This is a genomic window from Streptomyces sp. NPDC089915 (assembly GCF_040684675.1).
In the GTDB taxonomy this organism is placed as follows: domain Bacteria; phylum Actinomycetota; class Actinomycetes; order Streptomycetales; family Streptomycetaceae; genus Streptomyces.
Genome location: NZ_JBFBGN010000016.1, coordinates 1 through 84,676 on the forward strand (window position 1 = coordinate 1; position 84,676 = coordinate 84,676).

The 84,676-nt window shown below is 73.1% G+C and carries 76 protein-coding genes, 1 tRNA gene and 1 pseudogene; 22 read left to right on the plus strand and 56 right to left on the minus strand.

Features of this window, described 5'->3' with window-relative positions; translation table 11 throughout:
• The 4 genes from AB0O29_RS07605 to AB0O29_RS07620 form a co-directional block, all read right to left on the minus strand.
• Window positions 1–1,963: ATP-binding protein (locus AB0O29_RS07605; protein ID WP_365147623.1), on the minus strand; the 1,963-nt coding region annotated here is incomplete at its 3' end.
• 633 nt (window positions 1,964–2,596) lie between these two features.
• Window positions 2,597–3,238, minus strand: coding sequence for a LysE family translocator (locus tag AB0O29_RS07610; protein ID WP_365147626.1), 642 nt, complete (start codon window positions 3,236–3,238; stop codon window positions 2,597–2,599).
• Window positions 3,239–3,326: 88 nt separating this feature from the next.
• Window positions 3,327–3,650 (minus strand): STAS domain-containing protein, encoded by a 324-nt coding sequence (locus AB0O29_RS07615; protein WP_344165298.1) that lies wholly within the window; start codon window positions 3,648–3,650, stop codon window positions 3,327–3,329.
• A 205-nt stretch (window positions 3,651–3,855) separates the two neighbouring features.
• On the minus strand, window positions 3,856–4,704 hold the full coding sequence (locus tag AB0O29_RS07620) for a 3-hydroxyacyl-CoA dehydrogenase family protein (RefSeq protein ID WP_344165295.1): 849 nt from the start codon (window positions 4,702–4,704) through the stop codon (window positions 3,856–3,858).
• Between the two features lie 182 nt (window positions 4,705–4,886).
• Here AB0O29_RS07620 and AB0O29_RS07625 point away from each other — a divergent pair, with 182 nt between their 5' ends.
• Window positions 4,887–5,459, plus strand: a complete 573-nt coding sequence (locus AB0O29_RS07625) for a cob(I)yrinic acid a,c-diamide adenosyltransferase (protein WP_365147631.1) — start codon at window positions 4,887–4,889, stop codon at window positions 5,457–5,459.
• 173 nt (window positions 5,460–5,632) lie between these two features.
• Here AB0O29_RS07625 and AB0O29_RS07630 read toward each other — a convergent pair whose 3' ends face one another.
• On the minus strand, window positions 5,633–6,211 hold the full coding sequence (locus AB0O29_RS07630; RefSeq protein WP_365147634.1) for a hypothetical protein: 579 nt from the start codon (window positions 6,209–6,211) through the stop codon (window positions 5,633–5,635).
• Window positions 6,212–6,371: 160 nt separating this feature from the next.
• On the opposite strand from AB0O29_RS07630, the gene AB0O29_RS07635 reads away from it, so the two are divergent.
• The 3 genes from AB0O29_RS07635 (at window position 6,372) to AB0O29_RS07645 (ending at window position 10,257) form a co-directional block, all read left to right on the plus strand.
• The gene (locus tag AB0O29_RS07635; RefSeq protein ID WP_365147637.1) at window positions 6,372–7,556 is read left to right on the plus strand and encodes a histidine kinase; all 1,185 of its coding nucleotides are present in this window, start codon (window positions 6,372–6,374) and stop codon (window positions 7,554–7,556) included.
• Window positions 7,553–8,206, plus strand: coding sequence for a response regulator transcription factor (locus tag AB0O29_RS07640; protein WP_365147640.1), 654 nt, complete (start codon window positions 7,553–7,555; stop codon window positions 8,204–8,206). The genes AB0O29_RS07635 and AB0O29_RS07640 overlap by 4 nt, the downstream gene beginning before the upstream one ends.
• A 182-nt stretch (window positions 8,207–8,388) precedes the next feature.
• Window positions 8,389–10,257, plus strand: a complete 1,869-nt coding sequence (locus AB0O29_RS07645) for a glycoside hydrolase family 18 chitinase (RefSeq protein WP_365147643.1) — start codon at window positions 8,389–8,391, stop codon at window positions 10,255–10,257.
• Between the two features lie 59 nt (window positions 10,258–10,316).
• Here AB0O29_RS07645 and AB0O29_RS07650 read toward each other — a convergent pair whose 3' ends face one another.
• The 25 genes from AB0O29_RS07650 to AB0O29_RS07770 all read right to left on the minus strand — a co-directional run bounded on the left by AB0O29_RS07650 (window position 10,317) and on the right by AB0O29_RS07770 (window position 36,177).
• Complete coding sequence (locus tag AB0O29_RS07650) at window positions 10,317–10,763, minus strand: DUF2550 domain-containing protein (RefSeq protein WP_211275098.1); 447 nt, start codon at window positions 10,761–10,763, stop codon at window positions 10,317–10,319.
• Between the two features lie 128 nt (window positions 10,764–10,891).
• Complete coding sequence (locus AB0O29_RS07655; RefSeq protein ID WP_045948891.1) at window positions 10,892–11,266, minus strand: F0F1 ATP synthase subunit epsilon; 375 nt, start codon at window positions 11,264–11,266, stop codon at window positions 10,892–10,894.
• A 105-nt stretch (window positions 11,267–11,371) separates the two neighbouring features.
• Window positions 11,372–12,814 carry a F0F1 ATP synthase subunit beta gene (atpD, locus tag AB0O29_RS07660; RefSeq protein WP_365147646.1) on the minus strand — a complete coding sequence of 481 codons (1,443 nt, stop codon included), beginning with the start codon at window positions 12,812–12,814 and terminating at the stop codon, window positions 11,372–11,374.
• The gene (locus AB0O29_RS07665) at window positions 12,814–13,731 is read right to left on the minus strand and encodes a F0F1 ATP synthase subunit gamma (RefSeq protein ID WP_365147649.1); all 918 of its coding nucleotides are present in this window, start codon (window positions 13,729–13,731) and stop codon (window positions 12,814–12,816) included. The genes atpD and AB0O29_RS07665 overlap by 1 nt, the downstream gene beginning before the upstream one ends.
• A gap of 20 nt (window positions 13,732–13,751) precedes the next feature.
• A complete protein-coding gene (gene atpA / locus AB0O29_RS07670) occupies window positions 13,752–15,347 on the minus strand; it encodes a F0F1 ATP synthase subunit alpha (RefSeq protein ID WP_365147652.1) in 1,596 nt (531 codons plus the stop codon).
• Window positions 15,348–15,481: 134 nt separating this feature from the next.
• Window positions 15,482–16,297 carry a F0F1 ATP synthase subunit delta gene (locus tag AB0O29_RS07675; protein WP_365147655.1) on the minus strand — a complete coding sequence of 272 codons (816 nt, stop codon included), beginning with the start codon at window positions 16,295–16,297 and terminating at the stop codon, window positions 15,482–15,484.
• Window positions 16,294–16,839, minus strand: a complete 546-nt coding sequence (locus tag AB0O29_RS07680; protein ID WP_365147804.1) for a F0F1 ATP synthase subunit B — start codon at window positions 16,837–16,839, stop codon at window positions 16,294–16,296. Before AB0O29_RS07680 ends, AB0O29_RS07675 begins: the two co-directional genes overlap by 4 nt.
• Before the next feature lie 37 nt (window positions 16,840–16,876).
• Entirely contained in the window at window positions 16,877–17,110 is a 234-nt protein-coding gene (atpE, locus tag AB0O29_RS07685; RefSeq protein WP_030857147.1) for an ATP synthase F0 subunit C, read from the minus strand.
• A 79-nt stretch (window positions 17,111–17,189) separates the two neighbouring features.
• On the minus strand, window positions 17,190–18,029 hold the full coding sequence (atpB, locus tag AB0O29_RS07690) for a F0F1 ATP synthase subunit A (protein ID WP_365147807.1): 840 nt from the start codon (window positions 18,027–18,029) through the stop codon (window positions 17,190–17,192).
• Between the two features lie 210 nt (window positions 18,030–18,239).
• A complete protein-coding gene (locus AB0O29_RS07695) occupies window positions 18,240–18,677 on the minus strand; it encodes a hypothetical protein (RefSeq protein ID WP_365147658.1) in 438 nt (145 codons plus the stop codon).
• 287 nt (window positions 18,678–18,964) lie between these two features.
• A complete protein-coding gene (locus AB0O29_RS07700) occupies window positions 18,965–20,311 on the minus strand; it encodes an MraY family glycosyltransferase (RefSeq protein ID WP_365147810.1) in 1,347 nt (448 codons plus the stop codon).
• 104 nt (window positions 20,312–20,415) lie between these two features.
• Complete coding sequence (gene glyA / locus AB0O29_RS07705; protein ID WP_365147661.1) at window positions 20,416–21,651, minus strand: serine hydroxymethyltransferase; 1,236 nt, start codon at window positions 21,649–21,651, stop codon at window positions 20,416–20,418.
• Window positions 21,652–21,744: 93 nt separating this feature from the next.
• Window positions 21,745–22,383 (minus strand): protein-tyrosine-phosphatase, encoded by a 639-nt coding sequence (locus AB0O29_RS07710; RefSeq protein WP_365147664.1) that lies wholly within the window; start codon window positions 22,381–22,383, stop codon window positions 21,745–21,747.
• Window positions 22,380–23,027 carry an L-threonylcarbamoyladenylate synthase gene (locus AB0O29_RS07715; protein WP_365147667.1) on the minus strand — a complete coding sequence of 216 codons (648 nt, stop codon included), beginning with the start codon at window positions 23,025–23,027 and terminating at the stop codon, window positions 22,380–22,382. The genes AB0O29_RS07710 and AB0O29_RS07715 overlap by 4 nt, the downstream gene beginning before the upstream one ends.
• Window positions 23,028–23,082: 55 nt before the next feature.
• Window positions 23,083–23,928: a peptide chain release factor N(5)-glutamine methyltransferase gene (prmC, locus tag AB0O29_RS07720; protein WP_042813202.1), complete on the minus strand. Its 846-nt coding sequence runs from the start codon at window positions 23,926–23,928 to the stop codon at window positions 23,083–23,085.
• A gap of 46 nt (window positions 23,929–23,974) precedes the next feature.
• A complete protein-coding gene (prfA, locus tag AB0O29_RS07725; protein ID WP_344165089.1) occupies window positions 23,975–25,054 on the minus strand; it encodes a peptide chain release factor 1 in 1,080 nt (359 codons plus the stop codon).
• Between the two features lie 121 nt (window positions 25,055–25,175).
• Window positions 25,176–25,394 carry a 50S ribosomal protein L31 gene (rpmE, locus tag AB0O29_RS07730; protein ID WP_267032631.1) on the minus strand — a complete coding sequence of 73 codons (219 nt, stop codon included), beginning with the start codon at window positions 25,392–25,394 and terminating at the stop codon, window positions 25,176–25,178.
• A gap of 173 nt (window positions 25,395–25,567) precedes the next feature.
• Entirely contained in the window at window positions 25,568–26,671 is a 1,104-nt protein-coding gene (locus AB0O29_RS07735) for an LCP family protein (RefSeq protein ID WP_365147672.1), read from the minus strand.
• 171 nt (window positions 26,672–26,842) lie between these two features.
• Window positions 26,843–28,951 (minus strand): transcription termination factor Rho, encoded by a 2,109-nt coding sequence (rho, locus tag AB0O29_RS07740; protein WP_365147675.1) that lies wholly within the window; start codon window positions 28,949–28,951, stop codon window positions 26,843–26,845.
• A gap of 414 nt (window positions 28,952–29,365) precedes the next feature.
• Window positions 29,366–30,307: a homoserine kinase gene (gene thrB, locus AB0O29_RS07745; protein ID WP_365147678.1), complete on the minus strand. Its 942-nt coding sequence runs from the start codon at window positions 30,305–30,307 to the stop codon at window positions 29,366–29,368.
• Between the two features lie 359 nt (window positions 30,308–30,666).
• Window positions 30,667–31,737, minus strand: a complete 1,071-nt coding sequence (gene thrC, locus AB0O29_RS07750) for a threonine synthase (protein WP_365147681.1) — start codon at window positions 31,735–31,737, stop codon at window positions 30,667–30,669.
• Between the two features lie 6 nt (window positions 31,738–31,743).
• Window positions 31,744–33,033, minus strand: a complete 1,290-nt coding sequence (locus AB0O29_RS07755) for a homoserine dehydrogenase (protein WP_344165887.1) — start codon at window positions 33,031–33,033, stop codon at window positions 31,744–31,746.
• Window positions 33,034–33,192: 159 nt separating this feature from the next.
• Complete coding sequence (gene lysA, locus AB0O29_RS07760) at window positions 33,193–34,584, minus strand: diaminopimelate decarboxylase (protein WP_365147684.1); 1,392 nt, start codon at window positions 34,582–34,584, stop codon at window positions 33,193–33,195.
• Window positions 34,585–34,610: 26 nt separating this feature from the next.
• Complete coding sequence (gene nrtL, locus AB0O29_RS07765) at window positions 34,611–35,600, minus strand: ArgS-related anticodon-binding protein NrtL (protein ID WP_365147687.1); 990 nt, start codon at window positions 35,598–35,600, stop codon at window positions 34,611–34,613.
• Between the two features lie 109 nt (window positions 35,601–35,709).
• A complete protein-coding gene (locus tag AB0O29_RS07770; RefSeq protein ID WP_365147690.1) occupies window positions 35,710–36,177 on the minus strand; it encodes a response regulator in 468 nt (155 codons plus the stop codon).
• 107 nt (window positions 36,178–36,284) lie between these two features.
• Here AB0O29_RS07770 and AB0O29_RS07775 point away from each other — a divergent pair.
• Together AB0O29_RS07775 and AB0O29_RS07780 are read left to right on the plus strand one after the other, a co-directional pair.
• Window positions 36,285–36,356 (plus strand) — tRNA-Arg (locus tag AB0O29_RS07775).
• A gap of 215 nt (window positions 36,357–36,571) precedes the next feature.
• Complete coding sequence (locus AB0O29_RS07780; protein ID WP_365147693.1) at window positions 36,572–36,934, plus strand: hypothetical protein; 363 nt, start codon at window positions 36,572–36,574, stop codon at window positions 36,932–36,934.
• A 34-nt stretch (window positions 36,935–36,968) separates the two neighbouring features.
• Here the strand turns inward: AB0O29_RS07780 and AB0O29_RS07785 are convergent, their stop codons facing one another.
• Entirely contained in the window at window positions 36,969–37,337 is a 369-nt protein-coding gene (locus tag AB0O29_RS07785; RefSeq protein WP_365147696.1) for a DUF6083 domain-containing protein, read from the minus strand.
• A gap of 355 nt (window positions 37,338–37,692) precedes the next feature.
• On the opposite strand from AB0O29_RS07785, the gene AB0O29_RS07790 reads away from it, so the two are divergent.
• The gene (locus AB0O29_RS07790) at window positions 37,693–38,673 is read left to right on the plus strand and encodes an XdhC family protein (RefSeq protein WP_365147698.1); all 981 of its coding nucleotides are present in this window, start codon (window positions 37,693–37,695) and stop codon (window positions 38,671–38,673) included.
• An 83-nt stretch (window positions 38,674–38,756) separates the two neighbouring features.
• Here the strand turns inward: AB0O29_RS07790 and AB0O29_RS07795 are convergent, their stop codons facing one another.
• On the minus strand, window positions 38,757–40,289 hold the full coding sequence (locus tag AB0O29_RS07795; RefSeq protein ID WP_365147701.1) for an HNH endonuclease: 1,533 nt from the start codon (window positions 40,287–40,289) through the stop codon (window positions 38,757–38,759).
• Between the two features lie 118 nt (window positions 40,290–40,407).
• Between AB0O29_RS07795 and AB0O29_RS07800 the strand changes: the two genes are divergently transcribed.
• Window positions 40,408–40,803 carry a DUF6479 family protein gene (locus tag AB0O29_RS07800; RefSeq protein ID WP_365147704.1) on the plus strand — a complete coding sequence of 132 codons (396 nt, stop codon included), beginning with the start codon at window positions 40,408–40,410 and terminating at the stop codon, window positions 40,801–40,803.
• Window positions 40,804–40,856: 53 nt separating this feature from the next.
• Here the strand turns inward: AB0O29_RS07800 and AB0O29_RS07805 are convergent, their stop codons facing one another.
• The gene (locus AB0O29_RS07805) at window positions 40,857–41,756 is read right to left on the minus strand and encodes an ATP-dependent DNA ligase (protein WP_365147706.1); all 900 of its coding nucleotides are present in this window, start codon (window positions 41,754–41,756) and stop codon (window positions 40,857–40,859) included.
• Window positions 41,753–42,649 (minus strand): non-homologous end-joining DNA ligase, encoded by an 897-nt coding sequence (gene ligD, locus AB0O29_RS07810; protein ID WP_365147709.1) that lies wholly within the window; start codon window positions 42,647–42,649, stop codon window positions 41,753–41,755. The genes AB0O29_RS07805 and ligD overlap by 4 nt, the downstream gene beginning before the upstream one ends.
• Window positions 42,650–42,680: 31 nt before the next feature.
• On the opposite strand from ligD, the gene AB0O29_RS07815 reads away from it, so the two are divergent.
• The gene (locus tag AB0O29_RS07815; RefSeq protein ID WP_365147712.1) at window positions 42,681–43,745 is read left to right on the plus strand and encodes a Ku protein; all 1,065 of its coding nucleotides are present in this window, start codon (window positions 42,681–42,683) and stop codon (window positions 43,743–43,745) included.
• A gap of 147 nt (window positions 43,746–43,892) precedes the next feature.
• Here AB0O29_RS07815 and AB0O29_RS07820 read toward each other — a convergent pair whose 3' ends face one another.
• The gene (locus AB0O29_RS07820) at window positions 43,893–44,699 is read right to left on the minus strand and encodes an NERD domain-containing protein (protein ID WP_365147715.1); all 807 of its coding nucleotides are present in this window, start codon (window positions 44,697–44,699) and stop codon (window positions 43,893–43,895) included.
• 178 nt (window positions 44,700–44,877) lie between these two features.
• On the opposite strand from AB0O29_RS07820, the gene AB0O29_RS07825 reads away from it, so the two are divergent.
• The 3 genes from AB0O29_RS07825 (at window position 44,878) to AB0O29_RS07835 (ending at window position 47,630) form a co-directional block, all read left to right on the plus strand.
• On the plus strand, window positions 44,878–45,480 hold the full coding sequence (locus tag AB0O29_RS07825; protein ID WP_365147718.1) for a hypothetical protein: 603 nt from the start codon (window positions 44,878–44,880) through the stop codon (window positions 45,478–45,480).
• 141 nt (window positions 45,481–45,621) lie between these two features.
• Window positions 45,622–46,398, plus strand: coding sequence for a hypothetical protein (locus tag AB0O29_RS07830; protein WP_365147814.1), 777 nt, complete (start codon window positions 45,622–45,624; stop codon window positions 46,396–46,398).
• Complete coding sequence (locus AB0O29_RS07835) at window positions 46,395–47,630, plus strand: HAMP domain-containing sensor histidine kinase (protein ID WP_365147721.1); 1,236 nt, start codon at window positions 46,395–46,397, stop codon at window positions 47,628–47,630. The genes AB0O29_RS07830 and AB0O29_RS07835 overlap by 4 nt, the downstream gene beginning before the upstream one ends.
• Window positions 47,631–47,678: 48 nt before the next feature.
• Here AB0O29_RS07835 and AB0O29_RS07840 read toward each other — a convergent pair whose 3' ends face one another.
• The 3 genes from AB0O29_RS07840 to AB0O29_RS07850 are packed head-to-tail and all read right to left on the minus strand — an operon-like array spanning window position 47,679 to window position 49,652.
• Window positions 47,679–47,954 carry a hypothetical protein gene (locus AB0O29_RS07840; protein ID WP_365147724.1) on the minus strand — a complete coding sequence of 92 codons (276 nt, stop codon included), beginning with the start codon at window positions 47,952–47,954 and terminating at the stop codon, window positions 47,679–47,681.
• A gap of 10 nt (window positions 47,955–47,964) precedes the next feature.
• Window positions 47,965–48,684 carry a helix-turn-helix domain-containing protein gene (locus tag AB0O29_RS07845; protein ID WP_365147727.1) on the minus strand — a complete coding sequence of 240 codons (720 nt, stop codon included), beginning with the start codon at window positions 48,682–48,684 and terminating at the stop codon, window positions 47,965–47,967.
• A gap of 38 nt (window positions 48,685–48,722) precedes the next feature.
• Entirely contained in the window at window positions 48,723–49,652 is a 930-nt protein-coding gene (locus tag AB0O29_RS07850; RefSeq protein ID WP_365147730.1) for a diiron oxygenase, read from the minus strand.
• Between the two features lie 177 nt (window positions 49,653–49,829).
• Here AB0O29_RS07850 and AB0O29_RS07855 point away from each other — a divergent pair, with 177 nt between their 5' ends.
• Window positions 49,830–50,936, plus strand: a complete 1,107-nt coding sequence (locus AB0O29_RS07855; protein ID WP_365147733.1) for a ferritin-like domain-containing protein — start codon at window positions 49,830–49,832, stop codon at window positions 50,934–50,936.
• Window positions 50,937–51,082: 146 nt separating this feature from the next.
• On the opposite strand, the gene AB0O29_RS07860 is transcribed toward AB0O29_RS07855, so the two are convergent.
• A complete protein-coding gene (locus tag AB0O29_RS07860) occupies window positions 51,083–52,543 on the minus strand; it encodes a penicillin-binding transpeptidase domain-containing protein (protein WP_365147736.1) in 1,461 nt (486 codons plus the stop codon).
• On the minus strand, window positions 52,540–53,907 hold the full coding sequence (locus AB0O29_RS07865) for an FtsW/RodA/SpoVE family cell cycle protein (RefSeq protein ID WP_365147739.1): 1,368 nt from the start codon (window positions 53,905–53,907) through the stop codon (window positions 52,540–52,542). The genes AB0O29_RS07860 and AB0O29_RS07865 overlap by 4 nt, the downstream gene beginning before the upstream one ends.
• A gap of 110 nt (window positions 53,908–54,017) precedes the next feature.
• Between AB0O29_RS07865 and AB0O29_RS07870 the strand changes: the two genes are divergently transcribed.
• Together AB0O29_RS07870 and AB0O29_RS07875 are read left to right on the plus strand one after the other, a co-directional pair.
• The gene (locus AB0O29_RS07870; protein ID WP_079429758.1) at window positions 54,018–54,407 is read left to right on the plus strand and encodes a DUF6325 family protein; all 390 of its coding nucleotides are present in this window, start codon (window positions 54,018–54,020) and stop codon (window positions 54,405–54,407) included.
• A complete protein-coding gene (locus AB0O29_RS07875) occupies window positions 54,407–54,829 on the plus strand; it encodes a hypothetical protein (RefSeq protein WP_365147742.1) in 423 nt (140 codons plus the stop codon). The genes AB0O29_RS07870 and AB0O29_RS07875 overlap by 1 nt, the downstream gene beginning before the upstream one ends.
• Window positions 54,830–54,832: 3 nt before the next feature.
• On the opposite strand, the gene AB0O29_RS07880 is transcribed toward AB0O29_RS07875, so the two are convergent.
• Window positions 54,833–55,351, minus strand: a complete 519-nt coding sequence (locus AB0O29_RS07880) for an N-acetyltransferase family protein (RefSeq protein WP_365147745.1) — start codon at window positions 55,349–55,351, stop codon at window positions 54,833–54,835.
• A gap of 233 nt (window positions 55,352–55,584) precedes the next feature.
• Between AB0O29_RS07880 and AB0O29_RS07885 the strand changes: the two genes are divergently transcribed.
• On the plus strand, window positions 55,585–56,769 hold the full coding sequence (locus AB0O29_RS07885) for an NlpC/P60 family protein (protein ID WP_365147748.1): 1,185 nt from the start codon (window positions 55,585–55,587) through the stop codon (window positions 56,767–56,769).
• Here the strand turns inward: AB0O29_RS07885 and AB0O29_RS07890 are convergent.
• The 5 genes from AB0O29_RS07890 to AB0O29_RS07910 form a co-directional block, all read right to left on the minus strand.
• Entirely contained in the window at window positions 56,697–57,980 is a 1,284-nt protein-coding gene (locus AB0O29_RS07890; protein ID WP_365147751.1) for a styrene monooxygenase/indole monooxygenase family protein, read from the minus strand. The genes AB0O29_RS07885 and AB0O29_RS07890 overlap by 73 nt on opposite strands.
• A 62-nt stretch (window positions 57,981–58,042) precedes the next feature.
• The gene (locus AB0O29_RS07895) at window positions 58,043–58,708 is read right to left on the minus strand and encodes an ATP/GTP-binding protein (protein WP_365147754.1); all 666 of its coding nucleotides are present in this window, start codon (window positions 58,706–58,708) and stop codon (window positions 58,043–58,045) included.
• Complete coding sequence (locus AB0O29_RS07900) at window positions 58,689–59,072, minus strand: DUF742 domain-containing protein (protein ID WP_365147757.1); 384 nt, start codon at window positions 59,070–59,072, stop codon at window positions 58,689–58,691. The genes AB0O29_RS07895 and AB0O29_RS07900 overlap by 20 nt, the downstream gene beginning before the upstream one ends.
• Window positions 59,069–59,545, minus strand: a complete 477-nt coding sequence (locus tag AB0O29_RS07905) for a roadblock/LC7 domain-containing protein (RefSeq protein WP_358892414.1) — start codon at window positions 59,543–59,545, stop codon at window positions 59,069–59,071. The genes AB0O29_RS07900 and AB0O29_RS07905 overlap by 4 nt, the downstream gene beginning before the upstream one ends.
• Window positions 59,542–62,808, minus strand: coding sequence for a nitrate- and nitrite sensing domain-containing protein (locus AB0O29_RS07910; RefSeq protein WP_365147760.1), 3,267 nt, complete (start codon window positions 62,806–62,808; stop codon window positions 59,542–59,544). Before AB0O29_RS07910 ends, AB0O29_RS07905 begins: the two co-directional genes overlap by 4 nt.
• Before the next feature lie 415 nt (window positions 62,809–63,223).
• Between AB0O29_RS07910 and AB0O29_RS07915 the strand changes: the two genes are divergently transcribed.
• A complete protein-coding gene (locus AB0O29_RS07915) occupies window positions 63,224–63,997 on the plus strand; it encodes a hypothetical protein (RefSeq protein ID WP_365147763.1) in 774 nt (257 codons plus the stop codon).
• 26 nt (window positions 63,998–64,023) lie between these two features.
• Here the strand turns inward: AB0O29_RS07915 and AB0O29_RS07920 are convergent, their stop codons facing one another.
• On the minus strand, window positions 64,024–64,464 hold the full coding sequence (locus AB0O29_RS07920; RefSeq protein WP_365147766.1) for a MarR family transcriptional regulator: 441 nt from the start codon (window positions 64,462–64,464) through the stop codon (window positions 64,024–64,026).
• Between the two features lie 133 nt (window positions 64,465–64,597).
• Window positions 64,598–66,994, minus strand: a complete 2,397-nt coding sequence (gene lon / locus AB0O29_RS07925) for an endopeptidase La (protein WP_365147769.1) — start codon at window positions 66,992–66,994, stop codon at window positions 64,598–64,600.
• A 125-nt stretch (window positions 66,995–67,119) separates the two neighbouring features.
• Here lon and AB0O29_RS07930 point away from each other — a divergent pair, with 125 nt between their 5' ends.
• The gene (locus AB0O29_RS07930) at window positions 67,120–67,518 is read left to right on the plus strand and encodes a RidA family protein (protein WP_365147772.1); all 399 of its coding nucleotides are present in this window, start codon (window positions 67,120–67,122) and stop codon (window positions 67,516–67,518) included.
• A gap of 14 nt (window positions 67,519–67,532) precedes the next feature.
• Here AB0O29_RS07930 and AB0O29_RS07935 read toward each other — a convergent pair whose 3' ends face one another.
• From AB0O29_RS07935 to AB0O29_RS07945, 3 genes are all read right to left on the minus strand, one after another.
• Window positions 67,533–68,279 (minus strand): DUF4097 family beta strand repeat-containing protein, encoded by a 747-nt coding sequence (locus AB0O29_RS07935; RefSeq protein WP_365147775.1) that lies wholly within the window; start codon window positions 68,277–68,279, stop codon window positions 67,533–67,535.
• A gap of 108 nt (window positions 68,280–68,387) precedes the next feature.
• The gene (locus AB0O29_RS07940; RefSeq protein ID WP_365147778.1) at window positions 68,388–69,221 is read right to left on the minus strand and encodes a sulfurtransferase; all 834 of its coding nucleotides are present in this window, start codon (window positions 69,219–69,221) and stop codon (window positions 68,388–68,390) included.
• 44 nt (window positions 69,222–69,265) lie between these two features.
• A complete protein-coding gene (locus AB0O29_RS07945; RefSeq protein WP_365147781.1) occupies window positions 69,266–70,657 on the minus strand; it encodes a hypothetical protein in 1,392 nt (463 codons plus the stop codon).
• Between the two features lie 91 nt (window positions 70,658–70,748).
• On the opposite strand from AB0O29_RS07945, the gene AB0O29_RS07950 reads away from it, so the two are divergent.
• The 4 genes from AB0O29_RS07950 (at window position 70,749) to AB0O29_RS07965 (ending at window position 77,407) form a co-directional block, all read left to right on the plus strand.
• A complete protein-coding gene (locus AB0O29_RS07950; protein ID WP_365147784.1) occupies window positions 70,749–71,333 on the plus strand; it encodes a hypothetical protein in 585 nt (194 codons plus the stop codon).
• Window positions 71,334–71,456: 123 nt separating this feature from the next.
• Entirely contained in the window at window positions 71,457–72,197 is a 741-nt protein-coding gene (locus AB0O29_RS07955; RefSeq protein ID WP_365147787.1) for a response regulator transcription factor, read from the plus strand.
• The gene (locus AB0O29_RS07960; protein WP_365147790.1) at window positions 72,194–73,273 is read left to right on the plus strand and encodes an ATP-binding protein; all 1,080 of its coding nucleotides are present in this window, start codon (window positions 72,194–72,196) and stop codon (window positions 73,271–73,273) included. Before AB0O29_RS07955 ends, AB0O29_RS07960 begins: the two co-directional genes overlap by 4 nt.
• Before the next feature lie 258 nt (window positions 73,274–73,531).
• Window positions 73,532–77,407 carry a multifunctional oxoglutarate decarboxylase/oxoglutarate dehydrogenase thiamine pyrophosphate-binding subunit/dihydrolipoyllysine-residue succinyltransferase subunit gene (locus AB0O29_RS07965; protein ID WP_365147792.1) on the plus strand — a complete coding sequence of 1,292 codons (3,876 nt, stop codon included), beginning with the start codon at window positions 73,532–73,534 and terminating at the stop codon, window positions 77,405–77,407.
• Window positions 77,408–77,476: 69 nt separating this feature from the next.
• Here the strand turns inward: AB0O29_RS07965 and fxsT are convergent, their stop codons facing one another.
• The 5 genes and pseudogenes from fxsT to AB0O29_RS07990 all read right to left on the minus strand — a co-directional run.
• A complete protein-coding gene (fxsT, locus tag AB0O29_RS07970) occupies window positions 77,477–80,479 on the minus strand; it encodes an FxSxx-COOH system tetratricopeptide repeat protein (protein WP_365147795.1) in 3,003 nt (1,000 codons plus the stop codon).
• 134 nt (window positions 80,480–80,613) lie between these two features.
• Complete coding sequence (locus AB0O29_RS07975) at window positions 80,614–81,942, minus strand: HEXXH motif-containing putative peptide modification protein (RefSeq protein ID WP_365147798.1); 1,329 nt, start codon at window positions 81,940–81,942, stop codon at window positions 80,614–80,616.
• On the minus strand, window positions 81,939–83,105 hold the full coding sequence (locus AB0O29_RS07980; RefSeq protein WP_365147817.1) for an FxsB family cyclophane-forming radical SAM/SPASM peptide maturase: 1,167 nt from the start codon (window positions 83,103–83,105) through the stop codon (window positions 81,939–81,941). Before AB0O29_RS07980 ends, AB0O29_RS07975 begins: the two co-directional genes overlap by 4 nt.
• Window positions 83,106–83,378: 273 nt before the next feature.
• A complete protein-coding gene (gene fxsA, locus AB0O29_RS07985) occupies window positions 83,379–83,579 on the minus strand; it encodes an FxSxx-COOH cyclophane-containing RiPP peptide (RefSeq protein ID WP_365147801.1) in 201 nt (66 codons plus the stop codon).
• A 95-nt stretch (window positions 83,580–83,674) separates the two neighbouring features.
• Window positions 83,675–84,676, minus strand: a pseudogene (locus AB0O29_RS07990) (hypothetical protein); the annotation flags it as partial.

The window sequence follows — 84,676 nt, forward strand, 5'->3', positions numbered from 1 at the left end:
GCGAGGGCTCCCACCCCGGCCCGGCGTTGAAGACCGGCGTATCCGGCCCGGCGGCGGGGGCAGGCGTCCCCAGCTTCGCGTTGAAGACCGGTGTCCCCGGCCCGGCGGCGGGGGCAGGCGTCCCCAGCTTGGCGTTGAAGACCGGCGCATCCGGCCCCGCCTGGGCGGCCGGAGCGGGCTTGACGAGCTTCTCGGTGCGGGCGGTCGGCGGGGCGGCGGCCGGGGGCTTCGCCAGGGGCGCCGTCACGGCCGTCGCGGAGCCCGTCACGGAGCCCGTCGCGGGGGTCTTCGCCGCGGGCGGCCGGGTCGCGGGGGCCTTCGTCAGGGGGACGGTGGGCTGCGGGACCGTCGCGCCCGGGGACGGCGGCGCCTCCAGGCGCAGCGGCGGGGAGGCCGCGGCCCCCAGCGTCTCCCGGTCGGTGACCAGCGCGAGCGCCCGCCGCCCGGCGACCGTCCCGCGCTTGTCCGCGAGCGCGCCGCGCAGCCCGATCGAGGCCTCCAGTTCGGCCCGGGCCCGGTCCAGGCGCCCCTCGCACAGGGCGAGGACGCCGAGTTCGTGGTGGAAGTACGCCTGCTCGGCGACCTCCCCGGCCTTCCGCGCGGCCTCCGCGCCCGCGCGCAGCACCCGCTCCCACGCGTCCCAGTGCAGCGAGGCCGCGAAGGCCGGAGCCGCCGTCCGGGCCAGGAGTACGGCGGCCACCACATCGGCGCCGGCCAGCGCGGCCAGCACCGCGTCGGCCTCGGCCGCGACCCGCTCCGGGGTCACCGAGGCGTGCCCGGTCCACCAGGCGTAGTGCCGGGCGGCGGTACGGGCCTCCTCGGCGCCGGCACCCCCGTACCCGGCCTCCTCCAGCTGCCGTGCGACGCCCTCGGCGAGCCGGTGGCGCGGTCCGACGGGGGTGATGAGCCCGCAGCCGAGGAGTTCGGCGACGGCCGCGTCGGCGTGGTGGTCGCCGACCAGCGCGGGCAGGTGCGCGGGGTGCGGGAGTTCCCCGCCCAGCGCGCAGGCTATCCGCAGGGCCGCGCGGGCCGACTCGCTGACCCGGGAGGCCAGCAGTTCGGCGGGGGCCGCGGCCTGGGCCAGGGTGGGCAGCGGGACCGGGGCGGGGTCGCGCGGGCGCTCGTCGAAGACCCCGGGCTCCTCGTCCTCCTCCCCGGCGGCGGTCCCGTTCAGCGCGTCCCGCTGCCGCAGCAGCGCGGCCGCCTGGACGAAGCGCAGCGGGAGCCCCTCGGAGGCGAAGCGCAGGTCCCCCGCCCAGGCCGTCTCCGCCTCGGTCAGGGGCCGCCCGGTGAGCGTCTCCAGCAGCTCCGTGCAGCCGGTGCGGCCGAGTCCGCCGAGGAAGACCTCCTCCAGGTGCGACTCGTCGGAGGGGGCCTTGGCGTCGGGGGTGGCGGCCAGCAGGTAGGCGCACTCGGGGGTGGCCCGCAGCAGTTCGTCCAGCGCGGGGCCGCCCAGCTCCAGGTCGTCGAGGAGCACGACGGCGCCGATCTCGCGGACCCGGGCGAGCAGGGCCGTACGGTCGGGGCGCCGGCCGGCGGTGTCGTACACGGCGGCGTAGAGGGCGTGCAGCAGCTCCGCCGGCTGCTGCTGGCCGTGGCCGCTGAGCCGCACCACTCCGTCGGGGGCGAGGTCCGCGCACTCCCCGGCGACGGCGTCGAGCAGGGCGGTGCGGCCGGATCCGGCGGGTCCGGTCAGGCGTACGGAGCGGCCGCGCTGCAGCAGCCGTACGAGCCGCTCCCGCTCCTCGGAGCGCTCCAGGAGCGGCCGGACGGGAACGGGCGCCCCGGGCGGCGCGGGCGGCCGCGCGGCGGCGTCACGGACCGCCCGGGAGGCGGCGTCCCGCTTGGCGGGCCGACGGCCGGGATCGGGTCCGGCGCCGGGCCGGTGGGGCTCGATCTCGCTGCCGTCGACGGGGTTGACGGTGAGCGTGAACTCCCCGGCCGTCAACGTCACGACCCGCACGGGCCCGACACCCGCCGCCGGCACCCCGGGGGCGGGGGTACCGGCGGACCCAGCGGCGTCGGACGCACCGGCCGCAGGCTTACCCGCGAACAGACCGCCCGCAGGCGTGCCGTCAGCCGGGCCGGCCGCCGGCGGGCCCTCGGCCGGAGTGTCGTCGGGCGCACCCGGTACGGGCGTGCCGGCCGCGGGCGTGCCCTCGGCCGACGAGGCGTCCCGCGAGCCGCCCTCAGGCGTACCGCCGACCCGCGTGCCCACGCCGGGGCCGCCGATGGCCGGTCCTGCCGTGGCCGGGCGGGCATCGGCGGAGGGCCGCTTCCCGGGCGCGGAAGCGGACGCGGACGCGGCCGTTGCCCCGGTCTCGGTCTCGGTCCCGGGCCGCCGGCCCTTCCCGGGCTGCCCCTGTGTACCGTCCATGACCAAGTCTCCCCGCCTCACGTCGCGCGCTCCGTCGCCGTCTTTCCTACCGCCCGGCCTCGCTCGCGCCGCTTGTCGCTACTGGTCCGGTTTCCGCCCGACCCTAAACGCTGCCGGGCCGCGCCGGTACCGCCGGGGTGCCTCCACCACGGGACCGTTACGTTTCCCGCCCGTACGTACGGAAGCCGGAACTCCGCTCCTACCGGACGGTATCCGGGCTCAGTCCTTGCGGCCGGTCGCGGCGACGGCGACCCCGAGACCGATCATGGTGAGCCCGCCCACCCCGCCGACGAGGGAGAGCCGGCGCGGCGATCCGGTGAACCAGCCCCGGGTGGTGGCGGCGACCAGCCCCCACACGCTGTCCGAGACGATCGCGATGAGGTTGAAGACGAGGCCGAGCAGGAGCATCTGCAGGACGACCCCGCCCCGCTCCCGGTCGACGAACTGCGGCAGCACGGCGGCGAAGAAGACGATGGTCTTGGGGTTGGCCACGCCGACCACGAACCCCTCCCCCAGCGTCCGCAGCCCGCCGTGCGCGACCGGGGCCGCCTCGGCGAGGGCCGCGTGCAGGGAACCGCGCCGGCGCACGGCCTTGACGCCCAGGTACACCAGGTACGCGGCGCCCGTCAGCTTCAGCGCCGTGAAGACGAGGACGGAGCGCTCGACGACGGACCCGACCCCGAGGGCCACCGCCACGACGAGCACGTACGCCCCGAGCGTGTTCCCGGCCACGGTCGTCAGCGCGGCCCGGCGGCCCTGGGCCAGCGCCCGGCCGATCACGAAGAGCACGCTCGGGCCGGGGATCACGATCAAGAGGAACGACATGGCCGCGAAGGCCAGCAGTCTGTCGGTGGACACCATGCGTCCATGTAAACCGAGCCCGGTCCGCCCCCGCAGCCCCTTTTTCCGCGAGGCCGCCGTACGCCCCCGCGACCGCACCCGCCCCGGATCAGACCCGGGGCAGCGACTCCGCTTCCAGCCCGCCCTCGATCGCGAGGATGCGGTGCAGCCGGGTCGCGACGAGCAGCCGCTGCATCCGGTCGGGCACCCCGCGCAGGACCAGCCGCCGGCCGGTCCGGCCGGCCCGCCGGTGGGCTCCCATGATCACGCCGAGTCCGGTCGCGTCCCAGGAGTCGAGTCCGGTCAGGTCGAGCACGAGGTCGCCGTGGCCGTCGTCGAGGGCGGTGTGGAGGGCCGTACGGGCGTCCGCCGCGCTGCGCACGTCGAGGCGGCCCCCGACAGCGAGTTCGGCGTGGTCGCCCCTGATGTGCATATGTGCTCCCCGGCTGTACTGCGTGCGTGTGGTCCGACGGGTCCCCGGTCGGCTCGTGCGTCGGCGCGCCGCGGCGGCTCGCGCCCCGGCCCGTGGTCGGCAACTCTCACCGCAACTGACTGTCGCGCGGGCGGTGAAGTTGCCGACCGTGAGCGAACCGATACCTAATTCACCCCGTAGGGTGCGGGGATTCGAACGGCCGTGCTCAGTGCTTGTAGAACCCCTGGCCGCTCTTGCGGCCGATGTCACCGGCGTCGACCATGCGGCGCATGAGCTCCGGCGGCGCGAACTTCTCGTCCTGCGACTCGGTGTAGATGTTGCTGGTGGCGTGCAGCAGGATGTCCACGCCCGTGAGGTCGGCGGTGGCCAGCGGGCCCATCGCGTGCCCGAAGCCCAGCTTGCAGGCGATGTCGATGTCCTCGGCGGAGGCCACGCCCGATTCGTAGAGCTTCGCGGCCTCGACGACGAGGGCGGAGATCAGGCGGGTGGTGACGAAGCCGGCGACGTCGCGGTTGACGACGATGCAGGTCTTGCCGACCGACTCGGCGAACGCGCGGGTGGTGGCGAGGGTTTCGTCGCTCGTCTTGTAGCCGCGGACCAGCTCGCAGAGCTGCATCATCGGGACGGGCGAGAAGAAGTGCGCGCCGACGACCCGCTCCGGGCGCTTGGTGACCGCCGCGATCTTGGTGATCGGGATGGCGGAGGTGTTGGAGGCGAGGACGGTGTCCTCGCGGACCAGGTCGTCGAGGGTGCGGAAGATCTCGTGCTTGACCTCGATCTTCTCGAAGACGGCCTCGACGACGATGTCCACGTCGGCGACCGCGTCGAAGTCGGTGGTCGTGGTGATGCGCGCGAGGGCCGCCTCGGCGTCCTCGGCCGTCATCTTGCCCTTGGAGACGAACTTGTCGTACGAGGCCTTGATCCCGTCGGTGCCCCGGGTCAGCGCGGCGTCGGTGACGTCCCGCAGGACGACGTCCCAACCCGCCTGAGCGGAGACCTGAGCGATCCCGGAACCCATCAGTCCCGCGCCGATGACGGCGAGCTTCCCAGCCACTGCACACCCCTCGTTGTTCTCAGTACGACCCGGCCTCGTAGCCTCTCCGGCGGAGACTAGCGTCCGTGAGGGGCCCAGTGACCGCGAAGTAACACGCGTCACGTCTCAGATGACGGACATCACACTGACACGGCCCAGCAGTGCGCGGGCCGCCCGCAGTTGGCCCGCACTACGCTGACGGCATGGTGAACCTCACGCGCATCTACACCCGCACCGGCGACCAGGGCACGACGGCCCTGGGCGACATGAGCCGGACGCGGAAGACCGACCTGCGGATCTCCGCGTACGCCGACGCCAACGAGGCCAACGCCGCCATCGGCACGGCGATCGCGCTCGGCTCGCTGCCGGAGGAGGTCGTCAAGGTCCTGGTCCGCGTGCAGAACGACCTGTTCGACGTCGGCGCCGACCTGTGCACCCCGGTCGTCGAGAACCCCGAGTACCCGCCGCTGCGGGTGGAGCAGTTCTACGTCGACCGGCTGGAGGCGGACTGCGACGTCTTCAACGAGCGGCTGGAGAAGCTGCGCAGCTTCATCCTCCCGGGCGGCACCCCCGGCGCGGCCCTGCTGCACCAGGCCTGCACGGTGGTCCGCCGGGCCGAGCGCTCGACGTGGGCGGCGCTGGAGGCGTACGGCGAGGTGATGAACCCCCTGACGGCGACCTACCTCAACCGCCTCTCCGACCTCCTGTTCATCCTGGCCCGCACGGCCAACAAGGAGGCCGGCGACGTCCTCTGGGTCCCGGGCGGCGAGCGCTAGGGCCTGTCGTCAAACTCCCGTCTGCCCCCCCCCGACGCCTGGCACGCGCTCTCGCCGCACCGGGCGAAAGCCAAGTACGTCCAGTACGCGGGCTTCCGCCCGGCACGCCGAGAGCACGCACCAGACGCCGCGGGGCCGCCCTCCGGGCGACGACGGGAGTCTGACGACAGGCCCTAGCGCCTGGTTCCGGCCATGTCCCCGCCGGACTCCGCGTCCGCGCCGGCCGGGGCCTTGCGCGGCCAGATCGTGTAGCTCGCGGCGACCACCGCGTGGATGCCGAGCACCCGCAGGGCGAGGAACTGCCACGACTGGAGGCCGCCGGTGTCGGCGGCGTCGCCGACGTACCAGATGCCTGCCTGGAGCAGCCCGACCGCGACGGCCGCGCCGGCCAGGGTGCGGGCCCACAGCTTCCACTCGTGGACGGCGCGGGCCCTGCCGTACCTCGTCCCGGGCGGCTTCGGGCCCCCGGCGAAGCGGTGGGCGGCGTGCCCGTCCAGCCAGCGCACGGTGTAGTGCCCGTAGCCGACGGTGTAGCCGATGTAGACGGCCGCGAGCCCGTGCCGCCAGCTCGGCTCGCCGCCGTTCCCCAGGTCGACGAAGGACACCACCAGCAGCACCAGCTCCAGCAGCGGCTCGCACAGCAGGACGACGGCGCCGAGCCTCGGCATCCCGGCCAGGTAGCGCAGGGCCAGCCCCCCGGCCAGCAGCACCCAGAACCCGATCTCGCAGGCGGCGATCAGCATGACGAGCACGGCCCGTCCTCCTTCCCCTCGTGGACTCCCTCCCAGGATTCCGGCGGCCCCGCCCCGCCGCCTCGTCTCCGGTGACGAATCCGCCCTGCATCCTTCGATGTAGCCCCGGTTCCGCCTCACCGCCGACGCCGCGCCGCGGCAGCCCGTGTTGGATGGGACCGTGCAGTCCAAGATCTTCCGCCCGCACCGCGACGACGTGCTCCTCGCGGTGGTCAGCGTGCTCGGCGGCGTGCTGCTGTGGACCCTCGGGGTCTACAGCAGCAACAACCGGCACTTCTTCCCGGCCTGGGCCGCCCTGGTGCCGCTGCTGGCCATCGGGCCGATGGAGCTGCTGCGGCGCACCGCCCCCAACACCACCCTGGCCGTCGGCACCGTCGCGGTGGTCGCCGACCAGTTCACCGTGGGCAACCTGGGCACCGTCATCGTCTTCACGGACCTGATGTACGCGGCCGTCGTCTACGGCAAACCGGCCATGGCGCGGCGGCTGCCGATCTCCACCGGCCTGATCACGGTCGTCGTCACGGTCGTCGCCGTGGCCTGGCTGCGCACCCCGCAGTCCCTGATGATCGGCATCATCACCGGCATCGTGTGCTTCGGCCCGGCCCTGACCGGCGCCACCCTGCGCAACCACCGCGAGGCCGCCGAGGCCGCCCGGCTGCGTGCCGCGCAGACGGCGCTGCTGGCCGAGATGGACCGGACGCAGGCGGTGGCCGCCGAGCGCGCCCGGATGGCCCGCGAGCTGCACGACATGGTCGCCAACCACCTCTCCGCCATCGCCATCCACTCCACCGCCGCGCTCTCCATCGACTCCCCCGCCACCAGCCGCGAGGCGCTCGGGGTGATCCGGGAGAACAGCGTGCAGGGGCTGGCCGAGATGCGCCGGCTGATCGGGCTGCTGCGCGAGGCGGGGGCCGGGCAGGAGGCCGCGCCCGTCCCCTCCCTCGACGGGCTGGGGGCGCTGCTGGAGCGGGCCCGGGCGAACGGCACGGCGAGCGGGCTGGACTTCGTCCTGCACGACGCGCGCCCGGCCGGGCAGAGCCTGCCGGCGCCGGTGGAGCTGGCCGCGTACCGGATCGTCCAGGAGTCGCTGACCAACGCCCTCAAGCACGCCGCCGCCGGCCGGGTCTCCGTGCGCCTGGCCCGGTGCGACGGCCTGCTGACGGTGGGGGTGGACTCCCCGTACGGGGACCGGCCGGGGCCGCGCGCGCCGGGCTCGGGGGCGGGGCTGGTCGGCATGCGCGAACGGACGGAACTGCTCGGCGGTACGTTCACGGCGGGCCTGCGGGGGTCCGTCTGGCAGGTGCGGGCGGAACTGCCCGCGACGGAGGGAACGGTGGCGGAGTGAGCATCAGGGTCGTGGTGGCCGAGGACCAGCGGGCGGTGCGGGCCGGGCTGGTGCTGATCCTGCGCAGCGCGGGCGACGTCGAGGTGGTCGGGGAGGCGGCCGACGGCGAGGAGGCGGTGCGCCTGGCCCGCGAGCTACGGCCGGACCTGGTCCTCATGGACGTGCAGATGCCGCTGCTCGACGGGGTCGAGGCCACCCGCCGGGTGGTCGCGGAGGGGCTGGCCGACGTGCTCGTGCTGACCACCTTCGACCTCGACGAGTACGTGTTCGGGGCGCTGCGGGCGGGGGCGGCGGGGTTCCTGCTGAAGGACGCGGACGCGGCGGAGCTGATCGCGGCGGTGCGGACGGTGGCGCGCGGCGAGGGGCTGATCGCGCCGGCGGTGACGCGCCGGCTGATCGCCGAGTTCGCCGCGCCGAAGGCGGTACGGGTACCCGCGCGCCCGGAGGCGGCCGCGGCGGTGGAGTCGCTGACGCGGCGCGAGCGGGAGGTGCTGGGGGCGCTGGGCGAGGGTTTGTCGAACGCGGAGATCGCCGTCCGGCTGGAGATGGCGGAGGCCACGGCGAAGACCCACGTCAGCAGGCTGCTGGCGAAGCTGGAGCTCCGCAGCCGGGTCCAAGCGGCCGTCTTGGCAAGGGAGTTGGGGATCTAGGCGGTCACTGGAGGTGAGGTCTGGACCTCTTGACGCTTGGTACAGACCTTTCTAGTCTCACCGCATCACTGTGGTGAGCGTGCCATGACAAAGATCGCTTCCGGCGTGCTCACGGGCGGCGCAGGTCCCATCCCCGGTGCCGGTCGGCCCCCCGACCGGCGCGGACCTACGGAGGAGCACCCTTGAGCACAGCACCCCCACGACGCATCCCCCTCTTCAGGAGGCTGGCCGCCACCGCGGTCGCCCTCGCCCTGCCCGTCGCCGGCCTCATCGGCCTGGCCGGGCCCGCGCAGGCCGCCGCCTCCGCGACCGCCACCTACACCAAGGTCTCCGACTGGGGCACCGGCTTCGAGGGCAAGTGGACGGTGAAGAACACCGGCACCACCACCCTCAGCAGCTGGACCGTCGAGTGGGACTACCCGGCCGGCACCCAGGTCACCTCGGCCTGGGACGCCACCGTCACCAGCTCCGGCACCCACTGGACCGGCAAGAACGTCGGCTGGAACGGCACCCTCGCCCCCGGCGCCACCATCAGCTTCGGCTTCAACGGCAGCGGCCCCGGCGCCCCCTCGGGCTGCAAGGTCAACGGCGGCTCCTGTGAGGGCGGCACCACCCCCGCGGACAACCCGCCCTCGGCCCCCGGCACCCCCACGGCCGGCGGCCTCACCGAGACCGGGGTGACCGTCTCCTGGCCGGCGGCCACCGACGACAAGGGCGTCAAGAACTACGACGTCTACCGCGACGGCGCCAAGCTGGCCACCGTCGCCGCCACCACCTACACCGACGGCGGCCTGACCAAGGGCACCACCTACACCTACACGGTCACCGCCCGCGACACCGCCGACCAGACCGGTCCCGCCTCCGCCCCGCTCTCCGTCACCACCCCCGGCGGCGGCACCGACCCCGGCCCGGGCCCCGGCCCCGGCCCCGACCCGGGCGCCAAGGTCAAGCTGGGCTACTTCACCGACTGGGGCGTCTACCAGCGCAACTACCACGTGAAGAACCTGGTCACCTCCGGCACCGCGGCGAAGATCACCCACATCAACTACGCCTTCGGCAACGTCCAGAACGGCAAGTGCACCATCGGCGACTCCTACGCCGACTACGACAAGGCCTACACCGCCGACCAGAGCGTCGACGGCGTCGCCGACACCTGGGACCAGCCGCTGCGCGGCAACTTCAACCAGCTGCGCAAGCTGAAGGCCAAGTACCCGAACATCAAGGTCGTCTACTCCTTCGGCGGCTGGACCTGGTCCGGCGGCTTCGGCCAGGCCGCCCAGAACCCGGCCGCCTTCGCCCAGTCCTGCTACGACCTGGTCGAGGACCCGCGCTGGGCGGACGTCTTCGACGGCATCGACATCGACTGGGAGTACCCGAACGCCTGCGGGCTGTCCTGCGACACCAGCGGCGCCGCCGCCTTCAAGAACCTGATGTCGGCCCTGCGCGCCAAGTTCGGCTCCTCCAACCTGGTCACCGCCGCCATCTCCGCCGACGGCTCCAACGGCGGCAAGCTCGACCTCGCGGACTACGCGGGCGCGGCCCCGTACGTCGACTTCTACAACGTCATGACGTACGACTTCTTCGGCGCGTGGGACGCCAAGGGCCCCACCGCCCCGCACTCCCCGCTGACCTCCTACACCGGCATCCCGATCGCCGGCTTCAACTCCGAGGCCGCCATCACCAAGCTCAAGGGCAAGGGCATCCCCGGCGCCAAGCTCAACCTCGGCATCGGCTTCTACGGCCGCGGCTGGACCGGCGTCACCCAGGACGCCCCCGGCGGCACCGCCACCGGACCCGCCCCGGGCACCTACGAGCAGGGCATCGAGGACTACAAGGTCCTCAAGACCAGCTGCCCCACCACCGGCACCGTCGCCGGCACCGCCTACGCCAAGTGCGGAAGCAACTGGTGGAGCTACGACACCCCCGCCACCATCGCCGGGAAGATGACCTGGCTGAAGAACCAGGGCCTCAAGGGGGCCTTCTTCTGGGAGTTCAGCGGGGACACCACGAACGGCGAGCTCGCGAACGCCATCCACACCGGCCTGCAGTAGCCGCACACGACGAAGCCGGGGAGACGGGTCCGCCCCCGTCTCCCCGGCTTCCTCACGTCCTAGGCGACGTTCACCCGCTGGCCGGGAGGCGCCGCCTCCAGCCAGGCCAGGAATCCCGTCAGCGCGTCCTCGCTCATCGCCAGCTCCAGGCGCGTCCCCTGGTGGGAACAGCCGAGCACGACGGAGTCGGACAGCAGGGCCAGCTCCTCCTCGCCCTCCGGCGCGCGGCGGGCGAGCACCTCGATGGAGGAACGCTCCAGCAGCCGGCGCGGCCGCGGCGAATAGCTGAACACGCGGAACCACTCGATGCGGTCACCGCTGTAGCGGGCGACCCCGTAGACCCACCCCTTGCCGGAGACGTCGGGCTCCTCGGCCACGCCCCAGCGCAGGCTGCAGTCGAAGGTCCCGCCGGAGCGCTGGATCAGTCTGCGGCGCAGCCCGAACACGAACAGCCCGATCACCACCAGGGCTACGACCAGGCCGCTCACAAGCAGAGCGAGGAGCATCTTCACCGACCTCCTCGCTCATCGAAAACCGCACACACAAAAAGTACGTACATCGCCTCAGCCGCGACCCGCTCCGGAAAATTCCGGAACGGACCGCGGCTGAGGTTTCAAGCTCTTCGGTACGGGGCTCAGTGCCCCGCGACCGCACGCAGCCGGACATCGGCGCGACGTTCGGCGGCCGCGTCAGCGTCCGCCTTCGCGCGCTCCAGTGCCCGCTCCGCACGCTGGACGTCGATCTCGTCCGCGAGCTCGGCGATCTCGGCCAGCAGGGACAGCTTGTTGTCCGCGAACGAGATGAAACCGCCGTGCACCGCGGCGACGACCGTGCCGCCATCGCTGGTACGGATGGTCACCGGGCCCGATTCCAGCACACCGAGAAGCGGCTGGTGACCGGGCATGACGCCGATGTCGCCGGACGTGGTGCGGGCGACGACCAGGGTGGCCTCGCCGGACCAGACATTGCGGTCCGCCGCGACCATCTCGACGTGCAGCTCAGCAGCCAAGGTGGCTCCTCGGGTCACCACCCGGCGGGTCCGCCGGGTGTTGGGTCAAATTCTAATGGGCGTGGAGAGAGGGGCGGGACACACCCGCCCCTCTCCTGCGGAGCGTCAGGAGACGCCCAGCTCCTTGGCGTTGGCCTTCAGGTCCTCGATACCACCGCACAGGAAGAACGCCTGCTCGGGGAAGTGGTCGTAGTCACCGTCGCAGATCGCGTTGAACGCGGTGATCGACTCGTCGAGCGGAACGTCCGAACCGTCCACGCCGGTGAACTGCTTCGCCACGTGGGTGTTCTGCGACAGGAAGCGCTCGACGCGACGGGCACGGTGGACGACGAGCTTGTCCTCCTCGCCCAGCTCGTCGATACCGAGGATCGCGATGATGTCCTGGAGGTCCTTGTACTTCTGCAGGATCCCCTTGACGCGCATCGCCGTGGCGTAGTGGTCCGCCGCGATGTACCGCGGGTCGAGGATGCGGGACGTCGAGTCCAGCGGGTCCACGGCCGGGTAGATGCCCTTCTCGGAGATCGGACGGGAGAGAACCGTCGTCGCGTCGAGGTGGGCGAAGGTGGTCGCCGGCGCCGGGTCGGTCAGGTCGTCCGCGGGGACGTAGATCGCCTGCATCGAGGTGATCGAGTGACCACGGGTCGAGGTGATGCGCTCCTGGAGGAGACCCATCTCGTCGGCCAGGTTCGGCTGGTAACCCACCGCGGAGGGCATACGGCCGAGCAGGGTCGACACCTCGGAACCCGCCTGGGTGTACCGGAAGATGTTGTCGATGAAGAAGAGCACGTCCTGCTTCTGCACATCGCGGAAGTACTCCGCCATGGTCAGACCGGCGAGGGCGACGCGCAGACGCGTGCCCGGCGGCTCGTCCATCTGGCCGAAGACGAGGGCCGTCTTGTCGATGACGCCCGAGTCGGCCATTTCCTCGATGAGGTCGTTGCCCTCACGGGTACGCTCACCGACGCCCGCGAAGACCGACACACCGTCGTGGTTGTTGGCGACGCGGTAGATCATTTCCTGGATCAGAACGGTCTTGCCGACACCGGCACCACCGAACAGACCGATCTTTCCACCCTTGACGTACGGGGTGAGAAGGTCGATGACCTTGACGCCGGTCTCGAACATCTCGGTCTTCGACTCGAGCTCGTCGAAGCGAGGCGCCTTGCGGTGGATCGGCCAGCGCTCGGTGACCTCGGCGTTCGCCTCGGGGTAGTTCAGCACCTCACCGAGGGTGTTGAACACCTTGCCCTTGGTGAAGTCGCCGACGGGGACGGTGATGCCCTCGCCCGTGTCGGTCACCGGGGCCTGGCGGACCAGACCGTCGGTGGGCTGCATGGAGATCGTGCGGACCAGGCCGTCACCCAGGTGCTGGGCGACTTCCAGGGTCAGCGTCTTGAGCGCGCCGTCCTCGGCCGGGTCGGAGACCTGGACCTTCAGCGCGTTGTAGATGTCGGGCATCGCGTCGACGGGGAACTCCACGTCGACGACCGGGCCGATGACCCGGGCGACGCGGCCCGTGGCGGCGGCCGTCTCAACAGAGGTCGTCATTACTTGTCACTCCCCGCGGTCGCGTCGGCCATGGCGCTGGCGCCACCGACGATCTCGCTGATTTCCTGGGTGATTTCGGCCTGGCGGGCCGCGTTGGCAAGCCGGGAGAGGCTCTTGATGAGGTCTCCGGCGTTGTCGGTGGCCGACTTCATCGCGCGGCGGCGGGCGGCGTGCTCGGAAGCGGCCGCCTGCAGCAGTGCGTTGTAGATCCGGCTCTCGACGTAGCGCGGCAGAAGGGCGTCGAGGACGTCCTCCGCCGACGGCTCGAACTCGAACAGCGGAAGGATCTCGCCCTTCGCACCGTCCTCCTCCGCAGCCTTGTCGAGGCTGAGCGGCAGCATCCGGCCGTCCACCGCGTTCTGCGTCATCATCGACACGAATTCCGTGTAGACGATGTGCAGCTCGTCGACACCGCCCTCGGCCGTCTCCTTCTGGATGGCCTCGATCAGCGGCGCCGCGACGTGCTTGGCGTCGGCGTAGGCCGGGCTGTCGGTGAAGCCGGTCCACGAGTCCGTGACGTGGCGCTCACGGAAACCGAAGTAGGCCAGACCCTTGCGGCCGACGATGTAGGTGTCGACCTCCTTGCCCTCGCCGCGGAGCCGCTCGGTGAGCCGCTCCGCCTGCTTGATGGCGTTCGAGGAGTAGCCGCCGGCCAGACCGCGGTCGCTCGTGATGAGCAGGACCGCGGCGCGGGTCGGCGCCTCGACCTCGGTGGTCAGGGCGTGCTTGGTGTTCGAACCGGTCGCCACCGCGGTCACCGCACGGGTGAGCTCGGTCGCGTACGGCATCGACGCCGCCACCTTGCGCTGCGCCTTGACGATGCGCGAGGCGGCGATCATCTCCATCGCCTTGGTGATCTTCTTGGTCGCCGTGATGGCACGGATGCGACGCTTGTAGACCCGGAGCTGCGCTCCCATGAGTCAGGTCCCTTCCGTCGTCACTTGGAGACGTTGACGGCCGGGACGTCCTCGCCCAGGAGCTTTCCGTCGGAGGTCTCGAACTGGCGCTTGAAGGCGGCGATCGCGTCGGCGATCGAGCCCAGCGTGTCGTCCGACATCTTGCCGCCGTCGGCGATGGAGGTGAGGAGGTCCTTGCGCTCGCGGCGCAGGTGCTCCAGCAGCTCCGACTCGAAGCGGCGGATGTCCTCGACCGGGACGTCGTCCATCTTGCCGGTGGTGCCGGCCCAGACGGAGACGACCTGCTCCTCGACGGGCATCGGCTGGTACTGGCCCTGCTTCAGCAGCTCGACGAGGCGCTTGCCGCGCTCCAGCGCGGCCTTCGAAGCGGCGTCCAGGTCGGAACCGAAGGCGGCGAACGCCTCCAGCTCACGGTACTGGGCGAGGTCCAGGCGCAGACGGCCGGAGACCTGCTTCATGGCCTTGTGCTGGGCCGAGCCACCGACGCGGGAGACCGAGATACCGACGTTCAGCGCCGGGCGCTGGCCCGCGTTGAACAGGTCGGACTCCAGGAAGCACTGGCCGTCGGTGATGGAGATGACGTTGGTCGGGATGAACGCCGAGACGTCGTTGGCCTTGGTCTCGACGATCGGCAGACCGGTCATCGAACCGGCACCCATGTCGTCGGAGAGCTTCGCGCAGCGCTCCAGCAGACGGGAGTGCAGGTAGAAGACGTCGCCCGGGTAGGCCTCACGGCCCGGCGGGCGGCGCAGCAGCAGCGACACGGCGCGGTAGGCGTCGGCCTGCTTCGACAGGTCGTCGAAGATGATCAGGACGTGCTTGCCGGCGTACATCCAGTGCTGGCCGATGGCGGAACCGGTGTACGGCGCCAGGTACTTGAAGCCGGCCGGGTCGGACGCCGGGGCGGCGACGATCGTCGTGTACTCGAGCGCGCCGGCGTCTTCCAGGGCGCCGCGAACGGACGCGATGGTCGAGCCCTTCTGGCCGATGGCGACGTAGATGCAGCGGACCTGCTTGTTCACGTCGCCAGAGCGCCAGTTGTCGCGCTGGTTGATGATCGTGTCGACGGCCAGGGCGGTCTTGCCGGTCTGGCGGTCACCGATGATCAGCTGACGCTGACCACGGCCGACGGGCACCATGGCGTCGATGGCCTTGTAGCCGGTCTGCATGGGCTCGTGGACCGACTTGCGGACCATGACGCCGGGGGCCTGCAGCTCGAGGGCGCGACGGCCTTCGGTCGCGATCTCGCCGAGACCGTCGATCGGGTTGCCGAGCGGGTCGACGACACGGCCGAGGTAGCCCTCGCCGACGCCTACGGAGAGGACCTCACCGGTGCGCTGCACCGGCTGGCCCTCCTCGATACCGCTGAACTCGCCGAGGACGACCGCACCGATCTCGCGCTCCTCGAGGTTGAGGGCGAGACCGAGGGTGCCGTCCTCGAACTTCAGCAGCTCGTTCGCCATGGCGGAGGGCAGGCCCTCCACCTTCGCGATGCCGTCGCCGGCAACGCTGACCGTTCCGACCTCCTCGCGCGAGGCCGCGTCCGGCTGGTACGACTGGACAAAGGTCTCCAGTGCGTCCCGGATCTCCTCCGGCCGGATCGTGAGCTCCGCCATCTGGGTTCCCTGCTCTCCTTGTTGGGCCTGAAGCTTCTTAGGGGTCTGGGGGCGACCCCCAGGAATCTTCTGCAAGTTCTGCACGGCCCAACCGGGCCGCTAGGAATGCTTTGTATCTGTGTGGTGGCGGCTGGTCAGCCGGCCATGCGGCGGGACGCCTCGGAGAGGCGGTCCGCGATGGTGCCGTCGATGACCTCGTCGCCGACCCGCACCGAGATCCCGCCGAGGACCGCGGGGTCCACGTCGAGGTTCAGGTGCATCTGGCGGCCGTACAGCTTGGCCAGCACCGCGCCGAGGCGCTGCTTCTGCGCGTCGCTGAGCGGGACCGCGCTGGTCACGGTGGCGACCATGCGGTCACGGCGCGCGGCGGCGAGCGTCGAGAGGGACTCGAGTCCCCCCTCAAGGCTACGTCCACGCGGGTGCGTGACGAGACGGACGACCAGGCGCTCGGTGACGGCGTTCACCTTGCCGCCGAGGAGGCTGCGGAGCAGCTCGCTCTTGGCGGTGGCGGTGGCGGCGCGGTCGGTGAGCGCGGAGCGCAGCCCGGTGTTCGAGGCGACGATCCGGCCGAAGCGGAACAGCTCGTCCTCGACACCGTCGAGCGCACCGGCCTGCTGGGCGGCGGTGAGGTCGGCGGTGGCCGCCAGCTCCTCCAGCGCGTCCACCAGGTCGCGGGACTGCGACCAGCGGGACCGGGCCATGCCGGACACCAGGTCGAGGGTCTCCCCGCCCACCTGGCCGGACAGCAGCCGGCCGACCAGCTCGGCCTTGGCCTCGCCGGACTGCGCCGGGTCCGTGATGACCCGACGCAGCGAGACCTCACGGTCGAGCAGCGCGGTGACGGCTGCCAGCTCACCGGCGAGCTTCGCCGCGTCGACGGACGTGTTGTCCGTCAGCGCGTCGAGACGCTCGCGCGCGGAGGCCAGCGCCTCGCGGCTCGCTCCGTTCATCGGGCCGCCTCGGCCTTCTCCTCGAGCTCGCTGAGGAAGCGGTCGATGGTGCGGCTCTGCCGGGCGACGTCCTCGAGGGACTCGCCGACGAGCTTGCCGGCCAGGTCGGTGGCGAGCTTGCCCACGTCCTGACGCAGCGCCTGAGAGGCGGCCTTGCGGTCTGCGGCGATCTGGGCGTGACCGGCAGCGATGATCTCCTCACGCTGCCGCTGGCCCTCTGCGCGCAGTTCTTCCTTGAGCGCAGTGCCCTGCTCCAGCGCTTCCTGGCGCAGGCGCGCGGCCTCGTGCCGGGCCTCGGCGAGCTGGGCCTTGTACTGCTCCAGCACGCTCTGAGCCTCGGTCTGAGCGGCCTCAGCCTTCTCGATACCGCCCTCGATGGCTTCGCGACGCTCGTCCAGAACCTTGTTGATGTTCGGGAGGAGCTTCTTCGCGAGGAAACCGAAGACGATGACGAAGGCGATCAGACCGATGACGAGCTCGGGGATCGGCGGTACGAGAGGGTTTTCCGTCTCGGCCGCGAGAACCAGGAGGTTCACATCAATGCCTTTCGTCTACTCGGACTAGTGGTCGCTGCTCGTCTTAGTAGACGAACGGCATGACCAGACCGATGAGGGCGAGCGCCTCACAGAAGGCGAAGCCGAGGATCTGGTTGGCGCGGATCAGACCGGCAGCCTCGGGCTGGCGGGCGAGGGCCTGCGTACCGTTACCGAAGATGATGCCGACGCCGACGCCCGGGCCGATGGCCGCGAGACCGTAACCGACGGAGCTGAGGGAACCGGTGACGCCTTCGGCGGCAGCAAGGATCTGGGACATGCCAGTTCTTCCTTCTCTTTCACGGACCGGTGGGGGTTGGCCACCGGACGACAGGGGGGATGGGGGTGGGCGGCCTGGCTCAGTGGTGCTCGGCGAGCGCGCCCTGGATGAAGCTGCAGGCCAGGAGGACGAAGACGTACGCCTGGACAGCCTGGATGAAGAGCTCGAAGGCGGTCATCACGATGACCATGATGAACGAGACGCCCGCGTAGGCGATCCCGATCCCGTTCAGCAGGTACCAGCTGGCGATGGTGAACAGCAGCAGCAGGGTGTGACCGGCGAACATGTTCGCGAACAGTCGGACCGCGTGGGTGAACGGGCGCACCAGGACGTTCGAGAAGAACTCGATGACCATGACCAGCGGGAGCACCGGGCCGAGCGACTTGTCGTAGCCGGTCAGGTTCTTCAGGCCGCCGACGAAGCCGTGGCGCTTGAACGTCACCGACATCCAGATGAAGTACACGATCGCGGCGAGGATCGCCGGGTACGCGATGATCGCGGTCACCGGGAACTGGGCCACCGGGACGATCGACCAGACGTTCAGGATCCAGACGAAGAAGAACAGCGAGACCATGAAGGGGACGTACTTCTCACCCTCCTTCCGGCCGAGCGTCTCGTAGACGATGCCGCGGCGCACGAAGTCGTAGCCGGATTCGGCGATCATCTGGAGCTTGCCCGGAACGACCTTCGGCTTGCCGAAGGCGGCCCAGAAGAAAGCCACGATGATGATCGAGCCCAGGAGGGCCAGCAGCATCGGCTTGTTGAAGTACGCACTCGTGGTGCCGGCTTCGCCCCACAGCGGCTCGAAGAGGAACGAGTGCAGGCCCGGGCCGGGGAAGCCACATCCCGAGAAGATGTGACAGTCGGTCTCGAAGGCGAGGACCTGCGTCGGGTCAGCACTCACCGCGGGCTCCTTCAGCGTGGCGCATAGGTTGGGCAACCTCATCGTGTCGGCGCGGCGCACGGCCGCGGTTCGGCACTGGACTGGTGTAACGGGTGTGGGGGCGGCAGTCAGGCATCGAGCCTCGCGATGGACCAGGCGTCAGCTCAGATGCCCGTGCCCGCAGTGCCGCAGTTTGAACCGGACGATAGCAGCATCTCGAACGCACACTTATCCCGGCCCTACCCCTCACGGCTTCGACCCCGGATTTCCGGGCTTTTCACCGTTGGTCGAGTCCGGCTCGACGTAAAGGATCTTGGCCTTCATGTGAGCACGCGTCTGCGCCGCGATCCACACGAGGGTGGTGGCGACGAGCGTGATCGCGAAGGCCCGGGGGTGGAACAGCGTCGTGTTCTTGAACACGGCGAGAAAGACGAAGAGCAGCAGGATCTGAGCGGCGTAGAGCATGAGGCCCATCGCCTGGAACAGATGCGGCAGGGATTTCGCCGTGCGCTGGAGAACGATGAATCCGAGCCCCATGAACAGGATCGTGACCACGGTCGCCACGACCGAGCCGACGGCCCCCTTGCCACCGACGACCAGACCGCTGATCACGGCGGCGATGGCGCCGGCGGCAGCGGTGGGTACGGCGGTTTGCAGGAGGGATCGGACGTCGTTAGACCGCATGGCGGTTTGCTCCGCGTGGTGGTGGGGGCACGGACTCGTACGGGTAACTCGTACGGGGACGAGCGTAAGCCCGGTCCGAGTGATCGCCTCGGGCCAATGGACCGTCGCACTACGGTCCTTCGGCTCTGTCGCCGGGTTTAGTGAACGGTATCACAAACTATTTGATGAGAGCTTTACCTGTGCGGTGTGCTGACTGTCACACATGAGGGCTAATCCGCCCGTGTGTGCAAGACAGGGCTGCGTCTTGTCTGGTAAAGGGCGTTCATGTCGGACATGCGCCCGGGGCGTCAGCGTGCCGAACCGGCCTTACGCCGGTCGGGGAAGCGCGAACGGGGGCCTACCGCTGTCGCTCCGTTGACGCCGGACACCCCGGCCGCGATCGGCCGCGCGGGCGCCGGCTCGGTTCCCTCGTCCTCGCGCACCGCCGCCTCGGCCGCGGCCTCCGCCGCCCGCGTGGCGTGCCGGTAGCGCGGCGGGACGAGTCCCTCGGCCCAGCGCGGGGCGCGCGGGGTGAACCGCGGCAGCAGGAGCAGGACGAGGCCCAGGGCGCTCAGCGCGGCGATGGCGAGGACGATCCACATCGAGGCGGAATTGACCGAATAGGCCACCGCGCCGAAGGCGATCAGCCCCGACCAGAAATACATGATGAGTACAGCGCGGCTGTGCGAATGCCCGAGTTCCAGGAGCCGGTGGTGCAGGTGCCCGCGGTCCGCGGCGAAGGGCGACTGACCCTTCCAGGTGCGCCGCACGACGGCCAGGACGAGGTCCGCCATCGGGATCGCGATGATGGTCAGCGGCAGCAGCAGCGGGATGAAGACCGGCAGCATCGCGTGCGTGGCGTTGCGCTCGCCGCCCACGAAGAGGGCCATGGTGTCGGGGTCCACCTGCCCGGTGATCGAGATGGCCGAGGCGGCCAGCACCAGGCCGATCAGCATCGAGCCGGAGTCGCCCATGAAGATCCGCGCGGGGTGCATGTTGTGCGGCAGGAAGCCCAGGCACATGCCCATCAGGATCGCGGCGAAGAGCGTCGCGGGGGCGGCCGCCTCGATGCCGTAGCCGAACCAGATCCGGTAGGCGTAGAGGAAGAACGCGCAGGTGGCGATGCAGACCATGCCCGCGGCCAGACCGTCGAGCCCGTCGACGAAGTTCACCGCGTTGATGGTGATCACCACCAGGGCCACGGTGAGCAGGGTGCCCTGCCACTGGGTCAGCGCGACCGTGCCGATGCCCGGAACCGGAATCCACAGGATGGTCAGGCCCTGGATGACCATCACGCCGGCGGCGATCATCTGGGCGCCGAGCTTGATGAGCGCGTCCAGCTCGAACTTGTCGTCGAGGACGCCGACGAGCCAGATCAGGGCGGCGCCCGAGAGCAGCGCCCTGGGTTCGTTGGAGCGTTCGAAGACCCCGTTGAGGTTCTGCAGGTGGTCGGCGATCAGCAGGCCCGCGCACAGGCCGCCGAACATCGCGATGCCGCCCAGCCGGGGGGTCGGCTCGCGGTGCACGTCGCGGGCGCGGATCTCCGGCATCGCGCCCGCCGCGATCGCGAACTTCCGGACGGGCCCGGTCAGCAGGTAGGTCACCGCGACCGTGACGCAAAGCGTCAGCAGATATTCACGCACTGGCTGCCCCAGATGTATCGCCGGCCATCTCAGCCCCACACATTAGCCGCGATGTACACGGGGACGAGGACGCCCGGAGTCCTCGTTCCGGTTGCGCTACGGGACACTCGTCCCGGTTACGCCTCGTACGGGGGAAATCGTCCGGCCAGCTCGGTGACCTCGGCGCGGGTTCCGGCCACGTCCCCACCGCGCAGCGCGGCGGCGAACAGCCCGGCGATCCGGGCCATCTCGGGCTCCCCCATGCCCTGCGTGGTCACCGCCGCGGTGCCCAGGCGGACGCCGCGCTGGTCCCCGTACGGCAGGGCGCAGGTGTCCAGGACGATCCCGGCGGCGGCCAGCCGGCCGCGCGCGGCCGGTCCGTCGATGCCGAGGGGGGCGGGGTCGGCGCTGATCAGGTGGGTGTCGGTGCCGCCGGTGGTCACCGCCAGGCCGTGTGCCCGCAGGGCCTCGGCGAGCGCGCGGGCGTTGGCGACGACCTTGTGGGCGTAGCGGGTGAAGGCCGGGCCGGCCGCCTCCCCGAAGGCCACCGCCTTGGCGGCGATGGTGTGCATCTGGGCGCCGCCCTGGGTGAAGGGGAACACCGCCCGGTCGACGCGCTCGGCGAACTCGGCCCCGCACAGCACCATCCCGCCGCGCGGGCCGCGCAGCACCTTGTGGGTGGTCGCGCAGATCACGTCCGCGTAGGGCACCGGGCTCGGGGCGGCACCGCCGGCGACCAGCCCGATGGGGTGGGCGGCGTCCACGATCAGGTGGGCGCCGACCTCGTCGGCGATCTCCCGGAACGCCGAGTACTCCAGGTGCCGGGGGTAGGAGATGGACCCGCAGACGACGGCTTTCGGCCGATGTGCGCGCGCCAGCCGCTGCACCTGCTCGTAGTCGACCAGCCCGGTCCGCGCGTCGACCCCGTACCCGACGAAGTCGAACCAGCGGCCGGAGAGGTTGGCGGGCGAACCGTGCGTGAGGTGCCCGCCGTGGGCGAGCCCCATGGCCAGGACGGTGTCCCCGGGCCGCAGCAGCGCGGCGTACGCGGCGAGGACCGCGGAGGAGCCCGAGTGCGGCTGCACGTTCGCGTGCTCGACGCCGAACAGGGCCTTGGCCCGTTCCTGTGCCACCCGCTCGGCCAGGTCCGCGTACTCGCAGCCGCCGTGGTGGCGGGCGCCCGGGTAGCCCTCGGCGTACTTGTTGGCGAGCGGGGAGCCGAGCGCGGCGAGCACGGCCGGGGAGGTGAAGTTCTCGGCGGCGCTCAGCTGGAGCGTTGCCGCCTGCCGCTGCCGCTCCCCGTCGAGGATGTCGGCCAGTTGCGGGTCCTGCCGGCGCAGGAGGTCGGCAGCCTGCTCAGTGGTGACGGTCATGGCCAACTCCCGCGCGGTGTGGATACCGGTACCAGCCACTGTAGGCCGGGCCCCGGTTTCACGCCCGGGCGAGCGGCCGCCGGGAGGGAGGGGTCAGCGCGGAGGCGTGACGCCCGTCAGCGCGGTGACCACCGGGTCCAGCGCCTGGTTGATCTCGTCGCCGATCGAGCGGAAGAAGGTGATCGGCGCCCCGTACGGGTCGTACACCTCGTCCGCGTCGGGGGAAGGGGCCAGCAGCCAGCCGCGCAGCGCGGCGGCGGCCCGCACCAGGGCGCGGGCCCGCTCGGCCATGCCGTCGTCGAGGGGCGGCAGGGTGGCCGGGTCTATGGCGCGGACCAGCCGGGTGAACTCCTTCAGGGTGAAGGTCCGCAGTCCCGCCGAGTGGCCCATGGAGATGACCTGCGCCCGGTGGTCGCGGGTGGCGGTCAGGACCAGGTCGGCCCGTATGACGTGCTCGTCGAGCAGCTCGCGCCCGGTGAACCCGGTCGCGTCCGCGCCGAAGTCCGCCAGCACGGCCGCCGCGTTGGCCTCCATGGGGGCACCCTCGTGGCCCCAGGTGCCCGCGCTCTCCACGATCAGGTCGCCGGCGGCCAGCCCCAGCGCGCCCAGACGGTGCGCCAGCGCGTGCCGCGTCAGCCGCTCGGTGATCGGCGAGCGGCACACGTTCCCGGTGCTGACGTGGAGTATGCGGAAGGTGTCTCCCTTGGCTATGCCACGCCCCTGAGGGCTCACGGAGCCACCTCGAGGTCGGGGACGACCTCCCGCAGCTGCGCGGCGGTCAGCGCGCCCTCGCGCAGCAGGACGGGAACCTTGCCGGTGACGTCGACGATCGACGACGGGAGGGTGCTCGGGGTCGGACCGCCGTCCAGGTAGACGGAGACGGAGTCGCCCAGCATCGCGCGGGCCGCGTCGCAGTCCTCCGGCGCGGGGTGCCCGGACAGGTTCGCCGAGGACACCGCCATCGGGCCGACCTCGGTCAGCAGCTCGATCGCGACGGGGTGCAGGGGCATGCGCACGGCCACGGTCCCGCGGGTCTCCCCCAGGTCCCAGGCGAGCGAGGGCTGGTGCTTGGCGACGAGCGTGAGCCCGCCCGGCCAGAAGGCGTCGACGAGCTCCCAGGCCTGCTCGGAGAAGTCCGTGACGAGGCCGTGCAGGGTGTTCGGGGAGCCGATGAGCACCGGGGTGGGCATGTTGCGGCCGCGGCCCTTGGCGGCGAGCAGGTCGCCGACGGCCTCGGCGCTGAAGGCGTCCGCGCCGATCCCGTACAGGGTGTCGGTGGGCAGCACGACGAGCTCTCCGCGGCGCACGGCGGAGGCCGCTTCGCGCAGACCCGTCTTGCGGTCCGTCGCGTCGTTGCAGTCGTATCGCCGGGCCATCAGCGGGCCTCCTCGTGCAGCGGGGTGGTGTCGTGGGCGGTCGGGGTCGCGGTGATCACGGCATGGCCTTGCGGGCGGTCGCGAAGCGCGGGCGGTTGTTCAGGTCGGGGTGGTCGGCGGCGTCGGCCCAGCCCCGTTCGTCGGCGAAGATCCACGGCACCTGGCCGCCCTGGGTGTCGGCGTGCTCGATCACGACGATGCCGCCGGGCCGCAGCAGCCGGTGGGCGGTGCGCTCGATCCCGCGGATGGTGTCGAGCCCGTCCTCGCCGGAGAACAGCGCCATCTCGGGGTCGTGGTCCCGGGCCTCGGGGGCCACGTACTCCCACTCGGTGAGCGGGATGTACGGCGGGTTGGAGATGACCAGGTCGACCTGGCCGTCCAGCTCGGGCAGCGCGGTCAGGGCGTCGCCCTGGTGGACGGTGACCCGGGAGCCCTCGGCGTTCTTGCGGGTCCAGCGCAGGGCGTCCTCGGACAGCTCCACGGCGTGCACGCGCGAGCGCGGCACCTCCTGGGCCATGGCGAGGGCGATGGCGCCGGAGCCGGTGCACAGGTCCACGATCAGCGGCTCGACCACGTCCATGGCCCGGACGGCCTGTATGGCCCAGTCCACGACCGACTCGGTCTCGGGCCGGGGCACGAACACCCCGGGGCCGACCTGGAGCTCCAGGTAGCGGAAGAAGGCACGGCCGGTGATGTGCTGGAGCGGCTCGCGCGCCTCGCGGCGGGCGACGGCCTCCCAGTAGCGGGCGTCGAAGTCCGCGTCCTTGACGTGGTGCAGTTCCCCCCGCTTGACGCCGTGCACGAAGGCCGCGAGCTCCTCCGCGTCGAAACGCGGTGAGGGCACGCCGGCGGCGGCCAGCCGCTGGGTGGCCTGGGCCACCTCGGCAAGCAGCAAGTTCACGCTGGTCCTCCGGGCTGCTGTCGTACGGGGGGTGGTGCGGGGCTCGTCAGTGCGCGGCCGCGAGCTTGGCCGCGGAGTCGGTGTCGACGCAGGCCTGGATGACCGAGTCGAGGTCGCCGTCGAGCACCTGGTCCAAGTTGTACGCCTTGAAACCGGTGCGGTGGTCCGAGATGCGGTTTTCCGGGAAGTTGTACGTACGGATCTTCTCGGAACGGTCGACGGTGCGCACCTGGCTGCGGCGCACGTCGGAGGCCTCCTGCTCGGCGGCCTCCTGGGCGGCGGCCAGCAGGCGGGAGCGCAGGATGCGCATGGCCTGCTCCTTGTTCTGGAGCTGGCTCTTCTCGTTCTGGCAGGAGGCGACCACACCGGTCGGCAGGTGCGTGATGCGCACGGCCGAGTCGGTGGTGTTGACGGACTGGCCGCCGGGGCCGGAGGAGCGGTACACGTCGATGCGGAGGTCGTTCGGGTTGATCTCGACCTCGACCTCCTCGGCCTCCGGGGTGACGAGCACGCCGGCGGCGGAGGTGTGGATGCGGCCCTGGGACTCGGTGGCCGGGACGCGCTGGACGCGGTGGACGCCGCCCTCGTACTTCATCCGGGCCCACACGCCCTGGCCGGGCTCGGTGGCGCCGTTGCCGCCCTTGGTGCGGACGGAGACCTGGACGTCCTTGTAGCCGCCCAGCTCGGACTCGGTGGAGTCGATGATCTCGGTCTTCCAGCCGACGCGCTCGGCGTAGCGCAGGTACATGCGCAGCAGGTCGCCCGCGAAGAGCGCGGACTCGTCGCCGCCGGCGCCGGCCTTGATCTCCAGGAGGACGTCCTTGTCGTCGCTGGGGTCGCGCGGGACGAGCAGCAGGCGGAGCTTCTCGGTGAGCTCCTCGCGCTGCGCGCTCAGTTCCTTGACCTCGGCGGCGAAGTCGGGGTCGTCGGCCGCCAGCTCCTTGGCCGTCTCGATGTCCTCGGCCGACTGCTTCCAGGCGCGGAAGGTCGCCACGATCGGGGTCAGCTCCGCATAGCGCTTGTTCAGCTTGCGTGCGTTCGCCTGATCGGCGTGGACCGAAGGGTCGGCGAGCTTCGTCTCGAGGTCGGCGTGCTCGCCGACCAGGTCCTCGACCGCTTCGAACATCGGATGCTCCTGGGGTGGAAAGCCAAAAAATGGGGCTGGGCGGGCTGAACGACGACAAAGGCGCCGGTCCGGCCGCCCCCGCGTGATCAGGGGGCGGCCGGTGACCGGCGCCTGGGTCGCGCTACTTCTTGGCCGCACCCTTGCCGAAGCGGGCCTCGAAGCGGGCCACACGGCCACCGGTGTCGAGGATCTTCTGCTTGCCCGTGTAGAACGGGTGGCACTCGGAGCAGACCTCGGCACGGATGGTGCCCTCGGTCAGGGTGCTACGGGTGGTGAACGACGCGCCACAGGTGCAGCTGACCTGGGTCTCGACGTACTCGGGGTGAACTTCGCGCTTCAAGGTGTCTCCTAGATTCGGGAGGGCGCCGGGTCGCAGGAGCCGAATTGCGCACTGCGTGAACCGGGGCCGACAGACCAGTCTGCCAGGACCGGGCCGCCTGTCAAAATTCTCGGAACGCTCCCCTCAACGGGGTGGGCCCGGCATCTATTCCTGCCGGGTCCCGGCAGGTGGGGCTACTGGACGATGGAGCCCGCGGTGCTCTTGTCCCCGTTGGAGTGCTCGGTGGCCGCGGCCGGGATGGGCTGGTCGGCCAGCAGGGCGTCCCAGACCATCTTGGAGTCCTTGGCCAGGACGGCGACGCGGTCCTTGTCGAGCGGGTCCTGGGTCACCGGCAGGGTGATCATGTGCATGTTCTCGGCGCTGATGCCCTGGAGCCCCTGGGCGAAGCTCGCGAGGGACTTCACGTCGCCGAGCGCCTTGTCGGTGGTGATCGCCTTGGTGGCGGAGTCGGCGAGGCTGTAGAGCTTCTTCGGGCTGTCGAAGACCCCGATGCCCTTGACCTGCTTGATCAGCGCCTTGATGAAGGCCTGCTGGAGCTGTATTCGGCCGAGGTCTCCGCCGTCGCCGACGGTCTTGCGGGTGCGGACCAGTCCGAGGGACTGCTCGCCGTTGAGCTTGTGGGAGCCGGCCGCCAGGTCGAGGTGGCTGCCGTAGTCCTTGATCGGCTTGGTGGTCGTGAGCTCGACGCCGCCGAGGTTGTCGATGATGTTCTTGAAGCCGGTGAAGTCGACCTCGATGTAGTGGTCCATGCGGATCCCCGACATCGCCTCGACGGTCTTCACCGCGCAGGCCGCCCCGCCGATGGTGAAGGCCTCGTTGAACTGCGCGCGCTGGCGGGGGGCGCTGTTCTTCCCCTTGCCGATGGGGCAGGCGGGCCGCGGCAGCATCGTGTCGCGCGGGATGGACACCACGCTGGCCTGCTTGTGGCCCTCGTAGAGGTGGACGATCATCGCCGTGTCGGAGCGGGCCGAGCCGCCGTCGTCCGCGCCGTACTCGCTGTTCGCCCCGTCGCGGGAGTCGGAACCGAGGACGAGGATGTCCATCGAGCCGTTGTCCACGTTCGGCGGGCGGTCCTTGCCCAGGGCCTGGTCGATGTCGACGGTGTGCAGGTTGCCGTTGAGCTTGAAGTAGAACCAGCCGAGGCTGCCGCCGCCCAGCAGGACCACCCCTGCGGCGACCCAGGCGGCGACTCTGAGGCCCTTGCGGCGCCGCGGCTGACCCCTGCGCCGACCCCCGCGTACGGCTCGGCGGCCGCGCCCCCTGCTGTCCTCGCTCATGCTCTCCTCAGTCCTGGCTCCGTTGCCCGTCTTCCCTCACTCAGACGGAGCAGCGCGTTCCAGGGTTCCACGGCTTTCTGTGGGAGCCGTACGCCTGTGGCGAAGGTCGCACAAACGGAACCGCCCCCGCCGCGGGTGCGGCGGGGGCGGCTGCGTCTACGGGCGACCCGGTCAGTCGTCGTTCTTGCCGGCCGGGGTCGTCTTGGCGATCTGCATCAGGAACTCGGCGTTCGACTTCGTCTGCTTCATCTTGTCGAGCAGCAGCTCGATCGCCTGCTGCGAGTCGAGTGCGTGCAGCACCCGGCGCAGCTTCCAGACGATGGCGAGCTCCTCGCTGTTGAGGAGGATCTCCTCCTTGCGCGTACCCGACGGGTCGACGTCGACGGCCGGGAAGATGCGCTTGTCGGCGAGCTTGCGGTCGAGCTTGAGCTCCATGTTGCCGGTGCCCTTGAACTCCTCGAAGATCACCTCGTCCATGCGCGAGCCGGTGTCGACGAGCGCGGTGGCCAGGATGGTCAGCGAGCCGCCGTCCTCGATGTTGCGCGCGGCACCGAAGAAGCGCTTCGGCGGGTAGAGCGCGGTCGAGTCGACACCACCGGACAGGATGCGGCCGGAGGCGGGCGCCGCGAGGTTGTACGCGCGGCCCAGGCGGGTGATGGAGTCGAGCAGGACGACCACGTCGTGACCCAGCTCCACGAGGCGCTTGGCGCGCTCGATGGCCAGCTCGGCGACGGTGGTGTGGTCCTCGGCCGGGCGGTCGAAGGTCGAGGAGATGACCTCGCCCTTGACCGACCGCTGCATGTCGGTGACCTCTTCCGGACGCTCGTCGACCAGGACGACCATCAGGTGGCACTCGGGGTTGTTGGTGGTGATCGCGTTGGCGATCGCCTGCATGATCATGGTCTTGCCGGTCTTCGGCGGGGCCACGATCAGGCCTCGCTGGCCCTTGCCGATCGGCGACACGAGGTCGATGATGCGGGTGGTCAGCACGCCCGGGTCGGTCTCCAGACGGAGCCGGTCCTGCGGGTAGAGCGGGGTCAGCTTCTGGAACTCGGGGCGGCCCCGGCCCGATTCGGGCGCCATGCCGTTGACGGAGTCCAGGCGCACGAGGGCGTTGAACTTCTCGCGGCGCTCGCCGTCCTTGGGCTGGCGCACGGCACCCGTGGTGTGGTCGCCCTTGCGCAGGCCGGCCTTGCGGACCTGGGCGAGGGAGACGTACACGTCGTTGGGACCGGGCAGGTAGCCCGAGGTCCGGATGAACGCGTAGTTGTCGAGGATGTCGAGGATGCCCGCGACGGGGATCAGGACGTCGTCGTCGGCGACCTGCGGCTCGCCCGGGGCGAACTCGTCGCGGCCGCGGCGGCCACGGCGGTCGCGGTAGCGGCCGCGCCGGCCGCGCCGGCCGTCCTCGTCGAAGTCGTCCTGCGGACCCTGGTCCTGACGGCCCTGCTGGCCCCGGCCGCCACCCTGCTGCTGGCGGTCCTGACGGTCCTGGCGGTCCTGGCGCTCGGCGCGGTCCTGGCGGCCGCCCTGCTGCTGGCCCTGGCCGCCCTGACCGCCCTGACCCTGCTGCTGGCCCTGCTCGTCGGCCTTGGCACCGCGCTCGCGGCGGCCCTGACGCTCACCGCGCTCACCGCGCTCGCCACGCTCACCGCGGTCACGGCGGTCGCGGCGGCTGCGGCCCTCGCCGGCCTCCTGCGCGGGGGCCTGGCCCTGGGCCTGGGCGGCGACGGCCGCGGCCGGCTCCGTCTTGGCCTCGGCCTGCGGGGCGGCCGCGGGGGCCTCGGTCTTCTGCTCGACCTGCACGACGGCGGGGGCCGAGGACTCGGGGCTGCCCGAGGGGGCGGTGGCGCGGCGGCGGCGGCGCTCGCCGACCGGGGCGTCCTCGCTGATCGGCTGGCCCGGGATCTCGATCTGGGCCTGCGCGGCGGGCTTCTCGGCGGGCGCCGCGGCGGCGGCCTCGCCCGTACGGGCCTTGCTGGTGGCGCGGCGCTTCGGCTTGGCCTCGGCGGCGGCTTCCGCGGCGGGGGCCGCGGCCTTGGGGGCGCTGCCGCCCTGCGCCTCCTTGATGACCTCGATCAGCTGGCTCTTGCGCATGCGCGCGGTGCCCCTGATACCGAGGCCCGACGCGACCTGCTGCAGCTCGGCGAGGACCATGCCCTCAAGGCCGGTGCCGGCGCGGCGGCGCCGGGTGGCAGTGGCAGCTGCGGCGCCCGCGGCGGGGGCACTGGTGTCGACGTTGGTGTCGGCAGCGCCCATCAGATCGGTGGTGTCGCTCACGAAGGGTCCTTCCCTGGAGCGGACGTCGGCCTGTCTGGCTCGGCGACCGGTTGTGCTGTCCGACAACAGTCCTAGGTGTGGACCGTGCCGGGGCGGTGGTCCGCCGGTATAGGGATACGGCGGAGAGAAACGTGCGTGGGTGGTTCCGGCGAGAAGCCCCCGAGCTGGAAGCGTGGGAATGTCACGCCGATTCCGGAGCGTGCCCGAAACTGCTGGAAGCGATCAAAGCAGTCGGGGAGGCTCCCGGAAGAAAGGTGGTCCCGGATGGGGACACTGAGCACCGAGCCATGGCGGCTTCGGTTGCGTACTTGAGATTAACACTACCGGATCCAACAGACATTCCCCCTCTCAATCACCGGCAATCGCCCGTCCGGGGCGGTCGGCCTGCCCGGCCGCCCGCCCCGGAGGGCCGTGTCACGAGGACACGGACTGACCGCCCTGGGCGCCCAGCGGAAGGACGCTCGCACCCGCGGCGTCGAGGGCGAGCCGGTTCGCGGCCCACCCTTCGCCCGCGAGCTGCGCGACCTTGTCGGCCGCGTCGTTGTCGACCAGCGCGAGGACCGTGGGGCCCGCGCCGGAGATGACCGCGGGGATGCCGTCCGCCCGCAGCCGGTTGACGAGTGCCACGCTCTCCGGCATCGCCGGCGAGCGGTACTCCTGGTGCAGCCGGTCCTCGGTGGCGGGCAGCAGGAACTCGGGACGCCTGGTCAGGGCCTCCACGAGCAGGCCCGCGCGCCCCGCGTTCACGGCGGCGTCCACGTGCGGAACGGTGCGCGGCAGCAGGCCGCGGGCGGTCTCGGTCAGGACCGGCTTCGACGGGACGAAGACCACCGGAACGATGGAATCGGCGGGGTCCATACGGATCGCCTTCGCACTCCCGCCCTCCATCCAGGCGAGGGTGAATCCGCCGAGCAGACAGGCGGCGACGTTGTCCGGGTGGCCCTCGATCTCGGTGGCCAGCTCCAGCAGCGCCGTGTCGTCGAGCTTGGCCTCGCCGCCTATGGTCACGGCGCGCGCGGCGACGATGCCGGCGCAGATCGCGGCCGAGGAGGAGCCGAGGCCCCGCCCGTGCGGGATCCGGTTGGCGCAGACGACCTCCAGGCCGCGCGGCTGTCCGCCCAGCAGATCGAAGGCGGTGCGCATGGAGCGTACGAGGAGGTGGCTCTCGTCGCGCGGGAGGGTGTCGGCACCCTCACCCGCGATGTCGATGTTCAGCCCGGAGTCGGCGACGCGGACGACCACGTCGTCGTAGAGCCCCAGGGCCAGGCCGAGGGCGTCGAAGCCGGGGCCGAGGTTGGCACTGCTGGCGGGGACGCGCACTCGTACGGCGGCGGCGCGGAACGCTGGACCTGCCATCGGTCGATGACACTCCTTGTGACTGTGCGGGATCCGGCGGGCTGTGCGGGATCTTCGCTGCGAAATGTACTGGAGAACGTACGGCACCCGAAGGCCCTCGGGGCAGCACCGCGGTCATATGCGCGGTGGCGGATGTCAGTACAGCGTATCGAAGGAAGGTTCTCCCGCGACATAGGGCGCACAGGAGGCGCACGACGCGTGTCGGCGTCTTCCGCCGGATTCTGCTGGATTCCGGTGAATTGCCCTTGGCTTTTGGTGCCGTACGGGCCCGGTCGCCGGGTTCCGGAAGGTTTCCGGAACCCGGCAACCGGGTCATGGGCCGCGGAACGCGGCCCGGGGGGCCCGCTCGGGGCCCCCGATCAGACCAGGCCGAGCCGGACGGCCGCGGCCTCGGCGTCCACCGGAACGGTGACGGGCTGCGGAGCGCCGGCGACCGCCCAGTCGGGGTCCTTCAGGCCGTTGCCGGTGACGGTGCACACGATCCGCTGGCCGGGGTCGACCAGGCCCAGCTCGGCGGCCTTGAGCAGACCGGCGACGGACGCGGCCGAGGCGGGCTCGACGAAGACGCCCTCCTGCGAGGCCAACAGGCGGTAGGCCGCCAGGATCTGGCGGTCCGTCACCTCGTCGATGAAGCCGCCCGACTCGTCGCGCGCGGCCAGGGCGTAGTCCCAGGAGGCCGGGTTGCCGATGCGGATCGCGGTGGCGATGGTGTGCGGCTCCTTGACGACCTCTCCGCGCACGATCGGCGCCGAGCCGGAGGCCTGGAAACCCCACACGCGGGGCGTACGGGAGGCCAGGCCGTCGGCCTTGTACTCCTTGAAGCCCTTCCAGTACGCGGTGATGTTGCCGGCGTTGCCGACGGGCAGCACGTGGATGTCGGGGGCGTCGCCGAGCGCGTCCACGATCTCGAACGCGGCCGTCTTCTGGCCCTCGATGCGCACCGGGTTGACGGAATTGACCAGCGCCACCGGGTAGTTGTCGGACAGCGCGCGGGCCAGGTCCAGGCAGTCGTCGAAGTTGCCGTCAACCTGCAGGATCTTGGCGCCGTGCACGAGGGCCTGGCCCATCTTGCCGAGCGCGATCTTGCCGCGCGGCACGAGGACCGCGGACACCATGCCGGCGCGCACCGCGTACGCGGCGGCGGAGGCGGAGGTGTTGCCCGTGGAGGCGCAGATCACGGCCTTGGCGCCGTCCTCCTTGGCCTTGGTGATGGCCATGGTCATGCCGCGGTCCTTGAAGGACCCGGTGGGGTTGGCACCCTCGACCTTGAGGTGCACCTCACAGCCCGTGCGCTCGGAGAGCACCTGGGCGGGGACGAGGGGAGTACCACCCTCCCGGAGCGTGACCACGGGGGTCGTCTCGGTGACCGGCAGGCGGTCCCGGTACTCCTCGATGATGCCGCGCCACTGGTGGGTGCGATTGCTGCTCATGGGTCCTTACTCCCCTTCAACACGCATGATGCTGGCGACACCGCGCACGGTGTCCAGCTTCCGCAGCGCCTCGACGGTCCCGGAGAGGGCGGCGTCGGGTGCGCGGTGGGTGACGACGACGAGGGAGGCCTCACCGTCCTTGCCCTGCTGCCTGACCGTGTCGATCGACACGCCGTGCTCCGCGAAGGTGGTCGCCACCTGGGCGAGGACGCCCGGCTTGTCCGCCACATCGAGGCTGATGTGGTAGCGGGTGACGACGTCCCCCATGGGGCTGACGGGCAGCTGGGTGTACGCCGACTCGCCGGGCCCCGTTGCCTCGGCGAGCTTGTTGCGGCAGACGGCGACCAGGTCGCCGAGGACCGCGGACGCGGTCGGCGAACCGCCCGCGCCGGGCCCGTAGAACATGAGCCGCCCGGCGGCCTCCGCCTCGACGAAGACCGCGTTGTAGGCCTCGCGGACGGAGGCCAGCGGGTGGCTGAGCGGGATCATCGCCGGGTGGACGCGGGCGGTGACGGACTCGCCGTCCGCGGCGCGCTCCAGGATGGCGAGGAGCTTGATGGTGCAGCCCATCCGCTTGGCGGAGGCGAAGTCCGCGGCGCTGACCTCGGTCATGCCCTCGCGGTACACGTCGTCGAGGCGGACGCGGGTGTGGAAGGCGATGCCGGCCAGGATCGCGGCCTTGGCGGCGGCGTCGTAGCCCTCGACGTCGGCGGTCGGGTCGGCCTCGGCGTAGCCGAGGGCGGTGGCCTCGTCGAGCGCCTCCTGGTAGCCGGCGCCGGTGGAGTCCATCTTGTCGAGGATGAAGTTCGTCGTGCCGTTGACGATGCCCATCACCCGGTTGATCTTGTCGCCGGCGAGGGACTCGCGCATCGGGCGGACCAGCGGGATGGCGCCGGCGACGGCGGCCTCGTAGTAGAGGTCCAGCCCGTGCGCCTCGGCCGCGGCGTGCAGCGCGGCGCCGTCCTGGGCGAGCAGCGCCTTGTTGGCGGAGACGACGGAGATGCCGTTCTCGAAGGCGGTGGTGATCAGGGTGCGGGCGGGCTCGATGCCGCCGATGACCTCGATGGCCACGTCGACGTCGCCGCGTTTGAGCAGCGCGGTGGCGTCGGTGGTGACGAGCGCGGGGTCGATGCCCTCGCGCACCTTGGAGGGGCGGCGCACGGCGACGCCGGCCAGCTCGACGGGGGCGCCGATCCGGGCCGCCAGATCGTCGGCGTGCGTCGTCATGATGCGCGCCACCTCTGAGCCGACCACTCCACAGCCCAGCAGCGCCACCTTCAGCGGACGCGTACGCATCATTCGACCTACGCCTTTCGATCTTTCTTCGCTCCCGGCGCGCGGGTTACGCGCCAGGTATGAACCAGTCTCACTCAATGGACAGGAGTTTCCATCTCCGGTCCATTGAGTGAGACGTCTATTTTCGGGGCCGGACGCCCTGTCCCAAAAATATGGGAATCATCCGAGGTCGAGCGACAGGAGATCTTCCTCCGTCTCACGCCGGACGATCACCCGCGCGGCCCCGTCGCGCACGGCGACGACGGGCGGGCGCAGCGCGTGGTTGTAGTTGCTGGCCATGGAGCGGCAGTACGCCCCGGTGGCGGGTACGGCGATCAGGTCGCCGGGGGCCAGGTCGGCGGGGAGGAAGGCGTCGCGGACGACGATGTCGCCGCTCTCGCAGTGCTTGCCGACGACGCGGACGAGCATGGGCTCGGCGTCGGAGACCCGGGAGACGAGGGTCACGGCGTACTCGGCGTCGTACAGGGCCGTCCGGATGTTGTCGGACATGCCCCCGTCGACGCTGACGTACGTCCGCAGGCCCTCCAGCGGCTTGATCGTGCCGACCTCGTAGAGGGTGAAGGCGGTCGGGCCGACGATGGCGCGGCCGGGCTCGACGGAGATCCGGGGGGCCTTCAGGCCCGCGCTCTCGCACTCCCGCGCGACGATCTCGGTGAGCGCCTTGGCGATCTCGTGCGGCTCGCGCGGGTCGTCGGCGGAGGTGTAGGCGATGCCCAGGCCGCCGCCGAGGTCGATCTCCGGCAGCTCGACCCCGTGCTCGTCGCGGACGGCGGCCAGCAGCCTGACGACCCTCTTCGCGGAGACCTCGAAGCCGGCCATGTCGAAGATCTGGGAGCCGATGTGGGAGTGGACGCCGAGCAGCTCCAGCGATTCGTGCCCGAGCGCCCGGCGCACGGCCTCGGCGGCGGACCCGTCGGCGACGGCGATGCCGAACTTCTGGTCCTCGTGCGCGGTGGCGATGAACTCGTGGGTGTGCGCCTCGACGCCGACGGTGACGCGGATCTGCACGGGCTGGCGTACGCCCAGCTCGGCGGCGATGTGAGCGACGCGGGCGATCTCCTGGTACGAGTCGAGGACGATCCGCCCGACACCGGCGGAGACCGCGCGCCGGATCTCCTGCTCCGACTTGTTGTTGCCGTGGAAGGCGATCCGCCCGGCGGGCATCCCGGCGGCGAGGGCGGTGGCCAGCTCCCCGCCCGAGCACACGTCGAGGTTCAGCCCCTCCTCCTTCAGCCACTTCACGATGGCCTTGGAGAGGAACGCCTTGCCGGCGTAGAAGACATCGGCGTCCTTGCCGAAGGCGTGCGCCCAGGCTCGGCAGCGGGCCCGGAAGTCCTCCTCGTCGAGGAAGTAGCCGGGGGTCCCGAACTCCTCGGCGAGCCTGGTCACCTCGATGCCGCCGACGGTGACGACCCCGTCCTCGTTCCGCGTGACGGTCCGCGACCAGACCTTCTCGTCGAGCTCGTTCAGGTCGGCGGGCGGCGGGGCGTAGTGGCCCTCGGGCAGGACGTCGGCGTGGCGGGGCCCGGCGGGGTGCGCGGAACGGCTCATCGGAATCTCTCTTCGGAAGTCACGAGTCACAAAGAATCGGGGGCGTCGATGCCGAGGAGGGCGAGGCCGCCGGCCAGCACCGCCCCGGCGGCTTCGGCAAGAGCCAGCCGGGCACGGTGGGCGGCCGAGGGTTTCTCGTCCCCGAGGGGCAGGACCTGGTACTGGAAGTCGAGCAGCGCGTCGGCGACGACGACGAGATGCCGCGCGAGCCGCTCGGGCGCCCGGTGGTACGCGGCGGCCTCGACGGCGAGGGGGTGGTCGGCGAGGGCGCGGGGGAGGGCGGGGGCGGGGGTGCCGGCTGGGGCGGCGCCGGGGTGGGCGATGTCGCCGGGCTCGGCGTGGAACCCGAGGTCACGGGCGTTGCGCGTCAGGGCGCGGGCCCGGGCGTGGGCGTACCGCACCCGGAAGAACTCGTTCTCCTCGCCCTGCACGAGCAGCCCGTCACCGAAGACGGGGGTCTCGCGGGCCGGCACGACGAGCATGGCCCAGACGGCGGCCCCGGCCCCGTACCGCCCGATCACGTCCCCGTCCCGCCGGGCGACGGGTGCGGTGGGCGCCCCGGCGTCCCGCGGTTCGCCGATCCCCTGGCTCTCCCGGCTCCCCTGGCTCTCCTGACTCTCCCGGATCCGCGCGACGGCGGCGCGTACGACCTGCTCCCGGGTCCCGCCGACGGCCTCGCCCAGCGCGGGGGCGCACCCGTACCGCTCTCCCCGGTCCCGCACGTCGCGCACGAGCTCGGCGGCGGAAAGGGGGGCGAGGGTGAAGTTCAGGAATCCGGGCCCGGTGACCTCGACGCTCTCGATGCCGGGCTCCAGGACGAGCGCCCCGGCGAGCAGGCGGGCCCCCTCGGCCCCCCGCCCCAGCCTGAGCGCGACGGGGCTGGCGTACTCCCCCACCCCTCCGGGCCGCGTCCGCTCGACGACCACCCGCGCGGGCACGGGCCCGCGCAGCTCTCCGGCCTCGACGGCGCGGCGTACGGCGTGTACGACGGCACGAGAGAGGTCGGCGGGGATCACGGTGCCCAGCCTAGGGGAGAAGCCCCTTGGCCATGCATCGGGTTTCGCCATGTGGAATAGCGGACGGAACACCCCGCCCGCGGGCCCCTCCCAAAAGGCCCCTCTCCCCTTACACCCCTCTGCCGGCCGGCGCGCCCTTCCGCTCCCGCCGGTCCTTCCGCTCGACGAGCCTCCGTACGACCCTCACCAGCTCGGCGGGCTCGAAGGGCTTGGCGAGGAAGGCGTCCACCCCGGCGGCGATCCCGGCCTCGACCTCGTGCTGCGTACAGGCGCTCACGATCGCGAGGGGCAGATGCGCGGTCCGCGGGTCGGCCCGCAGCTGCGCGGCCGCCCCGAACCCGTCGAGCCGGGGCATGACCACATCAAGAGTGATGGCGTCAGGACGCACCCGGTGCACCACGTCCAGGCACTCGGCACCATCGTTCGCGGTCACGACCTCGAAGCCCTCCAGCTCGAGATTGACCTTGATCAGCTGCCGGATGACCTTGTTGTCGTCGACAACGAGGACCCGGCCCGAGGCGCCTGGCACAACTCGAGAGTAGGTCGCCCTAAGCCCCCGCGTCCGGGTTTTTGCCACTTCCACCCCCTCCGGGCGACCGACCTCCCTCCTCCCGCTCAAAACGGTTCCTGATCACCCCATGGGAGCTGGTAGTGTTCAACCCGTCGCCGCAACGCGAACGATACGCCCCCGTAGCTCAGGGGATAGAGCAACGGCCTCCGGAGCCGTGTGCGCAGGTTCGAATCCTGCCGGGGGCACTTCGCATGAAGTGCCCGAAGACCCCGCCACCAGCGCGAACGCTGGAGACGGGGTCTTCGCGTATGTACGGCCAGGGGCGGATGCCCACGCCCCCGGATATGTCAAGACACGTGAATCCGGGGCCTGACGCGGCGCCGCCGTCGGGGCCTACTGGAGGTGCGGTCGAGAGGAGCTCGAAGCTCCGGCCGGCCCGTACCGACCGGAGGAGATTCCCATGACGAAGCAGCCGTTCTGGACCCGCCGTCTCTTCGTGTTCGCCGCCTCGACCGTCGTGGCCGCCGGGAGTGCCGTGCTGAACGTCGCCGCGTTCGCCGCCGTCCACGGGACGCCGCAGGTGACCGCGTCCGACCACCAGTGGCAGTGCATCACGGCCCCCTGCAACCCGCCGGGCGGCGACGGGCCCGGGCCGACCACACCCGGTGGTCCCGGCGGGCACCACCACGTCTGGGAATGCTTCGCGGCGCCCTGCAACCCGCCGAGCGACGACTTCCCGGCCCCGAACCCGGCCCCCGTGGGGAAGCCGGCCGGTGCCCCCGACGGTGCGGGGACGCAGTTCAAGGGCGGGCTGCTGGCCTGACCCCCCGCAGCCCCTCCCCCGAGGGCCCGGCGCCCTATCCGGCGTCGGGCCACTCCCGTGCGGCCTCCTCCCGGCGCCGGGCCTGGCGGTCGTTCTCCGTGCGGAGGGTGGTCAGCCAGGGCCAGAGGTCCGGGAGGGGCTGGGACGGGCAGGCGAGGCGGTGTTCTATGCGGCAGCGCTGGGCCGGGTCCGGCGGGCACACGCCGTAGACGGTCACCCGGCCGTCGGAGAGCACGATCCACCGGTGCTGCGCCGGCACCACGTGCGCCAGGGGTGTCATGTCCTGCTCCAGCAGTACCCAGTCGTGGTCCAGCGTCGCCACCCTGTCCACCTCCAGCCCGCAGTAAGGGCAGTGCGGCTGCGCGGCACTCAGCCGGCGCGGTTCGTCCTGGTGATCCCCCATACCTGTGAGGGTCGACAGTCCGGCGGGCCGTGCAAAGGGCGGGAACCGGCCGGGACGGGTGGGGCTGATGGGGACGGGTGGGGTGCGGGGCGGTGTGGGGGGCGATGTGCGCCCCTTACGTCCCGGGCGGATCGTCCGGGAACGGGCGTGACGGTCGCGGAGAGGGCTGGGGCGGGTGCCGGCGGGTGCCAGGGGGGCAGGTGTTCGGGTGGTCCGTACGAGGGGGTGGGGCAGGGTCTGTGTGTTCGGGGGGGTGGTGGGGGGACGGGGGGTGCGTAGGGTGGATTTGAGGCCGCTTTGTGCCGTTGACCAGGTGCTTTGTGGCGTGATGGCGCATAGAGGATGGGGCGACGAGATGCGTGAGCTGGCCGAGACGGCGCGGCAGTGGGTGGCCGAGGGGCGGGTCGCGTTCCTGGCGCGGCCGGTGACCGAGCAGGGGTTCGGGCCGCGGGATCCCGCCGGGGCCGTGCTCGTGGACGCCCGGGGCGAGTGCGTCGGGGCGCTGTACCGCGGGGTGTTCGACGCCGAGCTCGTGGCCGAGGCCGGGGCCCTGGCGGGCGGGGGCGGTGCGCGGGTGTGCGAGGTGTCGGTCGGGGCCGGTGAGGCCACCGAGGCGAAGCTGACCTGCGGCGGGCAGGCCGAGGTGCTGCTGCAGCCGCTGTCGGCGGTCCCCGCCGAGTGGTGGGAGCTGCTCGGGACGGGGGCCGGGGTGGCGCTCGTGACCCGGCTGAACGAGGGGGCGGACGCCGCCGTGAGCGAGGTCGTACGGGCCGGGGACGTGCCCGTCGACGACGCCGGGCGGCGGGCCGGGGAGCTGCTCGGGACCCGCCGGCCGGGGCGGGACGCGCTGTACGGGGGGTCCGGGCTGGTGCTCGTGGAGGCGTACCCGTCGGCTCCGCACGTGGTCATCGGCGGCAGCGGGGAGCTGGCCGAGGTGATCGGGGCGCAGTCCGCGCTGCTGGGGTGGGAGTCGGTGATGGTGGAGAGCGCCGCCGAGGCGGAGAAGGTGCTCGTGCAGCACCGGGACGCCGCGTGCCTGGTGCTGCTCAGCCATGACCCGGACTTCGACGTCCCGACGCTGCGGAACGCCCTGGCGCTGGGGATCCCGTACGTGGGCGCGCTGGGTTCCCGGCGGACCACGGCGCGCCGCCGGGAGGGCCTGCTCGCCGACGGGGTCGCCGAGGCCGAACTGGCACGGGTGCACGGGCCGATCGGGCTCGACCTGGGGGCCAAGACCCCGGCCGAGACGGCTCTGGCGATCTGCGCGGAGATCCTCGGGGTGCTGGGGGGACGGGACGCCCGGGGGCTGCGGGATTCCGACGGGCCGCTCAGGTAGGGGCCCCGGGTCCTGGGGCCGGGCGGACACCCCCAACGGGGGGGTGTCCGTACAACGGCGCGGCAGCCGGCCGACAGGCGGTGTCAGTCCGTCTTGCCGCACAGCACACGGTGGTATGCGACGTACTCCGCGTCGACCACGTGGGCCGGGTGGCGGCGCAGGTCGAACAGGAAGGTGTCGTCGCCCGTCTTGCGCACCTTCCACGCGGTGTCGATGTAGATGGCGAGCCGGTCGAACTGCTTGTGGTGGTTGGGGCAGAGGCAGAGCATGTTCCGCACGGTGTCCGGTCCGTCGTGCGGGCTGCCGAGTCCCTGGATGTGCGCGGCTTCGCTGTAGTTGCCCGAGCGGAGCTCGACGGGGTCCGAGCAGACCTGGCAGATGTCCTTGTGCCACGCCTTGACCCGTCTCACCCATTCCTGGTTCCGCTCGGGGCGGGTGACGGTCGCCCGGCGGCGCTTCGCGGGACCGGACGGCGGCGTACCGCAGTCGGCGTCGTCGGGGACGGGCTCGTCGTCGGGCTCACCACTGGCGGTGAGGTAGCCATCGAGTCCCGTGCGGGCCAGGAGCCGGGCGCGGTCGGCGTCGGCGAAGTAGGTGCGGCACAGCGTCTCGACCGCTTGCGCCCGGGTCCGCGCCTCCCTGAGCAGGCGGGCGGCTTCGCCGGTGAAGCCCGCCATCGCCCCGGCCTCGCGCAGGGCACCGTGGGTGGGGGTGGAACCGGAGGGACCAATGCCGTGCACCTCCCAGACGCCGCTGGTCCGCAGATGCCAGAACGGATAGGCGGGCGTCACCCGTGACCCGGTCCTGCCGAACTCGCCGAGCAGCGGTCCGACCTCGTCCTTGAACACGTCCCAGCTCGCGAGGCGGTCCTGCTTGGCCGCCGCCCGGCCGAGGGCCCAGAGCAACGCGAGGGGTTTGTGCAGAGCGGGCCCCTCGGGCTGGGTGGCGGTCCGGAGCCCGCCCAGGGCGCCGATGAGCTCCCGGCGGCCCCACGTCGGTGCAGGCGACGGCTCCCGGGTCTTCCGCGGCGCCGGGACGTGAACGGGCCGGGTCTCGTCCGGGGCCGGCCACGGCACTCCGTGGCCGTCGAGGTACCGCCGCCTGTCGGCGGCCGGCACCAGGGTGAGGCTCCGGAGCGGTGACTGGACGTCGAGACCGGCGAGGACCGGACGGGCGTCCGACTCGAACTCGACCACGTCACCGAGGGCGATGACGTGCTCCCAGGTGGCGCCGCCCTCCTCGTCCTCGCCCCACAGGGCCCGGGCCAGGGCCGGGTTGCGCAGCCGGTCCACGATGGTGGCCCTGGCTATGAACTTCCACTGCGAGTAGAAGAGCACCTGGTCGCCGACCCTGTGGTCACGGATCGCCGCGGCCTTGGCGTTGCCGGCCATCGCCGCCGGCGTCGCCCCCCAGAACCTCGCCCGGCCGTCCCCGAAGACCTCCTCGAGCCGGCGGGCGTCCGGTCCGAGTACATGGGTGTAGTCGGCGAGCGCCACCCCCTGCCGCACCGTCTTCCGGAAGTGCTCCGCGCCGCCGTTCCTGCTGCCCCGGGGCTGCAGGAGCCACTGCACCCCGCCCGCTCCGCCCTCGGACCGCCCCACCCCATCAATTGTCATGATGATCAGACTAGACATGGGCGCTGACGGCCTTCACCCTCCACCGGGGACGCGGCGCGGTTCATGATTCTTTGGGCCGGGCGCGTGAAAAAGGTGTGAAAACGGGAAAATAGGATGCATGGACATGATCCTGAGCGTTGACGCGACCCTCTCCCACAGCGCCTGGTTCTTCATCGTCGGAATCCTGATCGCCGGGTTCCTGCTCGCCGGGTTCAAGCTGGGGCAGCGGGTGCGGGCCAAGGAGCCGCCGCCGCCGACTCCCGAGAGCCAGCCGCACCTGCCCGAGGGGGGTGCCGTGCACGAGCTCCGGGAGGAGCGGGAGCACGTGGAGATCCCCGAGGGCGGGCTGAGGCCGCACGAGATGCAGGGGTACGGGAACTTCGGGTCCACCACCTCCGCGCACCCCGAGGAGGCCCGGGCCGCGCGGGAGGCCGGGTACAAGCCCGTGAGCGGGCCCGGGCCGCATCCGCAGCCCGGGGCGCCGCCCGACGCGGGGCGCGGGGCGCACGCCTAGCCGGAGTTCGGAGTTCGTAGCGGTTTCCTCTGACCCGCGCCGCCCGGTGCGGGTCAGAGGTCTGTCCGGAGGCGGAGTACCTCCGGTGGGGGGTGGCGGGTCGAGGTGTGGCGGACCTCCGCCGTGAGGGGTGGGTCCAGGGGGGTGTACGGGGTTTCGCCCAGGCCCGTCACCGTGAGCGGGGGCGCGGTCCGCGGGGCTGCCGGGGCCGTGCGCAGGGTCGCCGTGAGGGCCGTGCGGAGGGCGGGTGGGAGGGGGCTGGACAGGAGGGGGGTCTCCTCGTCCTCGCCCGGGAGGAGCAGGACGAGCGCCAGGGGGCGGGCGGGGGTCCCGGTGTAGCCGATCACCGCCGCGTCCCGGACGTTCGTGTGGCGGAGTTTGCGCCAGGAGCGGCGGCCCGAGGGGTAGGGCTGGTCCAGGCGTTTGACGACCAGCCCCTCGATGCCGCTCGCGGGCAGGGTCTCGTACCAGGTCAGGGCCAGTTCCGGGTCGGTCGTCATCGGTACCGGTTGCAGGGGCGGCCCGAGGGGGGCGAGGAGGTCGACGAGGAGGGCGCGACGGTGTTCGTAGGGCCGGGCGCGTACGTCGAGGCCGGCCAGTTCCAGGACGTCGAACGCCGCGTACGAGGCCGGCAGGGTGCGGGCCAGGGCGGCGGCACGGGCCGGGGTGGCGGCCGCGCGCCGCTGGACCAGGGCGAACTCGGTGCGGCCCTCGTGCCAGACGACCACCTCCCCGTCCAGGACCGTCCCGGCCGGCAGCGCCCGTGCGGCCGCCACCAGGTCGGGGAAGGCGGCGGTCACGGTGCGCCCGGAGCGGGCCTGGAGGGCGACGCCGCCGGCGGTGCGGAGGACGACCATGCGGTGGCCGTCGAACTTCGGCTCGTAGGCCAGGCCGGGGCCCCGCGGGAGGGTGCCCACGGAGGCCGCCAGGGCCACCCGGACGGGCGGGCTCACCGGGCGGCCCCGGGCAGCGCTCCGGCCCGGGCGGGGTCCAGCAGGGGGGCCAGGAGGTCGCCGTCGCGGTCGAGCCGGGGCGGGATGTCGTCGGCGAGGAACACCAGGTCGGAGGGGTCCCGGCAGGACTCGACCTCCGCCCAGGTGACGGGGGCGGAGGCGGTCGGCAGGGCCCGGGCGCGCAGGGTGTAGGGGGCGGCGGTGGTCTTGGCGGCGGCGTTCTGGCTGTGGTCGACGAACACCTTGCCGGGGCGCAGGGCCCTGGCCATCCGGTGCACGACGAGGTCGGGGAGGGTCGCCTCGGCCTCCTGCGCGAGCCCCTTGGCGTAGGCGGACACCCGCGCGGACGGGGCCGGCTCCACCGGGACGGACAGGTGCAGGCCCTTGGCGCCGGAGGTCTTGGCGTACGCGTGCAGCCCGTCGGCGGCCAGGCGCTCGCGCAGCCAGAGGGCGACGGCGCAGCATTCGGCGATGGTCGCGGGCGGGCCGGGGTCGAGGTCGAAGACGATCCGGTCGGCGACGGCGGGGGTGGCGGCGGGCCACTGGTGGACGTGGAACTCGACGACCAGGTTGGCGGCCCAGATGAGGGCCGGCATGTCGGATACGAGCACCTGTTCGGCCCCGGGGTCGTCGGAGCGGGGCACGCGGGCGGTCTTCACCCAGGCGGGGGTGCCGGGCGGCGGGTTCTTGGTGAAGAAGAGCTGTCCGTCGGGGCCGTCCGGATAGCGGAGGAAGGAGACGGGGCGGTCATGGATGTGCGCGAGGAGGGCGGGCGCGACGGTGGCGTAGTAGTGCAGCACCTCGCCCTTGGTGAAGCCGGTCCTCGGGTACAGCACCTTGTCCAGGTTGCTGAGCGCGATGCGGCGCCCCTCCACCGATGTGATCGGCGTCATACGATGAGATTGCCACGAATCAGGAGGAACCGTGCGATCCATTTGGAACGGGGCGATCTCCTTCGGCCTGGTCAGCATCCCGATCAAGCTCGTGAACGCCACCGAGAGCCACTCCATCTCCTTCCGCCAGATCCACGTCACCGACGGCGGACGCGTCCGCTACCGCAAGGTGTGCGAGCTGGACGGGGAGGAGGTGTCGACGGACGAGATCGGGAAGGGGTACGAGGAGGCGGACGGGTCGATCGTGCCGATCACGGACGAGGACCTGGCGCGGCTGCCCATCGCCACGGCGAAGACGATCGAGATCGTCTCCTTCGTGCCGGCCGATCAGATCGATCCGCTGCAGATGGACTCCGCGTACTACCTGGCGGCGAACGGGGCCACGGCGGCGAAGCCGTACACCCTGCTGCGCGAGGCGCTGAAGCGGAGCCGGAAGGTGGCCATCGCCAAGTTCGCGCTGCGGGGGCGGGAGCGGCTGGGGATGCTGCGGGTGGTCGACGACGTCATCGCCATGCACGGGCTCCTGTGGCCCGACGAGATCCGGGCCCCGGAGGGGGTGGCGCCGGAGGCGTCGGTCTCGGTGCGGGAGGCGGAGCTGGACCTGGCGGACGCGCTGATGGCGACGTTGGGGGAGGTGGAGATCTCCTCCCTGCAGGACGAGTACCGGGAGGCCGTGGAGGCGATGATCACGGCGAAGGCGGGGGGTGCGTTCGAACCGTCGGAGGCGGTGGTGGAGCCGGCCGGCGGGCAGGTGATCGACCTGATGGCGGCGCTGGAGAACAGCGTGCGGGCGGCCCGGGCCTCGCGGGGCGGGGACGGGGGCGGGGGCGGGGAGGCCGAGGTGACGCCGATCCGGCGGAAGGCGGCTGCGACTGCCGCTCCGGCTGGCGCCGCGCCCAAGGCGGTGGGCGGGAAGAAGTCGACCGCGGCGGGGGCCCGGAAGGGGGCCGAGGGCGCGAAGAAGGCCGCGGCGAAGTCGACTTCGAAGGCGGCGGCCTCCAAGTCGGCGGCGAAGAAGACCGCGTCGCGGACGAAGTCCACGGCCTCGGCGGCCGCGGCGAAGAAGGCGGCGCCGCGGAAGCGGAGTTCGGCCTGACGGGTGGGGGTGGCTGCGGGTGGGGGTGGGTGGGTGCGGGTTGCCGCTGCGCGGTGCCGTCTCCCCGCCCCACCCTTCCGCCGTTCCCTGGGGCTCCGCCCCAGACCCCGCGCCTCAAACGCCGGCGGGGCTGGATAGCCCCGCCGGCTATGAATAGCCCCACGTCGTCGTCATCCGGGCCGTCGTGAACAGGGTTTCCACGTCCGGGGGTTTGAGGGTCCGGGGGATCGCGCGGAGGGTGGGGGTCAGGGTCGGGGGCTGGAGGACCAGGACGTCGCGGAGGGTGGGGGCCACCTCCAGACGGGCGGCGTCCGTGAGGGTCAGGGCCGGGGTGACCGGGCACTCCAGGGCGCGGGACGCGCAGGCGGCCGCACGGCGGATCCAGCGGGGGTCCGGGCCGGGGGCGGCCCGGCCCACCGTGAGGAGGAGGTCGCCGACCTGGGCGCGCTGGCGGCGGCCCGGCACCGTGCGCAGGGCGAAGACGCCCGGCGGGCCGATGAGGAGGTGGTCCAGGAGTCCCAGGCCGCCCGGCAGGGGGACGTCGTGGACCACCCGCCAGTCCTCGGCCTCCAGTACGTCGAGTTCCGCTCCCACCCGCTGGAACGCCAGGAGTTGGCGCCGCATGCGGTGCCTGGTCCGGCCGCCGCCCGGCGCCCCGTAGGCCAGTTCGCCGAGCAGCGTCTCGCCCGGGCGGTTCGGGGCCAGGTCCCGGTCCGGCGCCAGGTGCAGGCGGCGCAGTTCGGCGGAGGTGGGGACGGGGGGCGGCCCGATGGTGAACTCACCGCTCAAGTACGGGCGCAGCAGGGCCAGTACGGGCTCGCGCTGCTCCTCCGACAGGACGCTGATCCGGTTGGTCTGCCGGTCGTACCAGGCCACCACCCGGCCGTCGGGCCCGTTGACGTAGAGCCGGCCGCGTCCGGGCCGACCGCTCGGAAGCACCTTGAGTCCGCGCATCCGCCTCACCCCCGCCGTCCATGTGAGCAGCAGCCGCCGCCCTCGGCAATCCCTCGGACATGTAACAGCTCCGTCGGCTCGCTGCTGCCTTCCTGTTACAAGGCCAGCGCCCTACCGCAACAGCCCGCCCCTACGTTGGTGCCGGACCTGCCCGTACCACCCGCCCCGAAGGACTCCCGTGAACACCGTCAGCCGCCGCACCATCGTTCGCGCCACCGCCGTGACCGCATGCGTCGCGGGCGTGCTGGCACTGCCCGCCGCCGCCGCGTTCGCCGACGGGCTGCCGGCCGCGTCCGCCGCCGGCGCGCAGCGGACCCTGATCAGCAGCCTCTCCCTCGCGGACGGCCGGTCGACGGCCAAGGTCTACCGCCTCGCGAAGGACGCGTACCAGGCCGAGATCCTGCGCTCCGGCGCCACCGTGGCCACGCTGACCAGCCGTGACGGGGCGACCGGCACGGGCGCGGCCGGTGAGCTGCACGCCGCGCTGCGGCCCGACGGGCGGCTCTCGTCCTGGGTCGGCGAGACCCCCGCCGCGGACGGTTCGCACACGGTGGCCGGCGACGGGTACAAGACCGCGACCCGCCGGGGCGCCGGGCAGGTCGTCCCGGCCGTCGCCGAGACCCACCGCGCCGCCGGCACCGCCGGGACGCTGCGGATCAACACCCTGGCCGACGGGCCCGGCAGCGGGGTGCTGCTGCTCGCCGCGGGAGGCGGGATCGCGGCCGTGGGCGCGGCCGGGCTGGGCTTCGCCATGCTGCGGCGCGGGCGTACGGACGGCTGACCTGCGGGAACGGCGGGCGACGGGCCCGCTCCGGGGCCGACAATCCTAAAACGGGCTTATCTCCGCATAAGGTGGTCAGGACGATGCCATCGTCCTGACCACCGCCCGTTACCGCCGGAGAGGAGAGCCCGCGCCGTGCGCATGCCTTCCCTCCGTACGGGTGCGGGCGCCGCCCTGCTCGCCCTGCTGCCCGTGCTTCCGCTGGCCACCGGGTGCGGGAACACCGGCGGGCTCGCCGCCGCGGGGCCCACCCCGACGGCGCGGGGACCCGTCCAGCTGTGGCCCGGGCGCAAGGGCGCGGAGGTGCCGCCCGCCGATCCGGGGAGCGCGCCGCCGCAGTACGTGCAGGGGCTGGCGCCGGTCGAGGACCAGGACGTGCACTCCGTCGACCCGGTGGCGCTGGTGCAGGCGGAGCTGCGGGCGCACCCGGACATCGAGGTCGGCCCGGACGGGATGCCGGCGGAGACCGCCGCCGCGATCCGGGCGTGCGGCGGGGATGGCCGGGCGCCGGGGGCGTGCCCCGTGCTGGCGCCGTACTACCGGGACCTGACGGGGAACGGCAAGGACGAGGTGGTGGTCGGGATCGAGTTCCCCGACCGGATGATGTCCGTACGGGTGTACACGGCGGACGCGGACGGCCGGCTCAACCGGATCATGGCGACGACGCAGACCGTGATCGGCGTGGAGCTGGCGGGGCGGGACGTGGTGCTGCGGGTGCCGAGCGGGAACCCGGGGTACGAGCTGATCACGGCGTGGTCGTGGGACGCGCGGCAGCGGACGATGCTGCCGGCGCGGGAGCAGATCGTACGGGTGCCGGCGGGGGCCTCCGGGGCCGCGGGAGCGCAGCCCTCGGCCGGGGCGACGGCTTCCGGCCTCCGTCCGCCGGGGCCCGCGGGGACCGCCCCGGGTGCGCCGTGAGGCGGCTGCTGCCCGCCTGGACGTCCACGCTGACCTGGAAGTCCACGTGCTTCATCGTGGTGATGTGCTGCTCGCTGGCGGCGGTGCTGGGTGTGCTCGTCCATGTCGAGGTGACCCGGCAGACCGTCGGCACGGCCCGGGAGAAGGCCCTGGGCAAGCTGCACGACGCCGCGCTCGCGTACGAGGCCGGCGAGGCGCTGCCGCCCGAGTCGGGGATCGACCCCCAGGGGCTGCCGCGGGACCTGCGGGCGCTGGCGGTGGGCGGGCAGCGCGGGACGGTCGTGGCGGAGGACCGCCAGGGGCGGCCGGTGATGTGGGCGGCCGCGCCAGCCGACGGGCGGGCGCTGGCCACGTCCGTCGACTACGCGCAGAGCGCGCGGACGATCAGGGGCCTGGACAACGCGATCATCGGTTCCTCGGTGCTGGCCATCGCGGGGACCCTGCTGATGGGCGCCTTCGCGGTGACGCGAGTGACGCGACGGCTGCACCAGACGGCGACGGTCGCCCGGCGGATCACCGGCGGGGACCTGGACGCACGGGTCGGCGACCCGCGCACGGAGGACCCCTCGCGGCATCCGGACGAGGTGTCGACGGTGGCGGGGGCGCTGGACACGATGGCGGGCACCCTGCAGCGCAAGCTGCTGAGCGAGCAGCGGTTCACGGCCGACGTGGCGCACGAACTGCGGACGCCGCTGACCGGCCTGCAGGCGGCGTCGGAGCTGCTGCCGGAGGGACGGCCGACGGAACTGGTCCGGGAGCGGGTGCGCACGATGCGGCAGCTGACCGAGGACCTGCTGGAGATCTCGCGGCTGGACTCCGGGAGCGAGCGGGTGGAGGCCGACCTGCACCAGCTGGAGCGGCTGGCGCGGCGGGTGGTGCGGGCGTCCGGCACGGACACCGAGGTGGTCGTCGTCCGGGACGCGCACGTCGAGACGGACCGGCGCCGGCTGGAGCGGGTGCTGGGCAACCTGGTCGCCAACGCCCACAAGCACGGCCGGGGGCCGGTGGTGGTGACGGTGGACGGCCCGGTGGTGTCCGTACGGGACCACGGGGACGGGTACCCGCGCTACCTGCTGGACGGGGGCCCGCAGCGGTTCCGGAGCGGCGGCCGGGGCCACGGCCTGGGCCTGACGATCGCGTCGGCCCAGGCGGAGGTGATCGGCGCCCGCCTGGACTTCCGCACGGCGACGGGCGGCGGCGCGCTGGCGGTGCTGACGCTGCCGGAGGGCTGACGCGGGCCGGAGGGCTGACGCGAGCCGGAGGGCTGACGCGGGCCGGAGTCAGGCCTGCGGCCTCGGGCGCCTGCGCCAGGGCAGGCCGGGCTTCGGCTTCTCGCCCGACGGGCGGTACTCGTACTTCCAGCCCTTCTGGAGGCCCAGCCGCTTCGTGTAGCCCGACGGGACCCGTTCGTACAGCAGGACCGTCGGCGGGCCGCCGTCGGCGTCCGGGACGGGGATCTCGTACCACTTCGGCGGGTGGCCCGTCGGGCCGAGGAGGATCGGGAGGGCCCGGCCGTCCATCGGGCCGCCCTCGAAGGGGGTCGGTTGGCTCTTCACCCCACCAGTGTCACAGGAGGTGGGCCGCCTCGGAGACCACGGGGATCACGCGTCGGGCGAGGAGGCCCGCCGGGCCGTCCGGCTGTTCCAGGGCGAGGGCCGCGCGGGCGGCGGCGGCCGTTTCGGGGTCCGTGGCGGCGGTGGCGGTCAGCAGGGCGATGAACTGGTCGACCAGCCAGTCCCGGAGGGTGGCGGCCTCCGGCTGTTTGCCCTCGTCCAGCCAGATGAGGGAGGCGGCCTCCACCGCCGTGATCCAGGTGCGGACCATCATCCGCAGCCGCGGCCCGGGGCTGGGCGCGGGGAGGTCCAGGTGGAGGAGGATCTGCCCGGCGGCCGCGCGGCGGATGCCGTCCACCGTGGCGGTGGTGCGGGAGGTCTCCACGACGCTGCCGCCCTGGAGGAGGGCGGCGAAGCCGGCGTCGTGCTCGTCGACGAAGGCCAGGTAGCGGTCGAGGACCCGGGAGAGCCGGGCGGTGAGCGGACCGGCCTGGGGTTCGGCGAAGCAGAGTTCGAGGACGTCGGCCGCCGAGCGCAGGGCCGCCTCGTACAGCTGCTGCTTGCCGCCGGGGAAGTAGCGGTAGACCAGCGGCCGCGAGACCCCGGCGGCCTCGGCGACCTCGTCGAGGGAGATCTCCTCCGGGGCCCGGTGCGCGAACAGCGACAGGGCCGCGTCGAGGAGTTGGGCTCGCCGCTCCTCGACGCTCAGTCTGCGGTAGGCGCGTACGGTCATGTCCGCAGCGTAGACGCACGGTGCGGGGCGCGGGGGGCTTACGCGAGGAGGCCGGAGCTCTTCCAGAGGCGGCGGCCGGCGCCGCGCAGGACTCCGATGTCGTCGAGGAAGTCGGTGAGCCGCTTGGCTCCGGTCTGCATGACCTCGCGGCGGTGGCCGCTGGCCTTGACCTGGGCCAGTGCCTCGCGCCGGTCGAGGCCGACGTTGTCGTAGACGGCCGGGTTCACGAAGGCCAGGGAGAAGACGCGGGCGGCCTCGCCGCAGCTGATCCGGGTGAGTTCGCGCTCCCAGCGCGGGGCGGTGAGCATCTGGCGGCGCAGTTCCTCGCGGGCGTAGCGGACGTGCCGGGCCTCCTCGATGACGTGGATGCGGGTCACGCCGCGGACGAGGGGCTGGATGCGCTCGTCCGGGAAGGTCAGGCGCTGCATCCAGTCGAGGATCTCCTCGCCGAGGAGGGTGCAGGCGAAGGAGCCGGGGGTGGTGGAGATCGTCTTCAGGATCCGGGCGAGGTTGTGGTTGGTGCGGGAGACCGGGTAGGCGGGGGCGCCGCCCGTCTGGATCATGCGGGCGAACATCATCGAGTGGCGGCACTCGTCGGCGATCTCGGTGAGCGCGTAGCGGACGTGGTTGCTGGTCAGCGACTTGTCGTAGATGTGCCGGACCAGCAGCTGCATGAGGATGATCTCGAACCAGATGCCGAGCGAGGCGAGGGCGGCGGCTTCGTGCCGGGAGAGTTCGATGCGCTGCTCCTCCCCCATCTTCCTCCACAGCGGGGTGTCGTAGAGGGAGAGCAGCTCGGGGGGCCAGTAGTACTTCCCGTCGACGGGCGGGGCCTCCCAGTCGAGTTCCCGGTCCGGGTCGAAGGAGTGCTTGGCGGAGGATTCGAGCAGGCGCTCGGCGATCTGTTCGCGGTCCTTGAGGAGGCCGAGGGCGTCCCTCAACGCGGCTCGCTCCGTCACGGTCGTCATGGCTTCGGGCCCCTCGGCAGTCGGGTTACCAGCGGTCACCCCTTATAAGACTCCTTGTCAGCAAGGCCGTCAATCCCTCGCGCACGACTTGTTGACCCCGTGTCTACCAACGTGTGACGCTGCCAACTGTCCGGTCCTGTACGGCAGTACGGCAGTACGTGAGACGAGGAGGCGTCAGTGTCGACGCACGAGCTCTACACCACGGCCCCGGGCGAGGGCGTCTGGCAGATCCCCGCCACCGGCTCGGCCCGCTTCAGCTGGGAGTACGACGAGGGCCGCGAACGCCTCCTCGCGCTCTACCAGAAGGGCAAGGACAAGCAGTGGGACGGCGCCAAGCGCATCGACTGGGACGTCGAGGTGGACCCGTACGACCCGCTGGGCACCCCCGACGAGGTGCTGACCCTGTACGGGACGCGGCACTGGGCCAAGCTCACCGAGAAGGACAAGGGCGACCTGCGCCGGCACTACGCCGCCTGGAACTTCAGCCAGTTCCTCCACGGGGAGCAGGGCGCGATGGTGTGCGCGGCGCGCATCGTGGAGTCCGTGCCGGACCTGGACGCCAAGTTCTACTCCGCCACGCAGACCATGGACGAGGCCCGGCACGCCGAGGTCTTCGGGCGCTTCCTGCACGAGAAGGTCGGGATGCTCTACCCGGTCAACGACAGCCTCCAGGGGCTGCTCGGCGACACCCTGCGCGACTCCCGCTGGGACATGCCGTACCTGGGCATGCAGGTGCTCATCGAGGGGCTGGCGCTCGCCGCGTTCGGGATGATCCGCGATACGACGGACAAGCCTCTGCCCAAGCAGATCCTCGCGTACGTGATGCAGGACGAGGCCCGGCACGTGGCCTTCGGACGGATGGCCCTGCGCGACTACTACCGGCAGCTGACGGACGCCGAGCGGCGCGAGCGCGAGGAGTTCGTCATCGAGGGCTGCTACCTGATGCGGGACCGGCTGCGCGGGGTGGAGGTGCTGGAGAACTTCGGCATCCCGCGGCGGGAGGCGGAGGAGTTCTCCGAGCAGTCCGAGTTCCTGCACCTGTTCCGCAGGCTGCTGTTCAGCCGGATCGTGCCGTGCGTGAAGGACATCGGGCTGTGGGGCGAGCGGCTGCAGAAGGCGTACCTGGACATGGGCGTGTTCGAGATGGGCGACTCCAACCTGGACCTGCTGATGGCCCAGGACGAGGAGATCGCCGAGGCCCTCGACCGCGAGCGGTTCGCGGCCGAGGAGCGGGAACGGATGGCGGAGGTGGCGGCCACCGTCGAGGAGGGCGCGGAGGCCTGAGCCGCGCAGGGCCGGGGGCGCGCAGGCCCGGGGGCGCGCAGGGCCGGGGGCGCGCAGGGCCGGGGGCGCGCAGGCCCGGGGCCGGCCGGCCGCCGCGCGGGGATGGGTCTGGGCAGGTCCGGCGCGCGCCCGCCGCCCGGGCGGCCTCACCGCCCCGGCAGTGCCGCCTCCATCACCGTGCGGGCGATCGGGGCGGCCGCGCCGTTGCCGCTGATGTCGCCGCGCACCGCCGAGGCGTCCTCGACCACGACCGCGACCGCCACCGCCGGCTGCGGCGCCCCCGGCGCCGCCGCCCAGCCGATGAACCACGCGTAGGGGGTGCCGGCGTTGCCGACGCCGTGCTGGGCGGTGCCGGTCTTGCCGCCGACCCGGGCGCCCGGGATCGCCGCGTTGCGTCCCGTGCCCTCCTCCACCACCTTCACCATCAGCTCCTGCATCCGCAGCGCCGTGGGCGGGCTCATGGCCCGGCCCAGGGCGCGGGGCGCGGAGCGGCGGACGAGGCCGCCGCCGTGCCGGGTCGTCCGGTCCACCAGATAGGGGGTCTCGATCTCCCCGCCGTTGGCGACGGCCGCCGCCACCATCGCCATCTGGAGCGGCGTGGCCTTGGTGTTGAACTGCCCGATCGAGGACAGGGCCAGCTGGTCGGGGCTCATGTCGGTGTCGAAGGTGGACCGGGACACCCACGACGGCACCCGCAGCTCCTCCTCGTTGAACCCGAACCGCTCCGCCGCCGCGACCATGCCCCGGAGCCCGACCCGCACGCCGATCCCGGCCATCACCGTGTTGCAGGACCACTGCACGGCCTCCGCCATCGAGGCGTCCTCACAGCCCGTGCCCGCGTTGGGCAGCAGGGTGTTCGTGCCCGGCAGCGGGTACGGGTCGGGGGTGCGGGTGGGGGCGTCCACGTCGGTGACCACGCCCGCGTCCAGGGCCGCGGCCGCCGTCACGATCTTGAAGGTGGAGCCCGGCGGATAGGTCTCGCGCAGCGCCCGGTTGAGCATCGGCTTGGCGGGGTCCGCGTTCAGCCGCGTCCAGGCCTCCTTGACCTTCGCCCCGGTCCCGGAGAGCAGGCCCGGGTCGTACGAGGGGCTGCTGACCAGGGCCAGGATCCGGCCGGTCGCCGGCTCCAGCGCGACCGCCGCGCCGCGCTTGCCGCCGAGCCCCGCGTACGCGGCCCGCTGCACGGAGGCGCGCAGGGTGGTCGCGGCGTCGCCGCCGTCGGGGCGGCCGCGCGAGAGGTCGTACCAGAGGGGGAAGGCGGAGAGCCCCGGGTCGGTGCCGGACAGGACGGCGTCCTCGGCGCGCTCGGCGAAGCTGGTCCCGTACGTCTGGGAGGAGAAGCCGGTGGCGGGGGCGTAGAGCGGGCCGTCGGTGTAGGTGCGTTCGAAGCGCAGCAGCTGGCCGCTGTCACGGGAGCCGGTGACGGGCCGGCCGTCGACGAGGAGGTTGCCGCGGGGCTGGGCGTAGCGCTCGACGGAGGGGCGCCGGTTGGCCGGGTTCGCTCCGTAGGCGGCGGACTCCCAGACCTGGACGCGGGCGACGTTGACCAGCAGGGCGGCGAGCAGGAGCAGGCAGAAGTACGCGCACCAGCGGATGTAGCGGATCATCCGGGCCCTCCGCTCCCGCCCCCGCGGGCGCTGTCGCTGAGCCGGACGAGCAGCGCGACGATGATCCAGTTGGTGACGACGGAGGAGCCGCCCTGGGCCAGGAAGGGCATGGCCATGCCGGTGAGCGGGATCAGCCCGGTGACGCCGCCCGCGATGACGAAGACCTGGAGCGCGACGATCGAGGCGAGCCCGGTGGCGAGGAGCCGCCCGAAGGGGTCGCGGAGCGCGAGCCCGGCGCGGAAGCCGCGGGAGACGAGGAGCCCGTAGAGCAGCAGGAGGGCGGTCAGGCCGACGAGGCCGAGCTCCTCGCCGGCGGTGGCGAGGACGAAGTCCGATTTGGCGGCGAAGCCGATGAGGAAGGACTGCCCGTGGCCGAGGCCCGCGCCGAGCAGGCCGCCGGCGGCGAAGGCGAAGAGGGACTGGGCGAGCTGGCCGGGGCCTTCGCCTCGTTCGATGGAGGCGAAAGGATTCATCCAGTCCTGGACGCGGCTGTGGACGTGCGGTTCGAGGGTTCCGACGGCGTACGCGCCCAGCCCGGCGAGGAGCAGTCCGACGGCGATCCAGCCGATCCGGCCGGTGGCGGTGAACAGCATGATCACGAAGAGGCCGAAGAAGAGGAGCGAGGTGCCGAGGTCCCGCTCCAGGACGAGCACCCCGACGCTGAGCAGCCAGATCGTGAGGATGGGCCCGAGGACCCGGCCGGGCAGCAGTCTGAGTTTCCAGAACAGCCTGCGGCCGGTGAGGGCGAGGGCGGTGCGGTTGGCGGCGAGGTAGGAGGCGAAGAAGACGGCCAGCAGGATCTTGGCGAACTCCCCCGGCTGGAAGGAGAGCCCGGAGAAGCGGATCCAGATGTGGGCGCCGTTGACGGCGGGGAAGAAGACGGGGACGAGCATCAGCGCCAGGGCGGCGGTGACGGAGAGGTAGGCGTACCGCTGGAGCACGCGGTGGTCGCGCAGCCCGAAGACGACCAGGGCGAACAGCCCCAACCCGAGCCCCGACCAGCGCAGCTGGTCCCCCGCACCGGCCTCGCCCGGGGTGGCGAGGTCGAGCCGCTCGATGAACACGAGGCCGAGGCCGTTGAGGAGCACGGCGATGGGGAGGAGCAGCGGGTCGGCGTACGGGGCCCGGATCCGCACGGCGAGGTGCGCGAGCAGCGCGGCGAGGGCGAGCCCGGCGGCGTAGTGGGAGGTGGAGGTCGGGACCCGGCCGACGAGGCCGACGTAGGCGTGGCCCAGTACGGAGATCAGGACCGCTCCGGCGAGGAGCGACAGCTCGACGCCCCGGCGCTTGGGGGCGGCGGCGGAGCAGGGGGGCGGAGCCGGTTCGGGTTCCGTCACCTTCGCCGTCAGGGCTGGCGGGGGCATACGGGAAACGTAGCAAGCCAACCGCCCCTATGTCCGGTTATGCCATAGTCTGCCGAAGAGTCGTCAGAAACGGTCGACATCGCCTCAGCGAGGAGCGGGAGCCGAGCCTTATGGGACCTGTGGAATTCATCGTCCTCGCCTTCCCGGAGGAGCAGCTCCGGGTCCCGGCGGTGGAGGCCGTGATGGGCTTGCGCAAGACCGGGGTGGTGCGCCTGATCGACGGCCTCGTGACGACGAAGACGGCCTCGGGGGAGGTCCTGGCGGCCGAGTTCGACGAGTTCGTGGAACTGCGCGGCCTGCTCGCGGGCCGGGACGTGGCCCGGCTGATCGGTCCGGAGGACGTCCGGGAGGCGGCGGAGCTGCTGGACCGGGGCAGTTGCGCGCTGCTGCTGGTGGTCGAGCACGTCTGGGCGCAGGACGCCGCCGTCGCGGTCCGCGCGGCGGGCGGGCGGATCGTGGGCTCGGTCCGGATCCCGGCGGAGCGGGTGGAGGTGGCCTGATGTTCATCCGCCCGGTGAACGTGACGGTGACGGCGGCGACCCGCCCGCCGGGCCGCCCCCTGCTGCGGGGCCTGCTGCGGCGGGCGGCGGGGGCGGCGGAGTGGAGCCAGGACGTGGACGGGGAGGGCCTGGCGGAGTCCTTCGCGGAGGACGAGGCCGAGGCCCTCACGGAGGCGGAGGCCCTGGCGGAGGCGGAGGGCCTGGCGGAGGCCGCGGGTACGGGGCTGGAGGCCCGGGCGGAGGCGGTGGACGAGGCCGACGCGATGGCCCGCCCGTCCCCCTGGCCGCCCGCCCCGCCCGGCACCCCCGCCCCGCGGGGAACGCTGGTCTCGGAGCTCACCCAACTGGCCGACCTCGCCCGCGAGGGCCTGCTGACCCCGGAGGAGTTCGCCCGCGCCAAGAGCCGGCTGCTGGAGGGGTGAGGGCTACGGCTCCCGGGGCAGTCGCTTCTGGAACCACCCCACGTCCCAGAAGGCTCCGAACTTCCGGCCGACCCCCTCGAACCGCCCCACCGGCCGGAACCCGAAACGCTCGTGGAGCCGCCGGGAGGCCTCGTTGGGCAGCGTGATCCCGGCGACGGCCAGATGCACCGTCTCCCCCTCCAGCACCTCGAACAGGGAGGCGTACAGCAGACTGCCGACCCCGCGGCCCACGTGCTCGGGCGCGAGGTACACGGTGGTCTCCACGGTGGTCGCATAGGCCGCCTTCGGCCGGAACGCGCTGCTCGTCGCGTAACCGAGCAGCCTCCCGCCCTCCTCGGCCACGAGCAGCCGGTGCGGCCCGGAGTCCGGATGGGCGTCCAGCCAGGGCCGCCGCTGCTCGACGCCGAGGGGCTCGACGTCGAAGGTGACCGGCGTCTCGACGACGTAGTGGTTGTAGATGCGGGTCAGCTCCTCGAGGTCACCCTCGACACCGGCCCGGACGGTACTCGCCTTCGCGTTCATCCGCGTGACGGTAGCCGGGGCCCGTTACGCCGCCGTTTCGCTTCCCGCCGGAGCGTGCGGCCACAGCATGTGGGGCCGCCGGATCGGTGCGCCCGGACCGGGTCCCTCGAGCCGAACCCGGCCCCCGTGAAGGGAGACCGCGGGCCCATCCGGGTGGCCGCCGCTCCCCCGCCGCCCCGTGTCGCCTCCCCCGTCCCGCCCCCGTGGCAGCATCGGCCAGCGGAGGTGATTACATGACAAACCGACTACTCGGATGCGGTATCAGCTGCCTGGCCGCCGCCCTCCTCGTCACCGCGGCTCCCCCGCCCGCCGCGCGGGCCGAGCCCGTCGGGGAGCTGCTCACCCGGCTCCAGGGGCTGTACCAGCAGGCCGAGGAGGCCACCGAGACCTACAACGCCGCCGAGGTCGCCCTCAAGGCCCGCCGGGCGGACGAGGAGAGGCTCACCACCGCCCTCGGCAAGGCCCGCTCCGCCCTCGACTCCGAGCGGGTCACCGCCGGCCGGCTCGCCCGCGAGCAGTACCAGGGGGCCCGGGGCGGCGGCCTCTCCCCGTACCTGCGGATGCTGCTCTCCGGCGACCCCCAGCAGGCCCTCGACCAGCGTCGCCTCGCCGCACGTGAGGGCGCCCGGCGGGCCGGGGTCGTCGCCCGGCTGGAGCGGGACCGGCGGCAGGCGGGCACGCTCGCCGACGCCGCCCGCAAGGCCCTCGACGCCCAGCAGGACCTCGCGGCGCGGCAGAAGGAGGCCCGGCAGGAGGTCACCGGCCGGCTCAAGGAGGTCGAGCGGCTCCTCGCCTCCCTGACCCCCGCCGAGCTCGCCGGGCTCGGTTCCCGGGAGGCCGCCGTCACCGCCGGCGCACAGCGCACCCTGCTGGACTCGGGCCGGCTGCCCGCCCGTACGACCCCGCCCACCGCCGCGGGCGACGCCGCCCTCCGCTACGCCACGGCCCAGATCGGCAAACCGTACGTGTGGGGCGCCGAGGGGCCGGCCTCGTTCGACTGCTCCGGGCTGACCTCACAGGCCTGGGAGCACGCGGGGCGGTCCATCCCCCGCACCAGCCAGGAGCAGTGGGCGCGGCTGCCCCGGATCCCGCTGGACCGGCTGCGCCCCGGGGACCTGGTGGTCTACTTCCCGAAGGCCACCCACGTGGCCCTGTACATCGGCGACGGCAAGGTCATCCAGGCCCCCCGCCCGGGCGCGAGGGTCAAGGTCTCCCCGATCGCGGCGAACCCGCTCCTGGGCGCGGTCCGCCCGGACCCGGACGGGACCCCGCTGGCCCGCTTCACCCCGCCGCCGCTGCCCGAGCCGGAGGCCGGCCGGCCGACGGAGGCGGGGGACGACGCGGGCTACGACGCGGAAGGGGAACCCGCGGCGGCCGGCTCCGCGGCCTCCGCCGCCTCCGCCACCTCGGCCAGGTAGTCCTCCGCGTCCTGCGGGTCGTAGAAGTACGCGTCGAAGTCGGCCGGGTTGTCGAAGCCGTTGGCGAATCGATCCGCCACCCGCTGGTACCGCCCGGCCGCCCCGATCAGCTCCAGCACGTGCGCCGGCGGGGCGCCCAGCATGGCGTTGGTCCACTCGGTGACGGGCTTGCCGGTGGTGAACCAGTACTTGTCGAAGGTGGCCTTCATCCAGGCCTCGTCGAACGGCCTGTCGCCGTGCATCAGGATCGACGACAGGTACGAGGCCGCGCACTTCGCGGCGGCGTTCGCGCCCTGCCCGGTGACCGGGTCGTTGGCGACGACCACGTCCCCCACGCCCAGCACCAGCCCGCCGCCGGGCAGCCGCCCGACCGGCTTGCGCACCACCGGCGCGTAGCGGCCGGCCAGGGTGGCGCCGGAGTCGGTCAGTTCGACCTTCGTGGCGCGGGCGTACTCCCACGGCACGAACTTCTCCATGAGCTCCAGCGTCAGCTCCAGGTGCTCGCCCGGGTCGTTGACCCTGCGGAAGACGTCCAGCGGACCGCCCGGGAGCCCCTCCCAGAAGAGGATGTCCGCCCGCCCCGAGGTCGTCAGCGTCGGCATGACGAACAGCTCGCCGACGCCGGGCACGAGGTTGCAGCGCACCGCGTCGGTGTCCGGGTGCTCGGGGCGCGGGGCCAGCCCGTGCACGTAGGCGACGGCCAGGGCGCGCTGGGGGGCCTCGTACGGGGAGCGCACCGCGTCCCGTCCGAACATGGAGACGAGCTCGCCCTTGCCGGCGGCGACCAGCACCAGCTCGTAGGCGCGGGAGAAGTAGTCGAGGTCGGCGACGGACGCGCCGTGGATGACCAGCTGTCCGCCCCGCTGCACGAACACGTCGAGCCAGCCGGCCATCTTCACGCGCTGGTCCACGGACTGCGCGTAGCCCTTGAGGCGGCCCAGCCAGTCGACGGCGCGGCCGCCGTCGGGGGCGGCGACGGAGACGCCGAGGCCCTGGATCCGGGGGGCCTGCCGCTCCCAGAAGTTCAGCTGGAGGTCGCGCTCGTGCCGGAGCGCGGAGTCGAACATGCACTGCGTGGACATGACCCGCCCGGTGCGGATCTCGTCCGCCGTCCGGTTGGACATGAGGGTGACCTCGTAGCCCTTCGCCTGGAGGCCGAGGGCGAGCTGGAGGCCGGACTGCCCGGCCCCCACGACAAGTATCCTGCGCATCTCACGTTCTCAATCTGAGCAGTACGGGCGGTACGAGCGGTACGGGCCGAGGGCTCGGCCGGCTACGCGGGCGCGGCGTCCAGCGCGTGGCCCACCAGGGTCAGCAGGGACTCGACGACCGTCTCCCGGCGCCGCGCGTCCATGATCACGACGGGGACGTCCGGCGGGATCGTGAGCGCCTCCCGCACGTCCTCCGGCTCGTACTCCTTCGAGCCCTCGAAGTGGTTGACGGCGACGGCGTACGGCAGCCCGCAGCTCTCGAAGTAGTCGAGGGCGGGGAAGCAGTCCCGCAGCCGGCGCGTGTCGGCGAGCACCAGGCCGCCGATGGCGCCGCGCACCAGGTCGTCCCACATGAACCAGAACCGCTCCTGGCCCGGGGTCCCGTACACGTACAGCACGAGGTCGTCGGCGAGGGTGATGCGGCCGAAGTCCATCGCGACGGTGGTCGTGTTCTTGTCCGGGGTCCCGGTCAGGTCGTCGGTGGGGACGCTGGCCTGGGTCATCACCGCCTCGGTGCGCAGCGGGGTGATCTCGGAGACGGAGGACACGAAGGTGGTCTTGCCGACCCCGAACCCGCCCGCGACCAGCACCTTGACGGCGACGGGCGCGCGCGAGCGGTCGTACTGCCACGGCTGGACGGGCTCGTCGTCCAGCAGGAGGGCGGTGCCGGGGCCGGAGCCGGCGGCGGTCCCGGCGTCGGTCACGGCTTCAGAGACGGCGAAGGCCATCGAGCACCCTTTCCAGCAGCGCGCGGTCGGGGCGGCCGGTGCCGTGCCCGGTGCCGTAGACGCGGATCCGGCCCTGGTCGGCGAGGTCGCTGACCAGGACGCGGACGACGCCGAGCGGCAGCTTCAGCAGCGCGGATATCTCGGCGATGGTCCGCATCCGCCGGCACACCTCGACGATGGCCTGCATCTCGGGCATCCGGTCGGGCGTCTTGGCCGGACCGGCGTCCAGGGTGGCGACGAACGTCTCCACCAGCAGCACCTGGGTGAAGCGGGTGCGGCCGCCCGTGAGGGAGTACGGGCGGACGCGGGCGGGGCGGCGGTCCGCTCCGCGTATCGGCAGCCGGTCGGAGGCCGGACTCCTCACGGGGTGTTCTCCATCGACTGGCGCAGCTCGCTGCGGACTTCGGGGGTCAGGACGTGGCCGGCGCGGCCGACGAACAGGGCCATGTGGTAGGCGACGACGCCCATGTCGCAGTCGGGCGTGGCGTGCACGCCCAGCAGGGAGCCGTCACTGATGGACATGACGAAGACGGAGCCGTTCTCCATCGCCACCATGGTCTGCTTGACCGAGCCGAACTCCATGAGGGCGGCCGCGCCGGTGGTGAGGCTGCCGAGTCCGGACACGATGGTGGCGAGGTCGGCCGAGGCGCCGCGGGGGCCCTTGGGCCGGTCCGCCTTCCCCGATTCCGGTGCCGCCTCGGAGGAGAGCAGCAGCAGTCCGTCGGAGGACACGACGGCCACGGAGTTGACCCCGGGCACCTCCTCCACCAGGTCGGTCAGCAGCCACTGCAGGTTGCGGGCCTGGCTGCTCAGTCCGTACGTGCTGGGCGCGGTCATGTGCGTGCCTCCTGTGCGGTGTCCCCCTGGTCGGTGTGTCCCCGCCCGTGGGCCTCCTGGGCCTCCGGGCCCCCCGGGGTCTGCCTCTGGTCCTGTGCGATCTCGGCGGCGGCGACCCGGCGCCCGTCCTGGGCGCCCTGGTAGAAGCCGCCGAGCCGGCGGCGCAGTTCGTCGGCGTCGACCCGGCGCGGCTCGGGGCGGGCCGCGGCGGGGCGTCCGGCGCCGCCGGGGGCGGCCACGGCGCGCGGGGTGCGCTTGGGGAGGCCCTTGGCGGTGACGGCCTCGGTGCCGGGCTCGGGGTGGCTGCCCTGGCGGGGGACGAAGCCGTCCTCCGCGTCGGGCGCCCGGCGGTGTCCGCCCTGGTCGGCGTCGGTCCGTTCGCGGCGCGGCAGTTCCGCCCTGCGTGCGGGGCCACCGGGCGCGGTGCCCTTGCCCGCGGCGGCGCCGGCCGGCGCGGGGTCCTCGAAGCCGGCCGGCGCCTCGGGCACGACCCGGGCGAGGAGTTCCTCGGCGGGCGACTCGGCGGCCGGGGCGGCGGCCGTGAAGACCTGGTCGGCCGGGGGCGGCGGGGCGTCCTCGAAGCCGTCGGCCGACGGGACGGCCCGGGCGGGCCGCTCGTCGTGGGCGGCCTCGGCCGTGTCCGCGTGGGCGTGGGTGTCCGTGTCCGCGGGCCGCTCGGCGAAGGCTCCGGCCCCGAAGGCCTCCGCGACCAGATCGGCGGCCGCGAAGACCTCGGAGTTGGCGCCGTCGGCCCCTATCCCGGCGGCCTCGAACGCGGCACCCTCGGCCTCGACGGCCTCGAACGCGACGGTCTCAAACTCGGCGGTCCCGGCCTCGTCAGCCTCAGACCCGGCGGTCCCGGACCCGGCGGCCTCAGACTCGACGGTCTCGGACCCGGCGGTCCCGACCTCGGCGGTCCCAGCCTCGTCAGCCTCAGACCCGGCGGCCTCAGACCCGGCGGCCTCGGACCCGGCGGTCCCGGCCTCGTCGGCCCCGGACTCCTCGGCGACGGCCGGTCCGGAAGCGGGCTCCTGCGCCGCCTCCGGCGCGTGCGCCGCTTCGGACTCCTCCGCCTCCAGGGCGGCCTGCGCGTCCTGCGTCTCCTCCGCCTCGAACGCCTCCGCCAGCGTGACCACCTTGGCGGTCTCCTCCGGGGCCGGGGCGTCCGTCACGGGCGGGCGCAGCCGGGGCGGGAGGGTGTGCTCGTTGGCCTCGGCGATCACTCCGGGCAGCTGGTACGCGGGCGCGCCCGCCGAGCCCAGGCGGTGGACCGGGGAGGCCTGCGGGGCGTCCGGCAGCAGTGCGGCCGGGATGACCACGACGGCCTCGGTGCCGCCGTGGGCGCCGGCGCGCAGCTCGGCGGTGACGCCGTGGCGCGCGGCGAGGCGGCCGGCGACGTACAGGCCGAGGCCCAGGCCGTGTTCGGCCTCGGGCTCCTCGTCGTAGGCCTCGGGGGTGGAGAGGCGGGAGTTCAGGGAGTCGAGCCGGTCCCCGGTGACGCCGATGCCCTCGTCGACGACGGACAGCACCACCTCGCCGGCGTCGGTGAGCAGGCCGGAGACCTTCACCTTGGCTTCCGGCGGCGAGAAGGTGGTGGCGTTCTCCAGGAGCTCGGCGACCACGTGCGAGATGTCGTCGGCGGCGTGCCCGGCGACCTGCGTGTAGGAGGGCAGGGTCGTCAGGTCGACGCGCTCGTAGCGCTCGATCTCGCTGACGGCGGCGCGCATGACGTCGACCAGCGGCACCGGCACGCTCTGCCCGTGGCCGTGCTCCTGTCCGGCGAGGACCAGGAGGTTCTCGTTGTGGCGGCGCATGACCGTGGCGAGGTGGTCGAGCTTGAAGAGGGTGGCGAGCCGGTCCGGGTCGCCCTCCTTGGACTCCAGCTCCTCGATGACCGCGAGCTGGCGCTCGACGAGGCCGAGGGTGCGCAGGGAGAGGGAGACGGAGGTGGTGGACATGATGCGGCGGTGCTCTTCGAGCCCGGCGCGCAGCTCCGCGAGCTGCCCCTCCAGGGACTTGCGGGTGGTGGCCAGCTCCTGCTCGCGGGCGTCGCGGCTGGTGGCGAGGGCCTCGTTGCGGCCGATGAGCCGGGTCCGGTCGGCGTCGAGTCCGGCGGCCCTGGTCTGGAGGGCGACGGTCTGTTCGCGGACGGCGTTGAGGTGGCGTACGACCTCGGCGAACTCGTCGTTGCGGCCGGTGAAGCGGACGGGTTCCTGGGCGCCCTCGGGGGTCGCGAGCCGTTCGGCGCCGCGGCGCAGGACGGACAGGGGCCGGGTGAGGGAGCGGGCGACCGCGGTGGAGAAGCCGACGACGAAGAGGAAGAGGACGCCGAGTCCGGCGACCATCAGTTCGAGCCGGGTCACGTCGTCGTCGCGCAGGGTGGCGAGGGCGGTGGCCCGCTGGCCGGCGAGGGTGGCCTCGACGGAGCGCATCCGGTCGAGGCGGGCGGTCAGCGCGCCGGCGAGGGCGGCCGGGTCGGTGGCCTTGCGTTCGGCGGCGGTCAGGGTGGGCCGCTCGGTGAGCCGCTTGAGCTGGTCCTCGGCGGTCTTGACCTCGGGGCCGGTGACGGTGGCGGCGAGGGTCTGGCGCACGTCGGGGCGCGCGGCCCGGTTGAAGTCGTCGAGGGCGGCCTGCTCGCGGACGCGGGAGCGCTGCGCGGCGGCGCTGAGCTCGTCGGCGACGGCGTTGCCCGGGGCCTGTTCGGCACGGGGGACGGCCAGCGCGGCGAGCAGCAGCCCGCGGGTGGCGGAGGCCTGGTCCACGGCCTGGCTCAGGGGGGCCATGGAGCGGGTGACGGCGAGGGCGGCGTCGGCGCGCGGCGGGGTGAGCTCGGCGAGCCGGTCGCCGGGCGCGAGGAGTTCGGTGAGGACGCCGGCGTAGGCCTGCTGGGCGGCCACGGCGGTGCCCTTGCCGTCGACGGCCTCGGCGCGGGCGGCCTTGATGTGGCCGAGGGCGCGGGCGAGGTCGGCGTCGGCCTCCGGGCGGAGTTCGGAGAGCTGCCGGTCGGTGCGCGCGGTGCGCTCGTCGACGGGGGCCTTGGCGTTGCCGGGGCGGCCCTTGGCGACGTATTCGACGACGGCGTCGCGCTCGTCGCCCACGAGGTGGACGAGGGTGAGGGCGTGCTGTGTCTGCTCGGCGAGGGTGACGAGTCGCTGGGAGTCGTCCAGTTCCCTGGTGGCGGAGACCACGGCGGGGGTGCCGGCCGCGAGGACGGTGAGTCCGGCGACTGCTACTCCGACCACCAGCCTGCTGCGGACGCGCACGCGTCGTCCTGCGTTGGCGGGTCCGTCGGCGCTGGCGGTGCCGTTCTTCCGAGACGGCTTCTTCTGCACCGGTGCTCGCAATCCTGTACGTGAGGTCGTGCTCGTCTACTCGTGTGGCCGAGGTAACGGCCGGTCAACAAGTAAACGCCCCCTGCCCCCTCGTACCGCCTCAGACCTTCGCAGTGTGTTGGGAGGAGAGCCGCACATCGCCCACCCGGCCACTCGAAGGAGTGAACATCACGGAGGAGTGGCCGACCAACTCGGGCACGGCGTGCCAGGGGCCGCCCGTGGACGGGTGGTTGAAGGTCGAGGCGGGCTTTGGCAATATGCCCGCCCACATTTACCGGCGGTACCCGTTCCGGCATTGGTACGGACCTGACCGGCACCACGGGGCCCCGGTGGGCAGAATGTCCGTATGCGCATCGACCTGGCTTCGGCCCCCGGCAGTGCCGAACGCCCCAACGAGGACTGGGTGTCGGCGTCGACACCTGCGGCGGGAGGGGGCGTTGTGGTGGTCCTGGACGGGGTCACTCCGCCCCGCGGGGACTACGGCTGCGCGCACGGAGTGCCCTGGTTCGCCACCCGTCTGGGTGGTCGATTGACCGAACTGTCCGGATCGCGGCGGGACATGCCCCTCGACCGGATCCTGGCCCGGGCCATCGGGGACACGGCCGACGCCCACCGGGGCACCTGTGACCTTTCTCACGTCCGGACGCCGCAGGCGACGGTGGTGATGGCCCGCTGGGACGAGACCTGCGTGGAGCACCTCGTCCTCTCGGACTCCGTGCTCCTGCTGCGGGCCCCCGGCGGCGCGGTCACGGCGGTGCTCGACGACCGGCTGGACCGGATCCCCCGGGAGGTGCGCGGCTCGGTGGCGGCCACGGACGCCCTGCGCAACGCCGAGGGCGGCTTCTTCACCGCCGCGGCGGACCCGTCGGTGGCGGCCCGCGCCGTCACCGGGCGCACCCCGCGCGGGCGGGTGGGGGCGCTGGCCGCGCTGACGGACGGGGCGAGCCGCTGGACGGACACCTTCGGCGAGGGTGACTGGTCGGCCTGCCTGGACGTGCTGCGGGAGGAGGGGGCGCGGGGGCTGATCGGGCGGGTGCGGGCCATCGAGTCCGACCCGCTGCGCCCGCCGGCCCGGTACAAGCGCCACGACGACGCCTCGGCGGTGTACGCGGAGCTGTGAGCCCGCGCCCCCACCCGCGGGCGGTCCTACTCCTCGCCGGAGTTCAGCTGGTTGAGCAGCCGGGCCAGCTCGGCGACCTCGCCGCGGTCCCAGTCGGCCAGCTTGCGCATGTACTGCTCGCGCCGGGCGCCGCGCACCCGCAGGAAGCGGTCCCGGCCCTCGTCCGTGAGGCCGACGAGGAAGGCCCGGCCGTCGGCCGGGTCCGGCTCCCGGGCGACCAGGCCCAGCAGCTCCAGGGCCCGCAGCTGGCGGCTCATGGTGGCCTTGCCGACGCCGAAGTAGGCGGCCAGCTCGGTGGCCCGCTGGCGGCCGGCGGCCTCCAGCCGGACGAGCAGCCCGTACGCGGCGGGCTCCAGTTCCGGGTGCAGGGCACGGGCCATCTCGCCCGAGGAGGCCCGGGCGCGCCTGAGGAAGACGGACAGCTCCCGCTCCAGCGCGAGGAACTCCTGGTCTTCACTGCCGTGCACGTGCCGCTCCCATCGGTGGTGGGGTGCGAGCCTGGCACCCCGGTACGGGTCCAGTATTTCGCAGGCGGTGCGCCGCAGGCCCGGGACCCCGCCGATGGGGGTTCCCGGGCCTGCGGCGGCGCGGCGCCGCCGGTCAGGCGGCCTTGGTGAAGGAGACCACCGCCGGGGCGAGGGCCAGCTCCAGCACCTGGCGCACATCGGTCACCGGGTGCACCTCCAGCCCCTCCAGCACCTCGGCGGGGACGTCGTCCAGGTCGGCCTCGTTGCGCTTCGGGATGATCACGGTGGTCAGCCCGGCCCGGTGCGCGGCGAGCAGCTTCTGCTTGACCCCGCCGATGGGCAGCACCCGTCCGGTCAGCGAGACCTCGCCGGTCATGGCCACGTCCGTGCGGACCTGGCGGCCGGAGAGCAGGGAGGCCAGCGCGGTGGTCATGGTGATGCCCGCGCTCGGCCCGTCCTTGGGGACGGCGCCCGCCGGGAAGTGGATGTGCACGCCCCGGTCCTTCAGGTCGGCGACGGGAAGCTCCAGCTCGGCGCCGTGCGAGCGCAGGAAGCTGAGCGCGATCTGCGCCGACTCCTTCATCACGTCGCCCAGCTGCCCGGTCAGGGTCAGCCCGGCCGCGCCCGTCTCCGGGTCGGCGAGGGAGGCCTCGACGAACAGGACGTCCCCGCCGGCGCCCGTCACGGCGAGGCCGGTGGCCACGCCCGGGACCGCCGTGCGCCGCTCCGCCGGGTCCTGGGCGGACTCCGGCACGTGGTGCGGGCGGCCGATCAGGCCGCGCAGCTCGTCGGCCCCGATGGAGAACGGGAACTCCCGCTCGCCCAGCTCGTGCTGCGAGGCGACCTTGCGCAGCAGCCGCGCGATGGACCGCTCCAGGGTGCGCACGCCCGCCTCGCGGGTGTACTCCCCGGCGAGCCTGCGCAGGGCCCCGTCCTCCAGGACCACCTCCTCGGCGGTCAGTCCGGCGCGCTCCAGCTGGCGGGGCAGCAGGTGGTCGCGGGCGATGACGACCTTCTCGTCCTCGGTGTACCCGTCGAGGCGGACCAGCTCCATCCGGTCGGCCAGGGCCTCGGGGATGGCCTCCAGCACGTTCGCCGTGGCCAGGAAGACCACGTCGCTCAGGTCGAGCTCCACCTCCAGGTAGTGGTCGCGGAAGGTGTGGTTCTGCGCCGGGTCCAGCACCTCCAGCAGGGCCGCCGCGGGGTCGCCGCGGAAGTCGGAGCCGACCTTGTCGATCTCGTCGAGGAGCACGACCGGGTTCATCGACCCGGCCTCCTTGATCGCCCGGACGATGCGGCCCGGCAGGGCGCCGACATAGGTCCGCCGGTGGCCGCGGATCTCGGCCTCGTCCCGTACGCCGCCGAGGGCGACCCGGACGAACTTGCGGCCCATGGCGTGGGCCACGCTCTCGCCGAGCGAGGTCTTGCCGACCCCGGGGGGCCCGACCAGCGCGAGCACCGCGCCGCCGCGCCGCCCGCCGATGACGCCCATGCCCCGCTCGCCGCGCCGCTTGCGCACCGCGAGGTACTCGGTGATGCGGTCCTTCACGTCGTTCAGCCCGGCGTGCTCGGCGTCGAGGACGGCCCGCGCGCCCTGGATGTCGTACCGGTCCTCGCTGCGCTCGTTCCAGGGCAGCTCCAGCACGGTGTCCAGCCAGGTGCGGATCCAGGAGCCCTCGGGGCTCTGGTCGCTGGAGCGCTCCAGCTTGTCGACCTCCTTGAGCGCGGCCTCGCGGACCTTCTCGGGCAGGTCGGCGGCCTCGACGCGGGTCCGGTAGTCGTCGGACTCCTCGCCCTCCTTCTCCCCGCCGAGCTCGCGCAGCTCCTTGCGGACGGCCTCCAGCTGGCGGCGCAGCAGGAACTCGCGCTGCTGCTTCTCGACGCCGTCCTGGACGTCCTTGGCGATGGACTCGGCCACGTCCTGTTCGGCGAGGTGGTCGCTGAGCGCCTTGACGGCGAGCCGCAGCCGGGCGACCGGATCGACGGTCTCCAGCAGTTCGACCTTCTGCGCCACGGTCAGGAACGGCGAGTACCCGGAGTTGTCGGCCAGCGCCGACACCCCCTCGATCTGCTGCACCCGGTCCACGACCTGCCAGGCGCCGCGCTTCTTGAGCCAGCTGGTGGCGAGGGCCTTGTACTCCTTGACGAGCTCGGCGACCGCCCCCGGCAGCGGGTCGGGCACCTGCTCCTCGACGGTCTCCCCCTCGACCCAGAGCGCCGCCCCGGGCCCGGTGGTGCCGGCGCCGATCCGGACGCGGCCGCGCCCGCGGATCAGCGCCCCGGGATCGCCGTCGGAGAGCCGTCCGACCTGTTCGACGGTCCCCAGCACACCGATCCCGGCGTACTTCCCGTCGACCCGCGGCACGAGCAGCACCCGGGGCTTCCCGCTGCCGCGCGCCGCCTGCGCGGCCTCGACGGCGGCGCGCACCTCGGCGTCGGACAGGTCCAGCGGGACGACCATCCCGGGCAGCACGACCTCGTCGTCGAGCGGCAGCACGGGCAGGGTGAGCGTTACGGACGTCGAAGCCATGATCTTCCCTCCGGCAGTGAAGTTGAGCTATGCCGACTCAATGCTTCTGCGCCCAGCAATGTTCCCCAACTCGCGTTCGCCGGGGGCGAACACCTCCGCGGCCCTGCCCGTAGCACCATGGGCCCATGGCGGACATACGACGGACCATCAGCTCGGGCTCCCCCCTGGAACCCCGGATCGGCTTCTCGCGCGCGGTGCGCGTCGGACGGCACGTGGCCGTCGCGGGCACGGCGCCGATCGGCGACGACGGCTCCACCGTCGGCCCGGGCGACGTGTACGCCCAGACGGTCCGCTGCCTGGACATCGCCGTACGGGCCCTGGAGGACGCGGGCGCCTCGGCGGAGCACACCGTGCGGACGCGGATCATGCTGACGGACGTCACCCGCTGGGAGGAGGCCGCGCGGGCCCACGGCGAGCGCTTCGCCGGCGTCCTCCCGGTGACCACCTTCGTCGAGGTGCCGCGCTTCATCGACCCGGCGTGGCTGGTCGAGGTGGAGCTCGACGCGGTCCTCGACGAGGACTGACGCCCCGCGAAGCCCTACGACGCCCCGACGGTGATGTCGCCCGAGCTGGTGCGGACCGTGATGGCCGACCGGGCGTCGGGGCTGTCGTTCAGGGAGATGCGCCGGGTCCCCGAGGACGTGTCGGTCGACAGCTTGTACGGGCCCTGGGGGGCCTTCAGGCCGACGTCGCCGGAGCTGGTGGTGACGGACACGGAGGACGGGGCCTTCGCGAACTCCGCCCCGACGTCCCCGGAGCTCGCCCGGAACTCGGCCTCGGCGCCCTCCAGACCGGTGGCGGTGATCCGCCCCGAGCTGGTGCGCGCCTTCACCGGGCCGGTGATCCCCTCCGCCCGGACGTCCCCGGAGGACGCGGTCAGGTCGGCCCGGGCGACCCCCTTGACCGTGATGTCGCCGCTGCTGCTCTCGACCCGCACCCGGGCCGCCGCCGGCACCTCCAGGCGGTAGTCGATCCAGCAGTCGTCCTCGCAGCCGTCACTGAAGGTCAGCACCCCGCCCGAGACCCGCTGCCCGGGCGTGGGCACGGTGTCGCCCCGGTAGTGGACGACCCGGCGGACGGCGACCCCCGGACCGGAACCCGGGACCACCTCGACGTCACCGCTGCGGACGTCGGTCAGCTCGACCGCCGTCACCGCCTCGGAGACGGTGGCGTCGGCGTCGGCGGTCTTCACGGGGCCCACCCCCGTCAGGGCGCAGCCGGACAGCAGGAGAACGGCCCCGAGGGCCGTGACGACGAAGCGGGTTGACGCGGTGTGAGGTGCCATACCCACAGCCTGCCCACCCCGGGCCCGGACCGCGCGGGTGCGGGCATCCCGATCCGGGGTGGTGCTAACCCCACCCCGGTCCGGTCCGGTCCGCCGTCCGCCGGCGTCTCAGGCCCCGGCCACGACGGGCCGCTCCGAGGGCATCCCCCACTCGCTCCACGAGCCGTCGTACACCGCCGCCTCCCCGTACCCGGCCAGGGTCGCGCCCAGGGCGAGCACGCAGGCCGTGACACCGGAACCGCAGCTGAAGTAGAGCCGCTCCCGCTCACCGGCCAACGCCGCGAAGGCCGCCCGGAGTTCCCCGGCCGGCCGCATCAGCCCCCCGGCCCCCTGGAGCTCACCGAACGGCAGGTTCAGCGCGCCCGGCATGTGCCCGCCGCGCAGCCCCGGCCGGGGCTCGGGGGCGGTACCGGCGAACCGCTCCCGGGTCCGGGCGTCGAGCACGGCGGCGGCCGGGTCCCCGAGCGCGGCGGCGACGGTCCCGGCGTCCACCAGCAGCCCGGGGCGCGGCCGGGCCGTGAAGGACCCGCGCGGCCCCTCGTACGCCGCGGGCCCCTCCTCGACGGGCAGCCCGGCGCCGCTCCAGGCGGGCAGCCCCCCGTCCAGCACGGCGGCCCGGTCGAAGCCCATGGCCCGCAGCATCCACCAGGCGCGGGCACTGGAGTAGATCCCGGCGCCGTCGTAGACGACCACGGCGTCGTCCTCGTCCACCCCCAGCCCCCGCAGCTCCTCCTGGAAGGCCGCCGCCGCCGGCATGGTGTGCGGGGCGGGGGCCGCGTGGTCGGACAGCGCCCCGTCGAGGTCGAAGGGGCGCGCCCCCGGGATCCGCCGCCCCCCGCCCCGGTGCGCCCCGACGGACGCGTCGAACACCACGACCCGGCCGAGGTGCGCGGCGAGCCAGTCGGCGCTCACGAGGGGTCCGGGTATCTGAGGGACGGTCATACGGGCCTCCGCAACGGTGATCGAACACGGTCCGCCGCCCATCCTCACCCACACCCCCCGCCCCGCCGCACGTACAGCGCCACCCTCGCCCCCCTGACCGGCGTCACCGCGCACAGGTCGAAGTCCTCCGCCAGGGCGGCGCGTTTCGCCGCCTCCGCCGGGTACGGGTCCAGGGGCTGGCCGGGCGGGTCCAGGAGGGCCAGGACCCGGGGGGACGACCGCAGCGCCCCGCGGACGCGGGCGGCGGGGAGCTCCGTTCCGTGGAGGGTGTGCGAGGCGGCCGGGGAGGCGGCCAGGGCCACGTCGCGCAATCCCCCGTACACCCGGGGCGAGGACAGCAGCCACTCCCGTCTCCTCGACGGCATGAACAGCACCGCGTCCCCGGGCCGCCCGCGTTCCCGGACCGCAGCCGCGACCGCGAGGGCGTCGTCCCTGCGGCTCTCCGGGGTGCGCAGCCACGCCGACCACACCGCGACCGGCACCAGCAGCACGCCCGCCACCAGCCACGGAACCCACCTCCGGGCCCCCGCCGCCCGTACCTCCGCCAGCCGCGCCCCCGCCAGCAGGGCGAGCCCGCCGAGGGCGTAGAGGACGTACCGGTCGACGTACCAGGGGTGCACCAGCGAGACCGCCATCAGCAGCCCGGGCGGCAGCAGCGCCAGCGGCACGGCCACCCGGGCCGCCTCCCCCCGCCCGGCCCCCCGGGCCAGCAGGGCCACGGCCCCGGCCAGCACCCCGTAAGCCACCCAGTCCTGCCAGCGGGGCCGGCCCAGCCAGCCCAGCTGCCGCTCCGCCTGTCCGGCGCTCACCACGGCCAGCGGCAGCAGTCCGGCGGCGACCGCCCCGGCCGCCCACCGCCAGCCCCGGTCCCGCCAGGCGGAGCACCCGTGCGCGAGCAGCGCGAGCGCGGCGAACTCGTGCAGCCAGCAGGCCAGCAGCAGCACCACCGCGTAGCCGGCCCACCACCGGCGCAGCATCAGGTACGCCGACCAGGCCACGGCCGCCGCGACCAGGGCGTACGAGCGCCCCTCCTGCCCGTACATCTGCACCGGCGGCAGCAGCGCGTAGACCGCCCCCGCCCCCAGCGCGGCCCGCTCCCCCGCCAGCCGGTGCGCGGTGGCCGCCACCCCGGCGGCGGCGAGGGCGGTCCCCGCCACGGACGGCAGCCGCAGCGCCCACAGCCCGCCGCCGGCGGGCCCGCCGGCCCCGCCGTCCCCCCACACCGCGAACACGGCGTGCATGAGCCCGTAGTACAGCCCGTGCACCGCGTCGACCCGCCCGAGCAGCTCCCACAGCGCGCCGGCCGGCCGGTGGGCGACCTGCCAGGTCGTGGATTCGTCGCGCCACATGGCACCCCCGCCCGGACCCCGTTCCAGCCCCCACGCGGTGAGCAGGACGACGGCCAGCAGCGGCGGGACCCAGCGCCAGGGGGCCAAGCGGTGGATGACGTCCTCCCGGGGTGCTTTCCGTAGCGGTGCGGGGCCTCCATACTCGGGGTCGGTACCGGTGACCCGCTGGAGGTTGGCGATGCGAGCGATGCGAGCGGCCGGGGCCGCGGCGGCGGTGCTGCTCGCCGCGGTGTCCCTGGCGGGGTGCGGCGGGGACGGGTCCGGGGGCGGCCCGGCGCCGGCGGGAGCGACGGCCCCCGCGACGGTGACGCCCCCCACGGCACCCCCGGCGGCCACTCCCACGCCCACCCCGCCGACGGGCACTCCGCCGGTCACCGCGCCCACGGGCACCCCGCCCACCGGCGCCGGCCCCACCGCCCCGTCCACCGAGCGCCTCCTGCGCGTCACCCGCAGCGGCGGTTTCGCGGGCCGGACGCGCACGCTCCTCGTCAACGGCGACGGTTCCTGGACCCTCCTGGGCGACCAGGACAAGGAGCTGCGCGGGGGCAGGCTGGACCCGTCGAAGCTGGAGGACCTGCGCACCGCGCTCCGTACGGCGGACTTCGCACACCTGCCCCGTAGGACGACCGCCCGTCCGCCGGTCTACGACGGGTTCACCTACTCCTTCGCACACGACGGATTCGAGGTGGCGGCCGACCAGACGGCGCTGCCGCCGGCCCTGTCCCGGGTGCTGGAGGCGCTCCCCGGATTCGACTCCGCCTGAGGAATCCGGGATGAATCTCTGATTCCGCATGAGTCGGAGTCCTGTCCGAACCCTCCATGGCCGCAGGCCGGTGCCTCCTCTACGCTGCACCCCAGCCATCACGCGGATCACCAGGGGCGGGACATGGAACAGACACACAGCACCCACAACGGCGCCGCGGCCACCCCAGGTGCCCAGCGGCGCGTGCTGGTGGTCGAGGACGACCGCACCATCGCCGACGCCATCTCGGCGCGGCTGCGCGCGGAGGGCTTCCAGGTGCAGACGGCCTACGACGGGCCGGCCGCCGTGGCGGCCGCCGAGAGCTGGGTGCCCGAGCTGCTGGTGCTGGACGTCATGCTGCCCGGCTTCGACGGGCTGGAGGTGTGCCGCCGGGTGCAGGCCCAGCGGCCGGTGCCGGTGCTGATGCTGACCGCCCGGGACGACGAGACCGACATGCTGGTCGGACTCGGGGTCGGGGCGGACGACTACATGACGAAGCCGTTCTCCATGCGCGAGCTGGCGGCACGGGTCCACGTGCTGCTGCGCCGGGTGGAGCGGGCCACGCAGGCCGCGACCGCCCCGCGCGGGGCGACCCTGCGGCTGGGGGACCTGGAGATCGACCACGCGCAGCGCCGGGTCCGCGTCCAGGCCGAGGACGTGCACCTGACGCCGACCGAGTTCGACCTGCTGGTGTGCCTGGCGGGGACCCCGCGGGCGGTGCTGTCGCGGGAGCAGCTGCTGGCGGAGGTGTGGGACTGGGCCGACGCTTCGGGCACCCGTACGGTCGACAGCCACATCAAGGCCCTTCGGCGGAAGATCGGCGCGGAGCGGATCCGTACCGTCCACGGCGTCGGGTACGCCCTGGAGACCCCGGCGCAGGCGTGAGCGGCGGGCGCCCCGAGGGCGGGCTGCGGCCGTTCTCGCCGTTCTCGATCAAGACGAAGCTGGGCACGCTCGTCGTGGTCTCGGTGTTCATCACCACCGGCCTGCTGATGGTGGCGCTGCGCACGGACACGGAGCTGCGGTTCATCACGGTCTTCTCGGTGATCGCCTCGATGCTGATCACCCAGATCGTGGCGCACGGCCTGGCGGCGCCGCTGGACGAGATGACGACGGTCGCCCGGGCCATCTCGCACGGGGACTACACCCGCCGGGTGAGCGGGGCCGGGCGCCGGGACGAGCTGGGCGATCTGGCCTCGACGATCAACCGGATGGCCGACGATCTGGAGGCCGAGGACAGGCACCGTCGAGAGCTGGTCGCGAACGTCTCGCATGAGCTCCGGACTCCGATCGCGGCGTTGCGGGCGGTACTGGAGAACGTGGTCGACGGGGTCTCGGAGGCCGATCCGGAGACCATGCGGACGATGCTGAAGCAGGCGGAGCGGCTCGGCCGGCTGGTGGACACGCTGCTCGACCTGTCGCGGGTGGACAACGGTGTCGTACCGCTGAAGGCGCGCCGCTTCGAGGTATGGCCGTACCTGTCGGGGGTGCTGAAGGAGTCGGGGCTGGCAGCCGCCGGGCGGCCGGGGCTGGCTTCCGGTTCAGGCGGGCACACCCGTAACGACGTGCACCTCCACCTGGATGTGCACCCTCCGGAACTGACCGCGTACGCGGACGCGGAGCGCTTGCACCAGGTGGTGGCCAATCTGATCGACAACGCGGTGAAGCACAGTCCGGCACACGGCCGGGTCACCGTCCGGGCCCGATCGGGCGACACGCCCGGGAGCCTGGCGCTGGAGGTCGTGGACGAGGGTCCCGGGATCCCGGAGGCGGAGCGGCACCGGGTCTTCGAGCGGTTCAACCGGGGGGCCGCCGGCGGCGGCGACGGGGGCACGGGGCTGGGGCTGGCGATCGCCCGCTGGGCCGTCGGCCTGCACGGAGGCGAGATCCGCGTGGCCGAATCGTCACGTGGTTGCCGAATCCTCGTCACCCTTCCGGGCAGCTCTCCGGCACTGTCTTGACGTAGGGTTCGAGTGGGAAGGACATGATCTCGGCCACACGTGCCCGGGGTCGGCAAGGGTGCGAGGCCACGGGGGTCGCAACCTGGCTGCCCCCTACCCGAACCACGCTTGTTTCCCGCCATTCCACGCGATGAAACCCGCCGTTCGGTGTGACCTGCGTGACGGAAGTCCCGCCCGGCCTGCATTGCACCGCCCGGGAGGCGTAGCCTTTATTCCCGCTGTCCATACCTTGTGAAGCGGAAGAGGGCGGTTGCCGCCGTGTCGCCACAGTCCCCCAGTAACCCGAGCACCACGACCGACGCAGCAGAGGGCGGGAAGAACCCCGCCTCAGGCTTCGGCGCGAATGAGTGGCTCGTCGACGAGATCTATCAGCAGTACCTCCAGGACCCGAACTCGGTCGACCGGGCCTGGTGGGACTTCTTCGCCGACTACAAGCCGGGGGGCGCTGCCGCTCCGGTGAAGTCGGACGGTCCCGGTCCCGAGAAGTCCTCGACGACGGATGGCGCCTCCGCACAGGCCGCCACCGCCCCGGTCGGGATCCCGCAGGCCGCCGACGCCGCCACGGGGGCGGCGCCCGCCGCGCCCTCCGCCGCGACCACGCCCGTGTCAGCTCCTTCCCCTGCTCCTGCCACCCCCTCTGGTGCCCCTGCTGTGACTGTCACCTCCCAGGCCCCGGCCGCCGCACCGGCCGCGCCCGCCCCTCAGGCCCCGGCCGCCGCCACCACCCCGGCTCAGAAGGCCGCGCCCGCCACCGAGGCCCCCCAGGGCCCCGAGCTGGTGACGCTCCGCGGCCCCGCGGCCGCCGTGGCCAAGAACATGAACGCCTCCCTCGACGTCCCGACGGCCACGTCCGTCCGCGCCGTCCCGGTGAAGCTGCTGTTCGACAACCGCATCGTCATCAACAACCACCTCAAGCGCGCCCGCGGTGGGAAGATCTCCTTCACCCACCTCATCGGCTACGCGATGGTGCAGGCCATCAAGGCCATGCCGTCCATGAACCACTCCTTCGCGGAGAAGGACGGCAAGCCGACCCTGGTCAAGCCGGAGCACGTGAACTTCGGCCTCGCGATCGACCTGGTCAAGCCGAACGGCGACCGCCAGCTCGTCGTCGCCGGCATCAAGAAGGCCGAGACCCTGAACTTCTTCGAGTTCTGGCAGGCCTACGAGGACATCGTCCGCCGCGCCCGCGTCGGCAAGCTGACGATGGACGACTTCACCGGCGTCACGGTCTCCCTGACCAACCCCGGCGGCCTGGGCACCGTCCACTCGGTGCCCCGCCTGATGCCCGGACAGTCGGTCATCATGGGCGTCGGCTCCATGGACTACCCCGCCGAGTTCCAGGGCACCTCGCAGGACACCCTGAACAAGCTGGGCATCTCCAAGGTCATGACCCTGACCTCGACCTACGACCACCGGGTCATCCAGGGCGCGGCCTCCGGCGAGTTCCTGCGCATCGTCGCGAACTTCCTCCTCGGCGAGGGCGAGTTCTACGACAACGTCTTCGAGTCGCTGCGGATCCCGTACGAGCCGGTCCGCTGGATGCGCGACATCGACGCCTCGCACGACGACGACGTCACGAAGGCCGCCCGCGTCTTCGAGCTGATCCACTCCTACCGGGTCCGCGGCCACGTCATGGCCGACACCGACCCGCTGGAGTACAAGCAGCGCAAGCACCCCGACCTCGACATCACCGAGCACGGCCTCACCCTGTGGGACCTGGAGCGCGAGTTCGCGGTCGGCGGGTTCGCCGGCAAGTCGATGATGAAGCTGCGCGACATCCTCGGCGTGCTGCGCGACTCGTACTGCCGCACCACCGGCGTCGAGTTCATGCACATCCAGGACCCGAAGCAGCGCCGCTGGATCCAGGACCGCATCGAGCGCGCGCACTCCAAGCCGGAGCGCGAGGAGCAGCTGCGGATCCTGCGCCGCCTGAACGCGGCGGAGGCCTTCGAGACCTTCCTGCAGACGAAGTACGTCGGCCAGAAGCGCTTCTCGCTGGAGGGCGGCGAGTCGGTCATCCCGCTGCTCGACGCGGTCATCGACTCCGCGGCCGAGGCCCGCCTCGACGAGGTCGCGATCGGCATGGCCCACCGCGGCCGCCTGAACGTCCTCGCCAACATCGTCGGCAAGTCGTACGCGCAGATCTTCCGCGAGTTCGAGGGCAACCTCGACCCGAAGTCGATGCACGGCTCCGGCGACGTCAAGTACCACCTGGGCGCCGAGGGCACCTTCACGGGCCTCGACGGCGAGCAGATCAAGGTCTCCCTGGTCGCCAACCCCTCGCACCTGGAGGCCGTCGACCCGGTCCTCGAAGGTGTCGTCCGCGCCAAGCAGGACGTCATCGGCAAGGCCGGCACGGACTTCACCGTCCTGCCCGTCGCCCTGCACGGCGACGCCGCGTTCGCGGGCCAGGGCGTGGTCGCCGAGACGCTGAACATGTCGCAGCTGCGCGGCTACCGCACCGGCGGCACCGTCCACGTCGTGATCAACAACCAGGTCGGCTTCACCGCCGCCCCGGAGTCCTCGCGTTCGTCGATGTACGCGACCGACGTGGCCCGCATGATCGAGGCGCCGATCTTCCACGTGAACGGCGACGACCCGGAGGCCGTGGTCCGCGTCGCGCGGCTCGCCTTCGAGTTCCGTCAGGCGTTCAACAAGGACGTCGTGATCGACCTCATCTGCTACCGCCGCCGCGGTCACAACGAGTCGGACAACCCGGCGTTCACGCAGCCGCTGATGTACGACCTGATCGACAAGAAGCGCTCGGTGCGCAAGCTGTACACCGAGTCCCTCATCGGTCGCGGCGACATCACGCTGGAAGAGGCCGAGCAGGCGCTCCAGGACTTCCAGGGCCAGCTGGAGAAGGTCTTCGCGGAGGTCCGCGAGGCCGCCACGCAGCCCGCGGTCGCCGCGCCGGCCCAGGCCCCGCAGGCCGAGTTCCCGGTCGCCGTGAACACGGCGGTCTCCCCGGAGGTCGTCAAGCGGATCGCCGAGTCCCAGGTCAACATCCCCGAGGGCCACACGGTCCACCCGCGTCTGCTGCCGCAGCTGCAGCGCCGCGCGGCGATGATCGACGACGGCACCATCGACTGGGGCATGGGCGAGACCCTGGCCTTCGGTTCGCTGCTGATGGAGGGCACCCCGGTCCGCCTGTCGGGCCAGGACTCCCGCCGCGGCACCTTCGGCCAGCGCCACGCGGTCCTGATCGACCGGGAGACCGGCAACGACTACACGCCGCTGCAGTACCTCTCGGACGACCAGGCCCGCTACAACGTCTACGACTCGCTGCTCTCCGAGTACGCGGCCATGGGCTTCGAGTACGGCTACTCGCTGGCCCGCCCGGACGCGCTGGTGCTGTGGGAGGCCCAGTTCGGTGACTTCGTCAACGGCGCGCAGACCGTCGTCGACGAGTTCATCTCCTCGGCCGAGCAGAAGTGGGGCCAGACCTCCGGCGTCACGCTGCTGCTGCCGCACGGCTACGAGGGCCAGGGCCCGGACCACTCGTCCGCCCGCCCGGAGCGCTTCCTCCAGCTCTGCGCGCAGAACAACATGACGGTCGCGATGCCGACCCTGCCGTCGAACTACTTCCACCTGCTGCGCTGGCAGGTCCACAACCCGCACCACAAGCCGCTGGTCGTCTTCACCCCGAAGTCGATGCTGCGTCTGAAGGCCGCGGCGTCGAAGGCGGAGGAGTTCACGAACGGTTCGTTCCGTCCGGTCATCGGGGACGCCACGGTCGACCCGAACGCCGTCCGCAAGGTCGTCTTCTGCGCGGGCAAGGTCTACTACGACCTGGAGGCCGAGCGGGAGAAGCGCGGTATCACCGACACCGCGATCATCCGCATCGAGCGGCTGTACCCGCTGGCGGGTGCCGAGATCCAGGCGGAGATCGCCAAGTTCCCGAACGCTGCCAAGTACATCTGGGCGCAGGAGGAGCCGGCGAACCAGGGCGCGTGGCCGTTCATCGCGCTGAACCTGATCGACCACCTCGACCTGGCGGTCGGCGCGGACGTCCCGGCGGGCGAGCGCCTGCGGCGCATCTCGCGCCCGCACGGCTCGTCCCCGGCGGTGGGTTCCGCGAAGCGCCACCAGGCGGAGCAGCAGCTGCTGCTGAACGAGGTCTTCGAGGCGTAGTCGCCGACGCGACCCGCACGAAGAAGGAAGGCCCGGCCCCCACTCGGTGGGGGCCGGGCCTTCCGGCTGTTACGGCTGTGGTTCGAAGTCCCAGTACGGCCTCGTCTGCTGGCGGGCCGCGACCGTGTGGACGTGTTGGGGGCCCAGGGTGCGGGTGAGGGCCTTGAGGGCGGCGTCCTCGTGTTTGGCGGCCTCCGTGTCCTCCCGGACGGAGCGGAGGTCGGCGGCGAGGGCGATCTGGGCGCTGAGGGTCATCGGGTGGTCGGGGCCGAGGACCTGTTCGGTGGTGCGCAGGGTTTCGCGGCCGAGGTCGAGGGCGGACTCCAGGCGGCCGGTGATGTTGCGGTGGCCGGTGGCGTTGAGGGCGCAGCCCAGGGTCCAGGGGTGGCGCTCGCCGAGGGCTCCGCGCATGCCGACGAGGGCCTGTTCGGCGAGGTTCAGGGCCTCGGCGCGTTCGCCCTGGGCGCGCAGGACCAGGCCGAGGTTGCCGACCGTGCCGATGCTGTAGGGGTGGGCGAGGCCCAGCTGGGACTGGTAGCCGCGGACGACCTCCTCGGAGATCCGGCGGGCCTCCTCGATGTCCCCGTACTCGCGCAGGTAGGTGGCGTAGTCGGAGGCGACCATCAGGGTCCAGGGGAACTCGGCGCCGAAGACCCGGGTCGAGCGTTCGAGGACGCTGCGCAGGCGGGCGCCGGCGCCGGGGATGTCGCCGGTGCGGCGCAGGCACTGGCCGAGGTTGTGTTCGGCGCGCAGGGTCTGGGGGTGGTTGGTGCCGAGGACCTGGACGTGCAGTTTGAGGCCCTGTTCCTGGCGGGCGAGGGCTTCGCGGTAGCGGCCCATCAGGCGCAGTCCCATGGCGCAGCCGATGCCGGAGGAGAGGGTGGCGATGTGGCGTACGCGCAGGACGCGTTCGCGACGGCGCAGGGTGTCGAGGTCGGTGTCGTAGGCCTCCTGGTAGCGGCCGAGCAGGCGCAGGGCGACGGCGACGTTGTTCTGGGCGTTGAGGGTGGTGGAGTCGTCCTCGCCGAGGAGTTCGCGGTAGCTGGCGAAGGCGTGTTCCAGCAGTTCGCGGGCCTGGTCGAACTTGGCGGTGCTGAGGAGGACCCCGGCGTAGGTGCTGGTGGCGCGGAGGGTCTCCAGGTCGCGGGCGCCGCGTTCGGCGGTGAGCCGGTCGGCGACCTGGCGGGCGAGGGTCTCGGCGCGGCGGAACTGGCCGAGCATGCGCAGGGCGCCGCCGTAGTGGTAGCTGAGCTCGCGGACCTGGTCGTGGTCGTCGCCGAGCATGGCCCGCCAGACGCCGTCGGTCCGTTCTGACAGGCGCAGGCAGGTGCGGTACTCGCCGGCGAGGATCAGGAAGCGCAGGCAGTGCAGCAGGAAGCTCTGGATGCGGGGGTTGCTGCTGGTCAGGACTCCGGCGGGTTCCAGGTGCGGGATGAGTTCGGCGTAGCGGGGCCAGAGCCGGGAGTCGGTGGGGCGGCCGGGGTCGGCGGCGGCGAGGACCTGGCGGACGGCGCGGGAGAGCTGGTCGGCCTCGTCCTCGGCGAGGTTCTCGCGGACGATGTTGTGGACCATGCGGTGCAGCTGGACGGTCTCCAGGCCGCCGCCCTCCTCGACGGACAGGTCGGAGTACTCCAGGCGGACGACGGAGAACTGGACGAGTTTGTTGAGGGCGGCGTTCCAGCGGATCTGGTCGTTGACGATGCCGGCGAGGTCCTCGGGGACGTCCTCGGCGGGGAACTCGCGCAGCAGCCGCAGCGGGACGCGGCCGGGAGCGAAGAAGACGAACAGCCGCAGCAGGGCGAGGGCGTCGGGGAAGTTCTCCCGGACGTTGTTGAGGAGTATCGCCAGGGCGGTCGGGAAGGGCAGCGGGTAGTCGTCGGAGAGGGTGACGGCCTCGTGGGAGTCGAGCCGGCGCTGGAGCAGGGCGAGGTACTCGCCGACGCCGAGGGGGGAGTCGGCGAGCCAGCCGGCGGTCTGGTCGAGGGCGAGGGGGTAGTCCTCCAGGGCGTCGGCGAGCTGGTCGGCCTCCTCTCCGGTGAGGCGGCGGGCCCGGCGGCGGATGAAGGTGACGGACTCGGGGCGGGCGTAGAGGGGGACTTCGACGAGGCTGGTGTGCCGGGCGGCCCACTCGCGGTTGCGGGAGGTGATGATGACGTCGCCGGCGCCGGAGGGCAGCAGGTCGGTGAGGTCGTCGGGGTTGTCGCAGCCGTCGAAGACCATCAGCCAGCGGTGGTAGGGGGAGCCGCGGCGCAGGGCCTCCAGTACGGCCCGGATCTGTTCGCCGTAGCTGCCGGCGCCGCGCGGCAGGCCGAGTTCGGGGGCGAGGTCGGCGAGGCGTTCGCGGAGGGTGGGGCGGTCCTCGGCGGGGACCCACCAGACGACGTCGTACTCGGAGGCGAAGCGGTAGGCGTACTCGGTGGCGACCTGGGTCTTGCCCACCCCGGACAGGCCGAGGAGGGTGACGGTGGAGGCGCCGGGCGGGGCTTCGGTGAGGGCGGCGCGCAGCCGGCCGATGACGTCGTTGCGGCCGGTGAAGCGGGGGTTGCGGCGGGGGACGCGGCCCCAGATCTCGGGCGGGTCGTTGGGGAAGCGGGGGCCGCGGCGGCCGCTCTCGGTGCCGATCCGGTCGGTGGGCAGGTCGAGGCGGCGCAGGACGCGGTACTCGGCCTCGTAGGCGTCCAGGCCCCACAGGTCGGTCTTCTCCAGGGCGGCGACGGCGCTGGGCAGCGGGGCGTCGGTGAGGCAGACGGCGGCGAACCGGTCGGGGTGGGCCTCGGTGACGGTGCGCAGCGCGGTGTTCCACTCCTCGTCCGTGTGGGTGCCGGCGGAGAAGTAGCGTTCGCTGAGGATGACGAGGACCGTGCCGCCCGCGCGGGCGAGGTCGTCGAGGGCCTCGGTGATGCCGGGGCCGGTCTGCGGGTCCCAGCGCTGGAGGGCGACGCGGTGGCCGTGCTCCTCCAGGCGGTGGGCGATCCACGCCGCCCAGGGGCGGTTGAAGCCCGCGAAGCTGATGACGAAGCGCTGGGGCTGGGCGGCTCCGTCGCGGTCGTGGCGCGTACCGGTACCGGTCATGCGGCCGTCTCCCTGGGGTGTCCGGGCGGTGGACGGGGTGCGGGCGGTGCGGGGCGCTGCCGCCGCCGGGGGTGCCGTGGCGGCAGGACCAGGTGCGAGGGGCGGGCTTGAAAGGTACCGCAGCGGACGGCCCGTCAGGCCCCCGTGGACTCCGCGAGTTCGGGGTGTGCCGCGCACCAGGCGCGCCGTTCGCGTTCGAGGGCGCGGCGGGCGGTGGTGTGCTGGTCGCCGGGCGGCGGCAGCTCGTCCATGGCCCGTTCGGCCCCGGCCATGCCGTCGACGAACGCCCGTCCGGTGGCGGTCAGCCGGGGGTGGGCGCGCAGGACGGGCAGGACGGCGGCGACCTGGGCGCGGACGCGGGCGTGCCGGGCCCAGGCGCCGCGGGCCCCGTAGAGGGCGGCGCGCTGCCAGTATCCGGCCAGGGCCAGATGGGCGTACGTGCCGTGCAGCAGCCCTTCGAGGGGGCGCGGGTCGGCGCGCCAGGGGGCCCAGTGGCGGGGGGTGCGGTCGGCGGTGTGGAGGGTGAGGACGTCGGTGAGGGCGGCCAGTTTGCCGTGCTGCACCTCGTGGACGAGGGTCGCCGCGAGGGCGGGCGGGGACTGGCTGCGGGCGAGGACGGCCCCGGCGGCGGCGGGGAGGGTGGCGCCGCTGGAGCGGGAGCCGCCGCCGAGGGGGACGACGCAGCGCAGCAGGCGGCCGGCCTCGTCGGCGCGGGCCGAGTCGTAGCGGTCCAGGAGGGTGAGGGCGCCGGTCCACTGGGTGTCCCAGCGTTTGTGCCCCTTGGGGGTGAGCCGGCGGGCGGGGCGGGCGGGGGCGGGGTGCGCGGCGGCGGGGGCCCGGTAGGGGTCGAGGTCGTCGAGGGAGGTGCGGCCGCCGGGCAGGGGGTGCAGGGGGAGGGCGTCTCCGGAGTCCCAGGAGCGTTCGGTCAGGGCGAGCGGGCCGGGCCGCTCGGGGAGCAGCAGGCCGAGGGTGGGCAGGGCGAGGCGGCCGTGGGCGGGGCGCAGGGTGGTCTTGAAGCCGATGCCGGCGCGCAGCGCGGCGGCGACGGCGAGGGCCCCGAGGTGTCCCAGGTCGGGGGCGGGTCCGTGCGGGGCGTGGAGCCGGCGCAGGGTCTCCTCGGCCCACACCCCGGTGGAGGGGTAGTGCAGGACGTCCCGTACGGCGTGGGGGTCCTGGCCCTCGGCCTCCTCCAGGAGCCCCCACCACTCCCCCGCCTCGGGCCCGGGGGCGGCGTCGAGCACGGCCCGCAGCAGGAGCAGCCGCTTGGAGCGGCGGACGTCCCCGACGAGGCGGAGACCTTCGGGCGAGGGCTCGGTGGTGGCGAGGGCGCGCAGGACGCGGGGGCCGACGGAGAACCGGGGGAGGGCGTCGGGGGGACCGGCGGGGCGCCCGGCTCCGGGGTCCGGGCTGACGGGGTCCGGGCTGACGGGGTGCGGGGGTTCGGGGTCCGGGGGGCGGGTCATGAGGCGGCCCGCCGGGTCGTGGCGGCCGTGTGGACCGCGCGGGCGATGTGGCGGATCAGGGCCTGGAGGTCCGCACAGTACACGGAGGGCTGGCGGAAGCCCTCGCCCTCGCGGTAGCGGTGGGGGTAGTGGCCGCCGCCGCAGACCTCCACCAGCTCGCAGGAGCGGCAGCCGGCGGCGAGGGCCTCGCGGCCGAGCTGGCGGGCGGCGAAGCCGGGGTGGTCGAGGAGGTCGTCGAAGCTGTGGGTGTCGAGGGTCATGCCGGTCGCCGCGGCCCCTTCGTAGGCGGACTTCAGGGAGTCGGCCTGCTCGATGCTGCCGTCGGTCTCCACCACTGCGGTGGCGGCGGGCGCCAGGCCGAGGCTCTCGGTGGCGGCGGGGAGGCCCAGCAGCAGGGCGATGACCTCCTCGAAGATCCGTATCCGGGTGCGCCGCGTCCCGTCCTGCCACCAGCGTTCGAAGACGGCGATCAGCCAGTCGGCGTACGGGGTCGCGGTGGCGGGCCCGGTGCGGCCGGGGGGCGGGGTGCTCCAGTTGGCCAGGGGCAGCAGCAGGCCGATGGCGGGCGGGTCGAAGGCGAGCAGCGACTCGTACGTCTCCACCGGGTCCTGTCCGACGTCGGCCACGCAGAGCACTCCGGCGTAGCCGGCCGGGTGCCGGGCGAGCAGCCGCAGGCCGTGGGCGGCGGCGCCGAAGCCGGGCCGGCCCGCGTGGTCCACGCGGCGGGTGTTGTGGGCGGGGAGCCCGCCGTCGAGGCTGACGCCGATGCGGATCCCGGCGGCGGTGAGGGCGGCGATCCGGCCCCGGGTGAGCAGGGTCGCGTTGGTCTGCACGCTCGCGGTGACCCGGGTGCGGGGCGAGCGCCGGGCCAGTGCGGCGCGTACCGCCTCGACGGGGGCGGCCAGTTCGGCGGGGGCCGCGAGGAGGGGTTCGCCGCCGTGCAGGACGAGGTCCACGCGGGGCAGTTCGTGCGCGGCGGCGTGCTCGGCGATGCGTTCGGCGGCACGCAGGGCGGTGGCGGGGGTCATGGCCGCGGGGCGGGTGCGCCAGCTCTGGTCGGCCATCTCGTAGACGTAGCAGTAGGTGCAGGCGAGGTTGCAGCGGCTGTGGGTCTTGAGCACGAACTGCCGTACGGGGTGGGCCCGGTGGCCGGCGGCGCGCAGGGTGGGGACGTCGAGCCGGGCGTAGGGCCAGGGCGCGTGGCGGGCGTGGCGGGCCCGGTCGGCGAGGGCGGCGGGGGTCCGGTGGGCGGGCAGCGCGGGGCCTCCCGTGATCGCTCGGCTCGTCACCCGTACCTCCTCCCCCGGCCACCGCCGGGGGGTTCCGGCCCCCGGGACGGTCCATCCCTGCCCTCCGCGGGGGTCCGGCTAACGGCGGAAAGTGGTCAACTCCGGGCGGTACGGACCACCGTGGCGGGCGGGGCGGCGGGGGCGCGGTCAGGCGACTCCCGAGTCGAAGGCGTTGAGGATCTCGGCCGGGTGGGTCACCCGTTCGACGAGCCCCTCGATCACCTCGGCGAGCACCGGGTGGGCGATCCCGCGCAGGGCGGTCAGGTCGAGCCCGGAGAGGTCGGGGAGCTGCCCGGGGCAGGGGCGGGGGTCGGGGGGCGCGGCCACTTCCTGACGTCCGGTCACCATGGGCTGCCCGTCCCCCTGTCGCACCGTGGAATGTGGATTGCGGTGGAATGCCGTGGTCCACTGCCCTTTCCCGCGGTCCGGCGGGGGGAAACGGCTCATCCGCCGCTCTCCAGGGCGTGGATCCGCGCACGGACGGCCGCGGCCCGCTCCCCGTCCGGCCGGCCCTGGCGCTGCCACAGCTCCAGGGCGGCCCGGTAGGCGTCCAGGGCCGCGCGGGGGCGGGCCAGGCGTTCCAGGACCCCGCCGCGCAGCTCCTGGACCCGGGCGGCGATCCGGAGGGCGGCGCCGGTGTCCTCGGGGTCGGCGGGGCCGGGCTCCAGGGCGGCGCGCCAGGCCCGCCGGTAGGAGTCCGCGGCCCGGTCGAGGCGGTCGGCGGTGTGGGTGTGGGCGTGGATCTCCTGCTGCACGTCCCCGTGGTCGCGCCAGGCGCGGGCCCGTTCCAGGGGGCCGTGGCTCTGCCGAACGGCCAGCTCCAGCAGGTACTCGGCCTCCCGAAGGTCGACGAGGTCCCCCTCGTAGGTGTGCCGCAGCCGCAGCCCGGAGGCCAGCCGGCGCAGCCGGTACGCGGCCCCGGGGTCGGACTGGGCCACCGCCGAGCGGCTCTCGCGCAGCACCCGTACGGCGGTGGAGGCGAAGCGGCGGCCGTCGGCGGCGCGGGCCCGCTCCAGGAGGGCGTCGCCCCATTCGGGCAGCAGTCCCGCGTAGGCCTCCCCGTCGCGGGGGATCAGCCGCCGGGCCCGCGCGTACGCCTCGGCCGCCTCCTCCAGGGCCGCCGGGTCCGCGTCCCGGTCGTACCGGGCCCGGTGCACGCGGGCCAGGCACTGGAGCGCGGCGAGCCGCAGCTCGGGCTCGCCGACCCCTTCGTCGAGCGCCCGCAGCAGCTGTGCCCGCGCCTCCTCCAGCCGCGCGGGCAGGTACCGCAGCGCCCCGGCCAGCTCCACCCGCACCCGGGCGGTCCGCCGCGCCCGCCCGGCGCCACCACCCGGCCCGGCCCGGCCCCGGCCGGCCACCCCGACCCCGCCCGCCGTGCGCTCGCGCCCCCCGGCGGCGCCACCCGGGGCGCCCCCCCCCCCGCGCGGGGCACCCGCGGGCCCCGC

Bases quoted from the DNA above. Each gene is read 5' to 3' on its own strand.
- AB0O29_RS07615 (WP_344165298.1), bottom strand. From the start codon at position 3,650: ATGCACATCAGGGGCGACCACGCCGAACTCGCTGTCGGGGGCCGCCTC.
- prfA (WP_344165089.1), bottom strand. From the start codon at position 25,054: ATGTTCGAAGCGGTCGAGGACCTGGTCGGCGAGCACGCCGACCTCGAG.
- AB0O29_RS07665 (WP_365147649.1), bottom strand. From the start codon at position 13,731: ATGGGAGCGCAGCTCCGGGTCTACAAGCGTCGCATCCGTGCCATCACG.
- AB0O29_RS07785 (WP_365147696.1), bottom strand. From the start codon at position 37,337: ATGGGGGATCACCAGGACGAACCGCGCCGGCTGAGTGCCGCGCAGCCG.
- AB0O29_RS07800 (WP_365147704.1), top strand. From the start codon at position 40,408: ATGGACATGATCCTGAGCGTTGACGCGACCCTCTCCCACAGCGCCTGG.
- AB0O29_RS07845 (WP_365147727.1), bottom strand. From the start codon at position 48,684: ATGACCGTACGCGCCTACCGCAGACTGAGCGTCGAGGAGCGGCGAGCC.
- AB0O29_RS07885 (WP_365147748.1), top strand. From the start codon at position 55,585: ATGACAAACCGACTACTCGGATGCGGTATCAGCTGCCTGGCCGCCGCC.
- atpE (WP_030857147.1), bottom strand. From the start codon at position 17,110: ATGTCCCAGATCCTTGCTGCCGCCGAAGGCGTCACCGGTTCCCTCAGC.
- glyA (WP_365147661.1), bottom strand. From the start codon at position 21,651: ATGACCGTCACCACTGAGCAGGCTGCCGACCTCCTGCGCCGGCAGGAC.
- AB0O29_RS07940 (WP_365147778.1), bottom strand. From the start codon at position 69,221: ATGACCGTCCCTCAGATACCCGGACCCCTCGTGAGCGCCGACTGGCTC.
- AB0O29_RS07955 (WP_365147787.1), top strand. From the start codon at position 71,457: ATGGAACAGACACACAGCACCCACAACGGCGCCGCGGCCACCCCAGGT.
- AB0O29_RS07860 (WP_365147736.1), bottom strand. From the start codon at position 52,543: ATGATCCGCTACATCCGCTGGTGCGCGTACTTCTGCCTGCTCCTGCTC.
- AB0O29_RS07695 (WP_365147658.1), bottom strand. From the start codon at position 18,677: ATGCGGTCTAACGACGTCCGATCCCTCCTGCAAACCGCCGTACCCACC.
- AB0O29_RS07625 (WP_365147631.1), top strand. From the start codon at position 4,887: ATGGTGAACCTCACGCGCATCTACACCCGCACCGGCGACCAGGGCACG.
- AB0O29_RS07895 (WP_365147754.1), bottom strand. From the start codon at position 58,708: ATGGCCTTCGCCGTCTCTGAAGCCGTGACCGACGCCGGGACCGCCGCC.
- AB0O29_RS07975 (WP_365147798.1), bottom strand. From the start codon at position 81,942: ATGACCCGCCCCCCGGACCCCGAACCCCCGCACCCCGTCAGCCCGGAC.
- ligD (WP_365147709.1), bottom strand. From the start codon at position 42,649: ATGACGCCGATCACATCGGTGGAGGGGCGCCGCATCGCGCTCAGCAAC.
- atpD (WP_365147646.1), bottom strand. From the start codon at position 12,814: ATGACGACCTCTGTTGAGACGGCCGCCGCCACGGGCCGCGTCGCCCGG.
- AB0O29_RS07610 (WP_365147626.1), bottom strand. From the start codon at position 3,238: ATGGTGTCCACCGACAGACTGCTGGCCTTCGCGGCCATGTCGTTCCTC.
- AB0O29_RS07830 (WP_365147814.1), top strand. From the start codon at position 45,622: ATGCCTTCCCTCCGTACGGGTGCGGGCGCCGCCCTGCTCGCCCTGCTG.
- AB0O29_RS07875 (WP_365147742.1), top strand. From the start codon at position 54,407: ATGTTCATCCGCCCGGTGAACGTGACGGTGACGGCGGCGACCCGCCCG.
- lon (WP_365147769.1), bottom strand. From the start codon at position 66,994: ATGGCTTCGACGTCCGTAACGCTCACCCTGCCCGTGCTGCCGCTCGAC.
- AB0O29_RS07915 (WP_365147763.1), top strand. From the start codon at position 63,224: ATGCGCATCGACCTGGCTTCGGCCCCCGGCAGTGCCGAACGCCCCAAC.
- AB0O29_RS07795 (WP_365147701.1), bottom strand. From the start codon at position 40,289: ATGACAATTGATGGGGTGGGGCGGTCCGAGGGCGGAGCGGGCGGGGTG.
- AB0O29_RS07790 (WP_365147698.1), top strand. From the start codon at position 37,693: ATGCGTGAGCTGGCCGAGACGGCGCGGCAGTGGGTGGCCGAGGGGCGG.
- AB0O29_RS07820 (WP_365147715.1), bottom strand. From the start codon at position 44,699: ATGCGCGGACTCAAGGTGCTTCCGAGCGGTCGGCCCGGACGCGGCCGG.
- AB0O29_RS07735 (WP_365147672.1), bottom strand. From the start codon at position 26,671: ATGAGCGAGGACAGCAGGGGGCGCGGCCGCCGAGCCGTACGCGGGGGT.
- thrB (WP_365147678.1), bottom strand. From the start codon at position 30,307: ATGGCAGGTCCAGCGTTCCGCGCCGCCGCCGTACGAGTGCGCGTCCCC.
- AB0O29_RS07865 (WP_365147739.1), bottom strand. From the start codon at position 53,907: ATGCCCCCGCCAGCCCTGACGGCGAAGGTGACGGAACCCGAACCGGCT.
- AB0O29_RS07850 (WP_365147730.1), bottom strand. From the start codon at position 49,652: ATGACGACCGTGACGGAGCGAGCCGCGTTGAGGGACGCCCTCGGCCTC.
- AB0O29_RS07890 (WP_365147751.1), bottom strand. From the start codon at position 57,980: ATGCGCAGGATACTTGTCGTGGGGGCCGGGCAGTCCGGCCTCCAGCTC.
- AB0O29_RS07870 (WP_079429758.1), top strand. From the start codon at position 54,018: ATGGGACCTGTGGAATTCATCGTCCTCGCCTTCCCGGAGGAGCAGCTC.
- AB0O29_RS07715 (WP_365147667.1), bottom strand. From the start codon at position 23,027: ATGGCCCGGCGATACGACTGCAACGACGCGACGGACCGCAAGACGGGT.
- thrC (WP_365147681.1), bottom strand. From the start codon at position 31,737: ATGAGCAGCAATCGCACCCACCAGTGGCGCGGCATCATCGAGGAGTAC.
- atpA (WP_365147652.1), bottom strand. From the start codon at position 15,347: ATGGCGGAGCTCACGATCCGGCCGGAGGAGATCCGGGACGCACTGGAG.
- fxsA (WP_365147801.1), bottom strand. From the start codon at position 83,579: ATGGTGACCGGACGTCAGGAAGTGGCCGCGCCCCCCGACCCCCGCCCC.
- AB0O29_RS07905 (WP_358892414.1), bottom strand. From the start codon at position 59,545: ATGACCGCGCCCAGCACGTACGGACTGAGCAGCCAGGCCCGCAACCTG.
- AB0O29_RS07780 (WP_365147693.1), top strand. From the start codon at position 36,572: ATGACGAAGCAGCCGTTCTGGACCCGCCGTCTCTTCGTGTTCGCCGCC.
- lysA (WP_365147684.1), bottom strand. From the start codon at position 34,584: ATGAGCCGTTCCGCGCACCCCGCCGGGCCCCGCCACGCCGACGTCCTG.
- AB0O29_RS07880 (WP_365147745.1), bottom strand. From the start codon at position 55,351: ATGAACGCGAAGGCGAGTACCGTCCGGGCCGGTGTCGAGGGTGACCTC.
- fxsT (WP_365147795.1), bottom strand. From the start codon at position 80,479: ATGACCGGTACCGGTACGCGCCACGACCGCGACGGAGCCGCCCAGCCC.
- AB0O29_RS07675 (WP_365147655.1), bottom strand. From the start codon at position 16,297: ATGAACGGAGCGAGCCGCGAGGCGCTGGCCTCCGCGCGCGAGCGTCTC.
- AB0O29_RS07755 (WP_344165887.1), bottom strand. From the start codon at position 33,033: ATGCGTACGCGTCCGCTGAAGGTGGCGCTGCTGGGCTGTGGAGTGGTC.
- AB0O29_RS07650 (WP_211275098.1), bottom strand. From the start codon at position 10,763: ATGCTCCTCGCTCTGCTTGTGAGCGGCCTGGTCGTAGCCCTGGTGGTG.
- AB0O29_RS07930 (WP_365147772.1), top strand. From the start codon at position 67,120: ATGGCGGACATACGACGGACCATCAGCTCGGGCTCCCCCCTGGAACCC.
- AB0O29_RS07950 (WP_365147784.1), top strand. From the start codon at position 70,749: ATGCGAGCGATGCGAGCGGCCGGGGCCGCGGCGGCGGTGCTGCTCGCC.
- AB0O29_RS07935 (WP_365147775.1), bottom strand. From the start codon at position 68,279: ATGGCACCTCACACCGCGTCAACCCGCTTCGTCGTCACGGCCCTCGGG.